Genomic DNA, 115,343 nt, shown 5'->3' with positions numbered 1-115,343 from the left:
ATTATATCCGGGCGGGTAATGCAGAGTAGGTCATTATTTCCTTTCAGTGGAAACGGATGATCTTTGAATCTTTCGCCACGGAAATCTTCTTCCGTTAGCGGATAACGTTGGATCATGGTTCCCATTGCTCCGTCGAGCACGAGAATTCTTTCTTTAAGTAGGTCTTCTATTTTTGGTTTAGTTGTCATATTGTTATTAGCCGCTAGATATGTATTCATTAAAATTAACGTAGGTTTGATATTTGGGTTTCCAATAAATTTATAAAGTTACTCAATCTGTCATTCCCGAAATTCCACCCTTTCGCTTTGCTCACATGACCGCCAAGCGATATCGGGAATCTCAATGAGTAGTAGAGACCCCCGACAGAAAATTTCGGGGGTGACAGTGGGTAACCTCTATTAGATTGGGATTACGTTAAATTTAAGCCTTCTTATTTTCTATGCAGCTTTCTCCTTTTAATGGTCGTTTGTTATTTCTAATGATTGGATATTTCTTGGATTCATCAGCGTTTAACTGGATGTAGCCTTTCGATTTATTTGGAACTTCATAATCTGGAAAGATTGCTTCAACGGGACATTCAGAAACACAAGCACCACAGTCAATGCAGGAATCCGGATCTATATATAAAATATTTGGTCCTTCTCGGAAGGCTTCGGCAGGACATACGGCCGCACAATTTGTGTATTTACAATCCAAGCAATTTTCAGTAACTACATATGCCATTATTATTTTTCCTTGTTATTTGCGGTTTCACTTGATTAGCCCTTGAATAAAATCTTTTTAGATTCGCAAAGTTTTTTTAGATTCCTATCATTTGTCCAGATCAAATGGTTCCCCATTTTGGCGGAGGCATATAAGCCTATATCAATAAAACTCAAACCTTTGCCTGCGAGTTTTTCTTTTTGGATGAATTGAAAAAGAATTTCATAATTGACGAAAATGGTTTCTGGAATTTGTTTATAATAGCCAAAAAATACTTCTGGCTTTGGAATACTACCAACGCGTAATTCTGATTCGACCCAGATATGCCGCAAAACTTTGAGTTCGGAAACAAGAGATTTTAATTCTAGTGTTTCAGGCTTTCCTGCGAGGAAATCAATCCAGATATTTGTATCTACGATGATTCTCACAACTATTTTTGTTTTCTCTCTCTTGGAATATGTTTTAGTTTGGGTGCAGATCCATAAAGATTGGAAAGTTTTTCCATTGCTTTTTGTTGGATGAGTAGTTCTAAACCCATATGAATTAGCTTTGTTTTTTCTGTGATTCCAGTTTCTTGCACTGCTTTGTTGATTAAATCTTCAGATAGTATAATTGTAGTTCTCATAGTTTTGCCTCGGAGTGATGCATATGGATAGTATGTATTGATATGCATAAAAACGCAAGCTTATATTATATATGGACATTTTATTAATGTAATTTGTTTAGATTTACCTTTACTAGCATTAGCGATCGACATGGTGTCCATAAATTGCGGATGCAATTTATGGACAGGAATGGAGAGCGCGGCGGCGATTTTTGTAAAAATTGTAAAGACGCGATTAATCGCGTCTCTACCACGATAATGTCGCCGCAATGCCCAATTCTAGTATCTGTAATGCTCTGGTTTGTAAGGACCTTCTGGTGATACTCCTAAATAGTCTGCTTGTTCTTTTGTTAGCTTTGTGAGTCTAACACCGATTTGCTCCAAGTGAAATGCAGCTACTTTCTCATCTAATTCTTTTGGTAAACGATATACGCCAACAGGATATTTGCTTGTGTTGGTATAAAGTTCGATTTGAGCAAGAACTTGGTTAGAGAAAGAGTTAGACATTACAAATGAAGGATGTCCAGTTGCACAACCTAAATTCACAAGACGACCTTCTGCGAGGATAATAATGGATTTGCCGTCAGGGAAAGTATACTTGTCCACTTGTGGTTTGATTTCTTTTTTGGTAGTTCCTGGCATAGAATTCAAACGAGCCATTTGGATTTCAGTGTCGAAGTGACCAATGTTACAAAGAATCGCACCGTCTTTCATTGCTTTCATGTGTTCAAGAGTAACGATGTCGTTATTTCCAGTAGCGGTTACTACGATGTCTGCCTTGTCAACGATGTCTTCCATACGAAGAACTTGGTAGCCTTCCATTGCAGCTTGAAGAGCACAGATTGGATCGATCTCAGTGATGATTACACGTGCACCAAAATTTCTGAGAGAAGCAGCAGATCCTTTTCCAACATCACCAAAACCAGCGACTATACATAATTTGCCTGCGAGCATAACGTCAGTTGCTCTTTTGATGCCATCAGCAAGAGACTCACGGCATCCGTAGAGGTTGTCGAATTTTGATTTAGTAACAGAGTCATTTACATTGATAGCAGGAATTTTTAATTCGCCTTTAGCCATCATTTTCATGAGTTGAACAACGCCTGTAGTTGTTTCTTCGGAAACGCCTTTGATTTCAGAAAGTAGGTGAGGGTGTTTTGTGTGAATATGGTAAGTTAAATCACCACCGTCATCTAAAATCATGTTTGGACCTTTTCCGTTTGCGAATGTAATGGTTTGCTCAGTGCACCACCAATACTCTTCTTCGGTTTCCCCTTTCCAGGCAAACACTGGTATGCCGGCTTTAGCGATTGCAGCAGCAGCATGGTCTTGTGTAGAAAAAATATTACAAGAAGCCCATCTAACTTCCGCACCAAGAGCGATTAACGTTTCAATTAATACTGCTGTTTGAATTGTCATATGTAAAGAACCAGCGATTCTTGCACCGGCTAATGGCTTTTTTGCGCCATATTCTTTTCTGATTGCCATGAGTCCTGGCATTTCTTTCTCAGCTAAAATGATTTCTTCTCTTCCCCAGTTAGCGAGAGATAAATCTTTAACTTTAAAATCTTCTGTTTTAGTTGTTGCGGACATGATGTCCTCCTTTTTTAGTTGCTTTGATTGCGATAATTTTAAAATAAGAATGCGTTTCTTGTTCTGTAATTTCTTTAATTTCGAAGTTGGCTGTGCGTAACCATTCACTCAGCAAGTCAGGATCAAATCCAAGCCATAAGTCTGCAAAGTTGTCTCTCATAAATTCCTTGTCGTGTTTTTTTAGATCGACAATACAAAGAGAGCCTTTGTTCTTTAATACTCTGTTAGCCTCCTGTAAGACTAGGGGAGGGTTTGAAATATGATGAAGCACCATGGAGGCTACTACTGCGTCGGCGGAGTTTGCTTTGAATGGTAAATTTTCTAAAGGTGCTTCTACGATCTTGATTCGCTTTTGATTGGAGAAAGTTTTGCGTGCTTCTTCTAGCATTTTCTCTGAGGAGTCAATGCCGATTACCTGCTTGGATTTTTTTAAGAGGTAAGGAAATAATCCACCCGGTCCACAACCCAAATCTAAAATGGTTTCCGATTTAGTTGGTAAGAAAGAAAGAATTTGATTTCTGTAAACATCCGGGCTTAGGACTTCTTCTTGGATTCTATCCCAGTTCTTTCCTACTTTATTAAAATAGCGTGCGCTTCTGTCTTCTCGATTTTTAAGTAGAATGGCAACCTTTTGCTGATCTGTTTCTCTGTGCGGCAAATCTTCTTTATGCGCAAGTAATATTTTATTTATGTCAAAGGCAAATTCATTTTGAATCGTTGACTCTTCTGGAAGTTTATAATAAACCCATGTTCCTTCTCTGTGCGATTGTAGAAGTCCCGCGTCATGTAGAATCTTGAGATGTCTAGAAATTCTAGATTGTCCCATATCTAATACATCTGTGATTTCGTTCACATTAAATGAACCGAACGAAAGAATATTGATAATACGAATTCTAGTCTCGTCTGAAACGGACTTTAAGGCATTTAGAATTGCTTTTGCCTGAATCGATTTGCTTTTTTCGACGGTTGCCATATCTGTATAACCATATATCAAGATATCTTGATATATGTCAATGCATATTATTTAATTTGTGTTGACGTATTTTTATTATGTTCTTTGCATTTTATACATATGCCAATTATGGTTGACTGTATCCTAGAGGATGTGAATCCTTTTCATTGAGGGCTTTCATTGTTAAATCGGATATTCTTCATTCTAATTTTTATATTTTTCTTTGCTTGTTCGCAAAAGGAAAAACCAAACATGCCCAAAGCAGAGAAGGGTATTCTGGATTTATCCAATTGGGATTTTGAAAAGGATGGAGTGATTGCACTAAATGGAGATTGGGAATTTTATTGGGAGAAATATTTAGAGCCAAAAGATTTTACCCAGCCTAACTTAGCTCCGGATTTTATTAACGTTCCCCATAGATGGAATAATTATGTGGCTAATGGTAAACAAGTTGGTTCTGACGGTTATGCAACGTATCGTCTCCAAGTTAAGCTTCCAAAATCTGAGTCCGTTAAAGCATTTCGCCTATCGATTCAAAACACCGCCTACAATTTTTGGGTAAATGACCGTTTGCTGATAAAGACAGGAAAGTTCGGAAATAGTAAAGAGACGATGACACCAAAGTATTTACCAAGGACATTTGAATTTTTTACTTCAGAAGATTTCATTACTATAATAATGAATGTATCAAATTTTCATAATCGCTTTGGAGGAATACGCACTCCAATTGAATTTGGGTTATCTCAGGATATTAAGCTAGCGAGAGAGCGAAGTATTGCGCTTGATTTATTTGTATTTGGAAGTCTTTTCATTATCGGGCTTTATTACACTGCAATCTATCTTCTAAGACGGAAAGATCCATCTGCACTTTATTTTGCAATATACTCTCTTATGTATTCCCTTAAATCTATTTTAGAAGGAGAGCGATTTTTAATTCAGCTAATTCCTGATTTTCCGTGGGAATGGGATTTGAAAATTTCCTATATAATTACATTCATCGCGCCTGCATTGTTTGGAACTTTCTTGCAAAGCATTTTTCGAAAAGAATTTCATAGAATAATGCTCAAGATACTTTGGGTAATTAGCGTTATCCTTGTTTTAATCGTGTTTTTTACAGAGGCTAGAATTTATTCTATTCTAGCTGTCCCGCATCAAGTCTATTTAATTCCACTTGGAATTTATGTATTTTATATTTTCTATAAAGCTATCAAAAAGAAAAGAGCAGGGGCTAAAATTTTATTGGTGGGATTTATTGTCTATTTCATATTAGCCGCTATCAATGATTCTCTTTATTCATCCGGAATTATACAAACCTTTTACATGTCTGCGTATGCGCTTTTTTTATTTGTATTATCGCAGGGATTGGTTTTGGCAATTCGGTTCTCGAATGCATTCGGTGCGGTGGAAAAATTGACGAATGATTTATCTAGAACAAATAAAGCATATGGACGATTCATTCCCCGAGAGTTTTTAAAATTTCTTCAGAAAAAAGATATCAAAGATGTGGAATTAGGAGACCAGATCCAAAAGCAAATGACTGTTTTCTTTTCGGATATTCGTTCCTTTACTGAACTGTCGGAAAGTATGAGTCCGATGGAGAATTTTAATTTTATCAATTCTTACCTTAAGCGCATAAATCCTATTATTCGCAAGCATAATGGTTTTATAGATAAGTTTATTGGCGATGCTGTGATGGCAATATTCCCTGAGTCTCCGGAAGACGCCATTTCTGCGGCGATTGAAATTCAGCTTGAAGTTCGGAAGTATAATTCTCATAGACACAATAATGGTTATCGTCCCATTCAAATTGGGATTGGGATTAATACTGGTTCTCTCATGATGGGAACGGTAGGCGATAGCAATCGGATGGATACAACGGTCATTGGTGATACTGTCAATCTTGCATCAAGACTTGAGTCTTTGACTAAGCAGTATTTTTTGCCAATTATTGTATCGGAATTTTCGGTAGCGAACATGAAATCAGTCGAACCATTTCATTTGCGTGAAATAGACTCAGTCCAAGTGAGAGGTAAATCTATGCCAATCAATATCTATGAATGCTTTGCTATGGACAGCGAAGAGCAGATTAAGCAAAAAGAAAAATCAAGTTCTTATTTAATTTCTGGTATGATTCAATACCAACTTGAAAACTATTCAAATGCGCTTGATAATTTTTTGAAAGCTCAAGAGTTAAGCATAGATGATCCTGTTCCAGCTTTACATATTAAGCGATGTCAGGATATTATTTCTCGTGATAAAAATAAGTAGGGGTTAACGGAGAGTATTCATGAATTCAATTTTAATTACTGGTGGATCCGGCGGAATAGGGCGGTCGATCGTTTCGAATTTACTTAAGAGTTATAAAGTTTATAATTTAGATATGAAGCCGCCTGAGAAGAACTTAGATGGAGAAACATTTATTCGAGTAGATTTAACTTCTGCGGATACTATAAATTCTGCGCTATATTCCGTTCAGAAGGAAACCCTAACCGGTTTTGTGCATTGTGCCGGATTTGGCGGACCATTTGTGGATATTACAAAAGTTTCGGAAGATCTCTGGGATAAAATTTTTGCTATCAATATCAAGGCGGCATACTTACTCTCTAAAGAAATTTTGCCTGAATTTAGGAAAAGGCTCTACGGTAGAATCATAGTAATCGCATCTTCGCAAAGTGTAGTAGGGGCAAAAAATTCAGTTGCGTATTCTGCATCTAAACATGCACTGATAGGATTTGTAAAATCTCTTGCTGATGAGTGGGGTGAATATGGAATTACCGCAAATGCGATTAGCCCGGGTTTTGTAGAAACTCCAATGGGTGTTCAAGACTCACAAGTAACAAACCATAGACAGCTTATTTTAGATAAAACACCTTCGAAGAGAACTGCTGCTCCAGAGGAAATTGCTCGCGTTGTTGATTTTCTAATTTCAAAAGATTCAGGTTATATTAATGGAGCAAACTTTGTAATCGACGGTGGGATAACAGCTATTTGACCTAAAATGACTAGAACCAGTTTTTAAGTTTAAAGTAAAGAGCCATCAGTGTTCCTGTCGTAAGCATTGCACCTATCGTAATATAAAAACCAGTATCTGCTTCAATAAGCGGCATATGCTTAAAGTTCATACCGTATAATCCTGCGATAAGCGACATTGGAAGCATGATAGCTGTCATGATGGTGAGAATTTTCATGATGTTGTTTGATTTGCGAGTTGAAATAGTAAGATGGACTTCGAGAGCAGATGCAATCATTTCTTTGACTGAGTCTGCAATTTCTAAAATGCGAATTGAATGATCTCTCACGTCTCTGAAAAATGCGTCAGACTCCATAGTAATGAAGTCTGTTTTACGGGTTTCCATTTCTTTTAGGATTTCTATATGAAGATTGATTACTTTTTTGATTTGTTGTAAATTGCCGCGCATCATGAAAATAGAATTTATATCGAGTTCTGTATTGCTTCCAAATACTTGTGATTCTAATTCTTCGGCTTGGTCTTCGATGCGATAGACGATAGGTATTATATGATCTGTTTCTACGTCAATGATTTTGTGGATGATAAATTCGATTCCTTTATCGAGTAGATTTTTGTTTTTACTCCAATCTACTATAAGATCACGAATTGTATTTCTATGGTCGAGGACAATCGTGATTAGGCTGTTCCTTGTAACAATGAAGTTAAAATTCTTTGCAGTGATTCGATTGTTTTCCAAATGAAGTCCACGAAATACAACAAATGTGTAATTGGGAAATTCTTCTAGCTTTACGCGGCTATGAAAATTCATAATGTCTTCTATTGTCAAAGAGTGAATTTCGAATTTTTCTAAGAGTCTTGTAAGCTCTTCTTCGTTTTTAGGTGTAAGATGAATCCAAGTTTTATACCGCGGTATGGCAAGCGGGGTGTTTGTATCTTTGATTTCTTTTTTTTCTTTTGAGGTTAACATCCAGTTACTTAAGAACATAATTAATTTCGCTTGTTTATTTGTTCCCTAAGAATGCTTTTCTTAGTTTGAGTATTTTATCCGATGGAACATTGTCGATTACAAGCTTGTATGTCTTGGAGGTTTCACATTTTAAGGTGCGTTGGATAATTTTATTTTTCCTCGATAAAAGTAGAACGACTTCTTCTCCGCTTTCGAGGGAAGACTTAAGAGAATCTAAAATGTCTCGACTTGCGCGTAGTCCATTTACAGCAATTAATTCATCTTGTAGGTTAATATCTGTTTTCCCCGCATTTTTATGCTGGTAGATTTTTGTGATTAAAATTTTTCCATCTCGCTCTTTCGTTTCAAATCCAAAACTGATTTTTGAACTAACTTCTTCCTTTTTGATGCCGATTTCCTCCAAGAAATCAAACACTGGAATACGCACAGTATCCGAGATATATTTTTCAAATCTTTCTAGTAGATTTAGACCTGTTAGTTCTTCTGCTGTGGTAAAAAATTCCTCTTTAGTAAAACCTCTGTTCTTTTTTACATAGTATTTTTGGTAAAGGGATTTCATTATATCTATAAAAGAAAATTTACAATCTGTGTTTTTAAGAATGTAAATGTTCATACACAAAACTAACACTGCACCTTTTATGTAATAAGAAATGCCTGTGTTATGTGAATTGGATTGCTGCTTGTAAAATTTTGTCCAAGCAGTAAAGGAAGAATCTTCTAGACTCATATTTTCTTCACCGGCTGAATCTTCTAGTCGATTGATGTCGATTAATAACTCGGCAAGATACTCTTCATTGGAAAAAAAATTACATTGATGTAAAATATAATTATCATAAAAACTCGTAATTCCTTCTGCTATCCAAAGTTCTTTTGTTAGATTGGGCTCTTGATAATTAAAAGGCAATAGCTCAATAGGTCTAATGCGCTTAACGTTCCAAAGATGAAAGTATTCGTGTGCAAGAAGTCCGAGTAACCGTGAGTATTCGCTCTTTTCATGTAGCTTAGCCGCATCAAATGCATTTACACTTGAAGATGCATGTTCTAAACCGCCATAGTTAGAATCGGTGAGGTTAATGATGAATAGATAGTATTTGTTTGGATTAGTTCCAAATAGCTTTGTTTCGTAGTCAGTAATTTTTTTTAGATCAGAAAGTATATTGCTTCGAATTTGTTTTGGAATATCTCCTTCGAGTAATACTTCGTGTTGACAATCTCCACTTTCAAAGCTAGAAGATTCACGATTCGAAAATTGAATCGGTGAATCATATAACTCATCGAAGTTAGCCGATAGGAAAAAATTTTCTTTTCTCTCTAAAGAGGAGTAGGCATATTTAAAATGAGAATTTGTTTCGTAAGAAACCTCCACTTTACTTTCTAGATGTCCTTCCGGATAGAGAAAGAGAGAAGGGGGATTGATGAAGCCGTATTCGGTGTCTAAGAAATTCGTTCGCACGGATGGCTCAAAGGAATATACTTTGTATCTCAGAATAAAAGGCTTGCTGTCTGAAAATACTTCCCATGTGGATAATCCTGTTTGTCTCCATTTGATAGGCTCATCTGTTAGAGTAGTTGCAGAAAAATTATGTAGATGCCCTGCATAGTCTCTGATTAAATAAGAGCCAGGTGACCATGTGGGTAAATGAAATTTGACGCTATCTTGCTTTAACTTAATTATAATGTCTACATGGAAGTAATTAAGGTGAGGCTCTGAAATAATTACCTTATAATGAAGAAGACTTTTATTTGTTTTAGTTGGGGATTTTTTTTTGGAAGCCAAACTTTGATCCTATGACTTTGCTTTTTAAAAATGTGATGTAAAAAAGTTTAGCTATGAAGAGAAAAAGTATTTCTGGACTACAATGCTGTAATCCAGAAATACTTTAAGAAATTAAATCGCTTTGACTTGTGCTGCTGCCGGACCTTTCTTTCCGTTGACGATTTCAAACTCAACTCTCTCTCCATCTTTTAACTGTTTAAATCCATCAGTCAGAATTTCTGAATAATGAACAAAAATATCCTCTCCACCATCGATAGATATGAAACCATATCCTTTTACTTTGTTAAACCATTTTACTGTACCTTGTGCCACTGCTGTATCTCCTTATCTGGATTGTGTGTTCGTTAGCCTAAGCTCAAAAATAAGGTGAGAGAGTTACAGTAAAACTTCTTGGAGGAGAATTGTTACTAAAATACTTTTCTACAAAACTTAAAATTACTTATTGCTATTGATGACCCTAAATCCTGTACTCATTTAATACATAGAATATTTTTTGTAAATAAAAAAATTATTAAACACCATTTCAGGAAATAAATCCTATCTACCCAATTTTAGGTAGACGCTCATTTTAATTGGGTAAGAACTATATCCCAATTGATTCATATCAGGGTCTAAAAAATAGATTGTATACTCAGTTCGCTTACTAATTTGCACCGGATAATTTTGAATTGAGGAATTCATTTGAAAAATCAGTGCCTCAGGCGCCTTGGAGTAGGGAAATTTTTCGAGCATTAAGAGGTTGCTTGTTCCTTCTACTTCGAACCATACGGAGCGTAAATCTCCCGTTTCAGTGAACTTGTCTTCTTTCCAATTAAGTCCTGGCAGAGTCTTATAGAATTCGGACATAAGTGTTAATTGGGGGGTTGCAATGGCAATATGATGAATCAAATTTTGTCTCCGAGGGAGTGGGTTTCGGCTAATGGCAATTATACCGAGCAAAGGATTGAAGTGATTATCTATCGAGAAATAGTAAACTAGAAAGTCTATTTTAAAAATTTCTCGATAGGTTAGTGTAAGCTACCGGTCATGTTGCCGAAAGTTTTTACACTAACTTGTTAAACTGAATTTATTGAACACGAGTCCAAGTTTGTTTTTTGCCTAAGAATCGGCTGATTTTTAAATGACCGTTAAGCTTTAAGCTGTTGTCGCCATTCATTTTTAATTCACCAACGTAGAGTTTGCCAGATTCTGGATCGTAGATTTCGCCGTTTGTCCATTCATCATCGCCTGCATCGTATTTGAAACCTTTTAGGAAAGTTAAGCCGACGATTGGTTGTGTTCTCTTAGAAGCGTCTGGGTTTTCTGTGTCAACTTTTGTCGCACCTGCTGCTGCTTTTCCATCTTTTACTGCATCATCGTTTGCTCCGTAAGTAGGACTTTTTAGCCATACAATAGTTCCACAAACTGCATCGCCGCATTTTTTAAGTTCTACGTGAGACTTTCCGCCTTCAGTTGCCCATTTACCCAAAATTTTATCATTTGCAGAAAGGCTTCCCGCAAAGATAATTGCTACAAATGCAGCAACTATTAATAACTTTTTATTCATTCTAATCTCCTTGAATTTTCGTTTTTTGTAAACTTGGCTTATCATATTGATTTTAAAAAATTGGCAAGCTAAATTTTTAAAAAAACTTTTAAATTAAAGGAAAGAAAGGCAAGTCAGTCTTGAAATGGAAATTTTAGTTAGAATGAATTCCTGTATAAATCAATTCGCGGTTGGATTCGTTTGTTTCTGTTTCAAGAAGTTTTTCCAAAGTCTTTTTGTATTCATTTACATCTTTTTTGTTCTGTATTAAGTATTGGAGCATATACTGCCTAGCGTTTATATCGGACTCGGTTTGAATAGAATCTTGAACTGTCTTTGTGACTTCCTTATCTCCTTGTCTATGGATTAGACTTTGCATAATCTTGATTCGCCCCTCTGGAGATTCCTCTTTTGAAACATTGCTTTTTAAAAAGTCGAGTGAGTCTTTATCTTTAAAATTTCCCAGTGCGCTATAAAGAGAAGAGCGAGCAATTTTATCTTCTGATTTTACGTAATCTTTTATTTTGGGAAATAAGGAACTGTCTCCCGTATTTCCAGAAGCATCTAAGAGCACTGCTAATCTATTTGGGTCTTTACCACTTTGAGAAAGCTCAGAAATAATTCTTGTTTTTATTTTTGCAGGCAAAGAGTCCTTACCCGCAATCTCTTGTTGCTTTGTGTGTAGAGCAACAGTTCCTAGAGCGAGCACGGCAGTGTTGGAATAATCTCTATCTTGTTCTGTTTTTCTTGATTCATAGACTTTCCAAAGTGCGATTGCTGAATCTTCGACAGGATTTGTCACTTCTTGAAATCCAGCGAGTGCTTGCATACGGGAATGTGCACTTTGAACTTTGTTACTGAGGATACTCACGAGTGCACTCTGTGATTGCTTGTGACCAGTTGTTGCTAATAGATGTATGATTTCGATAATATGATTTCCTGAAATTTTCCCTTTCAGGAGTAGGTCAGGAACTTTTAAGGCTTCTTCCGGAAAGTGCTTTAGAAATTCTTTCATTTTTTCCATGTTGGCAAGGTCTGTAAATTGATTTGGATTTTTGAAAAGTTTTGTGTAAATAGTCTGAAAGTTTTCTCCTTTGTATTCTTGTTCTAGTCTTCTTTGTTCTGCTTCTTCCCATATGGATAGGGATTTTTTGGGGTCTTTAGTCATTTGAAATTTGATTTCTTCGTAATTAAAATTATCTTTCCATATATCTAAATCACTATCAGGGATAAATGGAATTTGCATAAGCGTCCCCTCTCGCGATAAGTTAATGTGAAAGCTGCTGCCGGTCATCTCTGTTTTTTCGCGGAGGCTAGCCGATGTTAGCCAGCTTCCTTCTTTATCAGGAATTAATTCAGAATAAGAAGCACTGATATTGGATTGAAAATTTTCGTCAGGATTTACATTTGATCCATTGTCTTTGCTGTCTATCTTGGTATATTTAACTTTTGCTTTTAGGATACGGTCTGATTTAGAATTATACTTTGCTATAAAATTTCCTAGGCTATCTGATTCTTCTGAAATCCATTTTTGCTTATCGCCTAATAGGATGACTTGAAAGTAGAGTAGGTTTTGCAAGATGCCGATTTCATCTTTTTGTGCTATGGTAGAGGGAAAAATCCATTCGATAACTGAACCATCCGTATTCCACTCTGCCAAGAATAATTGGGAGTTCCATTTTTTCCAAGACAGGCATTCGCTTATCGTCCAAATAAATTTGTAAGGGCGAAAACTGAAAGGCTAACTTTACTTTTCCGTTCGAATGATCCATAACTCTGAAGTTGAGAGTCCCTTCCACTCGCTGTGTGAAAGTGGAGTTAAATAACCCAAACTGAGTTGAAGATGCATCTTGAAAAGACAAAGTGGATATTTGATACATCTTCTTGTTACCTTCTTTCCAATGAAGACTTGCTTTTGTGTGGCTAAAATAGAATAGCCACAAAGAAAGGCTAATCAAAAGAATACCACCGATGGACACCGATAGGTAAGGATGCTTTGATAAGACTTTTATATTTAACATAGATTTCATTTTTACTCCCTGACTAAGGTAGAAAAGCATTTAAAAGAATACCACCGAGGTATGATTTTGTCAAGCAAATGGATTATACGGTCATTTCGAACATCGCATGGCGGTTGGATTTGCGACTAAGCAAATAAGGTGGTGTGAGAAATCTATTTTGCTTAAAACTATTGTTCTAAGCAAAATAGACCTCTCACGATTTTTCCGCCCTGCGCTTAGTCGCGCCCTTCACCTTCGTAAGTTCGAGGTGACAGGGGTAATCCCAATATCGTATCTTTTATCGGTGCCAATCGGTGGTAAAATTCCTAATAAACAAAATCCACTTGACCTGTGTAGAGATGAATACGAAGGAATTGGGTTTCTTCCATTAGCCGCTCGGTGTCGCTGAAGGCAGAGTCCCAGCTTACGATTCCCCAATACTTTCTGTAATATTCTATGGAAGCATCCCAGAAGCTAACACTTGGATAGGGAATTTCTAGGAATATTTCCAATTTGCCGTAAAGGGATTCGTAGAATACATCTAACGTTTCTTTGAATTCAATTTCGACTTGGTAAGCGTTGTTTACCATTCGCACAGTAGCGGTAGCTTTTGCGACAGGGAAAATATCTAATACATTTAGTTGTCCTTCTAATCCAATTGTAATTCCAGTATCTGGTTTTGCTTGGGCAAATCCGCGGATGAGAATTCTAGGATCTACATTGATTTCAAAATTATTTCGAATATGAATTTGGGTTACACTATAATCTTTGTAATTTGTTTCGGAAAATCCTTCTTCGAACTCTTCTGGTTTGCAATTATAAATATTACATTCGGATAATTGGTTTTTGTTTTTAGAGAGTAGTATGCCTGCCAATTTTCCAGTCAACTTAACAGGAACACCGAAAGGATAGATGGTCTTTGTGACTTCTTTGTCTTTGTATTTTGTTGTATACCAGTAGTAGGTCTTTGCCCCTGTTTCATATTTTTTGAAAACTACGTTCAGATCACCTCTTGTGTTAAGCACCTTCACCTCCGCATCTACATAGGAATCTTTCATTCGAATTGGAATTAGCTCTGCATGTGCGTAAGCTTCAAATAGAGTTCTTTCGATGAGTGCGAAGAGGTAAATTTTGCTTTTGGCATCTCCATGTCCGATGATAGTTGTATTTTTTAGCATTTTCCCATAAGCATTAAAATCTAGGTCAACGGCAAATAAGGATTTGTCTCCAATAATTCCTGAATAGAATTTGACTGAATATTCTTTCAGTGGAGATGTATTTAGAGAAGAGTTGAGGGCTGCTTTTGTGTCTAAACTTTTAGTTGCAGTGTCTACTACGATAGCAGCAGATACTGTCGCAATATTGGAAGTAGCCCCACCAGGAGCATTTGTTTCCGAAACAGATCCTGTTGGGTTAATATGAGCGTAGACTCGTAGGGAATTAACGTTATTTGCCTGTATGTAAGAGTTGATGCTTGTGAGTAGTGAATCTGAGCCAGGGATTAGGGATACATCGAAGTTTTTCTTGACGTTAGCCGTAAGAGATGCAATTCTAAATGTAGTGGAAGTTGTATTTACCACAGAGTTGTAGACGAGGAGATTTCCTAGAGAGGTAAGTTTGTTGCCGGAAGTATCTGCAAAGAAAAATTCTATGTCTACATTAGCCGCATCTTTTCCCATCGAAAATGCTTCTCCACTTACGACAAACCGAGTTTTGGTAAATGTTTGAGCATTTTTTATGACAAGTAGCGGTTTACGGAGAGTAATCTTACTGAGTAATAAATCTCGTGTTCCAGTTGTAGACGAATCAATCGTAACCGTTGTGTTGTTTTCTTTTTTTACACCCGAAAGTATTCCTGATTTTGCGAAAGAATTATTTCTTTTATTTTCAGAATCTAATATAGTAAAAATTGTATATGCGCCACTGTGTTCTGTTCCTGCATCTGGAATTGCAATATTAAAATTATAGGAGTTTGTGCCTTTTTTTACAGAATCAATTCGATCGAGGACTTCGAATTGTTTTAGACCTGTTGTAGTTCCTGCATCTATTTGCGCTTTGTTTACAAAAATAAAGCGTATCAAAACATTTTTTGCATTGTAATCACTTTCGATGGAAGCAGAAAAACTAAAATTTTTTCCAAGAGAAGCTGTTGTAGAGGACGTTAGGTTTACTTGTTTCACGTTCATATTCAGCGGACCTGGATTTACTATGTCAGCGTCGATTGCATCAATAGCTGCTTGATCGGGATCAAACGGAACTGGATCTTTTACAATAGCCAAAGCGGCTAATATCTTTTTTGTGTCACCTTTCGATTTAGAAGTTTCATTACAATACGAAATCAGTGTCGTAAGAATTAAGATGGAGAGTAGGGTATTTAGTTTTTTAGTTTGTAACATACAAGTCCTCGATGATTCATCAGACGGAAAAAATATTTAAACTGTCAAACTAAAATATTTTAACGATAACAATTTTTTAAAATCTAATGGATTTCCCTTAGATTTGCGAAACGATATTCTTTTTTGTATTTCGCTTTGCAACGAATGAGGATAATGCTTGTTAACCATCTAATGGTTATCCCTTAGAAAAATATTTTTTTTTGTATATTCATAAATTTCTCTTGCAAATTTAAAAATAATTTTTCGTAGATGAATACGGATTCAATTACTTCGAAGTGAATTAAATTGATCAGAGGAAATAAATTATGAAAAAAATATTTATATTGGTTACCATCTATGCACTTGCGTTCTGCTCTGATGTTTCGAAAAAAAACATGAACGATAAAATGAAAATTCTCCCTGCACTTTTCTTTTTAAACCAACAATCGTCTACTCAAAATGTTACTCAAAGCATAAGTCTAAATTTAAGTTTAATTGGTCCAGATGGAAAGCCAATGACAGTAGGCTCTACTTCTATAAAAAATACGTCATCCCTAAATTCTACAACTTCCTCTTCTTCTGTTACAAGTTCCACTCTCAGTAGAAGTATTGGTGCAACAGGCTCTGATACTTCTGGCTCAGAGTTTGCTGAGGTTAATGATGGTTTGGCGACATCTGAGAAAGCTGGGGGCGAGGATTTTCAATTGGCTACGGGTAGCACTCCGCAACTCATTGAAATAACTGACTCAGAAGGAGAATACGCAGGAACCGTCGCGATAACTCCTAGAACCGGTGATGAAACATTTACGAATTCCTTTTTTTCCTTTTCACTCGCAAGCGACACTGATCTAGCAGCGAAAGCAGTTTTAGGAAATGTGCAAGACGGGCTAATTCAGGTTAGTGTTCCTTTTCAGGATTTGACAAAACTGCGAGCCATTTTTACCCATGACGGTGGCAGTGTAAAAATAGGAAGCACAGAACAGATTTCTGGTGTGACAGTAAACGATTTTTCTTCTGGCTCTCTTACCTACACTGTAGTTGCCAAAGACGGAACAGAAAAGACCTATACAGTTTCAGTTGAACTAAATCAATATTCTTGTAATCTTGCCGGAATTTATTTTACTGATTATCCTCTTGTCGGTCTAGATAAAAAATCAGATGCAACATCAGTTTGGTATGAAGCAACACTTCCTTCTTCTACAAATCTAGCCTCTCTAAAGACAAGTTTTTCTGCATATGGAAATGCGGTAAAGGTTGGCGCAACCACACAAACCTCTGGTCAGACTGCAAATGACTTTACAAGTTCTGTAAATTTTACGGTCACAGGAACCAATGGCTGCTCAGAAAATTACACAGTCAAAGCGGCGAAGGAAGACCTTGCTCCAGGAGAAAGATCGACTCAGAAGAGCACGAGAGGGATTCTTAATCTTTATAATTTTCCTCAAATAACAAAAGTAGAAGTGATTGGAATTCCCAAGACAAGCTCTTTTATTGAACTTAATGCAAGTGGTTTTTTTGATGATGTCACCGGCACATACACCACGACAACTGGAAGCATTGCACTTAACGTTCCCTATGGAACAACTTTTCAGAAAGTCCAATTAGGCATAGAGACCACTGGCGGTCCAAAAGAAATACAAGTAAACGGGTCTGTTTACAAGAAAGGTAGCTCTCTAGTGGACTTTGCTCAGAGAAACGGTAGTAACAAATACACAGCAGATGTAATCATGATTGATAAACACAGTGCGTTTACCATTCCTTACAAAATTGAAATAATCATGTCACCACCACCAGCAAACATCGCAGTTTCCAAGGACTCAATATTTAAGCTTTTTGTAAATTCCAATACTGCTAAAACAAAAGATGGGGACACAGTTCTAAAAAATTTGATTTCTTATTTTGGAATTTCTAACAATTCTGTAAAGGACTTGAAAGCGGCTATCAAAAATGCAAACACTGCTAAAATCAGTATTGCTAGATGGACAGTAGATCCAGGCAAGATAGAATTAAACATCCTAGGACAAGGATTCCAGTATTTCGATTACAACGTGGACAAGTATGAGCAAGATATCAAATGTTTTAATTATCCAAAGGCAGCATCAGATAGAGCAAAAAGCGAAACTTTCTTTTTTTTGAGGAGAGATGCAGACACTATTCTAAGATCTCTTCATAGGGCACACTGTGACCAAACAGCCTATCCTTATCCAAACTATGTCAAAGAATATCCCTTCTTGGTAAGTTATGGGAAAGTGTCTCAGAATATTAAAGCAGTTTCGGGCTATGGATTAAAGGATCTGAAACCTACCAATTATGACGGGGACCCTGCTTACTTTTATATAGACTTTACAAGTCTAGAGGATAAAATAGATCAAAATTTAGAAACTATAGCCATGGATGTAAATGTTCAGGCAAGCACTGCCCTAAATATTTGGGGGAGCAGATACACACTCCCAGCCTTAAATTACATAAAAAGGATGGTGCCGGAAACTGGCACTAAAGGAACGGAAGTAACCATAGATTTTGCAGCACCGATTAGTGTTGAAAGATATGGAATTTCTTGCAGCATGGATGGTAAAGTTGTCCTTAATCAGACTTTGATCAAGTCCACTGATAACAAAAATTATATCAAAGCCATGTTCAATGTTCCTGATATATCTAAAAGCTCTAAAGTAACGTGTTCTAGAGCAGTAATCCCTGGTAAGACTGGTAACGGGTTCCAGATGATGAGTATTCAGACGTTTTTAATGACCCCTTATACAGCACTTTCAGGATTCAGTTATCCTGCTTCAGCCTACACGATTACTCTTTTTCAATCTGCTGATTCTAGCATAATTCCTTCGATAAAAACAGGTAACGGTTCTTTCCGAATCACAAATCCCGTTTTTAATCCTAGTCCCCAAACCATTGGTCAATGGAAGCCTCATCTTAACCGCGTCACTAGTCTTCCATACGGGCTATCGCTTAATCCTAAAACAGGACAAATCGTTGGTACTGCTGGATCTTTTTTCCCACCAACAGAAATAGAAGTCACCGCCACGGATGGATTTACCAAACTTACTCAAAAAATTACGCTTTCTTCTAAATTTCCAGTGGTTATTCCAGCTCCATCTCTGCAGTATTCTTTGACAAGCTATTCTGTTCCAATGGGGAAGAAATTCAGCATTGCTCCTTCCACTAAGCCTGGAATTGGCGCACAATATAAAATTGACAAACCGCTGCCTCTAGGTATTGGGTTTGACACAGAAACGGGAGTCATCAGCGGCTATCCTACCTCCGAGTCATCTGCAGTCAGCTACAAGGTAACTACTTTTAACAAAACGGGGACAGCTTCCTTTACATTCACTCTGGCATTTTCTGCGAATCTGACTGCCACAGCCCCTACATTGAGTTTTGCAGGAACCTCTTTTAGTCTAGCTAAAGGACAACCATTTACTCTTTCACCAACTGTTTCGGGAAGCCAGCCTTTCAAGTTCAGTGCTGTAGGTCTTCCCAAAGGGTTGCTAATTGATTCGGACACTGGTATAATTTCAGGAACTCCTTCTGAGATTACCTCCAGTGAAGTAATTGTAAAGCTAAGTAACTTTGCATCGACCGTTCAGTCAACTCTTCGATTCACAGTTACAGATATTCCACCCAGTTTTACTATTGGTGGCACTGTGAGTGGATTTTCAGGCGGCACTCTGATTTTGCAGAACAATGCCGGAGACAGCAAGACTATTACAGCAGACGGTGCATATACATTCAGTAACACGATCTCCTCTGGCGCTTCCTATTCTGTCACCGTTCAGTCAACTCCTGGCGGAATCTCGTGCTCTATATCGAACGGCTCCGGAATTGCCAATACCAATGTGGTAAACGTAAATGTTACCTGCACAACCCTTGCTAGCCCCTATAATAGTTGCATCACCACTTCGACTACTTCCTTTGGTTCAGCGGCTGTGGGGGATTTGGTGAAAATCACTCTTGCCGAATACAACTGCATGAAGGCATTTGGTGGTGTATCTACGGTTGGATACACAGGAGCTATAAGCAATAGTTGGTCGAGCAGCCTAGCAGCAAATCTGACATTCAGTTACCGTGGTGGAACAGTGGACAGCACCATTCAGACGTATCCACAAAATCATTATCCGATTGCTCTTTCAATGGTGCCATCTGCTAGTGGAGCATTTACATATCAGTTAAAAAGGGAGTTTAGTTCCACACTAACGAATTTTACCTCTCTGTATTCTGGAACGGCCTCTTCCAATATGGACAGACACTACTTTGCAATTAAGTTTCCTGTAGTGCAGGCAACTAGTGCAACAGATTACATTGCTCATTTTGGAAATCCAGCTCTGACCGGTGAAGCAACGGCAAACGGACCCGATTACAAGCATGTTACTGGAAACGTCACAGGCTTCCAGACTTTCACCAACGCGACAGGTGCAATTTCTCAAACCCCAGGCATTCAAGTGCTCACGACAGGAAGTAAAGCTTGGTAATGAGAATTTACGAAATTGAAGTGACACAAGGTTTTTGATAATTGAAATGTGATGATCTGGAAATAATCTTATCTCCACCGAAGGCTTGCGGCTTTCGGTGGGGTTTCTGTTTTAAACTATTCCATACTCTTTCATTAAACTAAAAATTTCCTCTTTGGGTAAGCCGGGAAACTTTTTCTTTATATTGGTGCGGTGTGTTTCAACTGTTTTTTTATTGATTTTCATTTGAATACCTGTCGCATCCATACTTTTACCGCGTATCCAAAAGCGAAGGATGTCCAATTCTTTCGATGTAAGTTTGAGAAACGGATTATTCCCATTATTCCCTGAATTTTGAATCGGTCTAAATTTTTGATCTTCGAAGATTAAGTTGGCGATTTCTACAATTTTACTTCTCGCTTCTGATTTAAAAAGATAAGCGTCTATTTTGTTTTTTTCGCAAAGTCTTTGTAGTTCAAATTTTTCGAGAGAACTAATGAGGATTGTCTTTAAGTTAGGTCTTAGTTTTTTTGCTTGAATCAGCACTGTTACTCCGTCGATATCTGGCATCATATAATCACAAATCAACAAATCGCATTCTTTTTCGGCGACGTAGGCTAATACTCCTTCGCCGGTCTTAGCTTCTTGGACAACTTGAAAGGAGGGATCTTTTTCTATTCCTACTCGAAGTCCCATATTGAAAATATCATGATCGTCTGCGACGACTACTTTCTTTTTATTCACTTTCATCCCAGGTTAACGTAAAACTACTTCCTTTTTTTTCTTTGCTTTTCACTGTTATTTTTCCATTCATTCTTTCGGCAAAGTCTCTACAAAGGGTGAGTCCAATTCCACTCCCTCCTTCGCCCTCGGTGCCACGAGTATTTTTTTCTACTTGGGATTGAGTAAAGAATTCTTCCAGTCTACTTTGGGGTATTCCAATACCATTATCTTTTACCGTAATAAAAGAAAGCGATTTTTCTTTTCCATAAGAAATTTCGATTTTCCCTTTCTTTGGAGTGAACTTAATCGCATTGGAAATTAAATTTCTAAGGATAAGTCGTATTACCCCTTCATCTGCCTTACGAAATTGATTGTTTTTATTGGTGATTTGGATCGAAATCTTCTTTTTATCAGCTACCCCTTTATAGAGTAGAATTGTTTCTTTGGATATTTTTTCCAGATCGACTAACTCTAATCGAATCGGAGAGTATCCAAGTTGGATATAAGACCATTGTAATAGATTTTCCAAAAGAAATTTGTTGTTTTCTAAGTTTTCATTTAATGCTATCATATTCTTTCGAAGAGCTTCTATCGTTAAATGCTCATCTTGAAAAAGGTAAATCACTTCTTCTAATGCAAATAGCGGATTACGAAGGTCATGCGCTATGATAGAGAATAATTTATCTTTCATTTGGTTTGTCTTATGCAATTCTTGGTTGTATAACTCCAAGGTTTTTGTTTTGTCCTTTACCTCTTTTTCTAAGTCAGAGCGATATTTTTTTTCTAGGTCTAATAATTTTTCGCTGGTCTGTTTTGTTTTACGAGACAGAGCCAGAGTTACGCAGGTAATCAGTATTAGACTTCCTTCGAGAGTAAATGCCTTAGTAGGTATGATATGGAGTATGTGTAAAGGAATGAATAAATTCGTAATAATAAAAATCACAAACCCAAGAAGAATTAGATTAGACCCAACTTTTTTTTCTTTGTATGCTTTGTAGGTGAGATAAATGACCTGAATGGATAGCAAAGGAACAAGGAACATTACATTTAGAAGTAGAACATACCGTGAGTGAATGCTTCTATAGTCTATGGAAATTCCTGCGAATAAAGAAGAGATGGTGCTAAGCCCAAAAAAAATAAGTAAGAATTTTGAGACCCGATTGATTTTTTTTTCTAAGAAGGAATGGATGAAGACGACCGAGAGTAGGCAAGAAAAACAATAACTCAAATTCATAGTATAGAAATGAACAAGAAAGACTTCAGAGAAAAAATATAGCATTCTTTCAAAACCTAAGAACGTCAACGCATGAAAAATAGTCCCGATTCCAAAATAAAGAATTGCTCTATCGTTTCGATTCCCAAGAAATAAAAATAAATGATAGATGCCAATGAATAGAATGAAAAATCCACTTCCTCCGGTAATCAAAAGAAAACGATTATACGATTTTTCACATACACTCATTTCACAGATTCTAGGTGCTTCTAAAAATCCTCCACTGGCAGCACTGTCCGCAACACGAATTGTAATTTGATTTTTTCCATTTACTAGGACGTTATCCGGGATAGGATAGAGAGATGGGCTTGCATTGTTTACAATTTTTAATTTGTCTTTGTCAATGATTCCTTTCTTGCCAATGAGTTTCCCATTGATATAAGTTTCATTTGAATTTATGGCATTAAAAACTAAGACCCCCAATTTATGTTTTTGGGTATCTTCTGAAAAATTGATTTCTGTTGTGTAGGATACTATGTATTTGTCTTTGATTCCAGAATTAAACCACATCCGCGGAATGTAACCGAGCTTGAATTCATCCTTTGGTTCATTTGTAATTGGATTGTAGTCTGGATTTGTGGTTACTCTCCAGTTGCCGTGAAGGGAAAGAATCTCCTTTGTATCCTGGAAGTAATACTGACTTTCTGTAATCCTATTCTCCGTGCGGTTACAGGCAAACAGGAATAGAATTGAAAGGATTAGGGTTTTAAAGATTACCATGCGATTAAATGACGCACGTGAGCAAAACTGTCATTTCGAATCGAGCACATCAGTTTGTGCGATGCGTGAGAAATCTATCTGGCAAAAATAGTATTAGGCTTATCTTATACTTTGTTTGTAAAATAGACCTCTCACGATGTTCCACCCCGCGCTTAGTCGCGCCCTTCACCTTCGTATGTTCGAGGTGACAGTGTAACAATCTACGCTGCTTTTTTTTGTTTTGCGATTAAGTCGATGATCTTGTCCATGATCTTCATTAGGTCAAAGTCCTTTGGAGTAAAAATTTCTTTTACTCCAATTTTTCTAAGAGTTTCAAAGTCAGACTCAGGGATGATTCCTCCGAAGATTACAGGAATATGATCTACTGCCTTATAATGAGTTAACTCATCCTTAATCTGCTCTGCAATTTCTTTGTGTGAACCGGATAGAATTGAGATACCAATCACATCAGCGTTTTCTTCTACAGCGCTTTGCACAATTTCTTGTGGAGTAAGACGAATCCCTGAATAAATCACATCAAAACCTGCATGTCTTGCGGCTATCGCAATCATTTCGGCACCATTAGAGTGACCGTCGAGTCCTGGTTTTCCCACAACGATTCTTGGACGATGTCCGGTTACTTCCATAAACTTGTCAACTTTAGAACGAATAGAATTTACTAAATCACTTTCGATTTTTAGTTTTTGACCTTCTACGCCGGTTGCTGGTTGGTAAACTCCAAATACGCCTCTTAGTGTATCCGCCCATTCTCCCGTTGTAATTCTTGCTTTCGCGCATTCAATGGAAGCTTCCATCATATTTGCTTTGCCTTTTGCTGCTTCTGTTAGAGCGTCTAATGCTCGTTTGGCTCTTTCCGGGTCACGCTTTGCTTTTGTTTCGGACAATGCATTTAAAGTCAACTGAGCCGAAGCAGGGTCTACTTTGAATATACCGCCATCGCTGTCTGTCATAAGAGGAGATTTAATTCCGTCCGTCCATTTGTTTTTTCCTACAATGGTTAGTTCGCCGGAATTAATCTTTGCCATGCGCTCGGATTGTGATTTCACAAGTTGTGATTTCATGTATCCATTTTCGATTGCTTTGATTGCTCCACCCATATCTAAGATTTTATTAATCTCTGTATAAGCTTCTTCTTTGAGAGAATTTACTTTGCTTTCAATTACTTTTGAGCCATCAAAAAGGTCAGGGTATTCGAGAAGGTCTGTTTCGTAAGCGAGAACTTGTTGTAATCGAAGAGACCATTGTTGATCCCAGGGGCGTGGTAGGGAGAGAGCTTCATTCCAAGCAGGAAGTTGTAATGCGCGACAACGAGAATTTTTAGAAAGAGTTACGCCTAACGTTTCGATTAGAATACGCCATGCATTGTTTTCGGGTTGTTCTTCTGTTAGCCCTAAAGAATTAACCTGAACTCCATAACGGAAAATTCTATACTTTGGATTTTTTACTTTGTAACGATCGCGTGTGATTTCTTCCCACATTTCAGAGAAGGCACGCATCTTACACATTTCTTCTACAAAACGAATACCTGCGTTTACAAAAAAAGAAATTCGCCCAACGCATCTTTCGAATTCTTCTTCATTAAAACAATTTCTTTCTTTGACCGCGTCTAAGATTGCCATTGCAGTTACTAACGCAAATGCCAATTCTTGCACTGGAGTCGCTCCTGCTTCTTGTAAATGATAAGAGCAGATATTGGAAGCATTCCACTTGGGAACATTTCGGAGCGAATACTCATACATATCCACAATGATACGAATGGAATGTTCCGGTGGATAAATATACGTTCCGCGGGCAAGGTATTCTTTTATGATGTCGTTTTGCGTTGTGCCTTCTAGTTTAGATTGAGGAACTCCGAGTTCATCGGCGAGGGCGACATATAAAGATAACAACCACATAGAGGTTCCATTGATTGTCATGGAGGTGTTCATTTCTCCGAGTGGGATTTGGTCGAAAAGAATTTTGAAATCGTCGAGGGAATTAATTGGAACGCCTACTTTTCCGATTTCTGGTTTCGCTATCTCGTGATCAGAACTATATCCACATTGGGTAGGCAAGTCAAATGCAATTGAAAGTCCAGTTTGTCCCTTTGATAAATTCTTTCGGTAGAGTTCATTCGAAGAACGGGCATTTGTATGTCCGGCATAAGTTCTAAAAATCCAAGGTTTGTCCTTGCTTGGATTTCCGCTTTCATCGTAGATGTGGTGGGGTTTTTTATTTTCCATAGTTTCCTTCATTCACAGCAAAATTTGATATTATAAAATCAGCCATATTTTTACATAGTCTTAGAAAAAATATGTTACTTTATAAAGAAAACGAACCTCCGATCAATTACATGGGATTTCTTTTATCCCTTGTCATCCTTTCGATTTCTCTATTCTTATTTTATTCTTTTAAAGGTGAGCCAAAAAATCAAGACTCATTTCTTCGACTGGCAAATTTAAAATCACTTTCGGAGTCAGGGCATTTAAGAACACATTCTGAGCCTTTCTTGCCATTTCTTATCTATACATGGAAGAAGATTTCGACTCTCAGTTACATGAACGCCTATCAGACGTTCATTTCTTTGCTGTTAAGTTTATTTTTACACTTGGTAATGCTCAACTATCGAAAAAATGAGTGGGGATTAAATCATTATTTTATTATCTATTTGGTTGCGTTTGCGCCATTTTCCATTTATCTTCCATTTGAATACTTGGAAGAAATGCTTTGCCTTGTGGTAATTTTACTTTTACAAGTTGATTTTAAAATGGAAAATGTAGGAGATCTTTTCAAATTAATTACTCTTACATTTCTGGCATTCGTTTCCAATTTGATGATGTTTCTTTTGGGTTATACACTTTTTGTAATTTTAAACTCGACTGTGTTTATGAATAAGCAAAAAGCAAAACCAACTGTGTTCTACAAAAAGAGAAACGTAGCAGGGCAATTGCTTTTGATTTATTTGATTACTCTATTTGTATTCATTGTGATTTCGATTTTGTTTAAATTCTTCGGCGTAGACTCTTTTCAATACATTATGAATGGACTTTGGAATACACTGTATCGATTCTTCCCTATCTTTGTAGTTCTTAAGATTTCAGAGTATTTACTGAGAAAGGAAAAAGAACTCAATACGTTAGGAACAACAGCGATTGTATTTTTGCTTATTGTCGTCTCTGGTTACTTTATGTATAACGCCAAGAACGATGACATAGATTATCTAGAAAAACAGAAAAACGAACTTGTTTCTCTAAAAGCAAGAGGCAGAATTCTGCCAAATCAGGCTATTTATGGTTATCCGCTTATTAGTGATTATATGTATTTTTATACTGGAGAAACAGTATTAACCGCAGAAGTTTCTAAAATGAAGCGGGATGATTTCTTGATTGCGAGAGGAATGGTAGTGAGTGATAAGCAGATTCTAGAGAAGAGCATGAAATCTTTAAAGCCTTTGTTTTATCCACTCGACAAAGACACACTCTTAATCGGTAAAGAACTGATTGATTATATTATGCTAGAAAAATCAAACACAGAGACGAAGACAAAACTATTTGAGACTCTCGCTAAGATTCCTTCGATTACACCTCATACCCGAATGAATCGCGCCTTCAGTGTATTGTTTGGATTATGAGTTTTGAAAAACAATATTGGTCGGAGATTTATGCCGGTCGTTATATTGATGGAACTTTTAATGCAAGCAAGCACGCTGAATATATAAAAAGCATTTTTTCTCTTTCCGAATTTCCAATTCGTAAAATTGCAGATATTGGATTTGGAAAAGGCAAGCTTCTAGAAGAAGTTGCCAAAAGACTTCATCCGGAGCTTATCATTGCAGTCGATACATCCGAGCTTATGGTAGATGCTTTGAAAAAAAAAGCATGGATTGGAAAATACAATGTTGCGATTGTTCATTCTTTTTTTGAAGAGTTTAATATCGATTATCTACAAAAATATCCAGTAGACTTAGTCATTGCCAATTCTGTTTTTCAATACATAAAAGACGTAGAGGCAAGTCTAAAAAAACTTGCTTCTATTGCAAGGTTTAGCTATTTCAGTGTTCCGACTAAGAATGATTATCTGCGAATGGAAAGAGAAATGAACTTTGTTGACAAATATGCATTCTCTCGCCCTAAAAGCTTTTATACAAAAATTCTAAATAAATATTTTACCCGTGTTTCGTTTAACGTTCTAGAAAGTAAACTCGTGCAAGAGCATTCTTATTTCCCTGCTGAGCTATATCGCGAGTAGGGGATGTTTTTAAAGATTACCACCGATGAACACCGAGTTGCATCGATAGTCTGTTTCTGCTCTCCTTTTGCTTGCGTTATTTGTATCCGCTAAATTAACCCCACCTTCCAAAAGTATTAGAATATGCTAAAGTGTAAGGATGGAAAATAAAAAAACAAAAGATGAACACATGGCTGATTGTGCAATTAGCGGGCTAAGCAAGGCTGAGTATTGCAGACAGAATGGAATACGTTACCAAACCTTTATGAATTGGCAACAGAGGACAAGTGAAAGAAGTATGGACTGGAATCCAATTCAAATACAAGAAGAGGAAGGGGAAATTGGAAACTATTTTGAATTACGGATTTTAGAGAATTGGAAATTCGAAATCAGTTTGAGGATACGATTATGATATTAACAAATCCCTTTCAATTTAAAATCTTTCTTTATCCTCAGTATATAGATATGAGAAAATCCTGGAATGGGCTAATTGGTCTTGTGCAAAACGGAATGAATCTTGATCCATTCGAGAAGAGTCTATTCGTTTTCTGTGGACGCTCACAGAGACTAATCAAAATAATCTACTGGGATGGAAATGGTTTTTGTATGTGGATGAAGCGACTTGAGAAAGGCAACTTTCCATTTAACCCTAATAAAAATATAAATATTACGAAGAAAGAGTTAATCTGGTTACTTTCCGGTATTGACACAAGGAAAAAACACAAAGCGATAAATTTTTCTAAGTAAAAATAAAAAATGCTGTACAAATTCAGGCAGAATGCAAATTAAAAATTGTGAATCTGCCTGAAAACCTTCCCGCTGATATTGAATTTTTACAACAATACATTCGTTCTCTGGCAAACAAGCATAATGCGCTTGAGGAGATAAATGCAAATCTAGTTAAAGAAAATACTTCTCTCACACAGGATAAACAATCATTAACAAAAGAGAATGAGATTAAGCAAAATAAGATTTTAAAGTTAGAGTTACAAATATTTAACTTTGAAAGAAAAATCTTTGGAAGAAATTCAGAGAAAATTGATCCGAGTGAATTGTATTTTGGGTTTCTATTCAATGAAGCAGAAAAAGGAATCAATGATGAAGAAAAAATCTTTGATGGTCATAGTGAAACAATTCATGTAAAATCATTCGCAAGAAAGAAAGTGGGCAGAAAGCCATTACCTGAACACCTTCCAAAAGAAGAAATCATTCATGATATTCCTGAGTCAGAAAAAATTTGTAATTGTGGTCATGAGCTGAAAAGAATCGGAGAGGAAGTTTCTGATAAACTTGGATACATTCCTGCAAAAATTTATATTGAAAGACATATTCGTTTTAAATATGCCTGCAAACATTGCGAAGGTGATGAAAGAAATGAAGTGGGTAAAATTGTAGTAACCGCAGAAATGCCTCCGCAGATTTTACCTAAGAGCCATTTAACTCCTGAATTACTCACATACATTTTAATCAGTAAATTCCTTGACCATATTCCTTTTTACAGAATGGAAAGTATATTTCTTCGACATAAGTTGGAGATAACAAGAGCTACCCTCTGCAATTGGACGATAGGAGTTTACGAGCGGTATCAACACTTATTTTCCTTTTACAAAAATATACTCTTGAGCGGAAGGCTTTTGGGAATTGATGAGACTCGTTTACAAGTTCATAAAGAAGAAGGTCGAAGTGATACCACAGATTCGTATATGTGGCTAATTCGTGGTGGAACTTTTGAACGACCAGTTCTCTTGTATATGTATCGTGAGACTCGAAGTGCGGAATTTCTGAAGAGATATTTGAAAGGGTATAATGGAATTATCCAGACAGATGGATTCGGAAGTTACGATGCACATTTTCGGGATAATGAATATATACTCCATGCAGGTTGTATGGCTCATGCAAGAAGAGAGTTTGAGAAAATCTGGAAGGCAAATAAAAATCCAATTGCTGGAAATATTCTCAATCAAATTCGAAAGCTTTACAAAGTAGAAGAGGAAATGAGAACTTTAGGCCTATTTCAAAAGGAGATGTTTTCTGAAATTGTTCGTATCAGACAAGAGAAAGCCAAACCGATATTAGACGCTCTCTACCTTCACCTACAAGACCTCACTACAAAACCAGAAGGGACTCTTGATCTTGGAAAAGCAATACGATATTCAATCGGTCAATGGGACAAACTCGTATTATACTTATCTCATGGCGAAGTTTACATTGACAATAATCTAGTCGAGAATGCGATCCGTCCCTTTGTTCTAGGAAGAAAGAATTGGCTCTTTTCTGGTTCACCTGTTGGTGCTTTTGCAAGTGCATTCTGGTATTCGCTTCTTCAAACTGCTAAGGCTAATGGTAAAGATACTTATAAATTTCTTCTACAATTTTTAAAAGGATTACCGTTTTGCCAAACACCACAAGATTGCGAAAAACTTTTTAATGATTCAATGGGGTGGGGTTAATTTAGCGGATACTCGCAAGTAGAATGGATGCACCCATTTTCCTATCGGATGAATCTTATGCAATTCTCCGAGTAATAAAGGAATGGTTTTAAAAAGAAACTAACTTGGGGCAAAGATGCAGTAAACTCTCTTAATGAAATCTTAAACCAAATGATAAGAATTTGTAATAAAGTAACTTCAAAAGATTTATACATAGTTTCCTTTAGTTATATGTTTTTAAATTGAAGTATTATTTTTTTCTATGCGAAAAATTCAAAAATGTATTTTATGGAGTAATTATCGATTTAATCATTATCCGATAATTTAGTTAAGAACATTTTTTTTATTCAGAGATTTATTAATGTCTAACAAAAAAGAATGAAGTCTCGTCTTTATTGTGCAAGTAAAGTAAGAGTTAAAGCGGTTAGCTCGCGTTATCCGCAGAAACTCTTTTGAGATAAATATAAAAAGAATTGCACGACAAGAGGGTTATAAAATCATGGTAAAAAGGCAGTAAAAGGAAGGTACGAAAATTTGGATTTCCCCGATTTAGAATCTTATTTTCAAGTTTTGACGGATACTACTGATAACATTGCGATTATTAACACTCATTATGAAGCAGATCATGAGAGAGATTTCAAGCAATTAGATGACATCTTTAGCGATATCATCTCACGACCCTGGGAACATTCGCCCGACGATTATTATGTATTGTTCACTAGCTACTTTACATTCCATGTGAAAATCATAGAAGAAATTGTGAAAGAAGCCAGAGAGATACTTAACCCTGACAAGCGAGATTACCTCAAGAAGTTAGTAGGATACAAGAAAGAAGCAGACGAATGGTTTCTAGCACTGAAAAAGAAAAGAAAATCTGTGATGGTAGCTGCATAAAATTTGCTTTTTAAGATATACCGTAGAGTATTGACTCTATGATATTCAACTCAGTTGATTTTATCCTTTTTTTCCCGGTAGTTTATCTACTTTATTTAAGGATTGATCACAAGAAACAAAACATACTTCTCCTGATAGCCAGTTATTTTTTCTATGGCTATTGGGATTACAGATTTCTGTCCTTACTCGTCCTCTCGACGATTATAGATTATTATGCGTCTTTAGGTATAGAGGCTAACCGTGATAATCCTTCCAAGAAAAAATACTTCTTATATCTCAGTATCTTTTCCAATCTAGGAATCTTAGGATTCTTCAAATACTTCAATTTCTTTGTTAAGAGCGCAGTCTCAGCGTTTGGTGCATTTGGAATTCAAATGCATGAACCTACGCTTAATATCATTTTGCCCCTGGGCATTTCCTTTTATACATTCCAAACGATGTCTTATACGATTGATGTATATCGTGGAGATTTGAAGCCTACGAGAAACTTTTTAGACTTTGCATTATTCGTTACCTTCTTTCCGCAGCTTGTAGCTGGACCGATAGAGCGGGCTACTAATTTATTGCCGCAGATTACTAACGAAAGAAAAGTAACATTCGAGAATATCAAACAAGGCGCATTCTTAGTTCTATTTGGATTTTATAAAAAAATATATATCGCAGATAATATGGCGACTATTGTAGATCCTTTCTTCGCACAAGGTGATACACTATTGACTCGTACTGGGGCAGAAGCATTTCTTGGCTCTGCTGCCTTCGTCTTTCAAATCTATGGAGATTTTTCCGGTTACTCAGATATAGCCCGTGGTATTTCTAAGTTCATGGGCGTTGAACTCATTCGTAACTTTAACCATCCACTCTTCTCTCAAAATATAAATGACTTCTGGAGAAGGTGGCATATTTCTTTTATGAATTGGCTTAGAGATTATGTGTATGTTCCTCTTGGTGGAAAGAATGACAGTGAATTCAAGCAGCATCTGAATAGCATGATTGTATTTCTTTTGTCCGGTCTCTGGCATGGGGCTAATTGGACGTTTGTGCTATGGGGTTTCTTTTGGGGAATAGTAAATGGTTTGTATCGAGTGCTTAGAAAAGTGACAGCACCTAAGGATGGGAGCAAACGTCCACCGACCAATAAATACTTGGTTCCTTTTAATGTTCTATTTACCTTTGTAGTCCTTGTATTTTCTTGCTTTTTCTTTCGAGCGCAGGATATAACAACTGCGTTCACTTTAATTAAAAAAGTATTTCTAGAATTTGGAACGGTTGATCCAAAGATAGTAATGAAATTTTTCCGTTTGGCTACTCCCTTTTTACTGATAGAATTTTATCAGTATATAAAGAATAATGAGTATTCTATCTTCGAGCTAAAGACATTCTACAGAGTTTGTTTTTATCTATTTATTTTCTATTCAATCATCATCATGGGGAATTGTAACAAAAATGAATTCATTTATTTCGTATTCTAAAAAAGTTCCAGCGTTTACTATAACGGCTCTACTCATTGTAATGATTGAAGTAGGTTTGTATTTTATTCCTAACCTGCATTACTTAGAAGGAGGAGGGTCTTTCTTTACTTATTATAAAAAGCAAATCGCGGAAGATAAAAAGCAAAGTTTTGACATATTGCTATTAGGCGACAGTCGCTCTCTTTCGATTCACGGAGTAAAAGAAAAAGAAGGCGAGTTTACCATGTATAATTTTAGTTTGCCTGCTGCGGGTCCCCGTTACTTTAAATTCTTTTTGAAGAAATACTTAGAGAATCATGCAAATCCAAAATTAGTAATCTGGGCGGCTGATCCCGAACAGTTCAATCAATCGAAAGCAAAGACATTTGATACAGATAAGAATCTATGGAATCAATATAAGCATCGTCTTTTAAATCTATTTACATTTCCAGAAAGCTTCGAACAATACAAAGGGGGCGAATTGCTGTTTATCGCAAAAGAGTATTTGCCGCTCATGATGTATTCTTTTAAATACAGACAGGGCTTTGGGGATTTACTAAATGGATTAAAGATGGAAACCTTTACATCGAGAGAAACCTATCATACCAGACAAAATCGTATGATTGAAACTATCACATCGAGTCATAATGGACAAATTAACTTAGGTGATTATTTTATCGCAGATGAAAATGAAGTAGCAAAAAGCTATGTGAAATACATTGAGAGCTTGAATAAAGTAAAACAATACGACCTAGATCCCTTAGCTGATTTTCTCAACTTTTGCAAAGAAAAACAAATCAAAGTATTAGTGTTAAATATTCCGCGCGTAGAAGGCTTAAATCAAACTCAGTATTTTCAATCTGTAACTCCTGCCATTAAAGATAAAACAGCATTATTCCCCAATGCAAAGTATTTAGAATATCCAGAAATGGATTATCCATTATCCGCTTTTTCTGAGTCGATTCATTACAATGGCACCGGCGAGAAAAGGCTCAATTCTGATTTTAAAGAATACATTTATCCGGAGATTATCTCTTACATTAAAAACTCCGACAAGAAGGAACTCAATGAGAAATAAAAAGTTTTTACTTTATCCACTCGCTCTCTTCTTTATCTTATTTGCATTCGATAAAGTATTCCTTCTAGATAAAGTCCGCTCTTATGTAAAATCGGATTTTACTTATATCTACTACGAGACAAGAGAAGACTTGTTTGAGATGTTAAAGAAAAGAAAGTCAGACAAGAAACTCATGATTATCCTCGGCTCGTCGAGGCTATTATACTTTGATTCAAAAGACTTAGAACAATTTTATCCAAACTGGGATATATACAATTTCTCCTCTGCTGTTACCACGCCTGCGTATTATTACTATTATCTGGAAAAAATTCTAGATGCAGGAATCAATCCTGATTTCGTCCTTTTAGAATCAGATCCAAATCAATTTAACTCGAATACTCCGATATTTAGAAATTCAAATCTCACCTATAGTTTTGATTTACCATTTGTTTTAAAGTATGCAAATGTATTTGGAAAAGACTATGTAAGCTTTTATTTAGGCAAATACTTATTTGCCTCAAGTAAGAACAAACCACACCTAGATACTGCCTTTAAAAGACTAACTGATCCTAAATATGAAATCATCGCCAAAGAAGGTCATAAAATCAAAGACATACTTTTAGAGAGTAAGGGAAGCTCTAAGTCTCTGGTAGAAAATTATGTAGAGCGTGACTTTGGAATTTTACAAGCAACCAGTCAACGCACAATTGATTGGCTTTTTTCATCTTACAAAGATTCAGAAATGCAATATGCTTTTTACGAAAAGATATTACAGCGATTATCCGACGCAAAAATAAAAACAGTCATCGTCTGGCCTCAAAGCTCTCTACCCATGCAAGACCTAATGCGTAAATCCGAAAAGGTAGGTAAGAAAGTAGATGCCTGGTATAAAAAGGTAAATAGCATTAGCGCAAAATACGGATTTAACGTTCGAGACATGGACAATACAGAGGATTATTACTGTAATTCGTTCGTAGACGGCGGTCATATCGCCAAAGATTGTTATCATCCCTTCATGCGTTATGCGATGAGTGAGTATTTTAAGTTGAAGTGATTGCAGTCATTTTGAGCATTGCTAGTGGGATGGAATTTTTACATTGAATATGGGAGTGAGTTATACTTTCTTCTAATTATACAATGAACGAAACAAATATATTTTCTACTGCTTCTCATAAACTTTTCGGACCGGTAAAAAGAATAGGTTCAAAGACGTATTATACTGATAGTGTCGGACTTCCTGTGCGAACATGTTTCCAGATGTTTATTAGAGATTTTCTCCCAGAAGCTGTTATAGCTTTTTCCCGTTTTACTGAATTAAATGGACTGGATTCTTCTTGTTATAAATTTGAGTATTCAAATGATTTCAGAAATATAATACAGATATTTGTAAACAGCACTTACGACATGAGATATTTATATAAACTCGACGAAAAGTTGAGAGTTATTGAAAAAGTATTGATGTCGGGGAACAAATGTGCTGAACGTGAAGTTACTTTTTACAACGACGAACACAGAAACAAATCATTCATAAAATACAATGCCACTGGTAGGGAAGAGGAGCGGATTGAGTCGTATTACAACAAAGATAATAAACTTACCGATATGCAAATAACCAAACGCAACGAGGGTATTTCCAACTACAAAATAACTTACATAGATCCAGATATTAAAGTAACAAAAATTTCCGATAGGAATAATAAAATCTTGAAATTCAGAAGTGAAACGTTAGACAAATATGGAAATCTACTTAAACAAAGCGAATCAGAACCAGAGGGTTTAAATTTATTCACAGCAAGTTACCAATACACTTACACAGCCGACAACCTGATCTATGAGATGATTTGTTTCGGACAAACCGGGAAATTAAATTTCAGACGAATTTTCTTGTATGATAATCACAAAAACATTGTTACAGAAAAAACGTATGTGCCCGCTCGCACAGAAGGGGAAATATTGAATAAAATAATAGAGAACGAAATTGAATATTATATGCATTGAAGGGATGGTAAATCAAAAGATCTTTTTATGAAAGAGACACAATTCATTTTTGCTTTATGCTTTTAATTTTAGGCATCAGAATGGAAATAATTATAGGAGAAGTTGATTACAAATTACTAGAAAGATAAGGTGACCAAGCATCACTCATCCAACTCATTTAGCGGTAGTTCAAATCCAGGAAGAACATCTTCCCCGTCGATACTAGTTTCAAAGTCTTCGTGGATTCGCATTTTTTGAGATGCTTTGTATACAAAAACTTTTCGTTGAAACGGATCAATGAGCCATGCCAGCTTACAGCCGTTAGCCATCCATTCGTCCATTTTCTTTTGTGTTTGCCAGAGACTATCCGATTCAGAAAGTAACTCGATTACAAAATCAGGACAGAGAGGAGGGAACTTTCTTTTTTGCTCTGGAGTAAGGCTTTCCCATCTTTCGTTAGAAATCCAAGCAGCATCGGGAGATCGCATTGCTTTGTTTGGTAATATAAAACCGGAAGAAGAATCGAACGCTACACCAGTTTTATTTTTTTTTTGATAATCCTTAATATAATAGGCAACGTTTAGATTTTTTCTGCCACTTTCTCCGCCAGTGGGTGACATTACGATGATTTCTCCTTCTGAGGATCTTTCAATTTTTATTTCGTGATTATAGACACAGAATTTATACAAACGATCATCGTCCATAATCGGGTAATCGGGAATTGTAAAAGAGAGCGCTTGCATGGTAGTTGTTTTAATTCTATTTGATTCTACTCCTATGTCAATGGAAAAAATCATAATAAGTTTTTCCAGTGTATGATAAGGACTTCAACTATTCTCGTTCATGATTCGATTACTAGGGCAATATGCATCGAAAGCTGATCGAAGCGTGGTAAAAGCTTGCTAGAAAATATTCTTAGAGGACTAAGCAAATAAAAGTTGTTGTCTTTGAGTTAATTGGAATATATTGCATATCTAAGAGGTTTCGATGGAAAAATTATATGAAAGGGATGGAGTAGTTGCAATTTATTGGGATCCTTCCTCTAAAGCGTTATGTCCTGAATGGAAAAGCTTTTCTGTCTTAGACAAAGAAGTTAAAGAATCACTCGAAAAACTTTTAACCTTCATAGTTGAAAGAAAATGTGATCGCCAGATTATTAATACTGGCAAAACTCTTGGCGGTTTTAGTGAGCAAATTCAGGATTGGTTAGCAAATGACTGGATTCCGCGTGCAGTAACGGCGGGAATGAAATACGTTGCGACTGTTATTCCAAAGAATGCTATGGCTCAGCTCTCCAATGACTATTGGCAAGAAGTCAGCACAGATATTGGCTTTGTTACCATAAATGTAACCTCCCATGAAGATGGCGTGGATTGGTTAAAGAAGTTTCCTTAAAAAGTTATTGAATCCAAAGCTAAATCGGAAATAATAGAAGGCAAATTACAGAGGTGCCCATGTATTCTTTAAAAATAGTTACTGTCCTTTCTTTCTTTTTGATTTCTTGTGCTTCGTTTATGCAGAAGGATAAAAAAGCAGAATTTTCTTTTGAATCTCCGAACATTCGAGTAGAGAAATTTCCTGAAACTTTTAATCTGAAAGGCAAAGGTATTGTTAAAACACAGTGTCCGGCTAATGCCTGTTCGCCTGAACAAATTAGTAAAATGGATGCAGGCGCGATTAAGGGATTTACTAAGGATGGAGCCTGGGAGGAATACATGGAAATAACTGACCAAGTAGATCCTAAGAAAAAATACAGTGTTCTTTGGATGAAAGGCAGTTATACGAACGGAAAAAAAGAAGGCATCTGGGAGGAATTCGAAGAGAAATACGATCCCTCCACTAAAATTAAGAAATTAGTCAAAAAACAATTCGGAGCATTCAAAGAAAATAAGAAAGACGGAGTCTGGACATTACTCTATGAGACAGGCGAGAAATTAAAGGAAACTCCTTTCGTAGACGGAAAAAAACACGGAACAGAGAAAAAGTTCAGTATTAAGGGTGCTCAAATCGAAGAAATCAATTATGTAGAAGGGGAGCGCCACGGAATTTACTGGAAGAAGACAGCTTCTGAATTGGCTATGTGTGAAGGAACTTTCACAAAAGAGCAAAAGACTGGAAAATGGACAGAATATACCGTTGAAGATAAAAAACCAGGAAAACTGAAAGCTGTCCTTCTTTATAATAACAATAAAAGAGATGGTGCAGCTACAATCTATCAGCCGGATGGTGTTACAAAAGCAGCAGAAGGAAATTACAAAGAAGATTATAAAATCGGATTTTGGAAACAATACTATCCAACCGGAGCCATTGATTCAGAAGGAAACCGCAAAGCCGAGCCAGGAGCGATAGAATCCGAAGAAAAGGAAGAAGACTCTGAATCCGGTTACAAAGAAATTAAAGAAGTAAAGGATACACGGACAATGAAAGAGCAAACTTCTTCTTGTCCGACTCCTAACGTGAACGGAAAGTCACTCAATGTGGGCGAATGGAAGAAATACTATAAATCTGGCGATTTATTCTCTGTTGGATCTTATGACGAGAAAGGACTTCCTACAAAAGACTGGAAATTCTTTTACAAAGGAAATAAAATGCGATGTAAGGGAACCATGGCAAATGCACTCATGATGCAAAACGGGGAATTATATGACAAATCGGGAAACTTGGAAGGCAAAGGGAATATGATGCTTTCTCTTTTTAGCATTGATGATAAGACCGACGAGATGAATGATAAGATGATTCCTGCCCTTCCCTTTACATTTTACAAAGCCGGTAAGAAATATCTAGAAATTCTTCCTGCAACAACTCAAAGTTCTGACGAAGCAAAATCTCCAGAGTCAGTAAGAAAAGAAACTACTGCCAAAGAGTATGATGCTAGTGGTAAGTTAATTGGAGAAGGACCTTATATGTTTATTCCAACTCAACCTTTTGGTGGAAAAAAACATGGCTGTAGATTAGAAAATGGCAAAAAGACATATTATCTCATGGGTGTCCTTAAAACCGGCACTATTGCGGATATGAATTGTAAGTAATTTAACTCACCTTACGCAAAAGAATAATGCTATGCCACTTTTAATGAAATTGAGAATATTAGATGAATCTAATGAATTGATTAAAACTATTGCCCGCGGCAGCGAACCCACCGTTAGGTGCCCACTTTCAGCGCTGGGAACGCTGGTCACTCACCTTGCGTAAGGTGAGTAGTTAAAGAAAATACAAAGGTCCAAGCCTTTTTTTTGTTAAAGATTTTTGTGGATCTTTGTATATATTATAAGTACCTTGACGAAAAAAAATTATCCTTTTTTATGGCTTAAACTATGAGAGAAATTATTAAATTAGCGTGTACTGGTTGCGAAGTTCCTGGAAAATCGGCTTATTTTCAAACAAAAAATAAGAAATTAAAATCTGATAAATTAGTTACTAAAAAGTTTTGCAAGTTTTGCAGAAAACATGCAGACCATAAAGAATCTAAAGCATAAAAATGGGATCTAAAGCATCACAATCCAAACAGTCTTCTAGTAAAGGCTTCGATGAATTAAAAGAAGCCTTGCTTGAAAAGAAAAATGATTTATTAATCAAGCTAAACACTTGGGAAGATAAAAGCTCGCCTTCAGGTCTTAAAGAAGTTGGTGATATTGCTGATATTGCTTCTGAAATCAATGAAGAGGCTTTAAGTTCTGTTCTTACAGAAAATGAAATTGACCTTTTAAACCAAATTGAAGTAGCCCTAGAAAAGATTGAAAATGGAACCTATGGAATTTGCGAAGGAACGAAAAAGAAGATTCCTTTAGCTAGACTAAAAGCGATCCCATGGACTCCTTATACGGTTGAGTATGCAGAGATAGCTTCCAAAAACAAATCCAAGAATTCGTCTAGATCTATGGATACAGGCTCTTATCCTGCGCAAGCAATGGATACAGAACTTTTAGATTAATCTTTCGCACATCGGAAACCAAAATGGTGGTATTCCGGGTAATTCTTAGGATCATGGTGTCTTCTCTTAGAGCCACGAGCGTAGTTTTTATCCCACCACCAAGAACCTCCCTTTAATACTCTTCGTTCAAAGCCCGGACAAGTTTCTTTTCCGTCGCAAGGACCTTTCGGATCTTTTTTGGAGCAATCTTCACCGCATACTTCAAAAGACTTTGTGTAAAAGTCATTTACCCATTCCCAAGAATTTCCAGCCATATCGTATAATCCGTATTTACCGCTCGCTCTTGTTCCTACATCCGAAGTAGGAAGGTCTTTGTCTTTTCCACAGCCTTTTTTCCCATTTTCTTCTATGACAGCACGAGTGCAATCGGCAGGCTCATTTCCCCAAGAGTAGATATCTCCGTTCACTCCGCGAGCTGCTTTCTCCCATTCCGCTTCTGTAGGCAATCGCTTCCCCATATACTCACAATATTCTTTGGCGGTATACCAGCTAACGCCCGCGATTGGTTGCTTCGGACCCATGTATGGCTTGCCATAACGGGGACCTATGTAGTTACAAGTTTTATTCTTTAAGCATTCTTTGCATTTGCCAGCGTCTATGCATTTATTGAAGTCCTCGTTTGTGACTTCATAGGTATCCATGTAAAACTCAGAAACGTAAATGATCTGTTCTGGTTTTTCATCTTTCTCATAGACATTGCTCCCTCGAATAAAATTTCCGGCAGGGATGCATTTCATGTTTGGATATGCCTTTGTGCATTCTGGAATGGCTTGGTTTTCTACACGTTGGCAATGGACAAGAAGGAGTAGTAGGGCGAAAAACAGAATTTTTTTCATACCCTTACCATTTTTCTGTAACCTTAATTCGATGTAACAAAAATTTCCAAAGGAACTCATTGTCGTAAATAATCTTAAAAACATTATTTTTATCAAAATTCCGCCGATACAGTTAAAGAGGAACGGAATCATCTATGAATTTATCAATTGCGCCAACTATAATCGGAATCATACTTTTTGGCGTAGGTATGTTTTTTTTCTTACGGTATTTTTTTAAATTAAACTCAGTCGTTTATAAGCCTGTGGGAGTATTTCTTATTATCCTCCTTGGTATTCAAATGATGTTTAGTGAATTGCGATTTGGAAATGATCCAGAAGGAAGCAATACGATTGTAGGGAAAGGTCCCGCTATTGCACCAACTGTAGCTGCCGATACATACAATGTTTTTTTTGGTGTTGGTGAAAATGATTTTACCGGTTTGCCTGTTGGTAGCGGAAATACGTTTATTGAGACTAATACCATGTTTGCGAAGAATAATATATATATCAAAGGAGATGCCCCTGTTCGCGTTTTGATTTATCCAACGCTTGGAGTTGTTACTCTTCCTAATGGACTCAGGTTTATTCCCTTTTTCAAAAATGTTTACAAGACTCGCGCTTATAATGAAAATGAAAAAGCAATTACTATCAAAGTAAATATCACTTTAGGTGCTGTTAGCATTTACGAGAGATAATACTCATTTTGCGTCCATTTCTTCTACACCGTCCCAGTTATCGGGAGCGCCAATTTTAATATATCTTTGAATTTGCTTTAAGTAGTATTCAACTGCTTTGTCTTTTTTATTTTTAAATAGAATTTCCGAGAAAATTTCGGATGCTTCAAAAAAGCTTTGCTTCCAATACAATTCTAAAGCATACTGAAAGTCTTCTCTTGTTTGAATCTTTTGAGCGATGGTGTCTGTTGGTGCTGCGTCTAATAGCTCGTAAATGCTAATAGACGCTCTTTTCCCTTTTACTCTAATTCGTCCTAGAAAGCGGAATTGATATTGACCTATAGAATATAATGAAGTATATATTTCATCCGAAATTAAGATAGAAGCCCCGAATGTTTTTGTAAGGCTTTCTAGTCTAGATGCGGTATTCACTACATCCGAAATAACAGTTCCTTCCATACGCTTTTCTTCTCCTACTGTGCCGAGTATCACTGAGCCAGTATGAAGTCCTATGCCGATTTGAATTGGGGTATAACCACTTGTTAGCCTATGAGAGTTGTAAATAAAAACTTCTTTTTGCATTTCTAAAGAAGCGAGAATCGCATCCTGGGGCTTGTTGGGAAACAGTGCCATGACTGCGTCCCCAATGTATTTATCAATAAATCCTCCGTGTTTGCGGATAATGGGACTTACTCTACCAAGGTATCCATTTATAAATTGAAAATTTTCTTCCGGAGTCATTGTTTCTGATAGGGATGTAAAACTACGAATATCTGAAAAAAGGATAGTCATTTCTTTTTCTAATTGGTCACCCAATTTTACATTGATAATGCTATCATGACCGAGTTCGCTCAAGAATTCCATTGGCACAAAACGACTGTAAGCCTCCACAGTAGTAGCAAGTTCAATATTCAAACGATCTGAGTTTTCTTTTTCAATTCGAATCTTGTTTACCATTTGATTGAATCTTTTTGCTAAGTCCCCAAACTCGTCCTCTCTTGGAAGAATCACTTGTGTATGTAAATTTCCTTCGCTTAATTCTTTTACTCCTCGGTTAAGGCTAGAGATTGGATTGGAAATGTAATTTGCGAAAAGAAAACCTATAAGGCTTGTGCCGAAGAATGTAAAAATGAAAACGATAGACGCTGTAGCCAGGAAAGCATCCTTGGATTCTTTAAAGGTTTTAGATTCCATATAAATAATTACCATGCCCATAGGATTCCCAAGAGCATCTTTAATGATTGCTGTTGCGGTAATATCATTTCCATACGAAGTTGACTTCGCATCGTCGTCTACATGATCTTTGCCACTCTTTAGTATAAACCTATTCTTTTCTTTTTCTGGCTCGGAAATAATGTATTCTGCTCCAGGGTCTGATTCGGGTTCCCCTTTGCCTGTAAATGTCAATGTAAAAATTTCGTTTGATTCAAACAGCGGCATTTGAATCTTTAATTTTCTATTGAGTGGATGAACTTCTTTTCCCGCAGATAGAACGATTAGTGGGTCTTCTGCAATCACTTTGATGACTTCCATTCCATTGATAAGGATTTTTTTTAGTCTGCCCTTATTGATGATTCCGATCTGGATTTGTCCTTTGTTTGTTTGGATTGTGAAATCATTTGTTTGCTCAATAGAATCGTATCTAACAGTGAGTTGCCCCAATTGATTGCTATACACAGAGAATCCAACAAGACTAGACTCCATCCAAATCTTATCTGACTCAGCTGTTGCTCCATCTACTGCATAGAAAAAACTGTCTTTCTCTTTGTCGTAATTTAAAGTAAAAATATAACTGATGTATTCTTCTCGTGTATAGATTGTGTTCAGGTATTTAAAGTAACGCCAGTAGTCAGGATCTTTTCGTGCTTCTAGACTGGTAAAAGAAGAATGCTTAATTGGGTCGATTGAACCAGCACAAGCTTGAGCGAGGGAAAGCATGTAGGCTCGTAACTTATTTACTAGTTCTTTTTGCATGATATTGAAAATTGTATAGCCCAGTGCTGCAAAGATAATGATTTGTATTCCTAAGAGACCGATTATAACTTTTGATTTTAAGCTTTTCATTGAGTCAGTGGGTTTTGAATTTTAAGTCCTGAGATTTTATTGAAGTCACGGTCGGAAGAATAGAGTAGGCTCACTCCGCTTTGAATGCATATAGCTGCGATTCTAGCATCGTGAACTTTGGCTCCTTGCAGTTTTCCAAGAAGCAATTTTTGTTTTAAAATTTCGAAATAGCCAGGAGATTCGCCAAGCAAATGCAAAGTAGGACTTTCTAGCCAAGCTTCCATTTGCTCAATAGCTAATTCTGTTGGAGTGGGTGGGTTGAATATCTTAGGATGGGTTGCAATCGCATAGAATTCGTGTAAGCAGGGATAAGGAATTGCCCAGGAAGCCTTTGATTCTGCCATTTCTTTGACTAGAGAATGGGCTTTGGCATGAAAAGGGCTATCCTCCCGATGTGCATAGATCAGAATGTTCGTATCTATTGCGATCATCGCTTAACTGTAAATCTGGTCTGCAAGGACATTCCAGTCAAGGCTAGCTCCTGCTTGTAGACCTAAACCATGGAAGGATTTTTTCTTGAGTTCAAAGTTAGAGATTGCCTTCTTCTCGGATAGGTATTTACGAAGGGACGCCTCAATGATTTCCCGCAGAGTGATATTCTCATTGCTTGCCGTGTTCTTTGCATCCAATAATAGACTATCAGTTATATCAATGGTTGTCTTCATATGGGTTGTTATATTGGAATACCCATATATATGGCAATAACTTTCTTGGTGTAGATTCATTTTTTTGCTCCTTACTCCAATAGGTAAGAAAGTAGTCAATATGTGTGCAAAAAATGGAACATTTCTTTCTGATTCGCCTTTCTTCGTAAAATTACATTACTGAACCTTGGCGACTGAATTTCCATTATGTTATGTCAGATACTTGTGATTATGCCTGAAATTCAGAGTGTGCCTCTAATATCTAATTGCAGTAAAAGACTATACTGAAAGAATAGCAGATATGTTAAAAAAATTGACAAAGCCCGATGTATCTGTAGATTTAAAAGACAGTGATTTTGCAAAACTAGATTTAAAGGATAAGGAATTTCATCCAGAGTATTTCATTTTTCAAACAGATGCTCTAAAGCAGATTCGACAGGCATTGGACAATCCTCAATTCTATCAGCATTTCATCATAGCAGGAGATGAAGGTGCAGGAAAGAGAAGTAGCACTACTTCCTTACTCAAGAAAGAGTATTCCACAAAGAATAAATTTCCTAAGTTCTATTATTTTAGAAAAAGTAACTCGATTGTAGAAGACCCCGAATACAAAGAGGGTTTGACTCCACTCTTTGATCCAGATGCAGAGACAACTCCAATCATTTATGATCCTACTCCGAATACGATGAGCCTTGTAGGAATTCCGACTGAAAAGAAATATCATCCTGGCAATCTCATCAAAGCTACCGGCGGTTTTTTGATATTGCCGATTGCAAGACTTGTGCAAGAGCCAGTTGTGTATGACTTACTCAAATCTTGTCTCTTAACAGAAAAAATTGACTTTATCAATTTACCAGAATTAAACTTCTTTCAATCTTTAGATAGAACACTTCCTCAATTTCCAATTAATGTAAGAGTTATATTGATTGGAGAAGAGCATATGTATGAGCAATTATTAAAGAGAGATAGTAATCTTCACGAAGTATTCAAAATGAAAATTGATCTTGAGTATGAGGCAGAGCTGAACAAGAAAAATATTTCTCGTTTCTCGGGATTAATTGATACGCTAAGCTTGAAAGACTATCCCGTTCCATCTTTGTCGGCTAAGAAGCGTTTACTCGAAGAAGCACTTAAACTAAATGAAAGCAAGTCTAAGTTCTCTCTCAACGTAACAGACATTAAAACCATCTATGAAGAAGCAATGGTTCTTTCTAAATCTAAAAAAGATGTAAAAGGATCTACAATCACTGACATAGATATTGATACGGCGATTTTGAATATTGAAAAAAGAGATTCACTTCCTAAAAAGAAATACTATGAAGATTTAAAGAATGGTATGTATAATATGACTGTATCGGGAAAGCGATTGGGTCGAATCAATGGACTTTCCATCTTTACACCTTACTCTACGCACCAAGAATATGGGCAAGTCAGTGTTATCTCCTCGCGTGCACTCATGGGTAGTGGAAACTTTATTAACATTGAAAGAGAAGTAAATCTTTCAGGCGATGTTCATGATAAAGGAGTATTTATCTTGCAATCCTATTTAAAAGGATTGTTTGCGAACTTCAGTGCCTTTGCCGTTGATATTTCTATTTTATTTGAGCAAAGCCATTCTATCGTGGACGGTGACTCTGCAACTGTAGCAGAACTAATTGCGACGTTATCCGCTTTATCTGGTTACGAAATCCCAAGCAATGTTGCAATAACAGGGTCAATGTCTCAATATGGAGAGACAATGCCCGTTGGTGCGATCAATCAAAAAGTAGAAGCCTGGTTTGCCATCTCAAAATTATTAGGTAGTCCGAAAGACGTTTTCTATGTATACATTCCGACTGCTAACGCCAAAGACCTAGTTTTATCTGCCGAAGTTATGAAAGCGATTCAAGACAATAAGTTCAATATTGTTTCTTTTTCTCATGTAACAGATGTAGTTCCTGAAATATTAAAAATGCCAATGGGCAAAACGGAAAAGGATGGAAAGTATACTCCTGATAGCATTCTTCGTAGAATTGAAGATCGACTAGAAAAGAAAAAAGAAGTTGAAAAAGACTCATAAAAGGTCGTAGATTAACTTAGTTAGTCTTTGTAAAATCATGTATGGGTCAACGGTCCTCAATACAAAATTTTCAGCCATTGTTTCTATTCTTTATGGAATAGGATTTGTTACCATATTATCTTTAACGCCACTTGATCCTCCTGAAAAAAAAGAGAGATACTATTTTCAAAAAGAAGATACATTTCCTTCTAAGAGCCCTGATAGGAAAGCCTATGCAACTTTACAGAAAGAAATGAAAGACGAAAAGTTTTTTTCTATCAAGACCATTCGTGAAATACAAAATGAAATTTCTAAATCAGTATGGGGTAGTAGCTATAGCAAGTCTCCGAATGAAGATGTTCTTACTCCTTTCTTGAATGATAATCAAATTAGACCGTATCAAAATTTACAGCCGGATGTATTTACTTATTATAAAGATGATAAGATTTCTGTTAATACGATAGGCGAAACTCGTGCCATAGCAAATCAAATTTTAGAATATAAATATCAAAACAAAACAGCGGATACTTCTAATTTACTTCAAAGTCGAAATACGCAAGTTAGAAATGTAGAAATGAGCTATCAGATTAATTCTAATTTTACTGCTAATTTTAAATCTACTCAGTTTGATATTTTTGATGATCGCTTAAAGCAATATCCGACTACCAGTGCAGGAGTTAGTTTTACTGGAAATAAATACGTTTCAACTGGATTCATTGCAGGAGAGTCTACTCTCAATAATCCGTATAGATACAACCAGGGCGGATTTTTAAATGGAAATAATTATTATAGAGATACAGAAATTTCTTACAAAGATGCAGACCGAGTAAATAAAAATCTATTTGAATGGCAGGCTAATCTTGCTCCAACTAAGAATCTACTCTTTCAAACTGCAATTTACAATTCCAATCGTTCTCTAATCAATGAAACCAATGTGTCTGAGGGAGCAAGACTTGCAATGGCTGTTGGACTAAAGTATTTTGTGCTCAATTTAAAATACAATTATCTTTCTGATAATTTAATGCGAACAATTCTTAGACCTGATGCGGCTTCTCTGTTTAATAGAGATTATGCGGCATTCGGTCTTACCTTTTTTCTTGATCGGTATAAAAGATATTCTATTTATATCGGGAATAATGTTTATAATATTGTAACTACGAATCGACCAACAGATTCGACTTCGAGTATACCAAGTAATAATTCGTTTTCTGCTTCCTTTCGAGGAAGAAATAATGATTCCTACAATACAACTTTCTTTTTTAATTTTAAAAATAATGCAAATAGAGATTATTACTATTCCAACTTTGGAGTCTTTAGACTTCCGATTCACTCACAGTTAAACTTTGAGTATGCGACATCCCTTGGTCTAGAATTATCTTTCTAATAAACAAAGGTATTAAAAAATTATGCTTATAAGTTCTGATTTACTTTTATCAAAGACGGTTTCCTATTTTCGTAAGCCAACAGATAAACAAAAGAGACCGGTTACTTTCATTAAACCGCTACTCTATTTATTGATTTGTGGGCTGATTCTTTCCTGTGCAAGTTCTGATTCAACTAGAAGACTGGTTCGATCTGAAAATACAGATTTATACTGGTATGAGCTTTCTCAATTTCTTTCTGGATTACCACTCGATGAAAAAAATCGTTTTCTCAAACTAAGTGAGTCCGCAAGTTATAAGTCGTATGCGAAGACAATCAATTCCTATTGGGAGAAAATTGATTCTGATTATTTAAAAAAAGTTCAACCTTTCAAGTCTGAGTTCATGCCAGTCAAGGGAGCGGCTAACACTGCGTTTTACCCACTGAGTGGTGCAGACTTTGTAAATCTAAATGCATTTTATCCAGATGCAAACTCAAATATCATGGTAGGACTTGAGCCAGCAGGAAAAATAACAGATCCAAATTCTTTAACACCAGAGCAATTGAAACAAGGACTTAATTCTATACAGAGCATGGTCGGTGAGATGGCTGCACAAAATTATTTTACCAGAAAGAGAATGAGACGGGAATTTGCTAATCCGCATTTTTCAGGAACATCTCCTGTGCTGCTCATTTTCATGACTCGACTTGGACTCAAGATTGACTTTTGGGAACGAGTAGAATTAGATAGGACAGGAAAGTTAATTCCCGAAACAGAGGCTCATATTGCAGATAAAAATCCGGACAAGATAGAAGCAGTTCGAATCTATTTTCATAAAGAAAAGGATATGTATAGTAGGGAGCTTACTTTTTTCAGAATGTATATCAATGAGAATTCGGCAGAGGAAAACACGGCTGAGGGGAAATACTTTGTTAGCCAGGGAAGACTAAATTTATTATTAAAATCAGCAGAATATGTATTGCAACTTCCGATGTATGAAAAATTTATCAAAACAATTTTAGCTAGAACAGATACAGTAGTGCAAGATGATTCTGCAATTCCATTTAAAGCATTCGATAGAGTTGCATGGGAGGCAAAAGTCTTCGGTGTATATACTGCTCGTGCTCGTTTACAGAATACGCCTAATGTTCCGGATCAAACAGATTTACAAAATGAGTTTAAACAAAACGCAAAGAATTTACCTTTTAAATATGGCTATGGAGTATTGAAGGGAAATGATAAATCGAATCTAATGGTTTTAATACGTAAGCAATGATTAGAGTAAAGTTTTTATGAGAGCGATTTCAGATTCTATTTTTTGAATTAATTGCCCCATAACTTCTTTATCAAATTCTTTTGTCTTTTCTAGCGTTAGGGCTAATACGGATAATTCTCCACAGCAACTATTTAAAGCAGTTCCTTTGATTCTATGTGCTGTCGAGGAAACTCCATCTCTATCTTGCTTTTCAAATTTTTCTTTTAAAACAAGGAGAGATGAATCTAATTCATTTTTGAGAAGTCCTAGGTATCTAATTAAAAAAGCCTCATCGTCTTCTAAATTACTTCGTAACTCTTCTAAATCAAAATGCTTAGTATCAGAATTTGACATAGTCTAGGTTGCGAATATAGAAAAGAGGATACTTACCTGTATTCGTTCAGGTAGTTATTTACTTTCTTAACATAGCCTTTCGTTTCGGAGTAGGGAGGAATTCCTTTGTATTTACGAACGGCTCCGGGTCCTGCGTTGTAAGCAGCAACCGCTAAGTCTTTGTTTTTAAATGTATCAAGAAGTTCTTTTAGGTATTTAGTTCCACCCTTGATGTTTTGTCTCGGGTCAAAAGGGTTTTCTACTCCTAGCTCTTCTGCAGTATCGGGCATAAGTTGCATTAGCCCCATTGCTCCTTTCGGAGATTCTGCACGCGGGTTGAAGTTAGATTCTGCTTTGACGACTGCTCTTACCAAGTCAGGGTCAAGACCTTTTGCTTTTGATTCAAATTCAATGATTTCGTCTATCGTTCGAGGTTTATGCTGTTTTGCTTTTATTGACTCGGCAATTTCAGGGTCACGAACTGGGTCTACTTTTAAAGTTAGTTCTTTAGGAGGTAAGATAGTAGGATGTATTTGTTTATTGGAATCAATATTTCCAAGAGCCAAATCTAATTCTTTAGCAAATTCAGGCTTGTCAGCAATCTGTTTAAAACTCTCTGAAGAACCTTTTTCGATTTCCTGAGTGAATTGGGAAATTTCGCGAATCCTTTGCATAACAGATTGGACAGAATCAATACTATCTAGTTTCACATAATGTCTATCGGTAATTTTTTCATAAGCTTGAGTGTTTTTTTGAGTATGGTTAATGCTGTCTCGTTATACATCCACCAACAAACACCGAGAGCACCAATAAAAGATATTAATCCATTGTTGTGCTAAACCTTTACCCTAAGAGCCACATAAGAGGGACATAGAAGCCACATAGAAGCCGAATCCGGCTTCTATGTGGCTTCTATGTTAGAACTATATTGCTGAAAGGTAAAAGGAAGGAATTCTATTTGACAGGTTTGTTTTTTATTCAAGAGTAAGAACTTATGACAACATCCTTGCAGGCGACTAGAAAGAATCTAGGAGAAGGATTGGCATTAAAATAGGAGTAACGCATGTTAGACTTTGTAGACAAATTTAAAAATGAATTAGTGGGTATTCAAAACACGTTAAACGAGTTATTAGGAATTAAGACTTTTATCGAGTCAATCAAGAAGCTAATCAGTTTCTTTGATTTATTTTTTACGATAGTTCCGCCAGAGGTGATATTGTTATTTATCTTTTGTGCGCTGATTTTAATTTTAGTAAATAATATTTCACCTACGACGCCAAGGATTAATATTACCTTAGCCGTTGGGATATTCAGTGTTATCTGGTTGTATGTAAACCATATCTTTACTGGCGAATACAAAGTTTTACGAGTATTCTATACTTCTCTTTATGTATTAGTTCCTGCTTATATTGTAGAAATTTCAAAATTTGGATACAGACAAGTCTACAATCTTAGACAGAAATCGAAAAAGATAGACAATCCCGATGATCTGCTTCTTCCAATTCGAGAAATCAATCAGGGTTATTATCAATTTCTAAATGCTCAAGCGGATTACAAGAATAGTCCACTCGACTTAAAAAAATCATTACAATCACTAAAGACATCTATCGAAGCACTGGAACAAAAATTATAATATGCCTAGACGAAAGTATATCGGATATGCTCTGGCTTATGTAATCATTCCAGTTTTAATCAATGGGATTGTTGCAACTTTAAGTTTTACTTTCCTAGCTCCACTCCTACTAACTACAGAAGAGTTTTTTAAAATAGGGGAAGCCGCGCGATCTAATGATCGAGTGATACAGTTTTTTAGTTACATGTCCTTTATCTTTCCTACTTCTCTTGGGTATATTTATAATATGCCCCTTATTTTTTATATGTTAAAGAAAGATCGTCCGGTCATGCCCGAAAAGATAAAATCCATTATTATCAATCTACCCATTGTCAATGCGACGGTTAGTTTTGCTGGATGGGGACTTGCTTTAGTTGGCTCGTTTATTAGTTTAAAAAATAATAACATTGATTTTGGGACAATGTCTTCTATTAAATATTCCTTCTTTAATATTCTAATGGCTAATCTTTGTTTTGTGCTAGTGTATTATATCATGGATATGGTGAACAAAAACTTCATCCGCTTAACGCTGGCTGGTGAAAATATAAGCGCGATTTCTAGAACTGTAAAGATTTCTATACGATTTAGATTTTTTATTTTTTATATTACCGTTGCCGTTACTCCCTGTATTCTTTTGGTGGATTTAATTCTGTCTATTCTAACTGACAATAAGATAAGTGGTTATTATGCGCAAACGGCTATTATATTCTTTGGGATATTTCTGATTGGAACTGTTCTTACTTTCTTTATTTCAAATTCATTTGCCAATCCTATTAAAGAATTACAGTTAGCGACCGGACAACTTCAATCGGGAAATTTGGAAGCGACAGTCAGTGTTAATTCAAACGATGAAATTGGTTATTTAGGGGAACGTTTTAATGAAATGTCTCTTTCTATAAAAGAAAAAGAATTTATTAAGGATACATTCGGGAAAGTAGTAGATCCAAGCGTTAGAGATTATCTACTCAACGGTAACTTAGCATTAGGCGGAGAGACAAGAGATGTAAGTGTATTGTTTGTAGACATACGCGGATTTACCACTATCTCCGAAAAACTTCCTCCTGCTGATGTAGTGAACTGGCTCAATCAATACTTCGAGCAAATGAGTGCTTGCATTACAAATGAAAAAGGTCTTGTGAATAAATTTATTGGAGACGCTATTCTTGCTGTTTTTGGAGCTCCTATTCCACTTACAAATCATGCTGAGTCTGCTGTGAATGCAGCAATTGAAATGAGAAAGCTTGCAAAGGAATTAAGTCAGGAATTTATTAAGAATGGTTTACCTGAATTAAAAATTGGAATTGGAATTCATTCAGGAAAAGTATTGGCTGGAAATATTGGTTCACTGACTCGATTGGAATATACTGTCATTGGAGATACAGTTAATATGGCATCAAGATTAGAAGCCTATTGCAAAGAAGTAGGAAAGGATTTATTGATTACAGAAAATACTAAATTAATGCTAGATTCGCAATTTAATATTCAATCTATCGGTAGAATTCAGGTTAGAGGTCGAGAGAATGAAATTGGAATTTACTCTCTTTGAAGCTATTCCCAATTTTCAACTTTGAGAGAAGGAACACGCTTGAATTCATTTACGTTGTTTGTGATTAATGTGCCGTTGCCGCTGATTACGGTTGCTGCAATCAATAAATCATTTGGTCCGATTGGTTTTCCTTTTTTTTCTAGATCACTTCGAATCTCAGAATAAATTTCTGCTTCGGTATCTCCGAAGGGGATAATCTCAAATGGTTCTAGAAAACGTAAAATGAGGTCTTTGTTCTTTTTCGAATTTTGGCTTTTAGCAGCGCCAAGTAGTAGCTCTGCTTTTACTATGGATGGAATTTTAACTTGTTCTGGCTTTATTCTTTTAAGATTCTTGCTTATTTCTTCTTTCTTGCCTTTCAAGAAATAGATGCAGATATTTGTATCTAGGAAAAAATTCAAAGTTTACTTCTCTTGCTATCTTTTTTGAAATCGAGCTTGACTGGGGCTTGAAATGTCTCATCGGAGATGGAACCAAAGAGTGAAAAGTAATCCTCAGCCCAAGTCTTCTCAATAGACTTTTCAATTTTAACTCTAACCCATTGGGAAATGGAAATATTTTCTCGTTTAGCTGCGGATTCTACTTTCTTCAGAGTATTACTATTTACATAAAGTGATAATTGAGGCATATTCATAGTCTCCTTTTTAAATAACAAGTATATAGGCAAGTATACTTTTGTCAATTTGAATAATGCCACCGATGAAGACGATGAACACCGAAAAAATATACTATAGTTTTTGAATATTAACAAATTAGTTTGAATCCATATTACTTTTTCTCGTTCTTTTATCGGTGGTTATCTTTTATGGTTTTTTCTGCTTGAATTAATCATTCCTTTACATAGTTTGTTGCTAACTCCTATTTTGCGTTGAGGCTATTCATGAAAGACAAGAAAAAAATCCTTTGGTTCTTCATCCTATCTACTGTTCCTTTATTGTTATTATTGTTACTAAGTCTAAGCGGGATTACCGATAGATTGGAGAATAGCTTAATTGATTTTCGCCACCAATACTTTAACCCTAACCACAAATTTTCAGACAAAATCATTCTAATTGATTTTGATGAAGATACCTTTAAGAAGCTAGGAAATAAAAGGGAATTTGGAAGATGGCCTTGGAGAAGAGGAGCATACAAACCAATTCTTGAATTTCTTTCTATGGGTGGACCGAGCATGGTTCTATTTGATATACTTTTCTTAGAGAGGTCGGAGGAATCACAAGATAGAATTCTTGGTGAGGTTTCAGGACAATTAGAGAAGGCAGGAATTCCAATTTCACATGCAGTTCAGTTTCGCTATGAAGAAAAAGAGAATATCAAAGCAGAAGCGATTCCAACTGACACACATGCAGTTTTAAGAAATCTTTCCTTTCATGTGGCAAATGAAGATAAGCTTCAACTGAAAAAGTATAATATTTTCACCTATCCTACAGAAGAGATTATGAGTCGCATCAATCACTTGCACTCTGTTACCTATGGTTCTGATTTAGATGGGGTTTCTCGCCGAATGGCTCTCCTCTTCAAATATGAAGATATTTATTTACCCGTACTTCCTCTAAAAGGGTATGATTCCATTAAACCAATTGAAAGTCTTGATACGGATGGAAATTATTTAACCATTAAGTCGAAAGAGGATACAGCGAAGGTTCCTCTTGAAAGTGGAAGAATGCGACTTCATTATTATTCTCCAGATGAAATGAATCACATTACCCGATTACCCGTTTGGGCAATGATTGAATCTTATGAGCGCGTTTTAAACGGTGAGACAAATTTGAAAAGTCTAGATGCGAATCCCGAAGACTTTCAAGGTCGAACGATCATTGTTGGGACATCTGCTGCGGCAACATTCGATGATAAGGTAACGCCTTACGGAAAAATGCCTGGATTTATTCTGCACGCGGTAGCTTTATCCAATTTATATGAGAAGCATTTTTTAAAGTTATCTCCAACGTGGGTTAATGCTATTTTGCTTCTAGTCACAATTCCTACCTGCGTATTCTTTTCTTTTTTCTTTCAACAAATGGCTTTGAGGGTTTTAGTTCCAGTTGCAATTTTTATTGGTTATAGTCTATTAGCCCTCTTTGCATTTAAGCTTGATATACATTTGCCTTTAGCTGGCTTTTGGACGGCTTATCCAATTGCCTTTCTTGGCTCACTAGGTTATTTATCATTTACCGAAGGTGCAGAAAGAAGAAAATACAGTAAGGTTCTTTCTAACATGGTTGACCCTTCCATTGTCAGTGAAGCATTAAATGACTTGGAAGCTCTGAAGAAGGGAGGAGAAAGGCAGATAACAGCATTTTTCTCTGATGTCGCTGGATTCTCTACTATCAGTGAGCAATTGAGTTCTGCGGATTTAGCTGCCCTCTTGAATGAATACTTAGGTGCAATGACTCTTATCCTCAAAAAAAATCATGGGACGCTAGATAAGTATATTGGGGATGCTGTGGTTGGAATTTTTGGCGCACCAATCAATAGCGAGGAACATTTTATTGAATCAGCAAGTGCCTCACTTGAGATGATAGAAAAACTAAAAGAATTAAGAGCATACTGGACAGAAAATAAACTTTATTGCAAAGATGCCCAAGAAATGGATGTGAGGATTGGATTGAATACTGGTCTTGCCAAAGTGGGATTCATGGGCACAGACGCATTAGCCTCTTATACTATGATGGGGGATACTGTTAATTTGGCGGCACGATTGGAAGCAGCCGGCAAAGATTATGGTGTAAATATTCTAATTAGTGAATTTACAAACGAAAAAATCAAAGAAAAATTCTTTACTAGAAAATTGGATATAGTTCGAGTAAAAGGAAAGAATGAACCAGTTCAGCTCTTTGAACTAATTGCCGTTAAAGGAGAGGAAAGTGTTAAAAGAAGAGAATCTGCTAAAATTTACGAAGAAGCTTTTTCCTTTTACCGAGCGCAACAATGGGATCGCGCGATAGAGCTTTTTAAACAGTCCGAAGAAACTCGTGGAAGTAAAGACAAATCAGCGGAAATGTTAATTGATCGTTGTGAATACTACAAGAGTTCTCCTCCTGGTGAAGGGTGGGACGGTGTATTTACTCGAAAGCATAAGTAATATCGGTAAATATCGTGAGTATGACAGCGTTTTAGCCGTTAATAATTTATTCTACTTGAAAAAAATGAATCTTCTGGAAACATAGCTGCTCTAATAAATGATTGTTTGTTTTTTTGAAAATAATGAAAAAATTTTCCAGAAGCATTCAAAAGTTAGGCGAAATAGATTCATTTCGGTATCAAAATTGCAGTATAATACCTTTAGAACTGCTAATTGAAGACTGACCTAGTGGAGTAAAAAATGAAAAGCAGAAGAGTTCTTTCTTTTTTGATGTTTACGATATTCATAGAATTTTTGTCATGCAATCAAAAGTCTGGCAAGAATGATGCTTCCGAGTTGGCTTTGTTGACTGGTCGCTATGTGCGCTTAGCGGCTAGCGGATTACTGGGAGGTGCAGGGGGTCTTGGAAGCAGTGGTGGCTCTGGCAACTCAAACAAGGTCGTCTTAAATGGCAGTGTAAAAGGACCTGGCTCAATTACTAACGCCAAAGTAAATGTATTCGCAACTCCTGCAAATGGTCAATGTGTGAAAGACGATGGCTCCCTTAATGGAACTCCGATTTCTATGGCAGTTTCTGATTCAAATGGTAAATACAGTATTACCTTCGACAAAACAGGCACAACTGTTTGCGTTGTAGTTGTTCCAGCAGATGGAACTCAGATAGAAGTATTCTCTCCTGTTACTAAAACAAATACACCTAAGCCTTGGTCTGGTGGGAATAGCCTTATGGCAATTATAAACGAGCCTACAGGAAGCGCAACGAGCAGAACTGCAAATGTGACCCCTTATACACGTCTAGCAGCGAGAAGATTTTCAGCGTTAAGCGCAATAAATCCTTCATCTCGAAGTCGAGTCTTTTTAGGAATCCGAAAAGCATTTGGAAGAGCCGCAGCAGATAATAATAGAGTTGAGTTTGCCAATAACACAGCTACCACTTTGCTCGATAAAGCAAATGAAGATGTGGAAAATGCCTTTTTTCCAAAAAGAGATAAGACTAGTTTTTCTTTAGACCAAACTGATCCGAGCAATCCTTCTTATGCGCTAAAGCTTGGCAGTGTTCTAATAACCGCAGATAAACTTGGAGGAGGAGTGGCTAATGGGAGCACTACATCCACTGATTTGGAGAAAGTCATTAACTTTATGGAAGAAGACTTCTCGGATGGTCGCTTTGATGGAAAGAAAGTAGACGATGCTACTGGTAAGATTGCTACCATGTCTACAACTGACTTTGGTGGAGTTGTGGCAAGCAAACAGGCAGCCGATGATTTTCTCAAAAAGGATTTTAAGGCAGCACAAACAGAATATGATAGTGTTAATTCCGATGTGGCAGCAACCGCGGATGATGAACTTTTTTGTGAGTCAGATTCTTTGGAGGCAGCATGTAACTTAACAATAGTGCCAGGCTCTCCACCCGAAATGTGGTTATTTAATGATAATGAAGACTTTGTTGATATTGGTGATTCGTATGATCATGGAGGCGTTGGGTTTGGAACGGGCGGAACTTCTAGCACTAGATATTTTGCTATCATAAATGGTGGTGGTTCTGATCTAAAGCTTACACTTCCGTTTACTTTTTCTGGCTCTCAATTTACAGTTGTCGAGCAACCAGATGCAGTTGTTGCATCGGGAGATGCTACTTATTTCGCTGTGAAGTTCGTTCCTAGCTCTGCCACAACCTTTTCTAAAATAATGACGATGGCAAGTAATGATACTGCTTACAGTCCGTATACAGTTACCCTTGATGGGACGGGAGTAGATTTAAGCACAAACCTTCAACTCTTTTGGGCGTTCACTGGAAACACAACAGACTCGAGTGGAAATTCGCGCAATGGAACTAAAGTAGGAAGAAGTGTGGCTTTATCCTTAACTTACGATTTATGGGGAGTAACTGACAAAGCGTTTAATTTTGATGGAGGAAGTGATGAGGTTACGAATACTTTCTCCTTTGCTCTTGGATCTGCTGCATCTTTTTCTGCTTGGGTCTCACCTGCAGATTTATCAAACCCTTCCTATTCTATTCTTAAACGAGGGGCAGTGCCAGAGTTCCAATTGATGTTCTTGGATGATGTAACCTTACGCTTTACCGTGAATACAAGTAGTGGTGGGGTTTTAGATTTGGATTTAGTCATTGATCCAGTCGATTTCATTGATGAATGGAATTTGGTTACGGCAGTCTATGACGGCGCTAATATGCGACTCTATTTGAATGGAGAGGAGTGGGATTTTCAACCTAAAACAGGAACTCTTACAAGTAGCACAGGCTTTTCGGTCGGAAATGATGCTTCTGGAAATTACTTCGACGGTGACATTGATGATGTGAGAGTATATAACCGTGCGTTAACGGCTATACAAGTAGAAGCGCTCTATAACCAAGACTAAGAAGCGCGGTTCACTATATTACTACTCAACCCTTGAATGAGTTGAATTGAATCTTTGATTCGACTCAGATTGTCTTCGGAATAGGGGAGAGTCATTCGAATTGTTTGTTTGAGTTCGTGAATTTCTTTGTAGATGTCGATGAGTAGATTTACATCATCAGTTGCTTCTGCCTGGTAGAGAAATTTAACTAGTGAATAGAGACGATTAGGAATGTCCATATAACAAATCTCGGTGGGGGTAATATCTGTTATGTTATTAAATATCCACATTTGTAGATTGAGAGAAATTATCTTTTCGATTCTAGAAATATCTTCTTTTGTATTCTTTGATTTGATACTTTTGTAAAACTTGCATCTATTGTCTAGATAGTTTACAATTATTTTTCTCTGAAACCCCTTGTCCTTGATAGACTCCCACTCTTTGCGGAGAATTTCTATTTGCCCCTTTCCATAAGCACTTTGTCCTAATTCACAAAGGTGAACAGCAGTTGGTTCAAAAATTCTCATTCGAAAGGAGAGAGAATCCATATCACCTGCTACGAGGCTAACAGCAGAGCTAGTATCAATAAAGTCTAATGCTTCTGAAATTTCTTGAATGAAACTTGCTCTGAGTTGATCTGTTGGACTCGCCAATAAATAGAAATTGTAATCAGAGAGATCGTTATCATCGCCGCGTGATTTGGAACCGTAAAAGATTAACTGAAAAGGGTTAATGGATTTTACTCGGTCGAGTTTTTCTTTTACTTCTCCGAGAAGTGTTTCATCAATTGTGTTCATATTTACTCAAAAAATAATTTCATTCTAGCAAGATTCTCAATGATCGCTTTAAATGCTCTATCTCTTTCATCGTTTCCCTTGAAAGGAAGAGACTTAATATTATTTAAATCATGGTAAATAATTTCGATCGTTGGATTATTTGCATTCTTTTTAATCGTAGATACAAAGTCTAGATTAATTACTTCTGTGTCACCTAATTTTAACCACATAGATTGTTATCTCCTTTTGTCAGGTTCGATATAATAATAGTATCGGCAATTCAGTCAACCATTTGTTTTGAAATTTATTGACTAAAATTCAAATAGATTGATCTAGTTAAACTAAGCTTTTCTGCCCCAATGCATTGCTACATTTCCAAATACAAAATTTTTAAAGTCAACGTTTTGGAACTTTGCCTTTTCAATCATGGCTTTTAAATTTTCTTGGTCGGGATAGCTCAGTGAGGATACTGGTAAGTAGTCGAACATGTCATTTTTGGAACCCCAAATCATGTGACCCATAATTGGCACGATTTGAAAAAAATAAAAATCAGCAAATACTCGAATGATTGGATTCTCTACTTTTCCGACATCTAGGTTTACAAAAATTCCACCTGGCTTCAGGACACGAAAAATTTCTGAGAGCGCCTTAGGGAGATTATCCACATTGCGAAGTCCGAAACCTACTGTAACCACATCGAAACTTGCATCTGCATAATTATTTAAATTTGTAGCATCACCAATTTCAACTTTGGATTTGGAAACACCTTTTAATCTTTCTTTTGCAACATTCAGCATATTTTCAGAAAAATCTACTGAATAAACTTTAAGGACACTTTCCATTTCAGTGAGTCGTATAGAAATATCTCCTGTTCCACAACAGAGATCAAGACAGTCTAAATATTTTTTGGGAAAAGAATTGTGAATTAAATTGACAATAGAATTTTTCCAATACCTATGCAGAAAAAAACTATTGAGGTCATTGAACAAATCATACTTGGAAGCAATAACATCAAAATTCGTTCGGACGAATTCTGCCTTTACTTCTGCTTCCGGCATCTTAAAATCAGTCATAATTTATCCTATATTCTAAATCGAAAGATTTAGTCTTGAAAAAAAACTTCCATAATTTGAAAATCGTTCCAAGAGAGGGAATAAAATGGAGCCTTTAAGTTTAACAGTTTACTTTGTGCCTGTGTTTGCGATTTGCATTCTCATCGAAAACATCATTGCAAAGAAAAAAAATCCAGAGCGATTTGAGATAAAGGATTCATTTACGAGCATCCTAATGGGAGTCGGAAGTGTATTGATTAACTTAGTAACGGCTACTGTCGTTTTTACCGAATATACTTTTGTTTCACAGTTTGCATTTTTTAAAATTGAACCGGTTTGGTGGTCATGGTTAGTGCTTTTATTTGCAGAAGACTTTTGCTATTATTGGTTTCATAGAGTAGGTCATGAGAGTCGCTTCTTTTGGGCATCTCATGTAGTGCATCATTCCTCAGAGAGTTACAATTTATCCACTGCCGTAAGACAAACTTGGACAGGCTCATCGATCAATGCAGTATTTTGGTTTCCTCTTATACTTTTAGGTTTTCCTCCCGCCATGGTGATCGCACAACAGGGTATTAGCCTCATCTACCAATTCTTCATTCATACAGAGCAAGTTAAGACATTAGGCTTTTTGGAGCTAATGATGAATACCCCTTCGCACCACCGCGTTCATCATGGAAGTGACTTGAAGTATCTAGATAAAAATTATGCTGGTATATTTATCATCTGGGACAAAGCCTTCGGAAGTTTTCAAAAAGAAGAAGAAATTCCTAAATATGGTCTCGTAAAGAACATTGACAGCTACAATCCAATCAAAGTGGCTTATATAGAATGGTGGAATATGTTTAAGCAAATGTTTCAAGTTGGCTCTTTTATAAATGCTGTCAAGGTAATGTTCAAACCTCCAGGTTGGAGTCCCGAAGGTGGAACCACAACCGCTGAATTACAACGACAAGCCGGACTTAGGGGATAATGAAAAATTGAGTATGTTTAAAAATAGGAAATACATTATTATGGGATTATTATCTTTACTCTTTCATTGTAATTCTTTAAAGGTAAATGAAATTAAAAACGGAAAGAATTTGGAAAAAGCAGAAGTGAGCACTGTCGATTTCTTTTTCCAGAATAGAATGAAAAATAGTATAAAAAAAATCATCGGTCATAATTGGGAAATTCTCTACGAATCGGGAGAATATGTTTATTTCGGATTTACGAAAGGTTCATCCTGGGATGACCTTTATGTAGAAAAACTTTTTCGAGTTGATAAACCTTACCTAGTAAAAGCATTTAGCGGATACAGAGTATTAACCGGAATTGATATCAATCGCACTGCCTACAATTCTGTTCCTATTCATACTGAGCACCAATCTACACTGAGCCAGGATTTTCAGAAAAAGTTTTCTTTAATAGAATCAGGAATCGAAATCGATCTGACCTGGACTTACTCTGCTGATGGTGCTCCCCAAAAGTCCAAACGATTTCTAATTTTAATTGATAAAGAGAATGGAAAGTTTTTAAACTACAAAGAAATGAATTGAAGAAAATTTTAATCCATTTAAGTTAAAAAAGTAAAAGTAGTTAAGTTAAGGTATAATTGTAAATTTATGAATGAAGAACAAATAGTAACATTAATTTTTTTTGGGCTTGTAATTATTCTTACTATTTTGAAACCATTCATTCAAAAACAGTCGACTTTTAATTTTTTATTTAAAGCAGTTAACTTCGGTTTTAATTTCTTTATGTGGATTGTGATTTTAATTTTTATTTCTATATTCATTGGAATATATTTTCAAAAGTGATGGAGTTTATGATACAATGGAGATTTACGTGTGTCTGAAAGCAAACCCACTCCGGACACTAATCTCTATCTACAAATGAGTAGAATGGGATAGAATTATCGAGAAGTTGAATACAAATTTCTAGAAGAATTAACTCCCTTTAGGATTTACTTGTAGACAGATTCTTTTCGTAAAAATAGGATACGCAATATTGAAAGGAAGCCAACACTATGTTTAGAGTTTGTTTATTAATTTTTCTATTTTTTTGCGGTGCGTTGGTGCACGCCGATTCAGTGGCAGTAAAAGGAAAGCTTGATTTAACGAACATTCGTTTTTCCGAGTTGGATACGCCTGTTGCTTTGAATGGAGAATGGGAATTCTATTGGAAAAAACTTTTAAGTCCGGAGAATTTCTCTGATCCAAATAATCTGAATGTAAAAATGTATTCTCCACTTCCAAATACTTGGGATTCTATGCAAGTTAATGGAGAGTATCTACCGGCTAAAGGTTACGCGACTTATAGATTACAACTAGATATTTCGGAAACAGAAAATTTAAGTTTTTACACTAGAAACTTCGGAACAAGTTCTCGTCTTTTTATCAATGGTAAAGAGGTTTTTAAATCTGGAATCGTCTCAGAATTCGAAGAGACATCATACCCAAGTTCAACGCCAATGAGTTTTCCTTATTTATCAGACAATAAACATCTAGATATAGTTTTACAAGTTTCAAATTATGATTATCGAATTGGTGGTCCTTGGTATCCTTTAGAAATAGGAAATTCAGATAAAATTCAAAAGAAGATTTATTATTCGATTATTCTAGACTTTTTTGTTTTTTCAAGCGTTTTCATAATGGGGCTATATCATATTGGTCTCTACTTAAATAGAAAGAAAGCACTCGAAGCTTTATTCTTTGGGTTTTTCTGTCTCTTGATTAGTTTTCGAACCTTGGCGACGGGCGAAAAAACTATTTTACTCTTAGTTCCAACCATCCCCTGGGAAATACCAATGAAGTTAGAATACTTGACTTTCTATCTTGGATTACCATTTTTTATAAATTACTTTTATATACTTTTTAAGGATATTACCTATTATCCGATGGTCGTAGCTTGCAATACCTTTTCAGCATTGTTTAGTATTATTGTTTTGTTTACAGACTCGTATACTTATACGCACACGGTTCAAGCATTTCAAGTTATAACATTAGTTTTTATTCTGTATGGAATCATTGTATTGTCTATTGCATTTAAGAGAAAGGCTTCTGGAGCGGGAATTTTTTTACTAAGTCTTGTGATTTTTTCCTCTACAATCATTCATGATTTTCTTTATAGCAACCTAATTATAAATACTGCGTATATTGCGCCGTTTGGTTTTTTCGCATTCATCCTGTTACAAAGTTTTCTACTATCGAAAAATTTCTCAAAGGCATTTTCATTATCGGAAGACTTGGCTCTTGAGCTAAAAGACAAAAATGAATCATTAAAACAACTCGATAAATTAAAAGATGATTTCTTAGCGAATACATCTCATGAATTAAAGACTCCACTCAATGGAATTATTGGTCTCAGCGAATCTATGCTAGACGGTGCTGTTGGTCATGTATCGGAAAAAGTTGCTTATAATTTATCATTGGTTATTACGAGTGCAAAAAGACTGGCTAATCTAGTAAATGATATATTAGATTTTTCAAAAATGAAAAGTCATGAGATTGCATTGGAGAAAAAATCCGTCGATATTTATTCACTGGCTAATTTAGTATTAACCCTATCACAGACACAACTTAAAAATAAAAAAATAGAAATTCGTAATCTTATCCCGATTGAATTTCCCGCAGCTATAGGAGATGAAAATAGAATTCAACAAATTATGTATAATCTTCTCGGCAATGCGATTAAATTTACGGAAAGCGGTCATGTCGAAATCGCGGCGACTTTAAATGAAGAAATGATGGAAATCGCAATCTCAGATACGGGGATAGGAATTCCTAATGATAAATTGGAATCTATTTTTATTTCCTTTGAACAAGTTGATTCATCAGCCGATAGAAGTTTTGGCGGAACTGGATTAGGTTTAACCATTTCCAAACAACTCATTGAATTGCATGGGGGTAATATCCGAGTATCCTCTGAACTGGGAAAAGGCTCTGTGTTTACTTTTACCTTACCAGTATCTAAAGAAAAAGCAGTCACCCGCTACCAAATAGAAACAGTTACAAGATTAAAGGATTCAACTCCCGATGAAATTTCTTCCGATGTTATATCGGATTTTATGGATTTTAATGAATATAGAATTCTAATCGTGGATGATGAACCGATTAATTTACAAGTTTTGTATAACCATCTTTCCTTTGAAAAATACACAGTCCTTCAAGCTGGAAGCGGTCAAGAAGCCCTTGCCATTCTAAATAGTTCGGATGCTATACCTGATTTGATTTTACTCGATGTCATGATGCCCAAGATGACTGGGTTTGAAGTTTGTTTGAAAATTCGAGAAAAATACAATGCCAGCATATTGCCAATCGTGATGCTTACTGCAAAAGATCAGACAAATGATTTGGTGCAAGGTTTTGTGAGTGGGGCTAATGACTATTTAACAAAGCCTTTTAATAAAACAGAATTACTAACTAGAATTAGAAATCATTTGAATCTATCTAAAACGACAGGGGCATATGAAAGGTTTGTGCCACAAGAGTTTGTAAAACTCCTCGGTAAAGATAGTATTATCAATGTAAAGTTAGGCGATTATAGCGAAAAATTTATGTCAGTGTTATTTTCTGATATTCGAAGTTTTACAACACTTTCAGAGAGTATGAGTCCGAAGGAAAATTTCAATTTTATCAATTCTTATTTGAAAAAAATGTCTCCCATAATTCACGAACATGATGGGTTTATTGATAAATTTATTGGAGACGCAATCATGGCACTTTTTCCTGACCCTACTGCGGATAATGCTATTTATGCGGCAATTTCTATGCTAAAGATTTTACGAGAATACAATTTGCATAGAAATAATTCAGGCTTTAAACCGATTGAAATTGGGATTGGGATTAATACGGGGAATTTAATGCTTGGGACTATTGGAAGCCTTGATAGGATGGAAGGGACTGTAATTAGTGATTCTGTAAATATGGCTTCTAGAATGGAAGGCTTGACAAAGAAATATGGAGCAAGTCTTCTTATTGCAGAAGATTCTTTTAAAACGATTGTAGATATTTCAAAATTCGCAACTAGACCTGTAGACAGAGTAATCGTGAAAGGGAAATCCCAACCTGTTTGGGTATACGAAGTTTTCAATGCGGATTCGGAGGAGTTGCTCGCCTTAAAATTACAAACGAAAGATTTATTTTGCGAAGCAGTCAATCTCTTTCAAGAAGAAAAATGGAAGAAAGCTCAGGAAAAATTTATAGAGGTATATAAGGTTTCGCCCCTCGATAAAATTACTCAATACTATCTAGAGTCTTGTAAAGAAAAAATTTCTACTAAGTAAATTCCTACACTGAATTAACGTGAGTTCGAACGTCGAACTCACTTTATTTTAACAGCATTGCTCATTGGTGGCAAATCAATCTTTACTCCTTCAAGAACGAAAGCTCAGTTTTTTCATTTACTATACTTTTGTCTTTCATCTCAACCATGAGTGCATCTTCTGTTGAGGATAATTTTATTTTCAATTTTCCGTCTACGTCGATGACGGGAGAGCCTTGCACATAACTTCCTTTGAAAGTTTTTTTGTTATCAATCTTTACAGTGAAGTTGTTTCCATCTTCGGAAACAATTTCCATGACAACATTTTTAGTTCCGACATTTCCGTCCCACTGCATCGCTGTCCAGGTTCCTTTGAACTTTTCAAATTTGGAATTTCCACCAAAGCTTCTTGTCTTTACAGCTACTTTAGGAGTGGAAATTACAACAGAGGCTATATTGGAGTAGTCGCTATCTGTTCCTAATTGCGTCTTCGATGTGACAGAGTAGAGATAGAATTTTTCTTTTTCGGGGATTGCAAATGTGTAGAATAATTTACTTGTCTCAACTCTAGATTTAAAATTCCATTTGGATTCGCCTTGGCGTTTTTCCCAGACATTGTATTCCTCCGCACCTTCCACTTTATTCCAGCTAAGAGTTGCATAGCCGGTTTTTTTGTCTACAGTGGCAGTAACTCCAACAGGCGGTTCCAGTTTCGTTCCACCTCTTTTGAGATTCGGATCTACATAGCCAACAGCGTATCTAGAAAAAGAGCCCCATACATTGTCTTTGCTTTTTGCGATTACAGTGTAATATCTCTGACCCTTTGTAGCAGGAGCATCTTCCAATTTTTCGGTAGCTGTTTCGCCTATCGTTTCCCATTTACTATCTGCATATCTGTAAACTAAGTATCCGGCGGCTCCAGTTACCTTGCTCCATCTAACAACAATTTTGTCCTTGAACTGACCCATCGAAGCGACAACTCTTTCTGGCGCGGCGGGCTTTGCGGTTACTGATGTTTTGCCCATTACAGCATCAGAAAACAATCCGATTACAGAATTATTCATACCTACGATGGTATAGGTTTCTAAGATTCCATTTTTCTTGGCAGTCTTGTCTTCGTAATAACTGGTATTCGTTCTTCCAATGGAGCGGTAAGTCTTAGTAGACGCATCCCATTTAAAAATTTGATAACCGGTTACGTTTTCTAAGGGCGACCATTCTAGAACGACTTTGTCTGGAAACTTGGCATCACTTGCTAGAATGGATGGAATTTTGGGAGGGACTTCATTCTTTACTGTCTTTGCATAGCCAATAGCAGTTCCCTGGCTCATTTCTGAAACATCTTCTTCGGAGACAGCGGCGATTTTATAGGCATAGGCTATTTCGGGTAAAACGCCAGTATCCTCAAACTGTGTGTTCTGTGAAAGTCCTACCTGTTGAAAATTATCTTCATCTGGAAGACTTCTGTAGATTTCATATCCTATCGCGCGGGGAGTAGGCGACCAGGTCAACACTATCTTGTTGGAATAATTTCCATTCGATGCATTGATTTCTGCTGGCGGTAGCAAATCAGTTTTATCTGCCGGATTCACTTCGTTATTCGCAGGAATCGGTTGGACAATAATCTGTTCTTTGTTATCCGCAATTTCCGGTCCTGGATTTGGATCAATTAAATCAATCATGACAAAGGCAGATCTACAGACTTTTGAAAAATACCTATAATCAATATAGCCAAAACCTTTATCGCCCCAATCTACTCCCCAGGAGTTCTGATATTTGAATGCGTTAGTTGCATCATCATAGCCTACAAGAGTAATTGCATGACCACCTAGATTAGCGCCCTTCGCTTCGTTATAAATTTTCTTCCCAATCTCATAAATGTTTTCGTTTATCAAAATACCAACCACTACAGGTCTTCCCTGAGCTAGTTGGTTTTTTATTTCATTTGGTTCATTGTATCTGAGTCGCTGAAATTCTTTTGCTTTAAACTTTGCGGCTAATTGTAATTGCTCTACAGTCGGTTGCTTGGAATAATTTTTTTCGTTATAAGGCATCGTATCCCATGGAATCGCGCCTTTGGATACGACAAGTGCCATAGCATCCGAAATGGAAGAGCCGTTGTCCTTTCCGCCATTGATTTGATTGTAAATAAACGCTGGAGAGAAAAGTGTTTTATAATTCGGGGTATTACCTGATTTATAAGTCCATGCGCCTTTGTCTTTGCGCTCTACAAATTCCTGGTAAGACTTATTGGCATAAGCAGTAGACCAAGCAACACAACTACTTTGTTGTCCTTGATTTCCGACTGGTGGCATTAAATCCGAGAGATCAACTTTAGAAGGAAGACCTCTATGCGCAATGTGATTTGGATTGGCTTCTTTAAGGGATGCAACCAAATCATAATTATCCGGTTTTAGACCGGTGCCAGTAATCTTGGGTCCGTATGTTTGTGCCTCTGCGGATAATGTTATTATTACGCTTAACAATACCGCAAGGCTAAATTTCAATCGTTTCATATAGTCTCCTGTAAGAATTCTATTTATTCGCTTCTATTAATCTTTTTTCTAATTCTTCTGTCCATTCTCTAAAAGCAAAAACATGCGGTTCATAGAGGCTAATCACTGTTTTCTCGTTGCCTTTAGAATCTTTTATTTCTTTGTTGATATAAAAGATAACATATTCACCTTCTTTGGGAGGGGCTTTTAGCCATTTTCCGTAAAATTCTGGAAGCACTGAAAAGGCTAATTCAACTTTATCTGGCATTGGTGTTTTTGCTTTGTATTGTTTCCCAATTTCGGCTGTCGTATTAATCGCGATGAGGTTCTTGCTGATCTGCTTTTCTTTCAGGTTTACAAGCTTGGTTTTTGCTATAAAATCTGACTTCTTGACTAATTCCTCAAACGAAGGTGGGGTAGGCGCGGCACTTGCAGCTAAAATAAAGCCTAAAAATAAAAGGGTAAATCTGGTCATAATCTCTCCATTGTTGATTCATATGAATTTTATAACAACTGGCAGAATTAGGCAATTCATTTTTTCATTGTAAAACCCTAATAAAAAACTAGTTTGGATACGTGCGGTATACAAAAAGAAAATCGGGACGCGAGCATACTAGCTCTATGGACATGTCGAGTTTAATGGATATTATCTTCATTTTATTAATCTTCGTAATGATGAGTGTTAGCTTTGCTAAAAACTTCAAACAAATAGAAATTGATCTACCCAAAAGTGAAACAGGTAGTTCAGAGTTTTCTCCTGATATACAAATTTCCGTTAGAGAAGACGATAAATTCTATCTTGAGCAAAAGGAAATTTCTATTGGTGAATTATCACAATTTGCCGCAAATGGCAAATTTTCAAATCAAATAGTCAGTGTCAATGTTTCTAAGAAAGTTCCGTATGAATCCTTTATAAAAGTATTGGATATATTAAAACAGGGTAAAATTAAAAAATTGAATCTGGGCACAGAGTAGTAAAGTATTATCCCATAATCGCAAAAGGATTTATACTGTCATTTCGAACATTATGTTTCGACCCTTAGGGAGAAACATTGAGTTGGTGAGAAATCTATCTGACAATAATACGATAGAATTAACCAAGATAGACCTCTCACGGTGAAGCTGTTCGAGGTGACGGTAGACAAAAATCCTTATATCGAACTCGCGTTAATTTTGGTGAGTGCTGATCCTATTCGTATGGTTTTTTATAAATTTTTTATCGAAAGTCTATGCTTCATAAAAAAAAGATTTACAACATAAAATTCTCAGATTCAAATTGAGTTAATTTTCAAAACAGCTAGATTATTGTTTTAGGGGTATCCTATGGATTCTTACTTAGAATTTGTTTTAGAAAGGCTTTCCGTTGCGGGCAAGGTTAGCAGCAAAGCAATGTTTGGTGGACATGGAATTTATCTTGGCGACTTGATTTTTGGAATTGTAGTCGAAGGTGTATTGTATCTAAAAGTCGGAGATTCTAACATTAAAGACTATATCCAAGCTGGAATGAAACCGTTCACTTACGCGGCTAAGAACGGAAAACCGGTATCTATGTCTTATTGGGGTTTGCCTCTTGATGTATTAGAGTCAAATGAAGATTTGCCTAAATGGGTTGGGAAAGCGATCGAAGTTGCAAAATCAGCCAAAATAACTAAACCAAAAAAACTAAAGACTGGCAAATCAAAAGTAGCCTCAACAAAGAATAAATCTTCCAGCCTAAAAACAAAAACCGCTATTTCCAAAAAGAAAACTATGCCTACAAAAAAAGCAGTTAGTAAGAAAAAGAAAATAGGAAAGAAGTAGAAAAGCAAATGAAAGTAGTAACCCCCGAAAAAAGAATTCGGGGGCGGTGCTTTAAGCCTTAATGCACAATATCTTTTATGTCAAACTCACCTTAATTTTTACGGCTGATGGCAATGATAGAAATATCATCTTGTATAGCAGTGGAGCCGATAAATTTTCGCTGTTCCTCCAAGATCGTATCAACTAATTTATAAATAGGAATTTCCCCTGCATTTTGAATTAACTGCTCTAACCTTTGTTCTCCAAATTCTTCTGTTTCTGAATTCCATTCTTCTGTTAAACCATCGGTAAATAGAAATAATCCGCTGTCTGCCTTGAATTCAAGTTCGTTGGAAGTGTATTGTGCTTTGGGCATAACACCGATCATGCGACCAGTCTTTTCCATTTTAATAATTTCTGAACCATTGACTAAAAACTGTGGAGGATGACCTGCAGAGGAATAGCGAATTTTATTTTTATTCGTATCTATATCGATTAAAATACAAGTAAAGAAATGATTTAGATTTTCAAAAGAATGCAAGAATTCATTGTTCATATGATAAAGAGCTTCATTTACGCTATAAAGTCCTCGCTTCACAGATTCATAAATTGTTTTTATTGCCATCGTAATCAACGCAGCCTGGATTCCATGACCCGTTGCGTCAGCGAGAAGAATACGCGTTAGTCCCTGTTTGAGTTCCGCTATATCAAAAAAATCACCTCCGACATCTGTGAGAGGTAAGTAACGAATAGAAATTTCTAAGTCGCCAATCGTTTTATCATTCTTTGATAATATGTTGGATTGAATTTTTTTTGCTGTAGATAAATCGCTTTGAATTATATTTAGATTGACTTCTAATTGATTGGTGAGAATTTCTTTTTCTTTTATATTCGCACGAATTTTATCCAGGACTAGATTGTATCTCTCTGCGATTTGACCTACTTCTGTGAATGGTTCCACTGTTATATTTTTCGACAAATCTCCTGTCCTTTTCTGGTATTCCATTTCTAAAAATAAATCAGACAGCTCTGTAGTCGCACGATGTTCAGCGAAATTAAGACCCTGCCTTTCGTTCGCCTGTGAAACACGTAGCGGATAATACCTATTTATCAACCTTAGGATTAAATAGCTGATTCCGAATGCCAATCCTGCACACGAAAAAATTCCGAGGAGTTGAACTTGAATTTGTTCTATTCTACTGAGTCCAGTTCCGAGAATATCTAAATTTCCGAAGATGCCTACAGAAAAAGTTCCCCATATTCCACCTGCGAGGTGAACAGGGATTGCCCCCACAGCATCGTCTAATCGCAATTTGTCTAAGAGATTTCGAGTTTCAAACATTAGAATCCCCGCAACAAATCCAATAATCATAGCTTCAAAGGAAGTTACTGCATGACATCCGGCTGTGATAGAAACTAAACCGGCAAGAACCCCGTTTAAGGGAAGTGTTGCCTCTGCATATTTAAGCCTTATCCAACCGTAGATCAAAGCCGATGCCATTCCTCCTGCTGCGGCTAACATGGTGTTGGCGATTATTCCTGGAATTGCTCCTGAAAAAGAAAGAGTGCTTCCCCCATTAAATCCAATCCAACCAAACCAGAGAATCAGAGTCCCAAGCATAGCAATTGGCAAATTATTTCCGGTGATGTTTCGAATACTTCCATCTTCAGAATACTTTCCTTCACGACTTCCAATCAGTGTTAATGCAACGAGTCCAACCCAACCTCCAATGCTATGCACAACAGTAGAGCCTGCAAAGTCTACAAATCCGATTTTGTTGAGCCATCCATTAAGGCTTGTCCATTCACCTAAATTTTTTCCCCAAGCCCAATGTCCAAAGACGGGATATATGATTGATGAAATGAGAGCGGTTACTATTAAATAGGCGCTAAATTTCATTCGCTCGGCAACTGCTCCCGAAACGATAGTTGCCGCTGTTCCACAGAACATAAGTTGGAATAAAAAAAATACCGGAGTTTCAGGATGCTGAACAGAAAAATTAGGGAAGAAAGAATTAAAGCCCACAATTCCATGAAAACTTTCTCCATACATCAAACCAAAACCGACAGAATAAAAAACAAGTGTAGCAATCCCAAAGTCAGTGATATTTTTAATCGCAACATTAATGGAATTTTTTGTTCTAGTTAGTCCTGATTCCAAGCAAAGGAATCCAGCTTGCATAAAAAACACAAGACCGGAAGAAATGATCATCCATAGTATATCAAAGTTAGTTTTTAACATAGTTTATTTTTTAGAAAGACTCTTAGCTTTATCCACTAACGTTAAAAATTCGGCTCTATAGCCTTCTTTGTCAGATCCGAGAGATTTTTTGGCTAAATCATAAGTGTCTTTCCAATTTGCATTTCCTTTGTGCTCCGAATCTCTAAGAAGCATTCCAAAGGCTGCAACGGATGCGGCGAAGCGATAGTCGCTAGAGGTCTGCCCGATATCTAAAATATTGTATTGAATTGGGAACGTGAGTAGACTACTTTTACTTCCATCGGGTTCTTTGTATCTAAATTTGATGGTAAGGATTTCATCTGAGTCTGATGCTTTAGAGTTTTTTCTATCTTCTTGGTATTTAAGCGGGTCTACGGCTGGAGTAGTGGATTTATTTTGTGTAGGGGTTAACTCATATAATGCGGTGACGTAGTGACCAGACCCAATTTCACCAGCATCTTTTTTGTCATCATTAAAATCTTCATTTCGAAGCAGGCGATTTTCATAGCCTATAAGACGATACGACTTAACGAACTTTGGATTGAATTCCAATTGTAGTTTAACATCTTTTGCAATGGTAACGAGTGTTCCACCTGCTTGTGTTACTAATACTTTTCTTGCTTCCATTAACGTATCTATATACGCATAATTTCCATTACCCTTATTGGCAAGTTGTTCCATCGTTGTATCTTTTATATTGCCAGTTCCAAAGCCTAGAACTGTTAAGAACACTCCCGACTCTCTTTCTTTTTCAATCATTCGAATTAATTCTCCCTGACTAGACACTCCGACATTAAAATCTCCATCAGTAGCGAGGATAACACGGTTTATTCCCTGCTTGTTGAAATTTTCACGAGCAACTTTGTAAGCGAGTTCAATTCCGGCGCCTCCATTTGTTGAACCACCTGCTTCTAGTGCGTCGAGAGCTGAAATAATTTTTTCTTTTTTGTCAGCGCCAGTTGGAGGAAGAACAAGTCCGCTTGCACCAGCGTAGACTACGAGGGAAATTTTATCTTTTTCAGTTAATTCTCCGAGTAATAGTTTTAGTCCTTGTTTGACTAATGGCAATTTGTCGGCGGTGAGCATTGAGCCTGAAACATCAAGTAAAAAGACTAAATTGCGAGGAGGAATATTTTTCTTTTCAATGGAAACTCCTTTTAATGCTATTTTCATCAAGTAGTTTTCAAGCTTCCAGGGAGCGGTAGAAATTTCTGTAGCAACGGAAAATGGAGTTTTACCTTCAGGCTCTTTATAGTTATACGAAAAATAGTTGATTAATTCTTCTATTCTAACGGCATCTTTCGGAGGAAGCGAACCACTAGTTAAATACCGTCTTACATTCGCATAAGAGGCAGTATCCACATCGATCGAAAAAGTCGAAAGTGGGTTTTGTTTTACATCTAGAAATGGATTGTCATTGATTTTATCATATTGCTCTGTGTTGTATTCTTCATCTTTAGGTGATGCGGGGAGTTTATCTTTATTATTCGAGATGTTCCCATGGGTTTTTTCTTTCGATTTTATTGTGATATTTTTTTGCGGACGACCAGGGGGCATTTTTGCAGGCTGGTTCTGTTCTCTGGCAGGTTTTCTTGCTATCTCAGAATCGGACACACCCGAAGCAGAATGCGGATAACCCCGAGAAGGCTCAGCGGCTGGTGCTGATTTTTCTTCCACAGCAGACGAACAATGATTCAGAAGTAGGCAAGTGAACAGTGAGGTTAATAGATAATATTTTATTTTCATGATTTTTTATATTCCTGTAAAATTGAGTTTGCTGCTGTTCGAATGGAGATTCTTTTTTCTTTCACATCTTCTTGTATTTTTAAAATGAGAGGATTGTTTTCTTTTAAATTTTGGATCTCGTAGTAAATTTGATTTTGTAGATAAGACCAAAGCCATTTGTCGTATTGTGTCTTGCGGTTAATGGTGAGTTGTTCACCAGATACAACAATGAAATCTTGAATCTGTTCCCATACATCTGCAATACCGCTTTTTAGTAGGGAACTGATTGTTATTACAGGAGAGTTCCAGTATTTATATTTTGGTTTAAATAATCTAAGTGCATTTTCAAATTCATGCCGTGCGTTTTCTGCATTGATTTTGTTTGCTCCATCTGCCTTATTGATCAAAATCAAATCTGCCATTTCCATAATTCCTTTTTTGATTCCCTGTAATTCATCCCCCGCACCGGCTAGTAGTAATAATAAAAACATATCTGTCATATCGGCAACGGCTACTTCTGATTGTCCTACACCTACTGTTTCAACGATAATCACTTCATAACCGGCAGCTTCGCAGAGTAAAATCGTATCCTTTGTCTTGCGAGTGACCCCACCTAGATTGCCACTTGTAGGGGAAGGGCGGATAAATGCATTCATGCTTTGTGTTAGCTCTGGCATACGCGTCTTATCCCCTAAGATGCTCCCGCCTGTAATGGGAGAAGTCGGGTCAACTGCCAATACAGCAACCTTCTTGCCTTTGGAAATGACATACATTCCTAAAGCTTCGATAAACGTTGATTTGCCCGCACCGGGAACTCCGCTAATTCCAATTCGAATCGATGAAGTCTGCTTACTGACAATTCCATATAAAACTTCGTCAGCGGCTTTAGAGTCCTCGACTCGGCTGCTTTCTACTAGCGTAATTGCTTTTGCAAGGGCTCGCCTGCTCCCTTCTAAAATTCCTTTGGTTAATTCTTTTGGATCGTAACTCATTCTAATTTCAATTCTACTAGCCTAAAGTCAGTTGTCAAAGGAAATAAAATTACTTGACGTAAATTCTTATATAGTCATAATGGTGGCATTATGTGACTATGGAGGGTGACTATGAATAATTATTTTAATGTAGCGCAGGCAAAGTCCAGATTTTCGGAAGTTTTGCACAGAGCAGAGGTTGCACCCCAGTTTATTTCCAGTCGCGGAAAGGATATAAGTGTTATTCTAAGTAAAAAATCTTACGAAAAGCTAATACAGATTGAAAATGAAAGCCAACCCCGCACAAAACTAAAACACTTTCTTGAACTTTCCAAAGAACTTCGCTCCCATTTTCCTAAAAAACTTCCTACTTCGACTCGCAAATCACGCCCAAGTCCCAATTTTAATTAACTCCTTTGAGCAATTACCTTTTAGATACTAATGTAATTTCTGAGCTTGCTCGGAAAAAACCAAATCCATCCGTATTAGAGTTCTTCGAATCTCTCGATGAAATTACTCTTAGTGTAATTACAATAGAAGAGATTGAGTTTGGAATCGAAAAACTTCCTGCGGCACAAAGGAAAAATCTTTTGAAGTGGTGGTCTGCATTGCTATCACTTCCGCCTAACGTTTTAGAAATTGATGATAAGATTGCAAAACTAGCAGGAAACTTACGAGCCAAACAAGAAGCAAAGGGCAAGATTCGCACTCAAGCCGATATGCTCATTGCAGCCACAGCCATTACGAAAGGGTTAATACTAGTTACCCGCAATACAAAGGACTTTTCTGATTCAGGAGTGAGTGTATTAAATCCATTCTAATTTATAAAACAAGTAGGATAATATGATTGAACGAGCAATTGAAATCGCCTTGGAAGCACACAAAGGACAAACAGATAAAAATGGTCAGCCTTATATTCAGCATGTAATGCGCGTCGGATTTAGAGGCAGGACTATAGATGAAAAAATTCTCGGAATCTTACACGATGTAGTAGAAGACTCCGATTGGACTTTTGAAATGCTCGGCAAAGAAGGATTTTCCTCTACAATTCTTTCTGCCCTTGAATGCCTTACAAAAAAGACGGAAGATGAACCTTACGAAGATTTTATAAGCAGAGTCAAAAAAAATCATCTAGCCATTTCTGTGAAGCTAAATGACTTAGAGGATAACATGGATATCCGTCGCATGGACTCCATTCAGGAGAAAGATATAAAGCGTTTAAATAAATATCTTAAAGCTTATAAAGAATTGGCAGAAATTAAGAATCAATAACTGCGCCTAACCTTTGTAAATCGCTTTACTTCTGATTGGATTGCAAAAAATAAAAAATATTGTTTATCAAATTCATTGCCATAAAAAAATATAAATAGCTGAGGCAGGTAAGGGAATGAATTTAGAACTAGAACAATTCTTAAATGAAAACAAGAAATTGTCTGGAGTTCTGTCTGAATGTCCGTTCAGTATTGCCATTTATAAAGCAGATGGAACTCCTGATTTTGCGAACAAAGCCCTAAATAAACTCTGGAATGTAGATGAGGCTACTAGTCAGTATCTCCTACAGCATTATAATCTACTGCATGACGAGCAGTTGAAAAATAATGGGCAAATGGAATTTATCCTCAACGCTTTAAAAGGAGAAATTACATGGATTCCTCCGATCAAATATGATTTTACACAAACGAGTGAGATACAAAATACAAATCTCAGAATATTTTGGGTGCGCAGTGTAATCTATCCAGTGTTCAACGATAAGAAAGAAGTTACGCATTTAGTCTTGATGAGTGAAGACTTCACAGAAAGAATGGACTTTGAGGAAAATTTAAAACACTTCAATGAAATACTGACCAAAAGAGTTGAAGAAGAAGTTGCCAATTCAAAACGTAAAGATGAAATTATCGCAGAGCAATCAAGAATGGCGGCTATCGTTGATACGCTAGGTGTAATATCTCATCACTGGAGACAGCCATTAAATTCATTGCATTGGCTGATTCAAGATTTAGAATACGCCTATGAGCAAGATGAAGTAAACAAAGATTACATAGAGCAAATGATGACTCATTCGAAGGAATTGATTCATCAAATGTCTGAGATCATAAATGATTTTAGAAAGTATCTCTCAAAACCAGAGCAGGATAATTTTTACCTGAAAGAATTTTTAAAAAATGATATCGAAAACTTTATCATTGAACAAACTAAAAACAACAAACAAATTCAACTCTTCTTTAGCGGAGAGGATAACTTCAAAGTATTCGGAAGTAAGGATGCATTTATAAGAATTTTACGATCTCTACTAGAAAATGCGATTGGAGTGCTAAGGGAAAGAAATGTAGAAGAAGGGAAAATATTTATTAGCACCATCTCTTACCTTGAGCGTCGCGAAGTAATAATTCAAATAGAAGACAATGGAGGGGGGATCTCTGATAAAAATTTCAAAAAAATATTCGATCCTTACTTTAGCACGAAAAAAGAAAAAAATGGGCATGGGCTTGGTCTGTTTATGGCTAAGATGATTGTAGAAAAAAATATGGATGGAAGCCTGAGCGTTACAAATAGTAAAAACGGAGCTGTCTTTAGCATCCAGTTGAGGATAATAGAATGATTGCGAATGAGGAGATATTAAAAACTCTAAAGGTATTATATGTAGAAGATGATGAGGTTATTCTCTATTCTGCGAACAGAACTTTAAAACGAAAAGTCGGAGAAGTATTTCTTGCAAGGACCGGAGTAGAAGGCGTTGAAATCGCTTCTAAAATCAATCCAGATATTGTCATCACGGATATTGAAATGCCCGAAATGAATGGCTTAGAAATGATTAAAATTATTCGCGAAAAGTATAATAGGCATTATCCGATCATTGTCGTTACTGCTTACGAAGATGAAGAGCATAAAACCAATCTGGCAGATGGTTATCTATACAAGCCAGTTGATATTGATAAACTCTTCGAAATGATTATTAAATTGGTTACAGAATACAAAAATAGAAAAGACTCTGAAAGTTAAGGAATTAGGTTCCTTCAAATTCACAGATGGAATAAATATCGATTCCATATTTTTCTTTAATAATTTTGCTTCCATTTAAGTCGGGCAAATCAATGATAACTCCTGCTTCGTAGATTTCGCCACCGAGAGCGCGGACAAGTTGGATTGCCGCACCAAGTGTTCCACCTGTCGCAATTAGATCGTCCATGATAAGAACTTTGTCGCCGGGAACAATTGCATCTTTGTGAATTTCGATGCTGTCTGTTCCATATTCGAGCGCATACTCTTGCTTAAGCGTATCACCAGGGAGTTTTCCTTTTTTACGAATCGGAACAAATCCAACTCCTAATTGAAAAGCCACTGCCGCCCCTGTAATAAATCCTCTTGCTTCGATTGCGGCTACTTTTGTAATTCCCTTCTTCTCATATCTTGCTACGAATGTGCCTATCGTAAGTGCGAGTCCTTCTGGATCTAGTATGAGAGAAGTGATATCTCTAAACATGATTCCAGGCTTAGGCCAATTTGGTATAGTTCTGATTTTTGATTTTACGATAGACATAGTTGATTTCCTTGTATATCTACCAGTTTGAAATTCTTTTTCATTTCGTAAATCACAAATTGTAAATGTAATTGACTCTTAGTTTTACATTTTTCAACGTCTATCTATGAACGCAATTATTATCACAGGCGCAAGCTCAGGCATTGGGCGAAATCTTGCTTTTGAATTTGCTGCGAGAGGATACGCACTCGGTCTTACTGCGCGACGCTTTGATCTTTTGCAAAAACTGAGAGAAGAGCTTTACGCCAAATTCGGAATGAACCTCAAAGTAGAAATTCGCTCTTTAGATATTACAGATTATAAGAATATTTTCTCTGTATTAAAAGATTTGCATCACTGCCTAGGGGGACTAACGCATGTTGTGGCTAACGCAGGTGTAGCCGGTTCCTCTCCTGTAGGCACAGGAAAATTCCTGCACGACAAGCAAGTCATTGAAACCAATCTTTTAGGAGCTATGGCGACTATCGACGCTGCCGGAGAAATTTTTAAATCTTCAAAAATCAAGGGGCATATCATTGGTATCTCCTCTATTGCTGGATTTAGAGGTTTTCCTGGAAACGGTTCTTACAGTGCATCTAAGGCAGGACTTACTATTTACTTAGAATCAGCAAGACGCGATTTAAAAAGATTTGGAATTTTAGTTACCACCATTCATCCAGGATTCATTGATACAAATATGAATTCCCATTTGCGCAATCGACCTTTTGTAGTTAGTGTAGAGAAGGGCGCAGCAGAATTAGCTAGACTCATCGAGAAGAGAGTCACCGTATCCTCAGTTCCTGCTTTTCCCTGGGGACTCGTTGGATACTGCATTAAGCGGATACCCGATATTATCTGGCAGAGGTTAAAATTTTGAGTGAAAAAATAAAAGTAGTATTTGTTTGTCTTGGGAATATTTGTAGATCACCGGCGGCGGAAGGTGCCTTCAAAAATCTGGTAGAAAAAAAAGGTCTTTCTGATTTGTTTGAAATAGACTCTGCAGGAACTGCCGATTATCATGTAGGTGAGACCCCGCATGAAACGACCACTCAAGTGGCGAGAGAAAGAGGTATTATCCTCACACATTTCTGTCGGCAATTTCAATATGCTGATTTTATAAAGTATGATTACATCATTGCGATGGATAATTCTAATTATAAAAGTATTCTTTCTCTTGCTCGTGATGATGCACAGCGCAAGAAGGTAATGAAGTTTAGGCGCTTCGATGCAAACGTAAAAGGCGAGCCTGATGTTCCCGATCCTTATTATGATGGAATTGCAGGCTTTGAGCATGTGCAAGATATCGTGGAGCGTTCCTCTATTGGATTTTTGGAATGGATTTTAGAAAATCAGCATATTACAATACAAGATTTAGATAATGAGGAGTAACCGATGGCAGAAGACAAACACGTAGTAATCGTTGGGGCTGGGTTCGCAGGCTTGCAAGCAGCAAAGAAATTGGGCAACAAAAAAGGCATCAAGGTAACGGTCGTCGATAAGAATAATCACCATTTGTTCCAACCTTTACTTTATCAAGTGGCAAGTTCTGTATTAAGTCCTGCCGACATCGCGATTCCAACTCGGTCAATCACTACAAATTTTGAAAACATTTCTATCATCATGTCTGAGTTGAAAGAAATCAACAAAGAGCATAAGAAACTTCATTTGGAACATACTACGATACAGTATGATTATCTCATTCTTGCGATGGGAGCTAGGACAAGTTATTTCGGGAACGACCACTGGAAAAAGTTTGCACCCGGAATGAAAAATCTCAGCGATGCTTTGAAAGTTAGAAAGAATATTTTAGTTTCTTTTGAACGAGCGGAGCTAGAAGCAAATCCAGCAAAAGTAGCCGAGCTATTAAGCTATGTTGTTATCGGTGGTGGTCCGACTGGAGTTGAGCTTTCAGGAGCTATTGCTGAGTTGTCGCATCAGATCATTCGAAATGATTTTCGTTTTATAGATTCGTCCTTGAGTAAAATCACACTGATTGAAGGTGGACCTAGACTACTTGCATCGTTTTCTGAAAAGTCTTCTGAGGTTGCACGAAAAGAATTAGTCAAGCGTGGAGTAGAAGTTAGGCTAAATACCCGTGTTGTAAATATTGATGAGGAGGGAGTGCATACCGGAACGGAAATTATAAAATCACATAATATTATTTGGGCTGCAGGCGTGGCAGCAAGTCCTTTTGGGGCTAAGCTAGAAGTAGCACTCGATAAATCAGGGCGGGTAATGGTGAATAAACACTGTGCGATTCCATCGAATCCGGAAATTTTTTGCATTGGGGATATGGCTAATTTTAGTGAAGATCTTGAGCGCCCACTGCCAGGAGTGTCTCCGGTGGCTATGCAGCAGGGACGTTATGTGGCAGATGTCATTCTAAATGAACTAAAAGGAAAAGAGCGAAAGGCATTTCAATACTTTGACAAGGGAAGTATGGCGACTATTGGTAGAATGGATGCCGTTGCCGAAATGGGCAACTTACGATTATCCGGACTTTTAGGTTGGCTTAGCTGGCTTGTTATCCATTTATTTTATCAAGTTGGATTTAAAAACAAAGTTTCGATTCTTGTTACTTGGATATGGAGTTATATTTCTTTTCAAGCAGGAGCAAGGCTCATTCAAAACGAAGAAGATTAATCTTCTTCTTCGATTTCGATATCTTTAGAGTTGAGTGGTTTTAGAAGAGAGCTATTAATAATATCAAAGACTAGATTGTCTATAATGGCGCCGCGTTGCCAGAGAGCCTCGGACTCGGTGCCAATTACATCTTCGAGCAGATTATCAGCGTAAACCACCATGCATTCATTTGCATTTTCGTCAGGCGTCATTAGAATATCATCTTCGCTGGATAATACAATGCTAATATTATACGTATTGTAATCGGAGAGGCTTTCGACCTGGTAATAATCCATTATCCTACCAAAGTTTTCTTTTGTATCGATTAAAATTTTAACTTCGAACGAATTGCGCTCGCGACAATGGAAACTGAGAACCTGACCTAAGTATTCAGACATAAGTTTAGATTAATCCGTTTCTTTTCATTGTCAATTCATTTTCTGTTTGGAAACTTCTTCTCGATTTCTTTTTTCATCATCACCTTTCTTGAGTTGCGGTTTCTCGTTGTTAGACTTTGTTTCTTCTTCTGTTCTGATTTTTTCTTCTTCTACCTTAGATAGATCGCGATAGACAATTTTTAAAATGGAATCTTTAGGGATTTCTTTTATTTCTCCGTTAATTTCTATTTTGATAGAATTTATACTTTGATTTTTGATTTTCCCTTTAATCGACTCATTTCCCTTTAGTAAAATTGTTTCCGAAAAAATGGAAAACGAAATTAGCAGCGTTGTGATAAAAAATATAATTGGACTTTTCATAGTAGCTACTTCCCCTTCGATAAGATTTGTTTACTCTAGCATAGGAACACTAAATTACAATCATTAAATAATTAATTTCCCGACCTCGGTCAATACCTTACAATGTAGGGGGACACATCAAAGATTGGGATTGTTTAAAAGCAAAGGAAAAATTTCTCAAAGAGGTCACAGAGAGAGCATGTCACAGTCATTTCGAACATCGCTTGGTGGTTGGATGTGCGGCAAGCAAATAGGTGGATGTGAGAAATCTATCTTACAAACATCGTAATAGATTAACCTAATGCTATGTTTGCTGAATAGATTTCTCACGGCGCAAGCTCGGATGCTGCTAGTTCGAAATGACGATGTAGTATCCAGCCGAAAAAATCGGGAATGAACTTTCAAATCGCCTGCGAAAACACTCTCGTCTCAGGAGACTTTGTTCGTAGACGCAAGTCAAGGCTCATGCAAATATTTCTGAGAAATGGTTTGCCTGCTTCTTGGATGGATAATTCTTTTCCGTTCCAAGAAATGAGTCCGTCGTCTTCCATCGTTCGCAAATATTCTTTTGTCCCTGCTACGATAGAGTCGGGGAGTTCTACTTTCCACTGTGTTGCGAGTTGCAAAATTAATTTTCTTTGTTGCAAGTCTTCTTCGTTTAGTTTGTGTCCGCGTAGAGTTGGAAATTCTCCTGCATCTAGACGCTTTTGATATTTCTTTAGAATTTTTTCGTTTTGATGAAAGCAAGCCCAGCTATCAGAAATGGCAGACACGCCTAGTCCTAATTGAATATCTGTTTTGTATTCCGTGTATCCCATGAAATTTCTATGAAGTGTGCCAGACTGGTAGGCTAACCACAAGTTGTCGGTGGCGAGTGCAAAATGATCCATACCGATTTCTTTGTAATTTGCATTTTCAAACTTAATTCTAGATTCTTCGTATAATGCGCGTTTGTCGCTACCATGTGGCAAATCTGCCTCGGTAAAAAGTCTTTGCGAAGCTTTAATCCAAGGGACATGGGCATAACTATAAAAAGCAATCCTATCTGGTTTTAACGTGAGCGTCTGATTGATAGTATCCGCCATCGATTCACTGGTTTGTTTTGGTAGTCCATAAATCAAATCAAAGTTTACAGAATTGTAACCAAGTTCGCGTGCGGTATCTGTTACAAATTTTGTTTTTTCAAAAGGTTGATGTCGATTGATAAGTCTTTGCACTTCTGGATCAAAATCTTGCACACCGAGGCTAATACGATTAAACCCCAATCCACGAAGAGTTTCCAACTGCTCTTTTCTAGTTCTTCTCGGATCTACTTCAATAGCAAAACTTGGATCTTTTAGAATAGTCATTTTAGAAAGAATAGGAGTCAGTAGTGCTTTTAGATTTTCGCTCGAAAGATAAGTTGGACTTCCTCCGCCGAGGTGTAATTCTTTGAGTGGACGTTTGCCAAGTTCGGGAACTCTATCCAAATACATTTGAAATTCTTTTAGAACATTTGCAACATACGGCTCTTCGACAGAGTGATTTTTTGTGATAGAAGTATTGCAACCACAAAATGTGCAAAGTGTTTCACAAAACGGAAGGTGCAGATAAAGGGAAATAGCCGCTGACTCTGGCTCTAAAGATTTTCGAATTGCATCTAGCCACTCTTCCGTAGTAGGATCTTCTGACCAATACGGAACTGTAGGATAACTGGTATAACGCGGTGCTGGTATATCATATTTTGCAATTAGTTTGGATCTATCCATTAGGCAAATTCCTCTCTTATAGTTTCTACGAATAATTTTACGTTTGCTTCGGGAGTTTTAGGTAGAACTCCGTGACCGAGTCCGCTGACCCAGCCTGTTCTTTCTTTAGCGGATAATGACTTTATGTCGGTGATGTAAGACTTTAAAACTTTTTTGAATTCAGATGTTTCTAAGAACAAAAGGGATTGGTCAAAATTTCCCTGTGTAAATCCAAATGTATTTTCTGGAATTAATTTTACTAGCGGCAAACGATGATCAAACCCAACTCCGGCAAGATTTGTTAATGTCAGAATCTTTCGGACAGCAGTGTCTGTTGTATTTTTAGAATAATACCCAATTTTTTTAGGAAAACGCTTGGAAATTTCATCTACATACGGAAATACAATTTCGTTAAACATCGCATTTGACAACTCACCTGCAGCAGTGTCAAAGATCATAACCACTTCGGCTCCAGCGTCTAATTGCAACTTTATATTTCGAATGATGATTTCTTGTAGCAAAGGAAAAAACTTTTTACGAGTCTCGGTCAGAACCTTTGCCTGTGTGAGGCTACCATCGTGTTTACCGATGACTGCATATGTGAATAACGTCCATAAGCCGCCTACAAATCCAATCAAAGATTTATCCTGTGGAATGAGTGCGCGAGTTTGCTTGACGCATTCTCTTTGGAATTCTAAAAGCTCCATTGCATCATCTACAGATCGCAGCTTATCAAAGTTAGTCGCATCTAAGTGCCAGTCGAGTCTTGGACCTTGGTCGGTATATTTTAATCCCATTCCAAGACCTTCTAATGGGAAAAGCAAATCGGAAAAAAGAATCGCCAGATCAAAATCAAAATCTTGCACGGGACCGAGAGCTACCTCTGCGGCAACTTCTGGAATTTTACACAGCTCCATAAAAGAATATTTGGCGCGAAGATTTTGGTAGTGAGAATGATATCGACCGGCTTGTCTCATCATCCAAATTGGTGGAATATTTTGTTCCTTATAATTTATCGCATTTGTAAAACGTTCATTCGCCACTCTGTTCTCCTTCTTCTCCTGTCCATCTGTAACCAACACTGCGGATAGATTTGATGGCTCTAAGTCCATGTTTTCCAAGGGATTGTCTGAGTCGAACAATTGAATTGTCAATCGTTCGGTTCGTTGGAAATTTTTCTTCCCCCCAGAGTTTGTCTAAAATTTCATCTCGGCTCACAACTCTATGCTTTTCATTGATTAAAAGTTGCAGAAGTCCCGAGTCTCTTGCAGAAAGAGAAATCTTTTTTTGATCCGGAGTAAAAATCTGATAGCTTTCAAAATCAATCACATACCCGTGAAACAGGAATTTATTTTGGAGAGAATCTCTTACATGCTTGTGAGCGTCTAACACGTGTTTGACTCTCAATAGAAGTTCTTTAAGATGAAATGGCTTTGGAATAAATTCCTCTGCTCCGAGTTCAAATCCTTTGAGTCTTTCGGGTGCGCCGGCGAGGGCAGTCAAAAAAAGAAACGGAATATTTGCATTTTTTTCATGTAATTCCTTTGCCAAATCAAAGCCTGATCCATCAGGAAGACCCACATCTAAAATAATCAAATTTGGATTGGTTGTCTTTAATTCGGCGCGAGCTTTTGCAAGAGAGTTTGCCCAACAAATACTATATCCTTCTTTGCTGAGTCTTTCTTTGAGAGTAGTGGCAAGTGATGTATCGTCTTCAACTAAAAGAAGCTTTGGTGATTTCAAGAATGAGTCCCCGCCGGTAAATCAATAGTAACCTCAAATCCAGTTTTAGAGTTATGAAAATGAACATGGCCATTCATTTTAGAAATTAAATTTTTCACAAGATAAAGTCCGATTCCACTTCCGCTATGAGTGCTATGTCTAAAAAATAGCTTTCCTAGCTGTCTAGTATTTCCTGTAAATCCAAGCCCATTGTCAGTAATTGTTATTTTTGCATTTGCAGAAATTCTTTCGATTTTAAAAACAACTCTAGAAGCCTTGCCGTGATTGCTTGCATTTTCGATTAGATTTTTAATCACACTTTCGAAGGCGCGTATATCAACAGAGACAAAAGAATTTTCAATGGTCACTATCTGAGTGAACGGATAATAAGATGTAATCTGTCCGAGTAGTTCGGCGAGACTTACTTTCTCTAAATATAAAATTTCTTTTCGGGTGAGTGCAGCGAGATACAAGGCTTTGTCCATTTGTAATTCCAATCGCTTGGAATCATCAATTAGACGGGTTAGAATTGCTTTTGTTTTTTTGTTTTTTAAATCTTCTTCTAGACTTTCTGCCTGGAGTCTGAGTGAGGCTAACGGCGTTTTCATCTCATGAGTGAGGGTAGCAAAAAAATCTTTTAACATCTGTGTTCTTTCTAAATCTTTTTGCGAGAGGAAAATCAGTGTTGACCCACCGATAATTAGAAGAAGCATAAAAAATCCACCTTCTAATTTAATCATTCGACTCTGTCGCTCAAGCGTAGCAAGGCTTTCTTCTCTTGCCCCCAGATACGATTTTAATTCCGCCACTTGATTGGCTTGCTTGAGTCCCATCACCGTCCACCAAACCCCAAGCGAAATCGAAAGGGTAAGCCATAAAAATCCAAGGAGTAGTCTACTACGCGATTGTCTCATTAGTATTCTATTATCCAATTGAGAATTTCACTACTCTGAAAAATTCCATGTTGGTCGGATAAGCCTTCTTTGCCGCGGATTGCGATTTCAGCAAAGCCGTTTACCATATGCGAAATCGCAGTTTCTTTCTGAAAGGACATTGCTTCTGAAATAAATTCACTGAGCGCATACAGGCTGTAAATCGCATCACAAATGGTAACTCGATTCATTTCTAGATAAGCATCGTCGTTTGAATTGTAAATCGTTTGGAGTCTTGCTTTTAGAATTTTAAAACTTTCGCTTGCGTAAGTTAGGAAAGGATATTTTTCGACTCCCATGATATTCTTGTCAATCTCCGCATAAAAGGCAGTTTGCGCTTTTGTTCTCGAAAATGCTTTCATTACATGCTCGGAAATGACCTGGTGCGTTCCCTCCCATGTCTCGTTGATGATAGAATCATTGTGAATACGGGGAAGACAGGAGAAGTCGCCTAATATCCCGTTGCCGCCGTGCAGTAAAATGGCTTGTTTCGAAATCCAAGTAGCGTGACTCGACGCAATGTATTTCATCAGTGGATTCAGAATTTGGAGAAGGGGACTTTCGCCATCAAGTAGGCTAATGTTTTTGAAGACTACGAGTGTGCAAGCGGATTGTAAAATTTTCATTTCCACGAGTTGTTTTTGGATAGATGGGAATTCGATTACTTTTTTTCCGTAAGCCTCTCTGACTTTGATGTATTCGTAGGCTTCCATATAGGCACGTCTGCCAATTCCAGTTGCGGCTAATGACAAATGAATGCGGGAAGTCTTAATTACATACTTTACTAAATTGGCAAGACCATGACTGACTCTTCCCAATTCTTCTGCTTCTAAATCTTCATACACAGTCTCCACTGTAATTTTGCCGCGCGAGCCGATGATGTCTTTTTTTCGTAGGATATAACAGCCATTAAGCGTATCATCCTCTTTGATGCGGGGAACTAGAAACATTCCGATTGTATTTGTGCCTTCGATCTTTGCAGTAGTTACCCATAAATCTCCAGGGTTAGAACAAAACCATTTTTCTCCGTTTAATATCCATTTGCCGTTGGGCAGTTTTTTTGCAGTTGTTCTATTCGCTCCAACGTTTGATCCTCCCACTCGCTCGGTTACATATTGCCCCGCCATGAAGTGGGAATGACTATACTCTCCGGCGACTAACGGTAGAAATTTCTTTTTTTGCTCTTCGGTTCCGAGAGCTTTTATTGCGAGTATAATTCCATCTGTCATCGCGAGCGGACAGGTGACGCCTCCTTCTCCATTCTGATTTGCGAGGTAAGCGAGTGTTAGCTTGTGAATGGTAGTAAAAGGATGTTTCCAATTTCGATGGAAGTCTAAGTTTACAATTCCGTAATCGTAGGAAATTTTTCTAGATGCAACTTGCTCTTCTGAATATACCACTTTGTCGATTCGGTTGCCTGTTCTATCGTATTGAATTACTTCTCCGTATTTTCCTTCTTTGTGGCAAGCATCTGTCAATCGATTCAAGACTCCACCGACTAATTCTCCGTAGCCGCGAATATGTTTTAACATTTCTTCTTTATGAGATGCTTCGTAATCTTTTGCATATTTGTCTAACAGGTGATGCAAGAGTCTATCTTCATCGAAAAAATTTTTTCCGTTCACACCATGATAATTGCTAATGTCAAACGGTTCAAGCCCCGCGTTGTTCTTAGAAAAAAAAGTTGTATTACTCATAAGTTTATCTTTTTGAGAGAAAACTGGAATTGCAAGATATTTTTTACAAAAAGGCTTTTATAAAGAATATTGAATACACTTTCGAGTTCTATTGGGACTTAGGATATGGCAAAACTTCTATCGAGCACTTTTGATTAATGCATTTATTTTTTATATAATCGGGATGAACACAAGATGCAGAACAGACAGCAGTTGCACAATTATCACCTCGTCTGAAAGTTCCCTGGCAATAAGTTTCATTTATTCTAATCAAATCCTTTGCCAATGCAGTTTGCATATTTGAATTGATGCTTGGACCGCCACAGTTATAAGTGCAGCCAGAATAGCATCGTTCTCCCCAAGTCGGACTTCCGCCCGTGTAAGTTGTGCATTCTGAATCTGTCTTACAATCTTGGTATTTTGCTACTGCTGCATATATATAATCGGAAATGTATACTTTAGAATCACAAGTATTCGATTCTTGCAATTGTTTTTGTGCATTCTGCGATTGAACGGCTAATAAGGATAATGCTTGAATCTTTTTGGAATCTTCCCTTTGTGAGTTATCTTCGCAGAAATTGATTGAGATAAGAAAAAACAATAATAGCGTAATGCTCTTTTTCATAATAAATAGCCTGAATTAATATTGTAGATTTGAATCTTAAAAGCAATAATTTTATTTCGAATGGTAAGTAATTTAATAGTTTTTTTAGCTTCCTCAATTTAGCTTAGAATAAAGTTTTGCGTTGATTTTTGCATTGCAACTAATCTTGTAGTAAGAATTTGGCTGGGCAACTTACTTTTATGAAAAAGATTTTGAATCAAAAATTCCTTTCTATCGCAGTATTTATTTCCTGTATTCTAATAAATATTCTGCTCATTTTTTCTCTCGAGATATACAACAATACTCTGCATGAATCAGGAAATTGGGTTAGCCGCAAAGCAAACCTAGCGCGCACTGTTCCTGCATCGGCGTCTTATATGAACACGATGCCTGCGCTTTTTAAATTCAAATTGAATTTGTCCCAATGGCTTGGGTATCATAAATTAATTTTTACTCATGCGATAGACGCAAGCGAAGTTAGTTTCCAATATAGAATTGATAACGGACAATATTTTTCTTTTCTATTCAATTCCGATTTTGATGGAAATAAACTTTCAGGCATTCGAATCAGTAACAATAAATTGTATCCTTCAATTTTTTTTCACACGGAAAAAGATAAATTTATAGATCGTCATTTGATTTCAAATTTCACATCGGATACAAAGCCGCATAAGTTTAAAATCAAATTCGTTGCTGATAAAATGACTGTTTTTATCGATGATAAAGAAATTTTTACCTTCGAAGAGTCAGCGCTTCCTAAAAGTTTTATTGGGTTTAAAGCAGGATTTACAGATTTAAGATCTGATGTGGATGATTTAATCATTATTCAAAAAGACGGAAGTAAACTCGAAGACAGTTTTCTTAACTGGAAAATTGTTCCGAAGCTAACAATGCTTAGCCTTCTTTTTTCTTTTTTATATTTGGGATTGGGCTATTTAGTTATTCAGGCAATGTATAAAAGCTATGTTAAAAAAAATACACTTACAACAGACAGTTTGGAAATTGAATCAAAGGCAATCTATACTTTAAAATCAATTTTTTACTTAAACTTCAACATACTTCTAATATCCATCTTTCTCGCCTACGCTATGTATACCCGTGTTTCCAGAATGTATTTTACATGGACAAAAGTATATGAGGGTTACGTCGTTATGCCTTCAACGCATGATACCATTAATAAATTCCTGATTCCAAATGCGAATAATAAGAATAAGCCCCGCATCTGGTTTGTAGGCTCTTCTCAGACTTGGGGGGCAGGTGTTTACAAGGATGAGGATACTTTTGTTTCTCTTCTCGAAAAAGAAATTAAGAAAACTTTCAATTTAGATTTTATCAATGGTGGCATAGCTGGAACTAAGACAACTGATTATTTGCCGATCTATAAAGAGCATTTTAATTCAATCAAGCCAGATATAGCTCTAATCAATTTTTCTCATAACGATGACAATACAGAAAAATTCATTGAGAATCTCAGAGAATTTGTTAGATTTAATACAGAGCATAAAGTGCTTACCATTTTTTCGATAGAGCCTGTCGAAATAGAATTTCTCACGCCCAATAAAAACCAGGAGGCAATGCGAAATCTAGCAAAGGAATTAAATATTCCCATGATTGACATGCATACAAAAATGCTTCCTCGTTATGATGATGGATTTCTCTGGTGGGACAGAATTCATTTTACCAGTTTCGGGAATGTTCTATTTGCCAATGAAATGTTGGAGCCTCTTAAAAATATTTTGCGAACGCATAATTATGGTAACCCGTAGTTATTGAATTATCATTAAGCATTATTTGAATTTATGAATAGAGTTCTTGATCGCAAAAAATTGCATTGATTTCTAAATCAATTTTGGGCTAGTTGTAAGATTAATTATTGGAATGGAATATTAAGCCTACTATGAAAAAGAAATTTTTAATCTATGCCATAGGGATAACAGGAATTATTTCTAGTTCTCTTTGTGTTATGTCAGCAGTCATTTACAAGAATACTCTTCATAATTCTGGGAACTGGATAAATAAGAAAACACGAGTTTCGCGAGCAGTGGCAGGCGCTGCCTCTTTTATGAATACAATGCCCGCTCTTTCTAAGTTTAGATTGAATTTATCTAAATGGCAAGGGTATCATGAACTTGTATTCAACAAAGAATTGAGCCCCGAGGAAATTAGTTTTAAATATCGAATGGAGGATAAGCAGTATTTTGTGTTCTTTTTTAATTCTAGCAAAGATATTAATAAATCTTCCGGTATTCGCATTAGTAATAACGCATTCTACCCGTCGATTTTTTTTCACGCTGCAAATCATAAATTTATTGATAAATACCAATTCAACGATTTTAAATCAGATACAAATTTACACATTTTTAGAATTAAATTCCTATCTGAATCTTTTGTAATCTCAGTGGATGGGAAAGAAATTTTTACTTTCCAAGAGCCTACAATAAAGACAATGTATATTGGCTTTCGCGGTGGCTTAGCCGATATAAGATCAGATGTTGATGATTTAACAATCAAACAAAGAGATGGAAGCGAGATAAAAGAAACGTTTTTAAATTGGAATCTAGTCTATAAATTTTCTGCCTATGCAGTCGTATTTCTTTTAGTTTATTTAACTCTAACGTATAAGATTTTAAAAATTAAGTTCAAAGCAGATATCCTTCCCGTGTTAAAATATACTTTATATTTGAATTTTAATTTACTCCTCTTCGCTTTGTTTTTATTTATAGCTATGTATTCTCATATTTCAAAACTACATTCTATAACTTCAACGGTTTATCCTGATTATCCAGTGATTCCTTCAACAGAAGAAGTTAAGAAGGAAATCGTAACGCAGTATTCGAGCAATAAAAACAAGGCTAGAATCTGGTTTGTTGGTTCTTCTCAAACTTGGGGAGCGGGAGTCTATAGAGAAGAAGATACCTTTATCCAAAGGATAGAGAAGGCACTTCAAACTGCCAAGTTGAATATAGAATGTATAAATGGGGGCATATCCGGATTTTCCTCTGAATCTGCGCTTGATTTTTATAAAGAAAATTTTGATAAAATTAGACCGGATATTACAGTTATTAATTTATCACATAATGATGCTTTTTTTGGAATAGGTCCCGATAAATACATGGAAAATCTGAAAGCAATGATGGAACTGAATAGAAAGAACAAAGTGACTACAATTCTATCAGTAGAACCTGTTGAAATTCAATTTGAAATAGTAAAACCCTATCACCATGCAATGAAAGAATTCGCAAAAAAAGAGAACATTCCCTAATCGATATGCACAGCGAAATGGCATCCAAGTATGAGGAAGGGTTTTTATGGTGGGACAGAGTGCGTCTAACCAGTTACGGCAACTCTTTATTTGCCGAATCAATGATTCCAACTCTTAAAAAAATAATTTCACAAGAGAAGAAATGAAACAAATATCTATCAATTCAAAGAAATTTTCAATTAACCTCTACTCGGGCTGCATTATTCTAGTCGCAGCTTTCTTCCTTTTTTTATCTAGCTGTCGAGAAGTAGCAAAGCCTCAAGTAGAGACTAAAAATATTTTTCTTCCAACGGAAGCGCAAATCACACAAGTCCTTCAATCGAAAGAGGATTACAAGATGTTAGACGATCACGCCAAGTCAAGAGGGGAGACGAATGCAAAAGAATACCACGCTAAATTAGCGAGTGATATTTCAGATGAAGAATTGCAACCCTATTATAATAAATACAAACCAGCCGGAATGGAAAATCTTGGAGTAGAGGCAATCAGTCGAGAGAGAAAAAAAATTCTAGATCGATTGGTCTGGTATAAGATTGTCCAAGAAGTAAATTTAAAAGTAGAGATGAAAGAATTAGAATTTAAAAAAGTAGATTGGAAGAAAATTCCTTTTGATGAAGAGCCGACGATTGGAAATCAATTTGCAAAAATCACAGTGTTTGAATTTTCCGATTTCGAATGCCATTATTGCTCCAAATCGCAAGCTGATTCTATTGCCCTTCGAGAAAAATACGGAAAGAAAATCTTTTGGGTTTTCAAAGACTTCCCCTTACAAGAAATTCATGAAGATGCCTTTCAGGCTCATATCTCAGCCAATTGTGTATTGGAAGTTCAACCCGAAAAATATTGGTCGCATTTCAAAACTCTTTTTGATAACTACAAAAGTCTGCAAAAGGATAATTTAGTTTCTTTTATCCAGGACAATGGAATCGACGAAAAAAGATGGAAAGCATGCATGAAAGACCCAGAATTACAAAAGCAAATCATTTCCGAAATTCAAGAAGACTTAAAAGAAGGCAAGAAAATGGGAATCAAAGGAACTCCAACTTTTATCATTAACGGAAAATTAATAGTAGGCGCTCGTGGCTTTGATTTCTTTGACTCCATAATCGAAAAGGAATTAAAAGCGGCAAAGTAATATTTTGCGCTTGTGAAACTCATGTATAGATTATTTATTCTCATAATTTTATTTTCCTTCTCCGTTTTTGCTGGCGAAGTGCGAGTTTTGACCTGGAATATTCAGAACCTGGGATCCTGTAAAATGCTCGGAGAGAAATGTTCTTCGAATAAATCGGAAGAAATGTATACTTTAATTCAAGTAGAATTCAGTCGTATTTTAAAAGGGTATGATCTTATTTTCATTCAAGAAGTTTCTACTTCAGCGAGTGTTTCGAAGGACGATATTAATGCATTTGTAAATTCTTTGCAATCTGGCTATAAATGGAAGGTCTCTAAAAATGTAGGGGATACTTCCGGTAATTCGGAACGATTTCTTGTCTTGTATAATCCAGTAAAACTGACCTTTGAATCAGAGGCTTATATTGAACAGGATTGTATTAGCCGTAGTCCTTACATCATTAAATTCAAAGAGACTCCTATTTACTTTGTAACTACTCATATCAAAGCAAAGAAGAGAGCAATTGTTCCTGAACTTTCCTGCATTGAATCGGGGCTAATTGACGTTTACCCTAAATGGGTAGTCCTCGGAGACATGAACGCAGATTGCAACTACTTTCCAAAATATAGAGGACAAGTTTCTCGCACTGTATTTAAAGAGGCTAAATGGTATGTCAATAGAGGAATGGATACAACCGTTGCAAAGACAAATTGTGCCTATGACAGAATTATATCAGATAAAACAACGGTAGGACGGAATGTAAATATAATTCGTCCCATCTCGACTAATCCGGATTTGCCTGAAAAGCGGGTAAGTGATCATTATCCGGTAGAAATTATTTTGGAGTATTAAATCTATGAGTCTATTCAGTCCTTTCTATTTTAATTACCCTTCCATTTCTACGCTAGAAAATTTCTTTTTATTTTTAGCAAGCTCTCTATTTTTATTTTTGATTCCGAACAAATCACAGGCAACTAAGTATCTTTTCCTTTGCACTTTTTCTGGAATGTTTGTTGGACTTGGATATGTTCTAACGCAGGGGTATTATGCAGAGAATCCGATTGCAAGGATGATGACACTCTTTGCTATACCATTTCATTTTCTTTCTTATTCACAATTTATTTTGCATTTTCCAAGATTGGAAAAACCTAAGCTCGCAAAGTTTTTACTAATTTTCCAAATCATAATCGCAGCCTTTTTGATTTTTCGTTTATTCTATCTATCCTACAACCAAAATATGATTTTTGATTTTGATGGAGAAAGTTTTGAATACGACATCTTTGATTTTTTAAAAATCTACAGTCTAGTTACATTTTCCTTTATCGTATTGACTATAATTTTAGGAATTTGGAGAATATTTTCTTTAGAAGGAAAAGATAGATATTACCAGTCTCTAATATTCCTAGGAATATTCGTTGCTATTTTAATTCCTGGAATCGCAAATATACTTTCAAAATTAGGAGTTGTAACAAGAGGAGTGTATCTAGTCACAGTCAGTCTTTCGACTAACACAGGTGTATTTATTTTAATCGTTGCCTTTATCAACCGAACTCCAGATCGAACTACTTTTATGGCGAAGATACTCGCTGTTTGCTTCTTAGTATTTATCATTGTATATAATTTTTTAGCTTACTTTGCATTGAGAGAGCGTGAAAATTCCTATCATACTTTGAAGACACAGGATATGGAACTTGCGCTACTCAAGCCAGAAGCTGTAAAAGATTTAAAGTATGTTGTGTCCTATCATCTAGACAAAGAAGATTTTCAATTTTTTAATACAGATGAAAAAAACTCACTAAACGAATTCCACAAAGTGGACTTAATGAAAGCTTTGTATTTAAAAAAATTAAAGACAATGCCTGCTGATAAGGGAGAACTCAGCCAGTATTGGGATTTATTTTTCAACTCTAACAATGCCTATGAAAAATCTTTTCTACTTCCCTTTCATCAGTATCTTTTGAAAAGAAATTCTGATGAACTAACAAATAGTAACCTCTCGATTGTCTTAGAAGAAGAAAGGAAAAAGCTTTTCAAAATTCACAATGACTTAAAACTCATCCCAGTCAAAAAGATAAAAGAGCAGCTTCCAAAATTCTTAGAAAAGCTGAATCCCGAATTTATTCCATTCAAAGAGGCTATTCTTAATTATTCTCAAGCCAATGCGAATAAAGACGAGTATCTATTTAAGGAGGGAGTCTTACAATTTGTAAAGCCGTATCCAGTCGATGCACAAAAACTGATGCGAGAAGATTTAAAATCAAAGCAACATTATATTGCATTTATTCGATTTGATGAAAAGAATCTAATTCTATCAGAAATCGGGTTTAGCTATCATTTTTATCGTGAATACATGGACAGAGAAGCAAGAGTGTTTGTTTATCTATTATTCTTTGCGCTTGGCTTAATATTTCTGGGCACTCCTATTTTTCTTTCCAGAGCCTTGGTAATGCCACTAGAGCGACTTTTATTTGGTTTGAGAAAAGTAGAGCGCGGACATTTAGATGTCGAAGTTACAGTTGGAGTCCATGACGAAATTGGTTTTTTGACGACATCGTTTAACAAAATGGTTGCTTCGATTAAAGACGGCAAACAGAAATTAGACGACTATTCCAATCATCTAGAAGAAAAAGTAGAAGAGAGAACAAGAGACCTTTTACTTTCAAAAAATGAAATCGAAAAACTAAAAGTCCAACAGGACGGAGATTATTTTCTTACTACACTCATCATTGAGCCTCTCGCGTCTAACGTTAATGGAGACAGTTCCGTTCAGATACAAAGTTTTACAAAGCAAAAAAAGGAATTTGAATTCAAAAAGAAAATTCACGAAATTGGTGGAGACATTTGCATTTCCGAAACAATTAATCTAAAAGGAAAAATATTTACAGCATTTCTAAATGGAGATGCAATGGGGAAATCCATTCAGGGAGCAGGCGGGGCACTTGCGTTAGGCGTCGTCTTCAAATCCATTCTGTCTAGAAACAAAATTCTTTCTGGCGAAGAAAATATTTTTCCGGAGAGATGGTTAAAGCAATCCTATCAAGAGTTGCAAAGTATATTTGAATCCTTTGACGGTTCAATGATGGCTTCTGTTATCCTTGGACTTGTAGACAACGAGCGCGGATTTATTTATTATATAAATGCCGAGCATCCTTTTTGTGCTCTCTATCGAGATAAAAAAGCATCCTTCCTAGAAGAAGAATTGAACATTCATAAAATTGGGATGCTCTTTCCTGATCGATTCGGAGATTTTAGAATTAAAACTTTTCAATTGCACAAAGGTGATATTATTCTAATGGGTTCAGATGGAAAAGATGATTTAAAAATCGGAATAGATAATGAGGGAAACCGAATTATCAATGAAGACGAAAATCTTTTTTTGAAAACTGTCGAAGAGGCAGATGCTGATTTGGCGCAAATCTATTCCATTACCGAAAGCAAGGGAGAACTGACAGATGATTTTAGTCTAATGCGAATTGAATATAATGGATATTCACCGACCGAAGAAGAATACGAATATTCTCCATTAAAATTAGCGTTAAATCATTACAACCAAGAAGAATTCCAAGAAGCATGGAAAGAGTTAGAAAAAATGGAAGATTCCTATACGGGGAAAACATATCTGCGGCTAAAGGCAAATATTCTGTATAAACAAGGAGACTTTCAAAGAGCTGCAGAGGCTTATTCTACGCTATTAAATGTATATCCAGGTGAATCCATGTTCTTGTTAGCGGCTGCGAAGAGTGTTAAGCTAAGTAGCCAACTCGAATTAGCCGCAGACTATTCAGAAAGATTGAAATTAAGAGAGCCTATGAATCTAAATAACCTGATTCTACTGATTGAAATTTACATTGAGTTAAAAATGTATGCGAGAGCCAAAAAGATATTGGACAATGCATTGTATTTAGACAGTGCCAATGCGAAACTTTCTGAAATGAAAAAACGATTTGAGAAATATTAATTCAAAACGCTGATAAATTCTCTTTGACAATTCCATAGCAATAGAATTTTTTATTAGAATGGAAAAGTTCGAAGACTCATTTAAATTTAAATCCTGGCGAGATGTGCTACTAAAGCACAAAATCAAAATCAACTCCGTTAAAGAATTACATACAGTAAACAAACCCAACGGGGAAATGCTTTTTACTCTGGTGCATATCGATGCAGTTGATCCTGACAATCACAAACTACTACCCGTTGTTTTAATTCGTGGACATTTTGTAGCGGTAGTGACTTGCCTCATCGAAAAAGAAACTGGCAACAAATACTTTTTATTAGTCAAGCAAAGACGTGTGGCTAACGGCGATATATTCTACGAACACCCAGCCGGTATGTGCGATAGCGAGCCTGACCCCTGGAAAGTTGCAGTCAAAGAAGTAGAAGAAGAAACCGGACTAAAAATTACAAGGGATAATCTCCGTTTGCTTCACGCTGAGCCTCTTTATAGCTCTGCCGGTCTACTCGATGAAGCGGGATATTTCTTTGCCTGTGAAATTCCCCTTTCCCGCGAAGAGATTGATACTTACCGTGATAAGTCCGCAGGTGCAGCCGATGAAAATGAAGTCATCATCACTCATGTCTGCACACTCTCGGAGGTATTCAGTCTTATCCGCAACACCAACGGTCTTCTCGCAACCTATTTGTATTTGGAAGATGTAAAGGGGAGTGTTGCTTAAGAAAAAAAGAATTCCCCTGAATTCTAGATACTGAGTCAGAGAGAACTATCTTTAAGTTTCTTTGAGGATATAGAGACATTACTCTCTGAAAAAGAATCCTGCTTTTGACTGGTCTGCGAAGAGTAGGCAAGACTAGCCTAATGAAACTTAGCATTCAGCATCTTCTGGAAAAAGGAATTAAACCTAAAAATATTTTCTATATCAGTATGGATGATTATGTTTTCAAGAATAGCACAATCCATGAAATAGTTGCACTCTATCGCAAAATTCAGAAAGTAAAAGCAGATGAAAAAGTTTATCTTTTTTTTGATGAGGTTGCATACAAGAACGACTACGATATTCAATTGAAGAATTTATTTGATAAAGAAAATGCTAAGATAGTGGCAACCTCTTCTTCGAGTTCTTTACTTAGAGATAAGAAGGCTTATCTCACTGGTAGAGCGACTATCGTTGAAATTCAACCTCTGGACTTTTTTGAGTATCTAGATTTTAAAAACATTACTGTAAAAAAAAGAGACTCCGCACTTCTAGATTCTTACTTCAAAGATTATATAAAAATTGGCGGGCTACCGGAGAATATTTTATTTCCAGAAAGACAGTATCTTATGGGGCTCTTGGATGATATTATTCAGAAAGACATTACAGCTTTTCATGGACTAAAAAATGGCGATCTGTTAAGAGATTATTTTTTACTTCTAATGGAGAGAAGTGGTAAGCAAGTCAGCATTAATAAAATAGCCAATATTTTAAAAATTTCTCCTGATACTTCGAAACGTTATCTGGCATACTTTGAAGATACTTATTTAATTCATCTAGTCAGCAGATGGGGCAAGACTAATGAAAAAATTTTGACTCCTAAAAAAATCTATTCCTGTGATTTAGGAATAAAATTTTTATTTCATGGGGACAGGGACATGGGCAGTTATTTTGAGAATTATGTATATTTACTTCTCCGAAAAAAAAAGAAACTGTATTACCTGCTCAGTGAGGAAGTTGAGTTAGATTTTTTTACACAGGATAAAATTTTAGTAGAAGCGAAGTATGATACAAAGCTAAATGCAAAACAAGAAAAACTCTTTAAAGAATTTAAAGCCAATAAAAAATTTCTCATAGATTCCATTTTGAAAACTTTAGAATTAAAAGAAATATAAAGGCTTTGAGTATGAGGGGTTTTGTAAAACAAGATTTTCTCACAGAGCACTAAGAAAAGAGTCAATAGAATCAATACTCTCTGGGAACTCTGTGCTCTCTGTGAGAGATGTTTTCTTAGCGTCTTTGCGTGACCTCTTATTTATATGACATTGCCAGCCTAACTTTCTCTAACACCTTTGTAGTAATATCATCATTATGCGCGTGAGAGAAAAATCCTACTTCGTAACCAGAAGGAGCCAAATAGACTCCTTCTTTTAAAAGAGAATGGAATAGTTTGGCAAAGCCTTCTTTGTGACCGGAAGGAATTTCGTCTATCGTTCGAATAGGGGACTCTGTCTTTTGATGAGCCCAAAATATTGAGGTAAATGTGGATATATCCCAATTTGCATTTCCTTTTTCGTTTAGGATAGATTTTAGTTCATCGGTAAATTTTTTGGTTCGTGCGGTGAGGCTTTCGTAGAGGTTGTCTCGCTTCATCTTTTTTAGAACAGCAAGTCCTGCTCTCATACCGATTGGGTTGCCGCTTAACGTTCCTGCTTGGTAGACAGGTCCTGCTGGCGCGACTAAGTCCATTAGTTCTTTGCTGCCTGCATAAGCTCCAACGGGAAATCCTCCACCGATGATTTTTCCGTAAGTTACTAAGTCGGGTTTGAAGTCAAAGTATTCGCCCATTCCTTTCATCCCAACTCTAAATCCAGAAATCACTTCATCGAATAATACAAGTGTGCCGTGAGACTTGGCAATCTTACAGATTTTTTCGATGTATTCTTTTCTTTGTATGAGTAAACCGTAATTAGCCGGCAGAGGCTCTATGATAAGACAGGAAATAGATTTGCCATGCTCTGCGAATAATTTCTCTACAGCGACTTCATCGTTGAGCGGCAAAACAAGCGTATCCTGTAGTTGGTGTTTTCCGATACCCGCAGAGTCTGAGCTTGCTTCACCGGCAAGTCCTGAGCCTGATTTTACGAGTAGGGCATCTGAGTGACCGTGGTAGCATCCATCAAACTTTAAAATCTTATCTCTGCCTGTAGCCGCTCTTGCAACCCGAAGTGCTGACATCACTGCTTCTGTTCCGGAAGAAACGAAACGAATTTTTTCTACCCAGGGAATTTCATTTACGATAAACTCAGCAAGCTCAAGCGAATAAGGCTCGCAAGCTCCGAATGTCCAAGCAAGTCCGATTGTTTCTCTGACTACTTCTTCGATTTCGGGATCTCTATGTCCGAGGATTAAGGGACCGAAGCTTAGACAAAAGTCCACATACTCCTTGTTATCCGTATCATAAAGGTAAGCACCTTCTGCTCTTTTAAAAAATACAGGATTTCCACCTACGCTTCTAAATGATCTCACAGGAGAATGGACTCCTCCTGGAGCTACTTTCTTTGCTCGTTCAAATAATTCTTCTTGTGTCATTGTTTTCTCCTTGCGAATGCACCAGCACGAATCCGTGCTGGACTGGATGCGTGCGCCTAACGGCGGGTTTGCTACCACAGGTCATTGTGCATCCTTATTATAAGTTATTACTTTTAGTTTTTCTTTTGATAGATGAATGGTTGCGATGCTGCCTGCTGGGAATGGATAGATTCTTTCGGGTAACGCATCGATAGAAATGCCACCGTTCATTTCAGAGATAATCTGACATTTTTCTGCAACTGTGAAGTCGATTAGTTTAAAATGCTTTCTGGCTTTGCGACTTAGCTCTCTTGCATATACTCTAAAGAAATAAGCCGACTTTGAAAAGCTGCCTTGTCCATCTTCTTCATTCTTACAGGAGGCATACCAACCGGTTGACCCGGCACCGGTATATAAGAGTAAGCCGGAACTTTTTTGTTCTTCTTTTTTGTCTTCGTGTAAAACTATGTATCGACTTGTCATATCTGGATTTGCATTTCGAATGGAAATTTCACTCACTGCATTGACGGTATTAATTTTTCTTCCATCTGGATATTCAATCTCGACCGAGATTAGAGACCATTCTTCTACCTTCGTATTTTCCCAATTTCTGCTGACTGTTTCTTTCATTGAAATTGGATTAAAAGAAAGTAGGGCACCAAAAGATGTCTGAACATCTGAATTGCATCCGATGATTTTATTGTGTTTGCAATGGTGCGCAACGTAAGTAAAATGATTGTCCCCTCCAAGAGCTACAATGCATCCATACTGAGTCAAATCGAGTGTATCCAATTCATCTCTAAAAATAAATTTCCCTTCTGGGAAAACTTCTTGTTTTAAAATTTCTCTACTTTCCAATTGCCTTAAATGAGAGTTGTAAATTTTATCATAACTATCATTTTGAATCAGGCAAATTTTCTTGTAAAAATCTAAATTTTGATAAGTGTTTATATCCAATTCGTATTTAGTTTTTTTCATGACAATTAATGCTTGATTCATAATAATTATGTGTTAGAATCGGCTGAGTTTTGCCAATAATAATATTGTAAAATATTTTTTAATCGCATTTAACAGAAAAGAGGGGTTTTTAATGGAAACAGTAGCAAATGAAAATATAGAAGACCTTAAGAAAAAACTTAGCAAATTAGAATTTGAAAATACCAACCTAAAAGATGAGTTACTTGCAGTCCAAAACTCCCTTTATTTACAACACACCATCGCCAAACTCAATTATTCAGTCGTTTTAAATCGAGAAGAAATTAAAGCCAAAGAATTAACAGCCGGAATCAACGAAAAGCAAGGCTCCTTATTCGAAATCAAAAATCAAATCAGAAAATATGCTCCCATTCTAGGTCTTGACCCAGATGGAATCCGTATCATCGTCACAGAGGCAATTCAAAACATTATCGAGCATGGCTACGGTCCTTACGCTGAAATCGCTCTGGAATTAAACAACCTTGCTCCAAATCCTTATTTTAAGATTTCCTTCAAACATGAAATGGAGCCCGGAAAAGCCTATACATTAGCACAGATTGAAGAGAATGCAAAAAAAGGAGATATTACCTCCGAGGCATTTGATTGGGAGAACCCACGCGGTCGTGGCGAATTTATGATGAAAGAAATTGCGGATGAAAGACAAATCATCAACGGTGTCGAATACGATGAGACAGGTCGAAAAATCCATTACTTCAAACGAATCCTTATTAATTACAAAAATCCAAAAGGTGAAAGAGTTGAGACTTCCTTCGATGAAATCCGAGAAGAAATTGATCGCTTAGACAAAGACGAAGTGGTTTGTTACTTTCATATTGACCATAAGAAAAGTGAACTTGATTCCATTACAGTGATTACAAGTTCCGAGACAGACAACTCGGTAAAACAAATTATGGACGAAGCAGGATTTCAACTAACGCATAAAGACAATTATTCAAAGACTTCTTTTTGCACTTACAAACCAAATCGAGTTGTATCGATAGAAGAAATCAAACAGCTATTTGCCAGTATTCGAAAAACTGTGACGGCAGAAATGCAACACAAGCTTTCAAATTAGTTCGGTATTTATTGAATATTTCCTCACAAGAATCATTTCGTCCTTGTTTTTATTGGTTAAAAACAGACGAAATGCTAAAAAAACCAAAAAAATAAGGCTTTTTTAAATAATTTATCAAAGTTTTCATTCACTAGCCGATTGTATTAGCAAAACAGAGATTAATAAAGTCTCAATACAATAGTTTATGAGGACAAAAGAATATGGCTGCAACTGCTAAAGCAACACCGATAAAAAAATCCCAGATCATTCAGGAACTCTCGCAGAGTTTAGAAATTTCTAAAAAAGATGTAAATGCTTTCTTAGATTCATTCGTTGATCTAGCTTACAAAGAAACCAAAAAGAATGGAGCATTCATCATTCCAGGCGTTGGTAAATTAATCCTAAAAAAGACAAAGAAAAGAAAAGGAAGAAATCCAGCAACTGGTCAAGAAATCGAAATCCCTGCAAAAACTGTTGTAAAATTTTCTCTCTTCAAAGCTTGTAAAGAAGCAATCGTCCCAACCAAAAAGTAGTCCGATCCATTGGCATTATACCCATTCAAACCGCTCGAAGACCATTTCTTTGGAGCATTAATTGCAGATGTGTGGAAAGCAAGCGGTGGGGATATTGACAAATTAAATCGCGCCATTCATTCTCGTCTAGTCGGTGATCTACAGCATTATACTTGCACTCCTAAAGGAGACAAGATAGTGCTGATGAATATCTATCCGAGTCAATTCAGGAAATACATAGAAAACAGTCAGCCGGAAAAACTCTACGCTGAGTTCGAAAAACTGATTACTTCTAAAATTCCAGATACGATTGCTAGACTCGACGTTGCAATGGACTTACTCGAATGGCTTTTCACAGGATTCCCCGAAAAGGAATTCTTAGCTCAAAATCTACTAATCCTCTTAACCAACAAACAAATTTCGTTTAAAGAAGAATTTTGGTTGAAATTAAAAGAGGAGTATTATAATCCTTCTCACCTTAGTTAATGTTAGCTAAGCATTTCTGGAGAGAAGAAAGATAATGCCAACACCACAGTCTGAACAAATTCAAATTTTAAATCAAATAACCAAGATGATTGACGATAGAGTTACAAAGTATAAGAAAGAAATGAAAACAATGCCGACAAGTCGATTCTACACTGAAAAAAAACTCATTCTAGATACAATTGACAATGCGATTAAGCTTGCAGAGTCGATAAAGCCGCCACCACCTGGAATCAAAGCTGCCATAGCTGATTTCAAGAAGGTGTCAAAGGATATATCAGGGATACGCGCATCATAGTTTTAGTTCTTGGTTCATCAGGGCTAATTGGCTCTAGTCTCTTACAGTTGCTTCTGGAAGATTCATCTATTCAGGGGGTAACAATATTTGTCCGCAAAGAATTAAATCTAAAAAATCCAAAGTTAAAACAAGTAATTGTAGACTTTGATAAATTAGATTCTTATGCAGAGCATTTCAAAGTAGACCAAGTGTTTTGTTGCCTTGGCACTACCATTAAGACTGCTGGCTCACAAGAAGCATTTTTAAAAGTTGATTATACCTATGTAATCGAATCCGCACGCATCGCAAAGTCACAAGGCACACCCGCTTTCTCTGTCGTAAGTGCCATGGGGGCTAATAGCAAATCTGGTATCTTCTACAATCGAGTGAAAGGAGATATGGAAGAAGCATTACAAAAGATTGGATTTTCTTCTTTACTCATTTTCCGTCCTTCTCTTCTACTCGGAGAACGAAAAGAAGTTCGAACTGGAGAAGTAATAGGTGCCGCCATTTCTAATATGTTCTCTTTTCTATTCGTAAGTGGATTAAAGAAATACAAACCAATCCAAGGCAGCCTCGTCGCCAAATCCATGTTAGACCACGCTAAGTCACGAAAGACTGGCTTTCAAATAATCGAATCAGATGAAATGAATACTTAAGCACTTTGCTTTTTGTCTTTAAAAATGAAATTCCCGAAAAAATTTAAGAATTCAGGAGATAAATTTGAAATATATTTTAGCAATCATAGTAATTCTTTTTTCTTTCTATTGTAAGAAAGCGGAACAAAGTCAACAGGATATTACATACGCAGTGGCACTTTTTGCAATGGACAAAATCCAAATTGGACCTAAAGAATTTAAAACGAATAGTATTTTGAAAGCAAATGAGGAATTGATTTTCGAACCAAAATCTATCTGTGATTTGCAAGTCGGCAAAGAAGAATTCGTTTTTAGAATCAAGGGAAGAGCAAAGTTCAAGTTAGAACATCTTGTAAGACCAAATTCTAAAAGGGAGTGGAAAATTCACCTTACAGAAGGAAAGTTTTTTGCCAACGTGCCTAGACCCATCAAAGACAGTGAATCATTTGAAACGCTAACTCCCACTGCCATTGTCGGTGTGCGAGGAACTCATTTTGTTGTAGAAGTAGAAAAAGAGGGCGACTCCAAAATTTCAGTCACTGAGGGGAAAACCGTTGTTAGCTTTCCAAAATCTGTTTTTTCGAAACAAGAAATTGCGGACAAGCTCGCAAAGTTTAGCGACAAAGCAGAAATCGTTTTAGAAAAAGGAAATGCAATTCCTATTAACAAGTCTTTAATCGAAAAAATCGAATCCGCTCCACTCGATACAGAAGAAAATGTTCTATCGCTTTTTCAAGAAATCAAAAACAAATTCGTAATTGTTTTGAAACCAGAAGAAATCACTTCTCTCGAAAATGAATTTCAAGAATTAAGTCCTTTGCCACAGACCTCATTTATCGACGAACCTACTTTGCAAAAAGCAGTTACGCAAAGGATTGAACAAAAAATTCCAGAACTATTAAATCAAATGGCAAAAGTTTTACAGAAAAAGAAAGGGACTATTACTTTGACTACTGGAGAAGAAATCAAAGGAATCATCGAGCAAAAGGGGGAAACTTATATTGTCGAAACACCTTTCGAAACCAAGCAATTTAATGCATCTCAGGTAATGGAATTAGACTATAACTAATCTAAGAAGGTAAAGATTTGAAAAAACTTATTTTCTTTTTATGTGGAATAATTGAATTATCCGCTCATACAATTATTTTCAAAGATTTGAAAGTTGTGTATGGAATTGTGTCATCGCAAGACGGTAACTATATTTACATGATGTCGGAAACGGGCAAAAAACAAATTCGAAAAGATCTTGTGGGAAAGATTATTATTCAAGATGTAAAAGATGATGCAGTTCTGAAAAAATTCTTGAAGAAGGTAAGGGAAACTTATCCTAATTATGTGGCTCCTTCACGTTCAGAGCCTATTGCTTCTAAGACAATTGAAGATGTCGAATACGAAAGTGCGAAGATTTTAATTTCGGAGATTGAAGAAGAAGAAAAAATCCAAGCTCTTAGGGAGAAAAGTAGAAGTGCTATGACCAATAGTTTTCTATTTCCTGGTTGGGGGCAATCGACGTTAGGCAATCCTAAATTGGGAATTTTTTATGCTTCTACTTTTTTACTTCTAACGGGAGCATCGATTGCTCAGGAAGTAGTGGCGGAAAATGCACACAGTCGATACAAGGACATTGTCTCGGAAGGAAAACAATTTGCATATTTTTACAATCGAGACTTAGTTACGTCTAAAAGTGCCGAATACTTTCTTTTCAACTATTTACGGGAGACAAATTCCTATTCGGATTTTGAGGAGAAAGCGAGAATTCGAAACCAATATATAGCAGGCGCTGTGGGTATATATTTGCTTAACCTAATTCACACCTACTATGAAGTAAGGTCGATTCGAAAAGAAAAGCAGGGAAATATGATAGTTGGATTTTCTATATTTCCTGCGAGACGACTTCCTGAAATGCCAGGAAGTTCTATTCCAGTAGATGCTTATTTTTCTATTCAATTTAGGTGGTAGCACTATATGAAAACCCAAAGAATCCTTGTTTTAGTATTATTTCTCGCGCAGTGCATGATTTCGCCTATCGACAATATGGATAGTAGAACGATAGGCGGAGCACTGTATCGACTGCTTCCTTTTTTGCTTCCTAAGAAGTCGACGACTCCACCGTCAGTGATTGCGACTAACGCAATAGTGGGGGAAGAAAAGTTCTCAATCAATCGGAAAGTATATGCGATTTTCAATAAAGAGATAAAGCTAAATAATGATTCTGCTTTGGAAATTTACTCAGGCAGAAATAAAATTTTGGGTAAGGTGAGTGTTGAGAAAAATACAATTAAGTTCACTCCTGATTCTTTGTTTCCCAAAGATGTAAAACTAACGGCTACAATTTACAAGAATGGAATTGTAGATTCGGCTTCGAATTCGATGGAGACTGATTTTAGCTTTAGTTTTGAAACGGGCAGTCAGTCTGATTTAACTCTTCCACTCGTCGCGTCTGTTTCACCGCTAAAAGGTGCACGCTCAGTGGGAACCAATACTGAAATAGCGATAGAGTTTTCCGAGAATATGGAACCCTCCACACTTACTAGCGAGAATCTAGAACTCTATGAAGGCACGGAAAAACTTGCGGTTACTCTCAGTTATGCGGGAAATATTATTTCTGTTAAGCCGAGTAGAACGTTAGCCGCATCTACTAGTTACATACTAAATGTGAAAAAAGCAGTTCAGGACTCTGCGGGAAATTCAATGAGCTCTGACTTTACTTCAACGTTTACTACCGGAGGAGGAACAGATACTACGCCTCCCACGGTTTCTGCCATATTTCCGACGAATGCTTCTACCGATATTCCAACGACTCAGAGAGGAATTATTCTGATTTTCTCAGAGGTTCTATATCCACTAAGTATTACGAAAAATTCTATTTCCATAAAAAACTCTTTGTTGGAAACAGTGTCTGGTTCTTTTAGTCGTTTTTCCAATACAATCGTATTTTATCCTTCCGCCAATTTGGAGGCTAATCTGACTTATACCATCAAAGTAAATAATGAAATCAAAGACTTGGCTGGGAATTTTTTGGTTCAAGAGTATACATCTACGTTCAGCACCGTTTCTTACCTGTCCCCAGACTCCACACCACCGCCGACTTTTACTATGAGTTCAATTTCTTCCAATGTCACAAGCGGGCAAACGGGCGTAAACCCCTCCGCAAATATCAGCCTGAATTTTCCCGAAGCAATAGATTCATCGAGTGTAAATGGGAGTAGTATTACGTTAGTCGACAGTGCCGGAAATGTTATAACTGGAGCATTTACCTTTACCAATGACAACCTAAGTGTAGTCTTTGACCCAAGTGTAGATCTTTCTCCCAATACAACCTACACCATAAGTGTTCTTGCGGGAATCAAAACACTTTCAGGAAAAAGACTTTCCTCGACGTTTACTCTTTCTTTTACCACAGGTGCGGCAAACCTTACGACAGGCGGCACTGTATCATCTGCTTCTTATCCCTGGGGGACATTTTCGGATATGGGCAATGGAACCATTCGTTTCGTAGGAGTCGCAGGTGTTTTTGGTGGACAAACATATGCAGGTGATACTCTCTATTTTGCGAAGTGTAGTATGAATCAAAATTGGGATTCAGTAAATAATACCTGCACGGGATCAGTGGGACAAGCTAGATATTGTTCTGCAACGAATAATTCTTGCAATGACTTAACGACTATGCAACTAAATGGAACAGGAACTAGTCAGGCGTGGGATTACTGTAATTCGCTTAATCTAGCGGGGAGATTATGGAGAGTTCCAACTAAGAATGAGTTAAAATTAACTATCTTATGTAGTAATCCAACAATCCTCTCGTCGGATAATGGCTCTTCTTGTGGAAGTTCTCCTGCAATAAACACAACCCTTTTTCCAAATACGGCGACGGCGAACTGTAGGTATTGGACAGCTACTGCATCTAGCACTACGGACGCGTGGTTCATAAATTACTGCACTGGTGTTGCAATATCCAACAACAATAAGGATGCTTTCAATTATATTCGTTGTGTGTCAACCGGCCTCTAGTCCTCGTTATGCGCTTAAGGCTGAATATATTCCGGCAAATACCATTTCATACCAAGTCGTCCTTGTAATTCGGGACGTAAGAGTCCGTCTAGATCAAATACAGCTTGTTGTTGAATGGGAAGTCGGATTAAACCTTCAAACATAAGAGACTTGGTATTGAGTGTGAAACCAGAAGAAACAAATTGAGACTTGAGAGAGGTTCTATTGAATTCTAACTTTTTAGGAATGGCGCGATCATCTGCGTATTGTGTGCTAGAAAGTTGTAAGACCATGTTTAGTTTGTAATTAGGATTCAAGCGAAATAGGTTGTCCGAAAGCTTATAAGAAAAATTCAAATTAGAAACAAGAGACTCGAATACAGCATGTCCTGCATCATTGCCTGCCATACGAAACGAAAGGTCTAAATTAAGACCCATGTTCTTTTTTAGATAAACAAATACAACGCCAGAGGAAGTATTCGCCATAGCAGAATTGGTCTGCCAGAGATTGGGCATTCTGGAATTGGTGTCTCTTTCATAATGAGCATTATCCGTAATGATACTGGTTCGATACGAAGCAATCTCTGTGTTCTCGGATGGTTTTAATACAACCCTTCCAGCATTTGTATTGGACTGACCCAAAAAACTAAACTGATTGCTAGGTAAAAAAAGTTCAGGCTTGAAGGGAATGGGAGTGGTCTGTCCGGGAGCTAGACTTGCTTCGAATGGATAATTGAAGGGAATGATGATAGCTTGGGAATAATTGGAACCACTTTCGAAATTATGAGAGATTGTCCAAGCTGATTGGTCTGCTGACTCATATTTTTTCTGCGGTTGTTTCGCAAGATTTTCAGAAAATAGCTCGGTTAGGATGAAAAGAGAGAAAATCGCAAGTATTTTGATTTGAATTGATTTCATCCGCGCGTGTTTGTCCTGTAGACTTAGTACATTGAATAACTAGCGATATTTTTCTATAGACGCATTAAAAAGGCAATTGATTTTTTATAAAAACTTATTTAAATGAAGAAAAACATTTTACATGCAGAATTCAGAAAAATAAATAAGAAATACCTATGAATACTAAAGTTGATAAATTTGGCGAATGCACTGTCCCTAATCCCGCTGGCTACGAATTTTACACAAAAGAAAATTCTGTCGTTTTGTACCAAACCACTTTCGAGAATCCAGAAAGCATACATCCTACAATTGGCGATAACCCAATTTACTTTGAGCAATCAGGACCGCGCGAAAAGATTTTTTTTAACCCATCCAAAGTTACGGCAGGTATTGTTACCTGTGGAGGACTCTGTCCGGGGTTAAATGATGTTATCCGTGGACTTGTCATGGAGCTTCATTATAGATACCATGTGCCGAGAATATTAGGATTCAAATATGGTTTCGAAGGTCTCGTAAAGAAATACGGTCACAAACCAATCGAATTAAAACCAGACATGGTTTCTAATATTGCAAGAGACGGAGGATCGATGTTAGCCTCTTCTCGTGGAAGTCAAGATATAGGGGAAATGGTAGACTTTCTTGGACTGCACGGAGTCAATATTTTGTTTTGCATTGGTGGTGACGGAACACTGCGTGCCGCAAATGCAATCTATGAAGAAGTCAAAAAAAGAGGCGATAAGATTTCTGTCATAGGAATTCCTAAGACGATTGACAATGATATTAATTTAATTCACAAAACATTCGGATTCTCAACTGCCTTTTCAGAAGCAATGACTGCAATCTCCTGTGCTCACGTAGAAGCTAAAGGCGCACCAAATGGAATTGGTCTTGTAAAACTAATGGGAAGACATTCTGGATTCATCACGGTAAATGCGGCGTTAGCCTCTAAAGATGTAAACTTTGTTTTGATTCCGGAACAAGACTTTGATTTAGAAGGCAAGGGAGCATTTCTTCCTACACTCAAAGAAAGGATACTCCACCGTAACCACGCAGTCATCTTAGTGGCAGAGGGAGCAGGTCAAAGATTCTTCGAAAATAGCTCAGAAACAGATCCATCCGGCAACAAAAAATTAGCCGACATAGGAATCTTTCTAAAGAATGAAATTTCTAAGTATTTTAAGAAAGAAGATATCCCAATCAATTTAAAATACATTGATCCAAGTTATATCATTCGAAGTGTGCCGGCTAACGCTGAAGATTCTGTATTCTGTAACTTCCTAGCTCAAAATGCAGTCCATGCCGGTATGGCTGGTAGAACGGGAATGGTAGTTGGAATTTGGAACAATGTTTTTACAAATATCCCAATTACACTTGCCGTAGCAGAGCGAAAAGTATTGATTCCAGAAAGAAGCTCTCTTTGGAGATCAGTCATCGCTTCCACCGGTCAACCAAACTCAATGAAAGTGAAGTAAAAATTCTCCACAACAAAGTTGTATTTACCCAAGGGCGTGGATTCACCCACGCACTTGGGTAAGATGCGAGGTAAGCAATGAACTGAGTTTTATTTTGAGTATAAAATGAATTGATTTTATTACTCGCTGCTAGAAAATAATACTATGTTAGCAGAAGAACAAATTTCAAAGGAGAGACTAAATGATATTATCCTTAGAATTACCCGATTCTTTGCCTGATGGACTTCATATATCAAAAGCGGAATTTGAAAAAGAAGCTAAGATGGCTTTATTATTAAAGTTATATGAATTAAAAAGAATTTCATCCGGAGTTGCATCAAAAGTTTTAGGAATTTCGAGAGTAGAGTTTTTATTCCTATTAAAACAATACAAAATTCCAGTGATTGATCTCGAAGCAGGAGAATTAAAACAGGATATGCTAAATGCCTAATAGCATAGTAATAAATACCACTCCCATTCTCACTATGATTGCTGGATGTGGAAATTTAGATATTCTCCAAAAGCTCTACTCAAACATAATCATTCCACTAGTCTGCATAGATGAAACAGAAGGAAGGAGATTTGCGCGAATCGAAAAATTAACCCGAACAGGCTCGCTTGGAATTTTATTAAAAGCAAGAAAAAATAAATTTCTGAATATTCCATTAAAAGAAATAATTCCCAAAATCATAGACAATGGAATCTGGTTGGGTCAACAGGTGATCCAAGAAGCATTGGAAGAAGATGAATTGATTATTGAAACATGAACGTTGTTTTATGAAATGCAATCTATGCGAACAGGAAATTAAAAATTACGATTCTAATTTTCATCATTTGATCATTGATGAAAACCATGATGTCAACATTTGTTCTGATTGTATTAAGAAATTTGAAAAATGGCGTGGTAGTGTTTATGCTACTCTTTTTCCTACAACTACTTTGAAAAAGAAATTTGGAAAGCAAACTTTGAATCAGAAATCAAACCTATTGGTTTAGATTTTTTTATTATTTAAAATTGGAATGAATCCTTTGCAAATTGAAGCATTAGCCCCAAAAGTTAGTATAAAATGAATTGACTTTCAAAGATAATATTACAGAAATTAAGCGAGGAGAAATTTATTATGCCAGCAAAATTGAATATAGGTATAAATCAAATTGTAGAGTTAATATTACAATTGCCAAGCGAAGAAAAAAAGGCTCTTTTTATCGAATTGAAAAAGTTTTCTGAATTCAAATTTCTTTTAAATGAGTTCTTGCAAATTGGTGAAAATTTGAATATTACTAATGAAGATATAACAGTGGAGGTAGAAAATTTTAGAAAGGAACAGTTTGCTTGAAGGTTGTAATTGATTCAAACCTTTTTATTAGCTCTCTCTTTGGAAAGGTCACTTCAAAATTAGTTCAAGACATTGTCCTTAAAAAATTTGAACTAGTCACTTCACAAAAACAGATTCAAGAAATTTGCGGAGTTCTGAGGAGACCTAAATTTCAAAATAAAATATCAGAAAAACAGATAAATGAACTTGAACAAATTATAATTAAGCATGGAATAATTGTTGATACACCGGGAATTATTTTTGATTGCAGAGACCCGAAAGATAATTTTATTTTAGAAATGGCAGTAAATGGAAAGGCAAACATAATAGTAACTGGCGATAGCGACTTATTAGAGTTAAATCCATATAGGGAAATAAAAATTATTAAATTCTCTGAATTTATAATGTAAGAGAATTTTGTCATCCGACTCTCAAAATTTACTGTTTATGCTACCAGAATAACAAAGCTAAAAGATTCGTAATCGCACAATTTCATTTATCTAAAGGAAGACCAAATAATTTTTCTACTCTTTGCAAAAATTGAAATTCCTCTGAGTCTGCTCCGTCTGAACTTGCAATGATTCTAAGATTTTCCACTAATTGCTTTTTCATTTTTTCGTCTAGACCTTGAATAGCAGATAGAATTTTCTCTTCTGTAGTCTCTGCTTCTCCGAGATTTACAACTTCCTCAAATTCTATATCTGTGAATCCTTGTTTTTTTAAAATTTCTTGTGATACACTGAGTTCTTCTGCTGTCAGCTCATCATTAATTTCTACCATTTCAATACACGCCGCAATAAATCCTTGTCTTGGTGTCATTTTTATTTCCTCTAATACCAATTATACAATACAATCTTAAGACAGCAAGACAGTTATATTTTATTTGAGTTAAATTCTCCTAGCCTTCGCATGATCTCACACTCAAAATCCTGCTTTACAAGCCTTCTTTCGCAAAGTTCTTTGGATATAAAATGATTTATAAAAGAAATAGAATTTCAAGGTAAGAAAATTTTTGTTTTGGGAATATAGATAAGAGAAGATGAAGCGCGTTTTACAAATCATCGTTGTCATTTTTGTTTTGATAGGCAATTTAAACTGTAAAAAACAAGGCAATAGTTTTATTTACGCGGGTGGAGAGACTACTGTATTTGATGTTTCCTTGAATGGATTCAATCGTATTTCGACTAACGTAAAAGAAATGGACAAAATTCTCAAGTTCAATCGGGGGAATCAAGTATTTAAAGCTACATGGGCTAATGATGGTAAGACTCCATTCCAGGGTTTGGGTCCTTTGATGAATTCTAATTCGTGCAACGGTTGTCATTTTCTAGGCGGAAGAGGGAAAAATAAAGCCAAGCTAGAAACAGAATTTCATTCCATGGCTTTCAAGTTTCAAACCGATGAATTTGACAATTATGGTTTTCAGATACAAGATAAATCCATAGACCCTCGCAAGATTTCAATCGAAGCAAAGATAGATGTCACATTCATCGAAAGAGAAGGAAGGTTTCCCGATGGGGAAAAATATAGTTTGCGCGAACCCAAGTATTCCTTTTCCAATTGGAATTATGCTAAACCAAAAGAATTTTCCTTTTCTCCGAGAGTTGCTCCTGTGATCTATGGAATGGGTTTACTGAGTTTAATTCCTCACGAAGTTTTAGAATCTTTAGAAGACGTGGAAGATAAAGACAAAGATGGAATTTCTGGAAAAATAAATCGAGTCTTTAATCATAGAACTCAACAAACAGAAATAGGTAGATTTGGATGGAAAGCAAATCAACCCGATATTCATCAACTGATAGCAACTGCTTTGTTAGAAGATTTAGGAATTACATCTAGATTGTTTCCCAAACAAAATTGTTCCAAAGAAGAAGTTAAGTGCAATCAAGCACAACCTTTTGGATCTGAGATTGATCCGAATAGTTTTGAAGATTTAGAATACTATTCGCTTCTAGTTGGAGTGCCCGCTACACGAATTGCAAATGAATCTTTTTTTGCAGAAGGAAAAGATTTGTTTATAAAGATTGGTTGTGCTTCTTGCCATAAGACTGAATTTAAAACAGGGGTTAATTCAGATTATCCAGAACTCTCAAGGCAGACCATTCATCCTTATACAGATCTATTACTCCATGATATGGGCGAAGAATTATCCGATGGATTCAAAGATGGTCTTGCAAATGGAAGAGAATGGAGAACATCTCCTCTTTGGGGAATTGGATTGTATCTTTCCGTGAGCCAGCATTCTAATCTTTTACATGATGGAAGAGCAAGAGACATACAAGAAGCAATTCTATGGCATGAAGGAGAATCTAAACAAGCAAAAGAATCTTATAAGAAACTAAATAAATCGGATAGAGAAAAAGTTTTAAAATTTTTACAGTCTTTATGAATACTATGATAATAAAAACAGTTTACCTCGCATTCCTGTTTCATTCCTTACTTACACTGAGTTCAATTTCTGATAGAATGATTTTTATGGAAGACAGTGTTTTATTCTTTTGGATTTCAATTCCTATATTAGCATTTTATTGGATACTCCCAATGCTTCTATTTGTAGGACATTTTTATTTTTTGCGAGAAGGATTAGAGTCTACAATTCCGACTGAGAAATTACGCGGAGAGTTTCTACACAGAGCCTTGAATCATTTTTTAAATTATATTCTGCCTCTGATACTTTTCTTATTTCTACAAGTGCAAGCCTCTAAGTATCAAAGTATATTTCTTAGCTCCTACCATTTTTTATTTATCGCCATTGATTTGTATTTGGTAATTCTTTTTTTGCCTCAAGCGATTCGAGCAAAGGTAATTTCTGCAATGTCTATTTTTATTGTTTCTTCTTTGTATAATTATTTTTTACTCTTCGCAATTTTGGGAACTAGTTATGAGCGGGAAGGGGGACTAGTGGAAGCATTTGATAAAAGTCTTACTGTTTTGAATCCAGTCTTTCATTGTCAGTCAGAGGAATATTCTTTTTTATTTCCTAGTTTAAATCTATCCAATCAAAACTTAACCAATCAAGAAAAGAGTTTCTATAAAAGAAGTTTTAAGTATGCAAATTTGAATGGTGCATCTCTCGACCAACACTTACTCAACCAAGCCAGTTTACAAAATGCAAGCTTTATTGGTAGCAAGTGGAAGTAGTTTTTGCTTGCAATTTTTAGAGTAAGTAAGCCATTTATTCTTTTAATAAACACGGAGACAATTTTCATGAAGAAGACTTTACTATTTCTATCAATCGCTTTACTCTTTACTTTCCAATGCAAGTCAGACAAGGACAATAAACAAAAAGACAATTTAACCAAAGCTGGCACCGTTTTACTCTTATCCGCAAAGCCTACTGCGAATGGCTCGGTTGAATATACCACTGGGCTAACAATTCGTATCCCCGATGGAGTTCCTCTTAAATCTAGATTAGCGGATAATCGCATTCCTCCTTCACTAGACCTTTTAAAGAATCTAGGAATTTTCTCAGAAGCCAAAGCCTTAGAAAATGAATGGGCTTTTGTTCGTCAGTCTGCTCTTTGGGCAAATAATAATTCCGATACGATTGAGGCGATTATTGGTCCTATCAAAAAATACAATCTTCTCAGTAACCCTGGTTCTTTTCAAACAACAGTTCAAACTCCTAACGGTGGTGTTTTTATTACAAAGCTATCCGTAGATATAAATGCAAGCGTAGCCTCATCTGCTTACACAGGCAATTTAGTCTTCAAGCATAAGTTCGAAATGTGGAGATCTTCTGATAAAGCAAAAGCACTTGAAATGTTTTTTGATAGTGCAGACCAACTCACTGATAAAGGAATTTTACTCTTATACAATTTAAACATCATCGACCCTACGAATTATCCAGACAGCCTCGTATGTGAAACCTATGCCTCAAAGCAAAATGCTTCTTATCTTGGAAACACTATCGTTTCTCAAAAGCAAACCATTTCCTGGTCAGGCTCACAACAATTTTATTCCGGTGCAGACAAAGGTCGTGTAGTTTTAGAAAAAATGGACAATGATACAATCCTCTGTTTTAAATCAGTCGTTAGATTTCCAAGCAATCCTTCCTTATTCGGTCCAAACTGTGGAGCGAATACTAAGTATTATTCTCTAGCCTACAGTCAATTTTTAACTACACCAAAAAAAGAAGCTACTGCAAAACTAAGCCTAATGAACAATGGAATTGATAATACAAATGCTCAGCTATGTGGTTTAATTTCTAGAAACTATGGCTTGTTTGAAAATAGTGGATTCATTGGCGATGAAGTGACAAGTGCAAAAGTTCCTGCCTCTTATCCACAAACAAGTAGAGTAGATAAATTATTCGGCACAATCGGAACAACAGGCGCAGGAGTCTGGGACGATCTAAGCAAAGTTAAATTGGACAGTATTAGTATTCAGTTTAATAGTGTGAATACACCATAAGAAAACAGAATGGCAACAGGAATTTGGAGAATCTAAAAGAGGCATTATGAAAAACAAATACTCGCTTATTGCGATAGCACTTGGTATACTATTAGCAATTCCAACTTTGATAGAAGGGACTTCTGTTATTCTAGGGAAAGAGCAAGGCGGAATGATTGTTCTATTCTGGTTGGTTTATTACAATGTAGGTATGGCTCTTTTTTCCCTGTTCGTGGTTTATACGATATGGAAAAATCTTTCAAACAAATTGACGATGACAAGTGTTGTAGCAGTCGGACATGTTCTTGTGCTATTTGTGTTGGTTGCCATTTATCTTTCGTCAGGTCAGGTCGCAGTTAAAAGTCTTTTGGCAATGACTATGAGATCACTTGTATGGGGAACTATTTATTTTCTTGTCAGAAAAAGTATCTAGATAAGTTCAGAAATCTTCTTGGCTACGTCCTTTGGATCGAGTCCTTCTACTGGAATGTAAAAATCAGAAGACATTTGGTAGAAGGGAAGTCTTCTTTCAAGAATTTCTCGATAGGAGTTAATAGCGCTTAGCTGTGGACGCTCGGAGTCATTGATTACTTTTTCGACGAGATACTCTGTATCATGCGAAAGTCCGAATACAGTGCAGAATGATTTTAAAAGTTTCACTTTTTTTTCGCTGTAGAATTCTCTGCCGTCTTTATCAACGTCAAATAAAATTCCACCACCGCAATCCAAGATGATGTTTTTAGATTTGGAAAGCTTTTCTAGAATTTGCATTTCTAATTTACGAAAATTATTCCATTTGCCATTGTCTTTTTTGATTTGATCTGGTATTGAGATGCCACCGAGTTCGTAAACGGCAATCATATCCGTAGAAAGAACGGGCATAGATAGTAGCTTAGAAAGTTTACGGGATACTTTTGATTTGCCTACACCCCTGGGTCCGATTAATGCAATATTCATGAAAAGCCCCGAACTAAATGGATTGTAAGTCAACGATTGACTTTTGAATTTCAGGAATAGACAAGTAATAAGATTCAATGTCTGATTCTGTGATACCAAGAATTTTCACAGCCTGAGCAGATAGCTCATGTGAAATTCCTCCGATATCAATCCCAATTCCAGATATAACAGAAATCTGATTCGCAATATGAACCATAGCAACTAGCTTTGGAAATTTTATAGCGAGTTCCGGATTATGGTGATAAGCCACAACTTCTTTTAGTTCTTCAGGGAAATTCCAGGTCTCAAGTGCTTTCATTCCCACTTCCTGGTGATCGTAGCCGAAGTATTTTCGTTCTACTTCTGTGAAGCTGAGCTTAGAAGTTTTGAGTTCTTGTTTGATCTCAAGAATTTTAGAAGGGAAAAATTGAGCTAGAATTACTTTGCCAATATCGTGGAGCAAACCAGAAGTAAACGCTAAGTCCTTAGGAATATTCGTTTTCTTTTGGATAGAGATTCTCGCAGATAATTCTGCTACAACTAAAGAGTGAAGCCACATTGCCTCTGCTTCGAGTTGATAACCAGGCAAATCTTTGTTTAGAATTTTTTTGGAAGCAGTGAGTAAAATAATTTCTTTAACAGTCTTAATCCCAAGTGTC

The 115,343-nt window shown here is 36.5% G+C and carries 111 protein-coding genes and 1 pseudogene (2 of these 112 cut by a window edge); 63 read left to right on the top strand and 49 right to left on the bottom strand.

What is annotated here, in order from left to right:
* From metH to IPH52_06180, 6 genes are all read right to left on the bottom strand, one after another.
* Positions 1 to 188: the beginning of a methionine synthase gene (metH, locus tag IPH52_06205; GenBank protein ID MBK7054636.1), read on the bottom strand. 3,499 nt of this gene lie to the left of the window's left edge; 188 of the gene's 3,687 nt are visible here — the first part of the coding sequence; the start codon lies at positions 186 to 188; its stop codon lies beyond the left edge, outside the window.
* Positions 189 to 420: 232 nt separating this feature from the next.
* Positions 421 to 723: a ferredoxin family protein gene (locus IPH52_06200; GenBank protein ID MBK7054635.1), complete on the bottom strand. Its 303-nt coding sequence runs from the start codon at positions 721 to 723 to the stop codon at positions 421 to 423.
* A gap of 35 nt (positions 724 to 758) precedes the next feature.
* The gene (locus IPH52_06195; GenBank protein MBK7054634.1) at positions 759 to 1,130 is read right to left on the bottom strand and encodes a type II toxin-antitoxin system VapC family toxin; all 372 of its coding nucleotides are present in this window, start codon (positions 1,128 to 1,130) and stop codon (positions 759 to 761) included.
* A 2-nt stretch (positions 1,131 to 1,132) separates the two neighbouring features.
* Complete coding sequence (locus tag IPH52_06190; protein ID MBK7054633.1) at positions 1,133 to 1,327, bottom strand: type II toxin-antitoxin system VapB family antitoxin; 195 nt, start codon at positions 1,325 to 1,327, stop codon at positions 1,133 to 1,135.
* 258 nt (positions 1,328 to 1,585) lie between these two features.
* A complete protein-coding gene (locus IPH52_06185) occupies positions 1,586 to 2,899 on the bottom strand; it encodes an adenosylhomocysteinase (GenBank protein ID MBK7054632.1) in 1,314 nt (437 codons plus the stop codon).
* Positions 2,883 to 3,872 (bottom strand): metalloregulator ArsR/SmtB family transcription factor, encoded by a 990-nt coding sequence (locus tag IPH52_06180; protein ID MBK7054631.1) that lies wholly within the window; start codon positions 3,870 to 3,872, stop codon positions 2,883 to 2,885. The genes IPH52_06185 and IPH52_06180 overlap by 17 nt, the downstream gene beginning before the upstream one ends.
* A gap of 231 nt (positions 3,873 to 4,103) precedes the next feature.
* Here IPH52_06180 and IPH52_06175 point away from each other — a divergent pair, with 231 nt between their 5' ends.
* The gene (locus IPH52_06175; protein MBK7054630.1) at positions 4,104 to 6,119 is read left to right on the top strand and encodes an adenylate/guanylate cyclase domain-containing protein; all 2,016 of its coding nucleotides are present in this window, start codon (positions 4,104 to 4,106) and stop codon (positions 6,117 to 6,119) included.
* A 19-nt stretch (positions 6,120 to 6,138) separates the two neighbouring features.
* Positions 6,139 to 6,843, top strand: a complete 705-nt coding sequence (locus IPH52_06170; GenBank protein ID MBK7054629.1) for an SDR family oxidoreductase — start codon at positions 6,139 to 6,141, stop codon at positions 6,841 to 6,843.
* A gap of 10 nt (positions 6,844 to 6,853) precedes the next feature.
* On the opposite strand, the gene IPH52_06165 is transcribed toward IPH52_06170, so the two are convergent.
* From IPH52_06165 to IPH52_06130, 8 genes are all read right to left on the bottom strand, one after another.
* Positions 6,854 to 7,810 carry a magnesium transporter CorA family protein gene (locus IPH52_06165; protein MBK7054628.1) on the bottom strand — a complete coding sequence of 319 codons (957 nt, stop codon included), beginning with the start codon at positions 7,808 to 7,810 and terminating at the stop codon, positions 6,854 to 6,856.
* 13 nt (positions 7,811 to 7,823) lie between these two features.
* Complete coding sequence (locus tag IPH52_06160) at positions 7,824 to 9,566, bottom strand: M61 family metallopeptidase (GenBank protein ID MBK7054627.1); 1,743 nt, start codon at positions 9,564 to 9,566, stop codon at positions 7,824 to 7,826.
* 111 nt (positions 9,567 to 9,677) lie between these two features.
* Positions 9,678 to 9,878 (bottom strand): cold-shock protein, encoded by a 201-nt coding sequence (locus tag IPH52_06155; GenBank protein MBK7054626.1) that lies wholly within the window; start codon positions 9,876 to 9,878, stop codon positions 9,678 to 9,680.
* A 225-nt stretch (positions 9,879 to 10,103) separates the two neighbouring features.
* Positions 10,104 to 10,454, bottom strand: a complete 351-nt coding sequence (locus tag IPH52_06150) for a glyoxalase (GenBank protein ID MBK7054625.1) — start codon at positions 10,452 to 10,454, stop codon at positions 10,104 to 10,106.
* 178 nt (positions 10,455 to 10,632) lie between these two features.
* Complete coding sequence (locus tag IPH52_06145; protein ID MBK7054624.1) at positions 10,633 to 11,112, bottom strand: DUF2147 domain-containing protein; 480 nt, start codon at positions 11,110 to 11,112, stop codon at positions 10,633 to 10,635.
* Between the two features lie 133 nt (positions 11,113 to 11,245).
* Positions 11,246 to 12,751: a HEAT repeat domain-containing protein gene (locus IPH52_06140; GenBank protein MBK7054623.1), complete on the bottom strand. Its 1,506-nt coding sequence runs from the start codon at positions 12,749 to 12,751 to the stop codon at positions 11,246 to 11,248.
* A complete protein-coding gene (locus IPH52_06135; protein MBK7054622.1) occupies positions 12,681 to 13,151 on the bottom strand; it encodes a hypothetical protein in 471 nt (156 codons plus the stop codon). Before IPH52_06135 ends, IPH52_06140 begins: the two co-directional genes overlap by 71 nt.
* A 266-nt stretch (positions 13,152 to 13,417) precedes the next feature.
* Positions 13,418 to 15,487, bottom strand: a complete 2,070-nt coding sequence (locus tag IPH52_06130; protein MBK7054621.1) for a hypothetical protein — start codon at positions 15,485 to 15,487, stop codon at positions 13,418 to 13,420.
* 305 nt (positions 15,488 to 15,792) lie between these two features.
* On the opposite strand from IPH52_06130, the gene IPH52_06125 reads away from it, so the two are divergent.
* Positions 15,793 to 19,947, top strand: a complete 4,155-nt coding sequence (locus tag IPH52_06125) for a putative Ig domain-containing protein (protein MBK7054620.1) — start codon at positions 15,793 to 15,795, stop codon at positions 19,945 to 19,947.
* Between the two features lie 111 nt (positions 19,948 to 20,058).
* On the opposite strand, the gene IPH52_06120 is transcribed toward IPH52_06125, so the two are convergent.
* The 3 genes from IPH52_06120 to IPH52_06110 form a co-directional block, all read right to left on the bottom strand.
* The gene (locus IPH52_06120; GenBank protein ID MBK7054619.1) at positions 20,059 to 20,676 is read right to left on the bottom strand and encodes a response regulator transcription factor; all 618 of its coding nucleotides are present in this window, start codon (positions 20,674 to 20,676) and stop codon (positions 20,059 to 20,061) included.
* Entirely contained in the window at positions 20,663 to 22,642 is a 1,980-nt protein-coding gene (locus IPH52_06115) for a sensor histidine kinase (protein MBK7054618.1), read from the bottom strand. The genes IPH52_06120 and IPH52_06115 overlap by 14 nt, the downstream gene beginning before the upstream one ends.
* A gap of 200 nt (positions 22,643 to 22,842) precedes the next feature.
* A complete protein-coding gene (locus IPH52_06110; protein MBK7054617.1) occupies positions 22,843 to 24,864 on the bottom strand; it encodes a protein meaA in 2,022 nt (673 codons plus the stop codon).
* Between the two features lie 71 nt (positions 24,865 to 24,935).
* Here IPH52_06110 and IPH52_06105 point away from each other — a divergent pair, with 71 nt between their 5' ends.
* The 10 genes from IPH52_06105 (at position 24,936) to IPH52_06060 (ending at position 34,674) form a co-directional block, all read left to right on the top strand.
* Complete coding sequence (locus IPH52_06105; GenBank protein ID MBK7054616.1) at positions 24,936 to 26,252, top strand: hypothetical protein; 1,317 nt, start codon at positions 24,936 to 24,938, stop codon at positions 26,250 to 26,252.
* The gene (locus IPH52_06100) at positions 26,249 to 26,869 is read left to right on the top strand and encodes a class I SAM-dependent methyltransferase (GenBank protein ID MBK7054615.1); all 621 of its coding nucleotides are present in this window, start codon (positions 26,249 to 26,251) and stop codon (positions 26,867 to 26,869) included. Before IPH52_06105 ends, IPH52_06100 begins: the two co-directional genes overlap by 4 nt.
* A gap of 139 nt (positions 26,870 to 27,008) precedes the next feature.
* Positions 27,009 to 27,260 carry a hypothetical protein gene (locus tag IPH52_06095; protein MBK7054614.1) on the top strand — a complete coding sequence of 84 codons (252 nt, stop codon included), beginning with the start codon at positions 27,009 to 27,011 and terminating at the stop codon, positions 27,258 to 27,260.
* Positions 27,257 to 27,595: an IS66 family insertion sequence element accessory protein TnpB gene (tnpB, locus tag IPH52_06090; GenBank protein MBK7054613.1), complete on the top strand. Its 339-nt coding sequence runs from the start codon at positions 27,257 to 27,259 to the stop codon at positions 27,593 to 27,595. Before IPH52_06095 ends, tnpB begins: the two co-directional genes overlap by 4 nt.
* Before the next feature lie 137 nt (positions 27,596 to 27,732).
* Positions 27,733 to 29,298: an IS66 family transposase gene (locus tag IPH52_06085; GenBank protein MBK7054612.1), complete on the top strand. Its 1,566-nt coding sequence runs from the start codon at positions 27,733 to 27,735 to the stop codon at positions 29,296 to 29,298.
* A 513-nt stretch (positions 29,299 to 29,811) separates the two neighbouring features.
* On the top strand, positions 29,812 to 30,171 hold the full coding sequence (locus IPH52_06080; GenBank protein ID MBK7054611.1) for a PLU-1-like domain protein: 360 nt from the start codon (positions 29,812 to 29,814) through the stop codon (positions 30,169 to 30,171).
* Positions 30,172 to 30,209: 38 nt separating this feature from the next.
* Complete coding sequence (locus tag IPH52_06075) at positions 30,210 to 31,640, top strand: MBOAT family protein (protein MBK7054610.1); 1,431 nt, start codon at positions 30,210 to 30,212, stop codon at positions 31,638 to 31,640.
* A complete protein-coding gene (locus IPH52_06070) occupies positions 31,615 to 32,697 on the top strand; it encodes a DUF1574 family protein (GenBank protein ID MBK7054609.1) in 1,083 nt (360 codons plus the stop codon). The genes IPH52_06075 and IPH52_06070 overlap by 26 nt, the downstream gene beginning before the upstream one ends.
* On the top strand, positions 32,687 to 33,730 hold the full coding sequence (locus IPH52_06065; protein MBK7054608.1) for a DUF1574 domain-containing protein: 1,044 nt from the start codon (positions 32,687 to 32,689) through the stop codon (positions 33,728 to 33,730). Before IPH52_06070 ends, IPH52_06065 begins: the two co-directional genes overlap by 11 nt.
* Positions 33,731 to 33,813: 83 nt before the next feature.
* On the top strand, positions 33,814 to 34,674 hold the full coding sequence (locus IPH52_06060) for a hypothetical protein (protein ID MBK7054607.1): 861 nt from the start codon (positions 33,814 to 33,816) through the stop codon (positions 34,672 to 34,674).
* Positions 34,675 to 34,814: 140 nt separating this feature from the next.
* On the opposite strand, the gene IPH52_06055 is transcribed toward IPH52_06060, so the two are convergent.
* A complete protein-coding gene (locus IPH52_06055) occupies positions 34,815 to 35,396 on the bottom strand; it encodes a Uma2 family endonuclease (protein MBK7054606.1) in 582 nt (193 codons plus the stop codon).
* 244 nt (positions 35,397 to 35,640) lie between these two features.
* Here IPH52_06055 and IPH52_06050 point away from each other — a divergent pair, with 244 nt between their 5' ends.
* From IPH52_06050 to IPH52_06035, 4 genes are all read left to right on the top strand, one after another.
* On the top strand, positions 35,641 to 36,048 hold the full coding sequence (locus IPH52_06050) for a hypothetical protein (GenBank protein MBK7054605.1): 408 nt from the start codon (positions 35,641 to 35,643) through the stop codon (positions 36,046 to 36,048).
* Positions 36,049 to 36,107: 59 nt separating this feature from the next.
* The gene (locus tag IPH52_06045) at positions 36,108 to 37,682 is read left to right on the top strand and encodes a hypothetical protein (GenBank protein MBK7054604.1); all 1,575 of its coding nucleotides are present in this window, start codon (positions 36,108 to 36,110) and stop codon (positions 37,680 to 37,682) included.
* A gap of 285 nt (positions 37,683 to 37,967) precedes the next feature.
* A complete protein-coding gene (rpmG, locus tag IPH52_06040) occupies positions 37,968 to 38,129 on the top strand; it encodes a 50S ribosomal protein L33 (GenBank protein MBK7054603.1) in 162 nt (53 codons plus the stop codon).
* A gap of 2 nt (positions 38,130 to 38,131) precedes the next feature.
* On the top strand, positions 38,132 to 38,584 hold the full coding sequence (locus IPH52_06035; GenBank protein MBK7054602.1) for a TraR/DksA family transcriptional regulator: 453 nt from the start codon (positions 38,132 to 38,134) through the stop codon (positions 38,582 to 38,584).
* Here the strand turns inward: IPH52_06035 and IPH52_06030 are convergent.
* Positions 38,581 to 39,420, bottom strand: coding sequence for an SUMF1/EgtB/PvdO family nonheme iron enzyme (locus IPH52_06030; protein MBK7054601.1), 840 nt, complete (start codon positions 39,418 to 39,420; stop codon positions 38,581 to 38,583). The genes IPH52_06035 and IPH52_06030 overlap by 4 nt on opposite strands.
* Positions 39,421 to 39,554: 134 nt before the next feature.
* On the opposite strand from IPH52_06030, the gene IPH52_06025 reads away from it, so the two are divergent.
* Positions 39,555 to 40,094, top strand: coding sequence for a hypothetical protein (locus IPH52_06025; protein ID MBK7054600.1), 540 nt, complete (start codon positions 39,555 to 39,557; stop codon positions 40,092 to 40,094).
* A 3-nt stretch (positions 40,095 to 40,097) separates the two neighbouring features.
* On the opposite strand, the gene IPH52_06020 is transcribed toward IPH52_06025, so the two are convergent.
* The 3 genes from IPH52_06020 to IPH52_06010 are packed head-to-tail and all read right to left on the bottom strand — an operon-like array spanning position 40,098 to position 42,862.
* Entirely contained in the window at positions 40,098 to 42,137 is a 2,040-nt protein-coding gene (locus tag IPH52_06020; GenBank protein ID MBK7054599.1) for a HAMP domain-containing protein, read from the bottom strand.
* A complete protein-coding gene (locus tag IPH52_06015; protein MBK7054598.1) occupies positions 42,134 to 42,568 on the bottom strand; it encodes a PIN domain-containing protein in 435 nt (144 codons plus the stop codon). The genes IPH52_06020 and IPH52_06015 overlap by 4 nt, the downstream gene beginning before the upstream one ends.
* A gap of 3 nt (positions 42,569 to 42,571) precedes the next feature.
* Positions 42,572 to 42,862, bottom strand: coding sequence for a DUF2191 domain-containing protein (locus IPH52_06010; protein ID MBK7054597.1), 291 nt, complete (start codon positions 42,860 to 42,862; stop codon positions 42,572 to 42,574).
* A 220-nt stretch (positions 42,863 to 43,082) separates the two neighbouring features.
* Here IPH52_06010 and IPH52_06005 point away from each other — a divergent pair, with 220 nt between their 5' ends.
* From IPH52_06005 to IPH52_05995, 3 genes are read left to right on the top strand one after another with little or no spacing between them, the layout of a single operon-like run.
* The gene (locus IPH52_06005; GenBank protein ID MBK7054596.1) at positions 43,083 to 44,840 is read left to right on the top strand and encodes an AAA family ATPase; all 1,758 of its coding nucleotides are present in this window, start codon (positions 43,083 to 43,085) and stop codon (positions 44,838 to 44,840) included.
* 37 nt (positions 44,841 to 44,877) lie between these two features.
* Positions 44,878 to 46,203 (top strand): hypothetical protein, encoded by a 1,326-nt coding sequence (locus tag IPH52_06000; GenBank protein ID MBK7054595.1) that lies wholly within the window; start codon positions 44,878 to 44,880, stop codon positions 46,201 to 46,203.
* Positions 46,204 to 46,225: 22 nt separating this feature from the next.
* The gene (locus IPH52_05995; GenBank protein MBK7054594.1) at positions 46,226 to 47,458 is read left to right on the top strand and encodes a hypothetical protein; all 1,233 of its coding nucleotides are present in this window, start codon (positions 46,226 to 46,228) and stop codon (positions 47,456 to 47,458) included.
* Here IPH52_05995 and IPH52_05990 read toward each other — a convergent pair whose 3' ends face one another.
* Positions 47,459 to 47,791: an Hpt domain-containing protein gene (locus tag IPH52_05990; protein ID MBK7054593.1), complete on the bottom strand. Its 333-nt coding sequence runs from the start codon at positions 47,789 to 47,791 to the stop codon at positions 47,459 to 47,461.
* Positions 47,792 to 47,823: 32 nt separating this feature from the next.
* On the bottom strand, positions 47,824 to 48,444 hold the full coding sequence (locus IPH52_05985; GenBank protein ID MBK7054592.1) for a lytic transglycosylase domain-containing protein: 621 nt from the start codon (positions 48,442 to 48,444) through the stop codon (positions 47,824 to 47,826).
* Between the two features lie 389 nt (positions 48,445 to 48,833).
* Between IPH52_05985 and IPH52_05980 the strand changes: the two genes are divergently transcribed.
* The gene (locus IPH52_05980; GenBank protein MBK7054591.1) at positions 48,834 to 49,403 is read left to right on the top strand and encodes a hypothetical protein; all 570 of its coding nucleotides are present in this window, start codon (positions 48,834 to 48,836) and stop codon (positions 49,401 to 49,403) included.
* 1 nt (position 49,404) lies between these two features.
* Positions 49,405 to 50,928 carry an adenylate/guanylate cyclase domain-containing protein gene (locus IPH52_05975; protein MBK7054590.1) on the top strand — a complete coding sequence of 508 codons (1,524 nt, stop codon included), beginning with the start codon at positions 49,405 to 49,407 and terminating at the stop codon, positions 50,926 to 50,928.
* A gap of 2 nt (positions 50,929 to 50,930) precedes the next feature.
* Here the strand turns inward: IPH52_05975 and IPH52_05970 are convergent, their stop codons facing one another.
* Both IPH52_05970 and IPH52_05965 read right to left on the bottom strand, forming a co-directional pair.
* Positions 50,931 to 51,329: a type II toxin-antitoxin system VapC family toxin gene (locus IPH52_05970; protein MBK7054589.1), complete on the bottom strand. Its 399-nt coding sequence runs from the start codon at positions 51,327 to 51,329 to the stop codon at positions 50,931 to 50,933.
* Entirely contained in the window at positions 51,326 to 51,556 is a 231-nt protein-coding gene (locus tag IPH52_05965) for a toxin-antitoxin system, antitoxin component (protein ID MBK7054588.1), read from the bottom strand. Before IPH52_05965 ends, IPH52_05970 begins: the two co-directional genes overlap by 4 nt.
* Before the next feature lie 1,245 nt (positions 51,557 to 52,801).
* Between IPH52_05965 and IPH52_05960 the strand changes: the two genes are divergently transcribed.
* Together IPH52_05960 and IPH52_05955 are read left to right on the top strand one after the other, a co-directional pair.
* Entirely contained in the window at positions 52,802 to 54,010 is a 1,209-nt protein-coding gene (locus IPH52_05960) for an adenylate/guanylate cyclase domain-containing protein (GenBank protein MBK7054587.1), read from the top strand.
* A 240-nt stretch (positions 54,011 to 54,250) separates the two neighbouring features.
* Positions 54,251 to 56,389 (top strand): LamG domain-containing protein, encoded by a 2,139-nt coding sequence (locus tag IPH52_05955; GenBank protein ID MBK7054586.1) that lies wholly within the window; start codon positions 54,251 to 54,253, stop codon positions 56,387 to 56,389.
* Here the strand turns inward: IPH52_05955 and IPH52_05950 are convergent.
* The 3 genes from IPH52_05950 to IPH52_05940 form a co-directional block, all read right to left on the bottom strand.
* Complete coding sequence (locus IPH52_05950; GenBank protein MBK7054585.1) at positions 56,386 to 57,165, bottom strand: hypothetical protein; 780 nt, start codon at positions 57,163 to 57,165, stop codon at positions 56,386 to 56,388. The genes IPH52_05955 and IPH52_05950 overlap by 4 nt on opposite strands.
* Positions 57,166 to 57,167: 2 nt before the next feature.
* Complete coding sequence (locus tag IPH52_05945) at positions 57,168 to 57,374, bottom strand: hypothetical protein (protein ID MBK7054584.1); 207 nt, start codon at positions 57,372 to 57,374, stop codon at positions 57,168 to 57,170.
* Between the two features lie 111 nt (positions 57,375 to 57,485).
* On the bottom strand, positions 57,486 to 58,217 hold the full coding sequence (locus IPH52_05940; protein ID MBK7054583.1) for a ubiquinone/menaquinone biosynthesis methyltransferase: 732 nt from the start codon (positions 58,215 to 58,217) through the stop codon (positions 57,486 to 57,488).
* Positions 58,218 to 58,302: 85 nt separating this feature from the next.
* On the opposite strand from IPH52_05940, the gene IPH52_05935 reads away from it, so the two are divergent.
* The 3 genes from IPH52_05935 to IPH52_05925 all read left to right on the top strand — a co-directional run bounded on the left by IPH52_05935 (position 58,303) and on the right by IPH52_05925 (position 63,462).
* Positions 58,303 to 59,169, top strand: a complete 867-nt coding sequence (locus IPH52_05935; GenBank protein ID MBK7054582.1) for a sterol desaturase family protein — start codon at positions 58,303 to 58,305, stop codon at positions 59,167 to 59,169.
* A 40-nt stretch (positions 59,170 to 59,209) separates the two neighbouring features.
* Entirely contained in the window at positions 59,210 to 59,734 is a 525-nt protein-coding gene (locus IPH52_05930; GenBank protein ID MBK7054581.1) for a hypothetical protein, read from the top strand.
* A gap of 470 nt (positions 59,735 to 60,204) precedes the next feature.
* Positions 60,205 to 63,462 (top strand): response regulator, encoded by a 3,258-nt coding sequence (locus IPH52_05925; GenBank protein ID MBK7054580.1) that lies wholly within the window; start codon positions 60,205 to 60,207, stop codon positions 63,460 to 63,462.
* An 82-nt stretch (positions 63,463 to 63,544) separates the two neighbouring features.
* Here IPH52_05925 and IPH52_05920 read toward each other — a convergent pair whose 3' ends face one another.
* Together IPH52_05920 and IPH52_05915 are read right to left on the bottom strand one after the other, a co-directional pair.
* Entirely contained in the window at positions 63,545 to 65,956 is a 2,412-nt protein-coding gene (locus tag IPH52_05920) for a C39 family peptidase (protein ID MBK7054579.1), read from the bottom strand.
* A 19-nt stretch (positions 65,957 to 65,975) separates the two neighbouring features.
* Positions 65,976 to 66,410, bottom strand: coding sequence for a hypothetical protein (locus tag IPH52_05915; protein MBK7054578.1), 435 nt, complete (start codon positions 66,408 to 66,410; stop codon positions 65,976 to 65,978).
* A gap of 101 nt (positions 66,411 to 66,511) precedes the next feature.
* Here IPH52_05915 and IPH52_05910 point away from each other — a divergent pair, with 101 nt between their 5' ends.
* Both IPH52_05910 and IPH52_05905 read left to right on the top strand, forming a co-directional pair.
* Positions 66,512 to 66,910 (top strand): biopolymer transporter ExbD, encoded by a 399-nt coding sequence (locus tag IPH52_05910; protein MBK7054577.1) that lies wholly within the window; start codon positions 66,512 to 66,514, stop codon positions 66,908 to 66,910.
* Between the two features lie 348 nt (positions 66,911 to 67,258).
* On the top strand, positions 67,259 to 67,735 hold the full coding sequence (locus IPH52_05905) for a TfoX/Sxy family protein (GenBank protein ID MBK7054576.1): 477 nt from the start codon (positions 67,259 to 67,261) through the stop codon (positions 67,733 to 67,735).
* A 91-nt stretch (positions 67,736 to 67,826) separates the two neighbouring features.
* Here IPH52_05905 and amt read toward each other — a convergent pair whose 3' ends face one another.
* Genes amt through meaB form a run of 3 tightly spaced genes read right to left on the bottom strand, consistent with a single transcriptional unit; the run spans position 67,827 to position 72,652 of the window.
* The gene (amt, locus tag IPH52_05900; GenBank protein MBK7054575.1) at positions 67,827 to 69,956 is read right to left on the bottom strand and encodes an ammonium transporter; all 2,130 of its coding nucleotides are present in this window, start codon (positions 69,954 to 69,956) and stop codon (positions 67,827 to 67,829) included.
* Positions 69,957 to 69,959: 3 nt separating this feature from the next.
* Positions 69,960 to 71,681, bottom strand: coding sequence for a VWA domain-containing protein (locus IPH52_05895; GenBank protein MBK7054574.1), 1,722 nt, complete (start codon positions 71,679 to 71,681; stop codon positions 69,960 to 69,962).
* Positions 71,678 to 72,652 carry a methylmalonyl Co-A mutase-associated GTPase MeaB gene (meaB, locus tag IPH52_05890; GenBank protein ID MBK7054573.1) on the bottom strand — a complete coding sequence of 325 codons (975 nt, stop codon included), beginning with the start codon at positions 72,650 to 72,652 and terminating at the stop codon, positions 71,678 to 71,680. Before meaB ends, IPH52_05895 begins: the two co-directional genes overlap by 4 nt.
* Positions 72,653 to 72,763: 111 nt before the next feature.
* Between meaB and IPH52_05885 the strand changes: the two genes are divergently transcribed.
* From IPH52_05885 to IPH52_05865, 5 genes are all read left to right on the top strand, one after another.
* Positions 72,764 to 73,042 carry a type II toxin-antitoxin system prevent-host-death family antitoxin gene (locus tag IPH52_05885; GenBank protein MBK7054572.1) on the top strand — a complete coding sequence of 93 codons (279 nt, stop codon included), beginning with the start codon at positions 72,764 to 72,766 and terminating at the stop codon, positions 73,040 to 73,042.
* Positions 73,043 to 73,047: 5 nt separating this feature from the next.
* Positions 73,048 to 73,452 (top strand): type II toxin-antitoxin system VapC family toxin, encoded by a 405-nt coding sequence (locus IPH52_05880; GenBank protein ID MBK7054571.1) that lies wholly within the window; start codon positions 73,048 to 73,050, stop codon positions 73,450 to 73,452.
* 22 nt (positions 73,453 to 73,474) lie between these two features.
* Complete coding sequence (locus tag IPH52_05875; protein ID MBK7054570.1) at positions 73,475 to 73,903, top strand: phosphohydrolase; 429 nt, start codon at positions 73,475 to 73,477, stop codon at positions 73,901 to 73,903.
* Positions 73,904 to 74,018: 115 nt separating this feature from the next.
* Positions 74,019 to 75,230: a GHKL domain-containing protein gene (locus tag IPH52_05870; protein MBK7054569.1), complete on the top strand. Its 1,212-nt coding sequence runs from the start codon at positions 74,019 to 74,021 to the stop codon at positions 75,228 to 75,230.
* On the top strand, positions 75,227 to 75,631 hold the full coding sequence (locus IPH52_05865; GenBank protein ID MBK7054568.1) for a response regulator: 405 nt from the start codon (positions 75,227 to 75,229) through the stop codon (positions 75,629 to 75,631). The genes IPH52_05870 and IPH52_05865 overlap by 4 nt, the downstream gene beginning before the upstream one ends.
* Before the next feature lie 4 nt (positions 75,632 to 75,635).
* Here the strand turns inward: IPH52_05865 and IPH52_05860 are convergent, their stop codons facing one another.
* Positions 75,636 to 76,169 (bottom strand): adenine phosphoribosyltransferase, encoded by a 534-nt coding sequence (locus IPH52_05860; GenBank protein ID MBK7054567.1) that lies wholly within the window; start codon positions 76,167 to 76,169, stop codon positions 75,636 to 75,638.
* 106 nt (positions 76,170 to 76,275) lie between these two features.
* On the opposite strand from IPH52_05860, the gene IPH52_05855 reads away from it, so the two are divergent.
* The 3 genes from IPH52_05855 to IPH52_05845 are packed head-to-tail and all read left to right on the top strand — an operon-like array spanning position 76,276 to position 78,791.
* On the top strand, positions 76,276 to 77,025 hold the full coding sequence (locus tag IPH52_05855) for an SDR family NAD(P)-dependent oxidoreductase (GenBank protein MBK7054566.1): 750 nt from the start codon (positions 76,276 to 76,278) through the stop codon (positions 77,023 to 77,025).
* Entirely contained in the window at positions 77,022 to 77,537 is a 516-nt protein-coding gene (locus tag IPH52_05850; protein MBK7054565.1) for a low molecular weight phosphotyrosine protein phosphatase, read from the top strand. The genes IPH52_05855 and IPH52_05850 overlap by 4 nt, the downstream gene beginning before the upstream one ends.
* 3 nt (positions 77,538 to 77,540) lie before the next feature.
* On the top strand, positions 77,541 to 78,791 hold the full coding sequence (locus IPH52_05845; GenBank protein ID MBK7054564.1) for an NAD(P)/FAD-dependent oxidoreductase: 1,251 nt from the start codon (positions 77,541 to 77,543) through the stop codon (positions 78,789 to 78,791).
* Here the strand turns inward: IPH52_05845 and IPH52_05840 are convergent.
* From IPH52_05840 to IPH52_05805, 8 genes are all read right to left on the bottom strand, one after another.
* Entirely contained in the window at positions 78,788 to 79,168 is a 381-nt protein-coding gene (locus IPH52_05840; protein MBK7054563.1) for a hypothetical protein, read from the bottom strand. The genes IPH52_05845 and IPH52_05840 overlap by 4 nt on opposite strands.
* A gap of 30 nt (positions 79,169 to 79,198) precedes the next feature.
* Complete coding sequence (locus IPH52_05835) at positions 79,199 to 79,528, bottom strand: hypothetical protein (GenBank protein ID MBK7054562.1); 330 nt, start codon at positions 79,526 to 79,528, stop codon at positions 79,199 to 79,201.
* A 380-nt stretch (positions 79,529 to 79,908) separates the two neighbouring features.
* Positions 79,909 to 81,255 (bottom strand): oxygen-independent coproporphyrinogen III oxidase, encoded by a 1,347-nt coding sequence (gene hemN, locus IPH52_05830; GenBank protein ID MBK7054561.1) that lies wholly within the window; start codon positions 81,253 to 81,255, stop codon positions 79,909 to 79,911.
* Positions 81,255 to 82,277 (bottom strand): uroporphyrinogen decarboxylase, encoded by a 1,023-nt coding sequence (locus IPH52_05825; protein ID MBK7054560.1) that lies wholly within the window; start codon positions 82,275 to 82,277, stop codon positions 81,255 to 81,257. Before IPH52_05825 ends, hemN begins: the two co-directional genes overlap by 1 nt.
* Positions 82,267 to 82,977 carry a response regulator transcription factor gene (locus IPH52_05820; protein ID MBK7054559.1) on the bottom strand — a complete coding sequence of 237 codons (711 nt, stop codon included), beginning with the start codon at positions 82,975 to 82,977 and terminating at the stop codon, positions 82,267 to 82,269. The genes IPH52_05825 and IPH52_05820 overlap by 11 nt, the downstream gene beginning before the upstream one ends.
* Complete coding sequence (locus IPH52_05815; GenBank protein ID MBK7054558.1) at positions 82,974 to 83,870, bottom strand: HAMP domain-containing histidine kinase; 897 nt, start codon at positions 83,868 to 83,870, stop codon at positions 82,974 to 82,976. Before IPH52_05815 ends, IPH52_05820 begins: the two co-directional genes overlap by 4 nt.
* Positions 83,870 to 85,585 (bottom strand): acyl-CoA dehydrogenase family protein, encoded by a 1,716-nt coding sequence (locus IPH52_05810; GenBank protein ID MBK7054557.1) that lies wholly within the window; start codon positions 85,583 to 85,585, stop codon positions 83,870 to 83,872. The genes IPH52_05815 and IPH52_05810 overlap by 1 nt, the downstream gene beginning before the upstream one ends.
* An 88-nt stretch (positions 85,586 to 85,673) precedes the next feature.
* Positions 85,674 to 86,189 (bottom strand): hypothetical protein, encoded by a 516-nt coding sequence (locus IPH52_05805; GenBank protein ID MBK7054556.1) that lies wholly within the window; start codon positions 86,187 to 86,189, stop codon positions 85,674 to 85,676.
* A gap of 179 nt (positions 86,190 to 86,368) precedes the next feature.
* Here IPH52_05805 and IPH52_05800 point away from each other — a divergent pair, with 179 nt between their 5' ends.
* From IPH52_05800 to IPH52_05770, 7 genes and pseudogenes are all read left to right on the top strand, one after another.
* On the top strand, positions 86,369 to 87,934 hold the full coding sequence (locus tag IPH52_05800; GenBank protein ID MBK7054555.1) for an SGNH/GDSL hydrolase family protein: 1,566 nt from the start codon (positions 86,369 to 86,371) through the stop codon (positions 87,932 to 87,934).
* Positions 87,935 to 88,065: 131 nt separating this feature from the next.
* Positions 88,066 to 89,430 (top strand): SGNH/GDSL hydrolase family protein, encoded by a 1,365-nt coding sequence (locus IPH52_05795; protein MBK7054554.1) that lies wholly within the window; start codon positions 88,066 to 88,068, stop codon positions 89,428 to 89,430.
* Positions 89,431 to 89,572: 142 nt separating this feature from the next.
* The gene (locus IPH52_05790; GenBank protein ID MBK7054553.1) at positions 89,573 to 90,565 is read left to right on the top strand and encodes a thioredoxin domain-containing protein; all 993 of its coding nucleotides are present in this window, start codon (positions 89,573 to 89,575) and stop codon (positions 90,563 to 90,565) included.
* Positions 90,566 to 90,586: 21 nt separating this feature from the next.
* A complete protein-coding gene (locus tag IPH52_05785; protein MBK7054552.1) occupies positions 90,587 to 91,396 on the top strand; it encodes a hypothetical protein in 810 nt (269 codons plus the stop codon).
* A 4-nt stretch (positions 91,397 to 91,400) separates the two neighbouring features.
* A complete protein-coding gene (locus IPH52_05780) occupies positions 91,401 to 94,502 on the top strand; it encodes a SpoIIE family protein phosphatase (GenBank protein MBK7054551.1) in 3,102 nt (1,033 codons plus the stop codon).
* 58 nt (positions 94,503 to 94,560) lie between these two features.
* Positions 94,561 to 95,217 (top strand): NUDIX hydrolase, encoded by a 657-nt coding sequence (locus IPH52_05775; GenBank protein MBK7054550.1) that lies wholly within the window; start codon positions 94,561 to 94,563, stop codon positions 95,215 to 95,217.
* A gap of 89 nt (positions 95,218 to 95,306) precedes the next feature.
* Positions 95,307 to 96,368 (top strand): annotated as a pseudogene (locus tag IPH52_05770) (ATP-binding protein).
* A gap of 136 nt (positions 96,369 to 96,504) precedes the next feature.
* On the opposite strand, the gene IPH52_05765 reads toward IPH52_05770, so the two are convergent.
* A complete protein-coding gene (locus tag IPH52_05765; GenBank protein MBK7054549.1) occupies positions 96,505 to 97,785 on the bottom strand; it encodes a glutamate-1-semialdehyde 2,1-aminomutase in 1,281 nt (426 codons plus the stop codon).
* A gap of 81 nt (positions 97,786 to 97,866) precedes the next feature.
* Positions 97,867 to 98,763: an NAD+ kinase gene (locus IPH52_05760; GenBank protein MBK7054548.1), complete on the bottom strand. Its 897-nt coding sequence runs from the start codon at positions 98,761 to 98,763 to the stop codon at positions 97,867 to 97,869.
* A 115-nt stretch (positions 98,764 to 98,878) separates the two neighbouring features.
* Here IPH52_05760 and IPH52_05755 point away from each other — a divergent pair, with 115 nt between their 5' ends.
* The 8 genes from IPH52_05755 to IPH52_05720 all read left to right on the top strand — a co-directional run bounded on the left by IPH52_05755 (position 98,879) and on the right by IPH52_05720 (position 105,714).
* Positions 98,879 to 99,814: an ATP-binding protein gene (locus tag IPH52_05755; GenBank protein MBK7054547.1), complete on the top strand. Its 936-nt coding sequence runs from the start codon at positions 98,879 to 98,881 to the stop codon at positions 99,812 to 99,814.
* A gap of 200 nt (positions 99,815 to 100,014) precedes the next feature.
* Positions 100,015 to 100,326 (top strand): HU family DNA-binding protein, encoded by a 312-nt coding sequence (locus IPH52_05750; protein MBK7054546.1) that lies wholly within the window; start codon positions 100,015 to 100,017, stop codon positions 100,324 to 100,326.
* Between the two features lie 9 nt (positions 100,327 to 100,335).
* Positions 100,336 to 100,791, top strand: a complete 456-nt coding sequence (locus tag IPH52_05745) for a hypothetical protein (protein MBK7054545.1) — start codon at positions 100,336 to 100,338, stop codon at positions 100,789 to 100,791.
* 34 nt (positions 100,792 to 100,825) lie between these two features.
* Positions 100,826 to 101,086, top strand: a complete 261-nt coding sequence (locus tag IPH52_05740) for a hypothetical protein (GenBank protein MBK7054544.1) — start codon at positions 100,826 to 100,828, stop codon at positions 101,084 to 101,086.
* Complete coding sequence (locus IPH52_05735) at positions 101,080 to 101,724, top strand: oxidoreductase (protein ID MBK7054543.1); 645 nt, start codon at positions 101,080 to 101,082, stop codon at positions 101,722 to 101,724. Before IPH52_05740 ends, IPH52_05735 begins: the two co-directional genes overlap by 7 nt.
* Positions 101,725 to 101,788: 64 nt before the next feature.
* Positions 101,789 to 102,772, top strand: coding sequence for a FecR domain-containing protein (locus IPH52_05730; GenBank protein MBK7054542.1), 984 nt, complete (start codon positions 101,789 to 101,791; stop codon positions 102,770 to 102,772).
* A gap of 17 nt (positions 102,773 to 102,789) precedes the next feature.
* Positions 102,790 to 103,662 (top strand): hypothetical protein, encoded by an 873-nt coding sequence (locus IPH52_05725; protein ID MBK7054541.1) that lies wholly within the window; start codon positions 102,790 to 102,792, stop codon positions 103,660 to 103,662.
* Between the two features lie 6 nt (positions 103,663 to 103,668).
* On the top strand, positions 103,669 to 105,714 hold the full coding sequence (locus IPH52_05720; GenBank protein MBK7054540.1) for an Ig-like domain-containing protein: 2,046 nt from the start codon (positions 103,669 to 103,671) through the stop codon (positions 105,712 to 105,714).
* 14 nt (positions 105,715 to 105,728) lie between these two features.
* Here the strand turns inward: IPH52_05720 and IPH52_05715 are convergent, their stop codons facing one another.
* A complete protein-coding gene (locus tag IPH52_05715) occupies positions 105,729 to 106,610 on the bottom strand; it encodes a hypothetical protein (GenBank protein MBK7054539.1) in 882 nt (293 codons plus the stop codon).
* 155 nt (positions 106,611 to 106,765) lie between these two features.
* Here IPH52_05715 and IPH52_05710 point away from each other — a divergent pair, with 155 nt between their 5' ends.
* The 6 genes from IPH52_05710 to IPH52_05685 all read left to right on the top strand — a co-directional run bounded on the left by IPH52_05710 (position 106,766) and on the right by IPH52_05685 (position 109,766).
* Entirely contained in the window at positions 106,766 to 108,061 is a 1,296-nt protein-coding gene (locus tag IPH52_05710) for an ATP-dependent 6-phosphofructokinase (GenBank protein MBK7054538.1), read from the top strand.
* Positions 108,062 to 108,242: 181 nt separating this feature from the next.
* Positions 108,243 to 108,491 (top strand): UPF0175 family protein, encoded by a 249-nt coding sequence (locus IPH52_05705; protein MBK7054537.1) that lies wholly within the window; start codon positions 108,243 to 108,245, stop codon positions 108,489 to 108,491.
* Positions 108,484 to 108,807 carry a DUF3368 domain-containing protein gene (locus IPH52_05700; protein ID MBK7054536.1) on the top strand — a complete coding sequence of 108 codons (324 nt, stop codon included), beginning with the start codon at positions 108,484 to 108,486 and terminating at the stop codon, positions 108,805 to 108,807. Before IPH52_05705 ends, IPH52_05700 begins: the two co-directional genes overlap by 8 nt.
* On the top strand, positions 108,797 to 109,036 hold the full coding sequence (locus tag IPH52_05695) for a hypothetical protein (protein ID MBK7054535.1): 240 nt from the start codon (positions 108,797 to 108,799) through the stop codon (positions 109,034 to 109,036). Before IPH52_05700 ends, IPH52_05695 begins: the two co-directional genes overlap by 11 nt.
* Positions 109,037 to 109,161: 125 nt before the next feature.
* Positions 109,162 to 109,377 carry a hypothetical protein gene (locus IPH52_05690; GenBank protein ID MBK7054534.1) on the top strand — a complete coding sequence of 72 codons (216 nt, stop codon included), beginning with the start codon at positions 109,162 to 109,164 and terminating at the stop codon, positions 109,375 to 109,377.
* Complete coding sequence (locus IPH52_05685) at positions 109,374 to 109,766, top strand: putative toxin-antitoxin system toxin component, PIN family (GenBank protein ID MBK7054533.1); 393 nt, start codon at positions 109,374 to 109,376, stop codon at positions 109,764 to 109,766. Before IPH52_05690 ends, IPH52_05685 begins: the two co-directional genes overlap by 4 nt.
* Before the next feature lie 82 nt (positions 109,767 to 109,848).
* Here the strand turns inward: IPH52_05685 and IPH52_05680 are convergent, their stop codons facing one another.
* The gene (locus IPH52_05680; GenBank protein MBK7054532.1) at positions 109,849 to 110,175 is read right to left on the bottom strand and encodes a TerB family tellurite resistance protein; all 327 of its coding nucleotides are present in this window, start codon (positions 110,173 to 110,175) and stop codon (positions 109,849 to 109,851) included.
* A gap of 220 nt (positions 110,176 to 110,395) precedes the next feature.
* Here IPH52_05680 and IPH52_05675 point away from each other — a divergent pair, with 220 nt between their 5' ends.
* The 4 genes from IPH52_05675 (at position 110,396) to IPH52_05660 (ending at position 114,181) form a co-directional block, all read left to right on the top strand.
* The gene (locus IPH52_05675) at positions 110,396 to 111,745 is read left to right on the top strand and encodes a c-type cytochrome (GenBank protein MBK7054531.1); all 1,350 of its coding nucleotides are present in this window, start codon (positions 110,396 to 110,398) and stop codon (positions 111,743 to 111,745) included.
* Positions 111,746 to 111,750: 5 nt separating this feature from the next.
* The gene (locus tag IPH52_05670; protein MBK7054530.1) at positions 111,751 to 112,497 is read left to right on the top strand and encodes a hypothetical protein; all 747 of its coding nucleotides are present in this window, start codon (positions 111,751 to 111,753) and stop codon (positions 112,495 to 112,497) included.
* 66 nt (positions 112,498 to 112,563) lie between these two features.
* The gene (locus IPH52_05665; protein ID MBK7054529.1) at positions 112,564 to 113,769 is read left to right on the top strand and encodes a hypothetical protein; all 1,206 of its coding nucleotides are present in this window, start codon (positions 112,564 to 112,566) and stop codon (positions 113,767 to 113,769) included.
* Positions 113,770 to 113,815: 46 nt separating this feature from the next.
* Positions 113,816 to 114,181: a hypothetical protein gene (locus tag IPH52_05660; protein MBK7054528.1), complete on the top strand. Its 366-nt coding sequence runs from the start codon at positions 113,816 to 113,818 to the stop codon at positions 114,179 to 114,181.
* On the opposite strand, the gene IPH52_05655 is transcribed toward IPH52_05660, so the two are convergent.
* Positions 114,178 to 114,705, bottom strand: a complete 528-nt coding sequence (locus IPH52_05655) for a shikimate kinase (protein ID MBK7054527.1) — start codon at positions 114,703 to 114,705, stop codon at positions 114,178 to 114,180. The two genes, IPH52_05660 and IPH52_05655, sit on opposite strands and share 4 nt — an antisense overlap.
* Before the next feature lie 13 nt (positions 114,706 to 114,718).
* Positions 114,719 to 115,343 carry the 3' portion of an HDOD domain-containing protein gene (locus IPH52_05650; protein MBK7054526.1) on the bottom strand. The gene runs 227 nt beyond the window's last position, so 625 of the gene's 852 nt are visible here — the last part of the coding sequence; its start codon lies off the right edge, out of view; the stop codon is at positions 114,719 to 114,721.

Source organism: Leptospiraceae bacterium (genome assembly GCA_016708435.1).
Taxonomy (GTDB): Bacteria; Spirochaetota; Leptospiria; order Leptospirales; family Leptospiraceae; genus UBA2033.
Note: the sequence above shows the minus strand (reverse complement) of the source record. Positions and strands in the feature narration are given on the sequence as shown.

Excerpts from the sequence above, each read along its gene's own strand:
- IPH52_05955 (MBK7054586.1), top strand. The coding sequence starts at position 54,251 with ATGAAAAGCAGAAGAGTTCTTTCTTTTTTGATGTTTACGATATTCATA.
- IPH52_05985 (MBK7054592.1), bottom strand. The coding sequence starts at position 48,444 with ATGCAAAGGATTCGCGAAATTTCCCAATTCACTCAGGAAATCGAAAAA.
- IPH52_05925 (MBK7054580.1), top strand. The coding sequence starts at position 60,205 with ATGTTTAGAGTTTGTTTATTAATTTTTCTATTTTTTTGCGGTGCGTTG.
- IPH52_05855 (MBK7054566.1), top strand. The coding sequence starts at position 76,276 with ATGAACGCAATTATTATCACAGGCGCAAGCTCAGGCATTGGGCGAAAT.
- IPH52_05960 (MBK7054587.1), top strand. The coding sequence starts at position 52,802 with ATGCCTGGATTTATTCTGCACGCGGTAGCTTTATCCAATTTATATGAG.
- IPH52_06050 (MBK7054605.1), top strand. The coding sequence starts at position 35,641 with ATGGAAAAATTATATGAAAGGGATGGAGTAGTTGCAATTTATTGGGAT.
- IPH52_05680 (MBK7054532.1), bottom strand. The coding sequence starts at position 110,175 with ATGACACCAAGACAAGGATTTATTGCGGCGTGTATTGAAATGGTAGAA.
- IPH52_05810 (MBK7054557.1), bottom strand. The coding sequence starts at position 85,585 with ATGAGTAATACAACTTTTTTTTCTAAGAACAACGCGGGGCTTGAACCG.
- IPH52_05790 (MBK7054553.1), top strand. The coding sequence starts at position 89,573 with ATGAAACAAATATCTATCAATTCAAAGAAATTTTCAATTAACCTCTAC.
- meaB (MBK7054573.1), bottom strand. The coding sequence starts at position 72,652 with ATGAGTTACGATCCAAAAGAATTAACCAAAGGAATTTTAGAAGGGAGC.
- IPH52_06190 (MBK7054633.1), bottom strand. The coding sequence starts at position 1,327 with ATGAGAACTACAATTATACTATCTGAAGATTTAATCAACAAAGCAGTG.
- IPH52_05980 (MBK7054591.1), top strand. The coding sequence starts at position 48,834 with ATGTTAGACTTTGTAGACAAATTTAAAAATGAATTAGTGGGTATTCAA.
- IPH52_06100 (MBK7054615.1), top strand. The coding sequence starts at position 26,249 with ATGAGTTTTGAAAAACAATATTGGTCGGAGATTTATGCCGGTCGTTAT.
- IPH52_06015 (MBK7054598.1), bottom strand. The coding sequence starts at position 42,568 with ATGATCGCAATAGATACGAACATTCTGATCTATGCACATCGGGAGGAT.
- IPH52_05780 (MBK7054551.1), top strand. The coding sequence starts at position 91,401 with ATGAGTCTATTCAGTCCTTTCTATTTTAATTACCCTTCCATTTCTACG.
- IPH52_05860 (MBK7054567.1), bottom strand. The coding sequence starts at position 76,169 with ATGTCTATCGTAAAATCAAAAATCAGAACTATACCAAATTGGCCTAAG.
- IPH52_06055 (MBK7054606.1), bottom strand. The coding sequence starts at position 35,396 with ATGCAAGCGCTCTCTTTTACAATTCCCGATTACCCGATTATGGACGAT.
- IPH52_06105 (MBK7054616.1), top strand. The coding sequence starts at position 24,936 with ATGTTACTTTATAAAGAAAACGAACCTCCGATCAATTACATGGGATTT.
- IPH52_05800 (MBK7054555.1), top strand. The coding sequence starts at position 86,369 with ATGAAAAAGATTTTGAATCAAAAATTCCTTTCTATCGCAGTATTTATT.
- IPH52_05715 (MBK7054539.1), bottom strand. The coding sequence starts at position 106,610 with ATGAAATCAATTCAAATCAAAATACTTGCGATTTTCTCTCTTTTCATC.
- IPH52_05815 (MBK7054558.1), bottom strand. The coding sequence starts at position 83,870 with ATGAGACAATCGCGTAGTAGACTACTCCTTGGATTTTTATGGCTTACC.
- IPH52_05885 (MBK7054572.1), top strand. The coding sequence starts at position 72,764 with ATGAATAATTATTTTAATGTAGCGCAGGCAAAGTCCAGATTTTCGGAA.
- IPH52_05670 (MBK7054530.1), top strand. The coding sequence starts at position 111,751 with ATGATAATAAAAACAGTTTACCTCGCATTCCTGTTTCATTCCTTACTT.
- IPH52_05945 (MBK7054584.1), bottom strand. The coding sequence starts at position 57,374 with ATGTGGTTAAAATTAGGTGACACAGAAGTAATTAATCTAGACTTTGTA.
- IPH52_06175 (MBK7054630.1), top strand. The coding sequence starts at position 4,104 with ATGCCCAAAGCAGAGAAGGGTATTCTGGATTTATCCAATTGGGATTTT.
- IPH52_05920 (MBK7054579.1), bottom strand. The coding sequence starts at position 65,956 with ATGAAACGATTGAAATTTAGCCTTGCGGTATTGTTAAGCGTAATAATA.
- IPH52_05990 (MBK7054593.1), bottom strand. The coding sequence starts at position 47,791 with ATGTCAAATTCTGATACTAAGCATTTTGATTTAGAAGAGTTACGAAGT.
- tnpB (MBK7054613.1), top strand. The coding sequence starts at position 27,257 with ATGATATTAACAAATCCCTTTCAATTTAAAATCTTTCTTTATCCTCAG.
- IPH52_05655 (MBK7054527.1), bottom strand. The coding sequence starts at position 114,705 with ATGAATATTGCATTAATCGGACCCAGGGGTGTAGGCAAATCAAAAGTA.
- IPH52_06020 (MBK7054599.1), bottom strand. The coding sequence starts at position 42,137 with ATGAAAAGCTTAAAATCAAAAGTTATAATCGGTCTCTTAGGAATACAA.
- IPH52_05965 (MBK7054588.1), bottom strand. The coding sequence starts at position 51,556 with ATGCCTCAATTATCACTTTATGTAAATAGTAATACTCTGAAGAAAGTA.
- IPH52_06120 (MBK7054619.1), bottom strand. The coding sequence starts at position 20,676 with ATGAAAGTGAATAAAAAGAAAGTAGTCGTCGCAGACGATCATGATATT.
- IPH52_06070 (MBK7054609.1), top strand. The coding sequence starts at position 31,615 with ATGAATTCATTTATTTCGTATTCTAAAAAAGTTCCAGCGTTTACTATA.
- IPH52_05995 (MBK7054594.1), top strand. The coding sequence starts at position 46,226 with ATGCTTATAAGTTCTGATTTACTTTTATCAAAGACGGTTTCCTATTTT.
- IPH52_05720 (MBK7054540.1), top strand. The coding sequence starts at position 103,669 with ATGAAAACCCAAAGAATCCTTGTTTTAGTATTATTTCTCGCGCAGTGC.
- IPH52_05895 (MBK7054574.1), bottom strand. The coding sequence starts at position 71,681 with ATGAAAATAAAATATTATCTATTAACCTCACTGTTCACTTGCCTACTT.
- IPH52_05785 (MBK7054552.1), top strand. The coding sequence starts at position 90,587 with ATGTATAGATTATTTATTCTCATAATTTTATTTTCCTTCTCCGTTTTT.
- IPH52_05690 (MBK7054534.1), top strand. The coding sequence starts at position 109,162 with ATGCCAGCAAAATTGAATATAGGTATAAATCAAATTGTAGAGTTAATA.
- IPH52_05705 (MBK7054537.1), top strand. The coding sequence starts at position 108,243 with ATGATATTATCCTTAGAATTACCCGATTCTTTGCCTGATGGACTTCAT.
- amt (MBK7054575.1), bottom strand. The coding sequence starts at position 69,956 with ATGTTAAAAACTAACTTTGATATACTATGGATGATCATTTCTTCCGGT.
- IPH52_06065 (MBK7054608.1), top strand. The coding sequence starts at position 32,687 with ATGAGAAATAAAAAGTTTTTACTTTATCCACTCGCTCTCTTCTTTATC.
- IPH52_05840 (MBK7054563.1), bottom strand. The coding sequence starts at position 79,168 with ATGTCTGAATACTTAGGTCAGGTTCTCAGTTTCCATTGTCGCGAGCGC.
- IPH52_06110 (MBK7054617.1), bottom strand. The coding sequence starts at position 24,864 with ATGGAAAATAAAAAACCCCACCACATCTACGATGAAAGCGGAAATCCA.
- IPH52_06200 (MBK7054635.1), bottom strand. The coding sequence starts at position 723 with ATGGCATATGTAGTTACTGAAAATTGCTTGGATTGTAAATACACAAAT.
- IPH52_05760 (MBK7054548.1), bottom strand. The coding sequence starts at position 98,763 with ATGAATCAAGCATTAATTGTCATGAAAAAAACTAAATACGAATTGGAT.
- rpmG (MBK7054603.1), top strand. The coding sequence starts at position 37,968 with ATGAGAGAAATTATTAAATTAGCGTGTACTGGTTGCGAAGTTCCTGGA.
- IPH52_06025 (MBK7054600.1), top strand. The coding sequence starts at position 39,555 with ATGAATTTATCAATTGCGCCAACTATAATCGGAATCATACTTTTTGGC.
- IPH52_05805 (MBK7054556.1), bottom strand. The coding sequence starts at position 86,189 with ATGAAAAAGAGCATTACGCTATTATTGTTTTTTCTTATCTCAATCAAT.
- IPH52_05875 (MBK7054570.1), top strand. The coding sequence starts at position 73,475 with ATGATTGAACGAGCAATTGAAATCGCCTTGGAAGCACACAAAGGACAA.
- IPH52_06000 (MBK7054595.1), top strand. The coding sequence starts at position 44,878 with ATGTATGGGTCAACGGTCCTCAATACAAAATTTTCAGCCATTGTTTCT.
- IPH52_05750 (MBK7054546.1), top strand. The coding sequence starts at position 100,015 with ATGGCTGCAACTGCTAAAGCAACACCGATAAAAAAATCCCAGATCATT.
- IPH52_06180 (MBK7054631.1), bottom strand. The coding sequence starts at position 3,872 with ATGGCAACCGTCGAAAAAAGCAAATCGATTCAGGCAAAAGCAATTCTA.
- IPH52_05940 (MBK7054583.1), bottom strand. The coding sequence starts at position 58,217 with ATGACTGATTTTAAGATGCCGGAAGCAGAAGTAAAGGCAGAATTCGTC.
- IPH52_05930 (MBK7054581.1), top strand. The coding sequence starts at position 59,210 with ATGGGATTATTATCTTTACTCTTTCATTGTAATTCTTTAAAGGTAAAT.
- IPH52_06045 (MBK7054604.1), top strand. The coding sequence starts at position 36,108 with ATGTATTCTTTAAAAATAGTTACTGTCCTTTCTTTCTTTTTGATTTCT.
- IPH52_05675 (MBK7054531.1), top strand. The coding sequence starts at position 110,396 with ATGAAGCGCGTTTTACAAATCATCGTTGTCATTTTTGTTTTGATAGGC.
- IPH52_05865 (MBK7054568.1), top strand. The coding sequence starts at position 75,227 with ATGATTGCGAATGAGGAGATATTAAAAACTCTAAAGGTATTATATGTA.
- IPH52_05700 (MBK7054536.1), top strand. The coding sequence starts at position 108,484 with ATGCCTAATAGCATAGTAATAAATACCACTCCCATTCTCACTATGATT.
- IPH52_06115 (MBK7054618.1), bottom strand. The coding sequence starts at position 22,642 with ATGGTAATCTTTAAAACCCTAATCCTTTCAATTCTATTCCTGTTTGCC.
- IPH52_05740 (MBK7054544.1), top strand. The coding sequence starts at position 100,826 with ATGCCAACACCACAGTCTGAACAAATTCAAATTTTAAATCAAATAACC.
- hemN (MBK7054561.1), bottom strand. The coding sequence starts at position 81,255 with ATGGATAGATCCAAACTAATTGCAAAATATGATATACCAGCACCGCGT.
- IPH52_05665 (MBK7054529.1), top strand. The coding sequence starts at position 112,564 with ATGAAGAAGACTTTACTATTTCTATCAATCGCTTTACTCTTTACTTTC.
- IPH52_05935 (MBK7054582.1), top strand. The coding sequence starts at position 58,303 with ATGGAGCCTTTAAGTTTAACAGTTTACTTTGTGCCTGTGTTTGCGATT.
- IPH52_05795 (MBK7054554.1), top strand. The coding sequence starts at position 88,066 with ATGAAAAAGAAATTTTTAATCTATGCCATAGGGATAACAGGAATTATT.
- IPH52_06145 (MBK7054624.1), bottom strand. The coding sequence starts at position 11,112 with ATGAATAAAAAGTTATTAATAGTTGCTGCATTTGTAGCAATTATCTTT.
- IPH52_06170 (MBK7054629.1), top strand. The coding sequence starts at position 6,139 with ATGAATTCAATTTTAATTACTGGTGGATCCGGCGGAATAGGGCGGTCG.
- IPH52_06030 (MBK7054601.1), bottom strand. The coding sequence starts at position 39,420 with ATGAAAAAAATTCTGTTTTTCGCCCTACTACTCCTTCTTGTCCATTGC.
- IPH52_06130 (MBK7054621.1), bottom strand. The coding sequence starts at position 15,487 with ATGTTACAAACTAAAAAACTAAATACCCTACTCTCCATCTTAATTCTT.
- IPH52_06135 (MBK7054622.1), bottom strand. The coding sequence starts at position 13,151 with ATGCTTTTCTACCTTAGTCAGGGAGTAAAAATGAAATCTATGTTAAAT.
- IPH52_05870 (MBK7054569.1), top strand. The coding sequence starts at position 74,019 with ATGAATTTAGAACTAGAACAATTCTTAAATGAAAACAAGAAATTGTCT.
- IPH52_05765 (MBK7054549.1), bottom strand. The coding sequence starts at position 97,785 with ATGACACAAGAAGAATTATTTGAACGAGCAAAGAAAGTAGCTCCAGGA.
- IPH52_05660 (MBK7054528.1), top strand. The coding sequence starts at position 113,816 with ATGAAAAACAAATACTCGCTTATTGCGATAGCACTTGGTATACTATTA.
- IPH52_06125 (MBK7054620.1), top strand. The coding sequence starts at position 15,793 with ATGAAAAAAATATTTATATTGGTTACCATCTATGCACTTGCGTTCTGC.
- IPH52_05835 (MBK7054562.1), bottom strand. The coding sequence starts at position 79,528 with ATGAAAAGTCCAATTATATTTTTTATCACAACGCTGCTAATTTCGTTT.
- IPH52_05915 (MBK7054578.1), bottom strand. The coding sequence starts at position 66,410 with ATGACCAGATTTACCCTTTTATTTTTAGGCTTTATTTTAGCTGCAAGT.
- IPH52_06060 (MBK7054607.1), top strand. The coding sequence starts at position 33,814 with ATGAACGAAACAAATATATTTTCTACTGCTTCTCATAAACTTTTCGGA.
- IPH52_05845 (MBK7054564.1), top strand. The coding sequence starts at position 77,541 with ATGGCAGAAGACAAACACGTAGTAATCGTTGGGGCTGGGTTCGCAGGC.
- IPH52_05905 (MBK7054576.1), top strand. The coding sequence starts at position 67,259 with ATGGATTCTTACTTAGAATTTGTTTTAGAAAGGCTTTCCGTTGCGGGC.
- IPH52_06010 (MBK7054597.1), bottom strand. The coding sequence starts at position 42,862 with ATGAATCTACACCAAGAAAGTTATTGCCATATATATGGGTATTCCAAT.
- IPH52_06005 (MBK7054596.1), top strand. The coding sequence starts at position 43,083 with ATGTTAAAAAAATTGACAAAGCCCGATGTATCTGTAGATTTAAAAGAC.
- IPH52_06185 (MBK7054632.1), bottom strand. The coding sequence starts at position 2,899 with ATGTCCGCAACAACTAAAACAGAAGATTTTAAAGTTAAAGATTTATCT.
- IPH52_05950 (MBK7054585.1), bottom strand. The coding sequence starts at position 57,165 with ATGAACACAATTGATGAAACACTTCTCGGAGAAGTAAAAGAAAAACTC.
- IPH52_06095 (MBK7054614.1), top strand. The coding sequence starts at position 27,009 with ATGGAAAATAAAAAAACAAAAGATGAACACATGGCTGATTGTGCAATT.
- IPH52_05710 (MBK7054538.1), top strand. The coding sequence starts at position 106,766 with ATGAATACTAAAGTTGATAAATTTGGCGAATGCACTGTCCCTAATCCC.
- IPH52_06035 (MBK7054602.1), top strand. The coding sequence starts at position 38,132 with ATGGGATCTAAAGCATCACAATCCAAACAGTCTTCTAGTAAAGGCTTC.
- IPH52_06075 (MBK7054610.1), top strand. The coding sequence starts at position 30,210 with ATGATATTCAACTCAGTTGATTTTATCCTTTTTTTCCCGGTAGTTTAT.
- IPH52_05975 (MBK7054590.1), top strand. The coding sequence starts at position 49,405 with ATGCCTAGACGAAAGTATATCGGATATGCTCTGGCTTATGTAATCATT.
- IPH52_05775 (MBK7054550.1), top strand. The coding sequence starts at position 94,561 with ATGGAAAAGTTCGAAGACTCATTTAAATTTAAATCCTGGCGAGATGTG.